This window comes from Acinetobacter sp. YH16038, from assembly GCF_013417275.1.
Classification (GTDB): Bacteria; Pseudomonadota; Gammaproteobacteria; order Pseudomonadales; family Moraxellaceae; genus Acinetobacter.
On sequence record NZ_VPEG01000005.1, the window covers coordinates 57,672 to 162,219 of the forward strand.

Below are 104,548 nucleotides of genomic sequence, written 5' to 3' on the forward strand. Positions count from 1 at the left end.
TTCGTATCTATTCATACATCATAAAATATTGAATGATCCACTATCCTGCTAGGTCCATTAAATCCACTTATCTAAAGACATATTTTAAATATGGATTTTTTTATTAAAATGGTTCATACACGTTATGAATAGTTAGTCGTGGGATCAAAAAGATGCATAAGTTTCTCATCCAAAACGGTTTTATTCGATGAGTGACCAATTTAAATGTACTCGCTCTAGCTTTCGGTCAGATTTGAGAAATCCGCATCTGCATCGTGCTACAGATTAAAAATGTATCAGAGCATTCATTTAAACAGCATCGATTTTGAATTGTATTTCCGCATACTCACCAAAAGTAAGATATGCGCAGGTCGGCCATTTATCCATATGGTTTGCCAACCCAGCTCTTATTTAGACTCTAAACCTAATCTGGAGCCTTAAGGTTCGCATGTCATATCAATGCCATTCATCTGGATAAAGACAGTTACAATTTGCCCCGATTGATCTACAACACGTAAATCACCTGATTTTTTTGGTGTTAAGAAGATCTAACAAATGCAATCTCGTTAACATTTTAAAAATAAAGGTTGAAACATGTATAAACTTTTACATAAAATGTCAGTGCCCTAGAAAAATAAATAAAAGGAACATTTCATGACTAAAAAATATGCAAAATTTTTACCTTGTGCAGAAGACTTTAATTTAGAAAACTTTCCATACTACTGGGTGACTCAAGTCCATGCCCAATATGTCCTAAATGTAGATCATGCACTAAAAAAGTATGGTGTCGATAATTCACGTCGCCGTATCTTGCTTGCTCTTAAAGCCAAACCACATGCCAGCGTTTCTGACCTGTCAGAAATGGTCGTATCTAAAATGTCGACAACCACCAAGATCGTTTATCGCTTAAAAGATGAAGGTCTGGTTGAAACCTATTCCTGTGAAGACGATGCTCGTATTACCCGTGTCGTGCTGACTGAAAAAGGAATGGAAATGACACATAAAATTAATGACCTGACCAATGTTGTACTGGAACAGTCATTTGAAGGGCTAACCCCATTACAAATTGAAAAAACTATGGAAAGCTTACGCCATATCTTTAAAAATTTGGCTCGTTAAGTATTTTTTCAATTTTGAATTTAGCTGGCGAGATCAATAACACCTTTTATAATAATTAACGATCCGCCATTGCTTTCTAGGTTTTAGGAATCAAAAAAGTTCAGCTGTGGACTGGCTTTTTTGATTCTTTCTTTTGGTACATGTGAACATTCGAACTCCTCTACTGGAAATCCCTGTACAAAGCTGCGAATATCCGGTTGTGTGAGATTCAGCCATTCATGTAAACGTTCATGCGGAATCACAATGACTGAACGTTTAATATTTCCCGGCTCATGAAACTCTTTCATCATGGGATGGTCTATTGCATCCATCGTAATCATACTGGCCGAACGTACAATTTCATCCTGCACCCGTGCAATTTCATAGAGTGCCGCAATAAAGGTCGCTTTTCCATCCTTGCGTCTGACGCCCCAGCGCTGTGGTTTATTATCAAAATACTTTGACTCATAAAATTCCGAGACGGGAATCACCCCAAACTTGCATTTGGCTGTCGCTTCTGCAAAGGTTGGTTTTTGCAGCAAAGTTTCATTTCTGGCATTGTAGGTTTTTGTCCCAATCGTTTTATCCTCTGCCCATTTGGGAATAAAGCCAAAGTTAACCGAGCGCCATTCCAGACCTTGATCAGATTGAAATAACAAGGGGGTAGCATAATTCGGATAGACTTCTTCCGGATATTCAAAGGGAATTTCCGGCAAGCCCAGATCATGTATTTGCTGTGAAGTTAAAGGCTTAAAGTTGGCACACATGCTTAATCAGACAGATCACTTGATGTTCTGATTATAGCTTGATGCCAAGCTTAAACCTGTATGGATTATGGATAAGTTTCTATCATTTAATATTATTCACTGGGTACAGTCAGCCAGTGAGTACGGGTGAATTCCTCAAAAATCCAGCGTCCATTAAAACGTCCAAGTCCAGAGTTTTTCTCACCCCCAAACGGAGCATTAGCCTGATCTGCCACACTAATACCATTGATATGAGTCATACCGATATCCAGCTGTTCTGTAAAACTAATACCACGTTCAATATTCGAGGTACAAACCGCACTAGATAAGCCAAAACGGGTATCATTGGCCAGCTTTAAGGCATGTGCTTCATCACGAGCTTTCAGTACTGGCAGAATCGGTCCAAAACTTTCTTCCTGAGCCAGTGGAGATTCAGGTGCTACCCCAGTAAAGATATGTGGATAGACCAGATTACCTTCTATCCCCCCTTCGTATACCAGCTCTGCACCCTGCTCTTTTGCACTCTGAATAATCTGCTGATGTTTTTTGATCTGACTCTGATTGATGATCGGCCCAATGATGGTCTCTTCTAGATTTGGATCACCCACAGCAACAGTTTTCACTCGCTCTAAAAGTTTTTCCACATAGGCATCATGAATAGACGCATCGACAATGACCCGATTGGTGCTCATACAGATTTGCCCCTGATGCATAAAGCGCCCCATGATTGTCAGTTCTACTGCCAGCTCAAGATCAGCATCATTCAGAATCACCAGTGGCGCATTTCCGCCCAGTTCCAGCGCCAGACGTTTAATTCGAGGGCTGGCTAAGGCTTTACTTCCTACATTCTGTCCGACTTCAGTAGAGCCCGTGAATGAGATCATTTTTGGAATCGGATGTTCGACAAAATAATCACCGATTTCACTGCCTGCACCTGAAACCACATTGAGCACACCTGCGGGTAAACCAGCTTCTTCAAACAATTTGCCTAATAAGGTTCCACCTGTCACTGGTGTATCACTTGCTGGCTTGAGTACCACACTATTTCCACAGGCAATCGCTGTTGCTACCGAACGCATGGATAAATGAAATGGAAAATTCCATGGGCTAATGACGCCAATCACACCCAAGGGTTTACGCAGTACCCGACTTTTACGTTGTGGATCTTTGCTCTCCAACTGTTCAGTCTTGATCTGTTCTGGAAATTTTTGACTTTCCTGAATAATAGATAAAGCAGCGCCAACTTCCAGACCAGCTTTAAAACGGGTACTTCCAGACTCAAGAATTAACCAGTCAATAATTTCATCCTGGCGTGCCTGAATCACCTGTTGTAGTTTTTGCAGGATTTGCTGTCTTAACTCTACTGATTTAATAGCACCCTGCTGAAAGGCTTTATCAGCTGCCGCATAAGCCGCATCAACATCTGCAGTACTGGCCGCCTGCAAAGTAAAGATCGTATCTTGGGTGTAGGGATTCAGATTCTGAATCATTTTCTGGGAACGGCCGGGTTGCCACTGACCCGCAATAAACTGCTGATCCAAATGTTGATATGCCATGCTGTTCTTCCCTGCAATTTATTGATTTGCTTTTACTTTAGCAGAGCCATTTCAGGATGGAAGTGACAGCGACGAATTGTTACGCTTTTATCTTGAGCTTTCTAAGTGAATGAAACTTACTGATCCATGAATCTCATTCTTTGCTGTCTAAATCTTCCAGTACGTCAGCCCAAATACGATTCTTAGAAATTAAAAATTGTGAATTAAACTGAGTCTTAAATGTCATGATCCAAAGCTCTACAGCTACCCAGCATGAGGAGCTGTAAACGCTCATAGGAATACCGACTGGCAGATATAAAGCTACTGTTTAACAGATAATTATTATTAAAATTTTCTTCTGTGACATTGTTCTGTTTTAGGTGTTCAGTCAGTTAGTTTACCTTCCAAAAGAACATTTTTATCCTTAGATCTTTTTTTAAGAGCAATAAAAAAGCCTCCGAAGAGGCTTTTTTTCAAGTTACAGGATTAGTCACCTGTATAACCTTTAAGTTTTAAACGAGCTGCATGTAGAAGCGGCTCTGTATAGCCTGATGGCTGTTCACCACCTTTGAAGATCAGATCAGAAGCAGCCTGGAATGCAATACTATTGTCAAAATCAGCAGCCATTGGCTTGTACAGTGGATCATTCGCATTTTGCTCATCCACAATTTTCGCCATGCGTTGCATTACTTCTTCAACCTGTTCACGCGTTACAATTCCATGACGTAACCAGTTGGCAACATGCTGAGAAGAAATACGTAAAGTTGCACGGTCTTCCATCAAGCCCACATCATTGATGTCTGGAACTTTAGAACAACCTACACCCAGATCAACCCAACGAACCACATAACCCAGGATACCTTGACAGTTATTTTCCAGTTCTTTCAGTTTCTCTTCTTCAGACCAATTGGTATCAGTTGCAAGAGGTGGAGTCAACAAATCATCTAAAGGCAACGCTTCAGTTGCAAGCAATTCTTGCTGACGGTTTGCCACGTTAATTTGGTGGTAGTGAATCGCGTGAATCACTGCACCTGTTGGAGATGGAACCCATGCACAGCTTGCACCTGCTTCAGGATGTTCAGTCTTGGTTTTGTACATGTCTAACAGCATGTCTGGTTTTGGCCACATGCCTTTACCAATCTGTGCTTTACCACGTAGACCTGTTTGTAGACCTACCATGACGTTACGGTTTTCGTAAGCTGGGAACCATTTTTGGCCTTTGATTTCGCCTTTACGCACGAACGGACCTGCTTCCATGAAGGTATGGATTTCATCACCTGTACGATCCATGAAACCGGTGTTAATGAAGATGGTACGGTCTTTTGCCTGAGCAATACAGTTTTTCAGGTTAACCGAAGTACGACGCTCTTCATCCATGATACCAATTTTCAGCGTTTTCGCAGGTAAACCAAGCGCCTGTTCAGCACGTTCAAACAGTTCAACCGCAAATGCAACTTCTTCCGGACCGTGCATTTTTGGCTTAACGATGTACATAGAACCGGTACGTGAGTTCTTGATCGTGTTCTCACCACGGATATCAGCCACAGAAAGCAATGGAGTTACCAATGCATCCATAATGCCTTCATAAATTTCTTCGCCATCTACAAGGATCGCCGGGTTTGTCATCAAGTGACCCACGTTACGAAGCAGCATCAATGAACGGCCATGAACCTTGGTCTCACCGCCTTCAACATTTTTGAAAGTACGGTCAGCATTTAGTTTACGGGTAATGGTCTTGCCATTTTTCTCGATAGACTCTTCAAGCGTACCTTTCATCAAGCCTAACCAGTTACGGTAGCCTTCTACTTTTTCTTCAGCATCAACTGCTGCAACAGAGTCTTCCAAGTCCTGAATCGTCGTTACAGCTGCTTCAAGCACAACGTCTTTTACGCCTGCAGCATCTGTTTGGCCAATTGGGCTGTTTGCATCAATCTGGATGATCGCATGCAGGCCGTTATTTTTCAATACAATTTCGGTCGGTGCAGAAGCTTCGCCATTGTAACCAACGAATTTAGAGCTATCCGCAACAGTTGTGGTAGAGCCGTCTTTCAGCGTTACAACCAGTGCATTACCTTCAACTGCATATTTGGTTGCATCAGCATGTGAACCTTGTGCCAGCGGGAATGTTTCATTTAAGAAGTTTTTCGCGAATGCGATAACTTTCTCACCACGTTTCGGGTTATAGCCTTTACCTTTTTCAGCACCGTCTTCTTCAGAGATCACGTCGAAGCCGTATAAAGCGTCGTATAAAGAACCCCAGCGTGCATTCGCTGCGTTCAGGCAGTAACGTGCATTACGTACTGGAACTACCAGCTGTGGGCCAGCCAATAGTGCAATCTCTTCGTCTACATTTTCAGTGCTGATCTGGAAATCTTCTACTTCTGGTAATAAGTAGCCAATTTCAGTCAAGAAAGCTTTGTAAGCTTGTAATTCAAATGTGTTATTGCGATGCCATTCATCAATTTTAGCTTGAATATCATCACGCTTAGCCAAAAGTGCTTTGTTTTTAGGGCTAAGATCAACAACGACTTGTTCAAAGTTCTTCCAGTATGTTTCGCTGTCCAAACCAGAACCTGGTAGTGCTTCATTTTCGATAAAATCGTAAAGTTCTTTAGCAATCGCTAACTTGCCTTTTTGAATACGTGCAGTCATTGTCTTTCCTGATATTGCTACTTTTTATACAAGAGATTCTAGTATACCGATTAAAATCTAGCTGAATAGTACTATCACACCGCAAAATAATGAGCATTTTTCTAATAAGAATACCCTCATATTCTTATTAAATGATGTCACACACGATGCAATATCATCCTGCTAAATACCCTCATGACAGTGTATAAAGTTTTTGAAATGTAGAAATTAGACTTAAGTTCAGATTTTTGAATAAAAGTTGTCCGTTCTTTTTATACAAGGTCATATTTAGATCAAGATTAAGCCATGTTTGGCTGAGCTTGTCGATCTTTGACGCAATGGAATGCATAAAAAAGCGCCGGTCATGACCAGCGCTTGTTGTATTTATTCAGGCTCACTTGAAGCTATTTTCTCGATCTGGCGATGTTCAGAATGCAGGTATTCATCTGACTGCATCTCTAGCAAACGTGAACGAGTCCGTTCAATTTCGAAAGCCAGTCGCTCACCTTTATAAAGATCAATAATATTATCTTCTGAAGTCAGCAGTAATTTGACTCCACGGTCATAAAATTCATCGACCAGATAAATAAAACGGCGTGTGGCATCATTTAGGAAATCGGTTAAATGCGGCACATTGCTGACCAATACCGTATTATAGATATTCGCAATTTCAATGAAGTCAGCCGGACTACGCGGTTTTAGGCATAGTTCAGAGAACTCACACCACAACACATCTTCAGTATGTGCCACAGTTTCAACAATGCGGTTATTGATGATGATTGGTTCTTGAGAAGAGGTTTGGGTTTGAGTCAGTGCGGTATAGCGATGTGCCAACCAATTTTTATTATCATGCGTTAGTGGATATTTGAATAATTGCGCCTGCTTTAAGACACGTAAACGGTAATCCACACCAGCATCTACATTCAGAATGACACAGTTTTTCTTGACCATTTCAATGGTTGGCAGAAAACGGTCACGGTGAATCCCGTTTTTATATAAACCATCCGGTGCAATGTTCGAAGTCGCTACTAGCGTAATGCCACGTTCAAACAGCTTCTGGAACAGATCACTCAGAATCATGGCATCTGTCACGTTAGATACAAAAAATTCATCAAAGCAGATCACCACAGCATCTTTATAAATCTGATCCGCTACGAGATCCAGCGGATTACGCTGACCTGAAAGCTTGTTTAACTCACGATGCACATGCTGCATAAAATGGTGAAAGTGCATACGGGTTTTGCGGCGAAATGGAATCGACTCATAAAACTGATCCATGAGCCAGGTCTTGCCACGACCTACTCCGCCCCACATGTATACACCCTTCGGCGAAGTCTGACGGCGGAAACGGCGAAAGGCTTTCTTAGACGCTTTAAAGCGCTGAATTAATTCCAGCCAGGTACGATTTAGCTCATGTACTGCCATGGCTTGTGCATCATCAGGCATAAACTGTCCTGAAGACAAAGCCTGTGCATAACGTTCTGCAGGAGAGATCGGACTAAAAGCGGTGCTGTGCTGTGAATTAAAATCGGACATAGGTTTCGTACTATTCAGGATCTGTTTAATTATAGCGGAGTTTAGAACGCACACTATAACACTTTGGCATTAACTAACTTAGGCTATTTTATATATTGCCGAGGACTTTGCCCAAACCAACGCTTAAAGGCATGGTTAAAAGCAGCCGGTTCGGAATAACCCAATAACTCTGCAATCATTTCAATCGAATACTGTTTATATTCAATGAGTCGCAAAGCTTTATCTTTAATAATCTCTTCGCGAATCTGTTTATAACTGGTATCGAACTGCTGTAATTGATGGCGTAAAGTACGTTCTGGAATATTCAGAGCCTGAGCCGTTTCAGCCATACTCGGCATCAAACCGGTTTGCAGCTCCAGATAATCCTGTACTCGCTGTACCACAGTCGGGACATCAGCATCTTCCGCCAGACGTTCCAGTTCAGCCAGACACTTTGCTTCATAGACTGCAAAGGTCTCCGCATCTGCTGAAGGAATCCGGATATCCAAAATGGCCTCATCAAACCAGAATGCAGCTCTTGCAGCACCAAACTGTACCTGTGTTCCATAATAATCATGATAGATTTTCTGGGTAGCAGGTTGTTCCGGTGCGGCGAAAGGCAGTTCAATCTGCAAGTCAGGCTTGGACAAACCCATCATCTTGTAAATATCGCGAATGAACTTGAAAGTACCTGAAATCTCAGCTTGCGCGACCAGCATTCCCAGATGATCTTCCGTTTTCTTGGGATAATAGCAAAGCGCACTGCGGTACTCACTTTGCTCCACTCCCAACTGACCGGTAAGATGCGTCAATTGCTGAAAACGAATCACCTGGTGCATCGCATCACGTACAGTAGGACTGGTCACCAACAACATCAGCAAAGGCCCATAACCTGCCAATGCATAATGCTGGCCGATCAATAAACCCTGTTCTGGCTGGATATCCTGACCCACCACCTTGAGCACATCATATTCTACGCTTGGGTGAATAATTGAAGTCGGATCAAGCGCATCAACACGCAAGCCGATATTTTGCAGTTTTTGATCGACCTCTATGCCAGCCTTGCGCATGCCCTGGATCAGATACATCAGACTGAGAACAGAACGTTTCATAACCATACAAATACAATGTGATAGCTCTAGTTGTACTATAAAAATAAGCAGTCGGCTATTGCCGTTTAGATCAATTTTATATCTAATGGCCAGTTAATAAATCAAGATAATTATCCATTATTAAAATAAGCAAGGAATGCGAAGATGCTGGACAATACAAGCCTTACCCACACTCATCCTTATACCAAAGTGGCCATTATCGGTGCCGGTTTTGGCGGGATAGCGATGGCAATACGTTTACAGCAGCAAGGCATCCATGATTTTATTATTATAGAAAAAGATAGCGATTTTGGTGGAACCTGGCGCGATAATCAGTATCCGGGAGCGGCCTGTGATGTGCAATCACACATGTATTCCCTTTCTTTTGCCCCCAAAACTGACTGGTCAAAACGCTATGCCGAAGCACCGGAAATTTTTAGCTATATTCAAGATTTAGTCAGTGATTATAATCTTCGGGCTTTTGCTCGGCTGAATACCGAAGTACTCGGGGTTCATTATCAGCAAGAGCGCTGTTTATGGCAAATCCATCTGCATGATCAAAGCATTCTGGAAGCCCAGTTTGTAGTATTTGCCTCTGGTCCTTTACATGTTCCTCAAATTCCTCATATTACGGGCATTGAAAAATTTAAGGGTAAAATCTTTCACTCTTCTCACTGGGATCATCATTATGATCTCAAGGGAAAAAATGTTGCATCGATTGGGACTGGTGGCAGTGCAATTCAATATATCCCTGAAATTGCACCCGAATGCAAACAGCTCTATGTCTTGCAACGTACTGCGGCTTGGGTTATTCCACGGGATGAGCGCCTATATCATGACCTGGAAAAAAAGCTATTTTCCAAATATGAATGGTTCCGCAAGTTACACCGGATTCGCCTGTACTGGTCTAATGAATCACGCGTGGTGCCTATCGTTAAACCGGCTGTCATGAAATATGCTCAGAAACTGGCTGAAGCTTATATTCGCTATCAGGTCAAGGACAAGGAAACTGCCAAGAAGTTAACTCCAGGCTACATCATGGGCTGTAAACGGATTCTGGTGTCTAATCAATATTTCCCTACCTTTAACCGTAAAAATGTGGAACTGGTTACTGAAGGCATTTGTGAAGTGACTGAAAACAGTATTATTACAGTAGATGGTAAAGAACGTCCGATTGACTGCCTGATCTACGGTACCGGATTTATTACTGATCCAAGAATTTATCTGAAAAATTTTGATTGCACTGGCCTGAATGGCATTCACTTAAATGATCTCTGGAAAGACGGTGCTGAAAGCTATTATGGGATCTGTGTGAAAGGTTTTCCGAATCTGTTCCAGCTATTAGGACCAAATACTGTGCTGGCACATAACTCAGTGCTTTTTATGATTGAAGCCCAAGTAAGTTATATTCTACAAATGATCGCCCTAGTGGAACAATCACATAGTGATGCGATTGTGGTCAAAGATCAGGTACAGGAAAAATTCAACCAGGATGTCCAACATATGCTGGACAATACGGTCTGGCAATCTGGCTGCGTTAGCTGGTATCAGCAGGAAGGTGGGAAAAATTTTGCCTTGTGGCCCACTTATACCTGGAAATACTGGCTCAAAACCAAAACCCTTAATGCAGCAGATTATTATTTTTTAAATAAAGCCGGTTAAAAGCCCCTCACATTCATAATGCTAGCGATGGCATAATAAAGACTGATTTATCATACTTTTTTATTATGCAATCGCTTTGGTTAGTATCCCAGCTTCTGGTCTGTTTAGTGCTTGGTTTTGTTTTTGCGAAACGGCTTCCTGCTCCCCTCACAAAAATCTGCTTTAAGGTTCTTCCGTATTTTAGTTATATTTTGCTGATTGCCATCGCTTTTGAGTTTTCTGAACTTTTAGCGGAATTACCTCATCCTGCTCAGATTCTAAATACCTCTATTACAATTGCTTTTCTCACCTCTATTGGGGCATTTGGCTGTTGTTATCTGCTCTTTAAATGGGCAGATTTCCAGCCTTCTTCTGGACGGGTATCCACTGAGCTAGTGATTAAATCACTGATCAATATCAGTTATGCGTTCTTCGCCTTAGCTGCTGGATACTTGCTGCATTATAGTTCCACTCAAATGGGTCTTTCTGTTCAGATCAGCACTTGGCATTTATTACTGGTCTTTATGTTTCTAATTGGACTGGATCTTGCCTACTCACCACTTGACCGCTCATGGTTAAACTGGAAAATCTTGCTAGTTCCGGCGGGTTGTATTGCTGGTTCATGCGTGGCTGCAATTGCCTATTCTTTCTGGAATCCGGATATTCATTTAAAAGACCTGATTATGCTGTCACAAGGTTATGGTTTTTATTCAATGTCGGGTGTTGTCGTTACAGAACTGAGAAATGCGGAACTGGGCAGTATTGCCCTGATGAATGACCTGTTTCGGGAAATTTTTGCGATTTTACTGATGTATTGTGCCGGTTGGCGTTACCCAAGATCAGCAATTTCTGCTGCAGGTGCGACTGCGATGGATGTGACTTTACCTATGGTCAAACAGGCCTGTGGCAATGATTTTATTCCACATGCCATGGTGAGTGGTTTTATTTTATCCGTATTGGCGCCAGTAGCGGTAAGTGTGTTGGCGGTGATTTAAAAATCCCTCCCGACCTCCCTTTAAAAAAGGGAGGAGAAGTCCCCCTTTCATAAAGGGGGATTTAGGGGGGATTCAATTTGAAATAAAAATAAACTGCGGAATATTAAAAATTCAAATCAACCCTACTCAATGAATCCCCTACCGTCTCCATCATCTCTGAAGCCAATTCTACAATATCTATGCTATCAAGGCCTGACATCCAGTCCCATGAGCCCGACTGTGCCTGTTGTTTATATTTTTCCTGCTGCTCAAACTGATCTGCTATTTTTTCCATCTCCAGCCTTTGTTCTAGCATTTTTTGTTCTGGTGTCTTTATTATTCTCATCTGAAATTCCTTTTTATTTTTATACTGCTTTTTTCAATGTATAAAAAAAGCCTTTCATATGAAAGGCTTTTTATCGGGTAGCAGAAATTACAATGTTGCCAGAATATCTTTTAGAGTTTGACGAGGATTTTCCGACTTGGTAATTGGTCGTCCAATCACCAGATGTGTTGAGCCATCCAGCATTGCCTGTTTTGGTGTCACAATACGTTTTTGATCGTCTGCATTTGAACCTTCAGGACGAATCCCAGGAGTGACCAGTGCAAAGTCTTGTCCAATAGTTTCACGCAGCATTTTCGCTTCTTGTGCGGAACAGACCACCCCATCCAAGCCACTATCTTTGGTGAGTTGAGCCAGACGTTTTACATGTTCATTAGGCTCAATATCCAAGCCAATATCTTTCAAGTCTTCACGCCCCATTGAAGTCAACACAGTTACCGCAATGAGTTGAGTCTTATAGTTACCTGCTTTTAAACGCTCAACACAGGTCTCCATCATTTTACGACCACCTGAAGCGTGGACATTGACCATCCACACGCCCAAGTCTGCCGCAGCACATACCGCTTGTGCAGTGGTATTCGGAATATCATGGAACTTCAGATCTAAAAACACGTCAAAACCTTTGTCTTGAAGTGCTTTTACAATGATAGGACCTTCATGAGTAAATAACTCTTTGCCCACCTTTACTCGACATAAGGCAGGATCGAGCTGCTCTGCAATCGTTAAGGCATCAAATTGACTTTTAGCATCCAGTGCAACGATGATACTCATGAGAAGACCCTTCAAATTGACAAAATTAAACCATTATACGGACTAGCCCTATAACAACCAAGAATATTTTCGCAAAAATGATTTTTTTGATTCAAATTAAGTCATTTATTTATATAATTTTTATATATTTCTTCTAAATATAATTTAGCAATAAAAAACGCCTTAGAAGCTAAGCTAAAAGGCGTTTAATCAAAACAGGCGAAGTAAAAAAATCAGTAGATTACTTCGACTTCTCATTTTTGTCTAAAGCGGTGCCGATGGCCTGTCATTAGAATTAATATCTAATACTGTTTTCTCATGTCGTGTATGAGCTGCCGCTTCTGCTGCCATCATCTTGGCAGTATTCAACTGTTCCTTACGTAGATGTTCAATATCTTTACGTAGTCGTTTAATTTCCCAATTACTCTGAAAAACGCGGAAAACCTGCACACCGAGTAACAAGCCAACCACTATTCCTAAGGAAAGAGTCAAAAGGAGCAATAACCCTAAGCGCATTGCAGGAACTTGAGTAAATAACAAGTCCACTGAGACCTCAGTCCCGTTTTGCAACACCAAAGCTAATGAATAGCCAAAGACGAGCAATAAAAGAATGACCAGAACGTAACGCATGAACACCCCGTAAATATCTTGTTTATTTGTTTGCAGATTCGTTTACTGCATCACGAAGTGCTTTACCTGGCTTAAAGTGTGGAACAGCTTTTGCTGCAACTTCAACAGATTTACCAGTTTTAGGATTACGACCCACACGAGGCTCACGATGATGCAATGCAAAGCTGCCAAACCCGCGAATCTCAATACGGTTATCAGATGATAAAGCTTCAATCATTTGATCAATCATAATTTTAACTGCTTCTTCCACTAAAGGTTCAGCCAAATGCGGATTCTTTAGCGCGATGCGCTCTATTAAGTCAGACTTATTAAGTGCTTCAGTAGTCATCTGCGACCTCTTTAATTATCAAGCTACTCGGGATCTATTTTCCGATAATAACCTGTTTAAATACAAAACGGTAGCGCAATAATTAAATACTACGCTACCGTTTACAGTATTTGTGTAAAAAGTATTACTTAACTTACATTAACAATACAATTCACCATCTACTCTTAGTGATTCATTTGCGCTTTGATCAAGTCACCAATAGTTTTAGGACCATTGTCTTGACCAGCAGCAGCTGTTTTCAGGTTAGCAACAGCTTCTTTCTCTTCAGCTTCGTCTTTCGCTTTGATAGACAAGTTGATAGAGCGAGATTTACGATCTACATTGATGATCTTAGCTTCAACTTCTTGACCAACTTCTAGGAATTTAGTCGCATCTTCAACGCGGTCGCGGTTGATTTCAGATGCTTTAAGAGTTGCTTCAACTTCATCAGCTAACTTAACAGTAGCGCCTTTAGCGTCAACTGCAGTTACAGTACCTTTAACAAGCGCACCGCGTTCGTTAGCAGCTAAGAAATCATTGAACGGATCGCTGTTCAATTGTTTGATACCAAGGCTGATACGGTTGCCTTCAGCATCTACAGACAAGATAACTGCTTCAACAGTGTCACCTTTCTTGTAACGACGGATCGCTTCTTCGCCTTGTTCGTTCCAAGAGATGTCAGACAAGTGAACTAGACCATCGATACCGCCTGGTAGACCGATGAAGATACCGAAGTCAGTGATTGACTTGATAGTACCTGAAACTTTTTCACCTTTGTCGTGGTTCTTAGCAAACTCTTCCCATGGGTTAGCACGAGTTTGTTTAATACCAAGAGAAATACGACGACGCTCTTCGTCTACTTCAAGAACCATAACATCAACTTCGTCACCGATCTGAACTACTTTAGATGGGTGGATGTTTTTGTTAGTGTGATCCATTTCTGAAACGTGTACTAAGCCTTCAACACCTTCAGCGATTTCTGCGAAACAGCCGTAGTCAGTCAGGTTAGTTACGCGAGCTTTAACGATAGAACCTTTAGGGTAACGGCTCATGATCGCTAACCATGGATCTTCGCCTAATTGTTTAAGGCCTAAAGATACGCGGTTACGTTCGCGGTCGAATTTAAGTACTTTAACAGTAACTTCTTGACCCACTTCAACAACTTCTGATGGGTGCTTGATACGTTTCCAAGCCATATCAGTGATGTGAAGAAGACCGTCGATACCGCCAAGGTCAACGAATGCACCGTAGTCAGTAAGGTTTTTAATAGTACCAGTAACTGTTTGACCTTCTTCAAGCTGAGCAAGAAGCGCTTCACGGTCAGCTGAAGATTCAGCTTCCATAACAGCACGACGTGAAACAACAACGTTGTTACGTTTAGCGTCAAGTTTGATTACTTTGAATTCTAACTCTTTACCTTCCAAGTGAGTAGTATCACGGATAGGACGAGTATCAACTAAAGAACCTGGAAGGAACGCACGAACTGGACCGATGTCAACAGTGAAACCGCCTTTAACTTTACCAGAGATAACACCAGTAACGATTTCGCCGTCTTCAAAGATTTTTTCAAGTTTAGTCCAAGTCTCAGCGCGTTTAGCTTTTTCGCGAGAAAGAACTGTTTGACCCATACCGTTGTCAAGTGCTTCAACAACTACGTCTACAGTGTCGCCAACTTGAACTTCAAGTTCGCGCTGTTCATTTAAGAACTCAGCACGGTCAACAACGCCTTCAGATTTAAGGCCAGTGTCAACAGTTACCCAATCAGAGTCGATGCTTACTACAACGCCTTGGATGACTGCACCCTTTTCAACGTTGAGGTTTAATTCGCTTTCTTCAAAAAGGGCTGCAAAAGATTCGGTCATGATATATCCGATAAAGTCAGCGGTCTTGGATCAGACAAGGCCGGTTTAATTAAGCATCTACATAGTCCATATAAAACTGATCAAGCTATGCGTCTGCTGAAATAATAGGGTTATTGAGCTAATTGCTGATCCACATATGTGGTCATCAGCTTGAATACTTCATCGATATTCAGATCTGAACTGTCGATGATGTACGCATCAGCAGCAGGTTTGAGCGGAGCAACAGTGCGTTCCATATCTCGTTTATCCCGCGCTTCGATATTAGCTAAAATGTCGTTTATTTTAACATCCAGCCCCATACCCTGCAACTGCTTTACACGTCTTTGCGCACGGGATTCAGCCGAAGCTGTCAAATAAATCTTGGCTTGTGCATCTGGGAAGATACTGGTCGCCATATCGCGGCCATCTGCCACTAGACCAGGAGCTTGAGCAAAAGCATGTTGACGGGCCACCAGAGCAGTTCTAAGTTCAGGAATTGCAGCAACTTTTGAAGCATACTCACCCACCCGTTCGGTACGGATAGTTTGGGAGACATCTTCACCATTCAGCCATACCTGAACACCTGATTCAGTGCTGACAAATTGGATATCCAAATTTGTTGCAATTTGTACGCATTCAGCCAGTTTAGTATCCAGTTCATCGAGTAAATTATGGTGATGCAATGACAGTCCTAATAAACGATACAAAGCCCCTGAATCCAGTAAATGAAAATGGTAATGTGCTGCAAGTTTTGCAGCCAGTGTGCCTTTGCCAGATCCACTTGGACCATCAATGGTAATAATTTGAACTGTCATTACTTTCCCGATATTTATACAGATTTTGCAAGTTTTGCGAGGCCTAGTTTAATCCCTGTCTTGAGCTGTGCAAGAATTAATTTACTGACAAATGGAAGACGTGCCTGCAATTCTATCGTATAAGTCACCAGACTTTTGTTATCGTCCAATGCTTCAAACTCAATAATACCCAAATGATGTTTAATCAAAGGATTCTTTACGATCTTGTATTCAATACGGGAGTTCGGCTCTAGCAAGGTAATTTGCTCTTTTAGCGGCTTGACTGGACCTAAACCCATGCTACGCACAGAACCCACACCATCTGGGCGCTCAGGGTCTGCCGAATCCTTAATCCGTTCCACCTGCATTGGTGCAAAAGCCACGTTATAAGCATCGTGTTTAGACAGCAATTCAAAAACCTTATCAATCGCTGCTGGGAATTCTTTTTTTACCTGAATCGCATTTTTCATTTTTCTTTTTCCTGAAAATAAATGATTTTAAAGTGAGCAAAGTTTAACGAATTAGATTCGATTTATTTATGAGCATTCAGTAATTTTTCTTGCAATTTCAGCTGGCGTTTTTGTTCACGACGCAACTTGAAAAATGCACTCAACTGCTCAGCACACTGCTGCTGCATACAGCCCGAGTCAAATAGAAATACATGATTATAGTAGCCAGTCTCAAAAAGCTTGCGTGCACTCACCAAAGAACCTGCTTTGGGCTCATTTGTACCAAAAACGACCCGTGAAATACGCGAATGCACCAATGCACCTACACACATGGTGCACGGTTCCAGAGTTACATAGAGGACAGCATCTTCAGGCAGGCGGTAGTTTTTCAGGTTCTGACAAGCTTCACGTAATGCTACGATTTCAGCATGGGCAGTCGGATCATTTAAAGAAATAGGCGCATTGTAGCCACGGCCAATGACCTGATTTTGACTGACAATCACCGCACCTACAGGAATTTCACCCTGCTCAGCAGCAAGTGCAGCCTGCTCATAAGCAAGCCGCATCCAGTATTCATCGGTAAATTGTGTTTCGGACATTCAGACTTAAATCACATCATAGTGCTTGAGTAGCTCATTCCAGCTTTCAATGGTGGTTACCGGTGGATTCTGAGACAGAATGCCTTTCAGGCTTAAATCACTACCCTTTTGCCATTCTGGAGACAGATCTTTATCAACCAGTCGTGCACGTACACCTTCAACAAAATCAGGATGACGGATTTTCCAATCTGAAATCTGGGTTTCCAGTTCAAAAATTTCATTCCAGGAATGAACCTGTTTACCCCATTGCCATAATAACCAGCTTAGAGCAGCGGTTGCAGGTGAACCTTTTTGCAGGTTTTCGCTGGCCTGACGTAACCAGTCACTGCGCGCATCACTTAGACCGATAATCGATTCATAGTCATGTTCAAAGTTCATTCCACGACATACACTGTGGATTACATCCAGTGAGTTTTGCAGAGGACCCGGGCCTACCGGACGATGCATACTATTCAAGGTATCATCAATCGCACGGAAATCCCCAGCTGGATAATGTTCCCAGTCTATATTTACGACCTTATCTAATACTGAATCACGCTGTGCATCACAGATATGAGTCGCCCAGCCAATACCGTAAGCACCCGCAGCAGTCATAATGGAACCCGTTAAACCTGTAAACAGGCCAATCGCTCCACGGTCTGCTAGGAAGCGGGTCGCACCCACATCTGGATATAAACCAATATTAATCTCAGGCATGGCCAGACGTGAATACGGCGTCACCAAACGGAATGGAGCCGCCATAAACAGGCCTAAACCACCACCCATAACATAACCTTCACCCCACACCAATACCGGCTTGGCATAGTTATGCAGCAATAGATCTAGCGCATATTCCTGTTCAAAAAACTTATTGGCCGTTGCCACTTCATCATTAATTACTAATTGACGCAGCTTACGCACATCGCCACCGGCACAAAATGCTTTAGGTGTAGTTGAATCCAGCCAGATCGCTTTAACGCTGTCATCTGTATGAAAGTCCTGAAAAACTTCCAGTAGTGCAGAAACCAGGGATTCATCTAAAGCGTGTAATGATTTTGGACGATTCAGGCGTACAATGCGCCAGCCATTATTGGCTTGTTCAACAATCAGGTCAGGATGATAAGGTTTAGTTACAGGAGAATAAGTCATGCGTCCAGCTGCCAATCTATAGGCTCAATGCCATGTTGTTTGAGATAATTATTCGTTTTCGAAAAAACTTTACAACCAAAAAAACCACCGCGGTTTGCTGACAAAGGCGAAGGATGTGCTGCCTTTAAGACCAGGTGTTTATTTTGATCAATGCGCTGTCCTTTACGCTGTGCGTATGCGCCCCAAAGAATAAAAACGATATGTTCACGTTGTTCATTCAATACATCAATGACGTGATCTGTGAATTCTTCCCAGCCACGTTTCTGATGTGAAGTTGGCTGTGCTGCCTCTACGGTCAGTACAGCGTTGAGCAGAAGTACACCCTGTTCCGCCCAATGAGTTAAATCACCATGTTTAGGGATTTTTACGCCTAAATCATTATGTAACTCATGAAAAATATTACGTAAAGATGGAGGTAATGCAACCCCTTTTTGCACCGAGAAGCTTAAACCATGCGCCTGATTCGGACCATGATAAGGATCCTGACCAATAATGACCACTTTAACCCGGTCTAATGGTGTGGTATTCAAAGCATTAAAAATCAGGTGATTCGGTGGATAAATCACCTTGTCTGCTTTTTTTTCTTCAATTAAAAACGTTTTTAACGCATCCATTTTTGGACTCAATAAAAACTCACTGAGTCCATATTTCCAGCTGTCATCTAACTGAACTTTATTCAGTTTCGCAATTTGCTGTTCATTTAAAGACATGCTTCAATCCTAAATCTATGTCAGTCTGCGTTTATATTCGAATTTTTAAGGCTGGACTTGCAGATCCACAGCCGGATTATGGAATGGGAGACCCTGTTTCAGTTTCGCAAACATCTCTGGATCTGTCCATTCTGCCCGCACCTGCTCCGAGAATTCAATCTGTTCCAGGCTAAGTGGACCCATCTGTTCATTCTGGATATCCTCCAGGAAGCTTTGCGCATAGCCGGTATCAGTTTCATGAACAATCACAGAATAAACTTCAACATCCCCTTCGCCATTCTGAGTAATGGTGGATGCCAATACCTGCTGAGCCAGGAAGAAGAAAATACGTGAAAATTGTTCTGCAGATGGCGAAACCGGCAAAGATACCCAGCGCGCGCTAAAATTCTTGCATGCCTGAATATATTCAGGATCATCTTTTTGCCAGAAGCAGATCGCATGGTCAAAAGAATCAAAGAAATCCTTAATCACCCCTTTGAGCAGACCAAAATCATATACCATCTGGCCATTATCCAACTTCGACGCTTTCAGCAATAACTCGACTTTATAACTGTGACCATGGATTGAACGTTTACAGCGATCCGAGGTGCAGTTACGCACAATATGAGCATTTTCAAACTTAAATAACTTACGAATTAACATATGCCGTAATGTCGTCAAAAAATAGGTGAATTAATTTCAATTATAAAGCAAAAGTAAACCGATGAGGATTAATTTTGCAGTTCATCATGATAGGCAAAAGGGATTGAAGCGAAAACAGATTAAATTCCAAAAAATGAGATTATTTAAAAATGGTGGAATTTTAAAAAGGTGCCATGCTTCGATAGGCAACATAAACCTTCTTGTCCTGCCGCACCAGATCACTACTAAACTGACGTTTACGCTCACTCAGCATCACTTCGATACGTGCTTTAAAGTGATTGGATTGCACCCCAAGCAGGTTATTAAACAGGTTGTGTTTGGCTGCATCCACCTGAGCAAAGGGTTCTAGTGTCCAAAGATCAGCTACATTGGAAAAATATTCCAGATTTGCCTGACGGCGATCCAGCAATTGCTGCACGGCATTCACATCCAGCTTTTCATCCATGCTCGCCAAAAGAAATGCAGATGCGGTATTAATATTGACCGTAGTATCTGCTACAGGCGCTGTACTTAGATAAGGTGCAATTAGTTTGTACTTGTTTTCTTCAAAGCCTCGTACCAGTTTCAGCTCTTCAACGCTATGAAATTTGGCATTCGGAGGCAGGGAACCATTCGGCAAGCCCTGATAATAATTAGATTCTGCACCCATTGGGCCATTTGGCATTTCATCTTCATCCTGCCAGTCGATCACGGCTTCACTCAACTGCTCTGGCAATCCAGCACGTTTTAATATCAGCTCGAACCAGGCTTTAGCATTTTCATTCACCGTACCTTCTGCTGTAATCAGGCTATTTAAATTAAACTTACCCGATTCATCTTGCAGTATTCCCGAGACATGACCATCTTCAACTGGAAAAGCCGGCATTGGCTGCGCCCAGGTTTCATTTAAATGATCAACTTCCGCTGCATTCTCTGCGTCATCAACTAGCAATTCAGAAAAAAACGCTTCAGCACTTTTGGCATACATCAAAGACTGGTTTTGTCGCATTAAATAAGCGGTACTTTCAACAGTTGCGGCCTGACGTTTAGCAATAGTCGCAGCCAAAATAGTTGCAAGCGCCACCATCACTAGAATGGTAATCAGAGCAATCCCCTTCTGCTGTTTGATCATCATTGCTTTGTTCATCTGCATTTTATTATTCTTTGTCAGGTTAACTTTTGGGTTTCAAGCAGGAAATCTGTATTCAATAAACTAAAAATCCACTCATAACTAACCCCATTAACCATTAAGTTGATTTTAATGCCTTTGGGTAGACGCTGTTTTTGCTCAATCTGATTTAAATCAAAAGATGAGTCTGGCCATTGGGTCATTTCATTTGGATTAAGTACTACGATCTGAAACTGCTCAACATCGGACAACAACACACTGGATTCAGGTTGATCACGCCCGGTCTGGTTTAAATTCCGGTATTTCAGGCGATAGAGTTTTTGTTCATCTGCCCGGTACTGATATTCAACCCGTTCATCTGGAGAAATCCCCTCTTCCAGAGGATCGGTGACTCCAGTCTTACTAAAGTTAAAACGTCCGTTTTGCAAAACCAGTGCCGGCTGAATATCACCATTAATATTGGCCGTTAAAGGCACCGCCTGCACCGTATCACGCAAGATCTGCTGATAAGTATCTTGCAACTGACTTAAGCGCTGTTCATGCACTGCATTACGGTCTTTGGTTTGTACAATATAATCAAATACTTTCCAGCCTAGAGCAGAGAGTAAGGCGAAAATAGCAATAGCAACCAGTAGTTCGACCAGCGTAAATCCCTTAGACTTCATGGCGCTTCATTCATCCGGTGATTAAAGAACATCAAGCTGCTAATTCCATTTTCTGCCTGACCGGTTTCAGTGTTGACCAGACTCACCTGTAATTCAATGCGTTGTACATTAGGACTTACGGTAGGCTCACTGCGCTTATCGATTTGCCAGGTTTCGCCCTGTTGAGTGAGTTGTTTAGATTCTGTACCAGTAAGCCACTGCTGATTGATTTCCATTAGTGCTGCTTCATTCAAGGCAACAAACTGGGCTTGGGTTCTCAAAATGGCATTCGAAGTCGATTGGGTATATTGCATAGCAACTTTAGTCAGGGTCATGGCTGCTGTGGCAAAGATCGCCAGCGCGACCATCACTTCCAGCAAGGTAAATCCTGAGGCACGATTAAGTCGAGTAATCCTCGACCTGAGCGGCATTGTCGCGCAAGAAAGTCCGAAAGCTGTGCTTGAGGAGCCGCGATGAGTGAAATGCTGTTTTACCGCTGCGCAAGACGAAGAGCTATGCCCGGAGTGCGCACGATCAGCATTTGACTTAAATAACTTGATTACATCAGCTCCGGCACTCTGCTTGAAAACCCTAGCTTTCATGGACTTTACCCAAGTGATCAATTTCAATCGGATTGCCCACTTCACGATCTTCCAAATAGAACTGGATTCTGACCGGTTTAACTTCACCATTGCCTAACCAGATTAGCTTAGGTGCATTAACTTCAGTAAGATCCCGATTTTGGGCATTATTATAATGTTGCTCTAAAGGCTGAATCCGGAAAGAGACCTGCTCTGGTAAACTACGCAGATTAAACTCCGCATAACTTTGCCATTTCTGCTGATTTAAAGTTGATTCTGCCTGATTAGGTGAACGATATTCCACGATCCCGTAGCGAAATGGTGAAACATCAGTGGCAGCCTGAACATCAAGCGCAAGAATACGGGATTGATCATTGGATTCCCGCAAGATTCTTTGCAAATCCAGTAACAGGACTTCTCGTGCCTGCATTGCCTTGCGCTGATCTACTCCACCAATATTCAATACAACTAGTGATGCCATAATACTCATAATCACAATCACCACCATCACTTCGATTAGAGTGAATCCACGAATGGAGGCGTGATGTGATCTGATCATAGGCAACTCTTAGGCGAACTGCTCGGCAGGATGGACCTGTTTCGGTAAAGCTAAAGCTTGATCAATAAGGGCAACGCGCAAGGTATCGCGTGAACCGAGATAGCGCTGATAAAAACTGGAGTTCAGAATCGCAGCTGCACCATGGGTCATCGACCAAATTGAGGCCAGATAATCACGCACCGACATGCTGCTATTGATTGAAGCCAGATAGCTTTCAGTCATACGGATAATCAGACGTAAGCGCTGTTTGCGCACCTGATAAAGTTCGCTAAACAGGTGCTGAATTCCAACACCTGTTGTAGAAAGACGTTCTTCAATCTGATGAAAAAGGACAGTACGTTCAGGGTGATGCAGATGATGCAACATAAAGAATGCCAGATGTTCAGGAAAAGCCTTATCACTATCCTGGATCATTTCCAGCAACATGCGCTCATTACGGATAATCAGCAATATGTACAATTCATCTTTACTCTGGAAATGCTTATAAAGAGTGCCTTTGGCCAGATCCAGTTCTGCTGCCAGTGCATCCAGGGTCATCCCTGCTTCACCATTTTCTAGCAGTAACTGTTCTGCAACTTGAAAAATCAAGGTTTCTCTTGCTCGAAACTGAGCCTGACGATCCATCTTCACCCTATAACTCTCTTGTACTCTTATCTAACTTTACTTACTTTGAATTCAGAAGATTCTCAAAGTTCTGCTTTGTGATATAAGCCATTTCTTCTAGCGACTTATCATATACATCGCAAAGCGCTTTGGCTACATAAGGAACGTATTTTGGTTCATTAGATTTGCCACGATATGGCATTGGAGCAAGGTAAGGACTATCCGTTTCGATTAAAACCCGATCAAGTGGAACCTGTTTGGCCACGTCACGCAAATCCTGGGCATTTTTAAAAGAAACAATACCGGAGAAAGACACATAGTAACCGCAGTCTAAAACAGCTTTAGCGGTTTCCCAGTCTTCGGTAAAACAGTGCAAAATGCCATGGGTAGATTTCTCTGCACGGATAATATCAACAGTATCGTGCTTGGCAGAACGGGTATGCACGACGACAGGTTTTTTCACAATTTGTGAGGCATGGATATGACGGGCAAAACAGTCTTTTTGCTCGGCAATAAAATCGGTGCTGTGATAATAATCGAGCCCCGTTTCACCCAGCGCCCAGACTTTTTCTGGCTGTGCCAGTTCAACCAGATATTCAGTAGTCGCACGCGCCATCGTTGCCGCATCTTCGCAAGGATGTACACCGACGGTATAACCGACATCAGGATGACGGGCCGCGATTTTTGCCAGCTCGATATGATCATCCAGATCCACCGAGATACTCATAAACTTGGATACGCCTGCTTCACGGGCCTGAGCGAGCGCCTGATCCAGATCACCGTTATAAGGTGTTAAATCAAGCAGCGTTAAATGGCAATGAGTATCTACAAACACAATGAGTTCCTACCAAAGGTAAATTAACTACATAGTGTAACTTTTACGTCCATCAGATTTAAGACCCGCAACCAGACGATCTGCTTCATTTTTGAAGAAAACGCCTTTTTCACCGGTGAGCTGAATCCCAAAACCTTGTGGCTTGATGCCATTCTGCTTTTGAGATATCCAGATTACTTTTCCGGTTAATGGAATTTTCTGCGTCTGTTCAGGTAAAGTCGTCAAAACAAAAACTTCTTCACCTAATTTTACTGGCTGCTTGGAAGGAATAAAAAGTCCACCACCTACAACATATGGCATATAACTGGCAAATAACGTTTCAATATCCGGAATATTAGCCTGAATAATACCGCCCATACGTGGTTGCATCTTGTTTTCCCCTTAAGCTAAAGATTCATCAGCTTGATACACAATTCATCGAGCACCAGATTACTTTGTACGTTCTGCTCAAGATATTGTTTGGCTCGCTGAAAATCCTCATAAATTTTAAAAAGTGTTTCCAATGAATATTGTTCGGCCAATACATTAAAGTCCAGATCAATGTTTTTTACGGCCTGATTTAGCTTGACACAAATTAAATCGGACAACAAGTATTCAAACATTTGACCAAATTCACCAAAACTCAGGCTTTTATTCCATTTGGTCGCAATTGCCATTGGCATATTTTTTTGAATGACCAGTTTTTTCCAGTCTTCCATGAATTCCTGACGTAATGGCAACCAGGAACTTTGTGCAACCTCAATCGCTTGCAAAGGCATTTGATTGGATAAATTCATCAATAACTGCTGCTGGCTCGAACCTGCTTCAGGTAACTGTGCCTCTACATATTCACTGAATTGCGCTGATGAAATCCGGTCTAAGGCAAAATGCTGTAAACGACTGCGGATAGTTGCAGGTAATTTCAGATAATGGTCCGCAAGCAGAATAATGACAATATTTTCACCCGGTTCTTCCAGAGTTTTCAGCAAGGCATTGGAAGAGGCAATATTCAATGCTTCAGCGGGTTCAATGACAATGACGCGCCAGCCATCAACGGTCTGCTGTACAAAAGGAAGAAGATCACGGATTTTTTCAATTTTAATTTTGGCATTCTGTTTTTTATTGTCTTCATCAGTACTGATATAGACGTAATTCGGATGGGTATCCGCTTTCAGCCACTGACAGCTACCACACTCACCGCATGGCCCATCAGGCTGACGGTTCAGGCATAAAACCCAGGCCAGAAACTGCTGGGCAAAGGCTTCTTTACCACAGCCTTTTTTTCCATAGAACAATAAACCATGCCCAAGCTTAGGAAAACGCCCGGTTAGCGTTTCCCAAACCTGTTGCTGCCATGGATAAATCTGTGCATTGACATCAAGCGGCATGGAGAATTCTCAAATTAAGCAAAAGAAGATGGATCCATCTGGTTTAAGCGATCCAGATCTTCCTGCGTATCGACACCTGGCGGTAAATTGGCTTCTGCCACAGCAATGGCAATACGGTGACCATTTTCCAGTACACGTAACTGTTCTAAAGATTCCAGTTTTTCCAGCACACCCATTTCCCAGGTTACATATTCCTGTAGCAGTTTCACACGGTAAGCATATAAGCCCAAATGGCGATAAGCCTGATCATGCAGTTTTTGTTCAGTCAGCTTGGCACCATCACGGTCATAAGGAATCGTAGCACGACTAAAATACAATGCCTGATTTTGCTTAGACATCACAACCTTAACGATACTGTCACGCTTGAATTCCTCTAAATGATGAATTGGCTCACACAGAGTCGACATTGAGCAAGCCGGTTGATCTTCTAAGAGTTGCGCGACCTGTTTAACTAACTGAGCTGGCAATAAAGGTTCATCACCCTGTACATTCACAATAATGTCATCACTCGCCCAGCCCTTGATTCGAGCTACCTCGCTTAGACGATCGGTACCTGATGGATGATCTGCTGAAGTCAGGACCACATCAACACCTTCAGCACGGCAAACTTCGGCAATACGTTCATCATCTGTTGCCACACACAGGTCATCAAAGCCCTGTACTTTTTTGGCCTGATCCACGACACGCAGAATCATCGGACGACCATGGATTTCCAGCAAAGGTTTACCCGGCAAACGTGAACTGGAGAAGCGTGCAGGAATAACTATATGTTTCATCGTAAATAAACCTTAGGAAATAGAAATACCCTGTTGCTCTAATTGCTGCTGCAATATTGTATAACAGGCAGGTGACAAGACTGCATCGACCGGCACCACCCAGATATCCCGCTGATAATCTGGATACTGTTTGAGTAATGCCATAATTTTAACTGCATCTTTTTCAGTCGTAATGATCGGACTATTGTCATCGAATTGCAGATCTTCAATTTCATAATCATGATGATCTGGAAATTCATGACACTGAAATTGCTGCAGCCCCAGATGTTCTAGTGTTTGATAAAAACGCTGTGGAAAACCGATGCCGACTACTGCATAGAAAGCCGCAGTTGGATCAAAGCTTTTGATAACATCCTGATTTAATAAATACGGCTGAGAGGCTGCAAGATGCATATGCAAAGGCGAAACTGGATTTGCTGCATGTTCAATCACGGTACCTTTTTCCAACCGGGTAACGGGTTCACGCAGATAACCTTCTGGTAAAAGTTTCTGGTTGCCCAAGCCTCGGTTATTATCCAGCACAATCCATTCAATTTGACGATTTAAAGCCCAGTGCTGCAAACCGTCATCACAAATAATTAAATCCAGTGCATGCTTTTCTAGCAGAAGCTCAATGCTCTTTTGACGATTTGGCCCTACAGCCATCGGCACACCAGTCGCTTGGACAATTAAGGCTGGTTCATCACCTACCACTTCAGGCAAGGTATTTAAATCTACATAAGCAGGAAAAGGACCTTTACCACCATAACCTCGACTGATTACACCAATCCGTAGGCCTTTTTCAGTGAGGTAATCCACCAGATGAATCAGTAAAGGTGTTTTACCACTCCCACCTACGGTAATATTTCCAATCACCATTACTGGAATAGGTGCGGTATAGCTTTTTTTAATCCCTTTACGGTAAAGCCAGTGGTTACTGACAAAACCCAAGCGGTAAAGCCAGGACAAAGGACGCAGCACAACCAGCCACTTTGCCTGTGTATTCCAAGCATCCTGAATGATCTGTGCCAAAGCCATGACTTAATGTTCCTCGAAATTACGTTGGTGCAGCTGATAATAAGCACCTTGACGTGCAATCAGCTCAGCATGATTACCCTGCTCTATAATACGACCTTGATCCATCACTACAATGTGGTCGGCATTTTCAATTGTTGACAGACGGTGGGCAATCACAATCGTAGTCCGATCTTGCATCGCCTGATCAAAGGCACGCTGAATAAAGTATTCAGATTCATTATCCAGCGCACTGGTCGCTTCATCCAGAATCAGAATCGGTGCATTTTTCAGAATAGCACGGGCGATCGCAATACGCTGACGCTGACCACCTGACAGATTCAGACCTTGAGCACCTAGTGGCGTATCATAACCTTGTGGCAAGGCCATAATGAAATCATGTGCATAGGCAGCTTTTGCCGCTGCAATGATTTCTTCATCACTCGCATTTTCTAGCTGGCCATAAGCAATATTTTCACGAACAGTACGGTTAAACAGCACTACCTGCTGGTTTACCATCGCGATCTGGGTACGTAAAGCAGTCAACTCATAATCAGTAATCGGTTTTTGATCCAGTAAAATTTGCCCGGATGTAGCTTCCTGATAACGTACCAACAGATTCACCAGAGAAGTTTTACCTGCTCCTGAACGCCCAACCAATGCTACAGTCTCGCCCGCTTTCACTTCTAGGTTAAAGTCATGAATCGCATGGTGACCATCGCCATAAACCAGATTGACATCTTTAAATTGAATGTTGCCTTTTAAGGCATCATTGAGTTTGCCGGTATTATGCTCTTCAGGCATATCTAGCAATTCAAACACAGAATGTGCGGCCGCCATACCACGCTGAATTTTTTCATTCACATCAGTTAATGTCTTGATTGGTCGCGCCAACATGCCAGCAGCTGTAATATAAGCAACAAATTCACCCGCAGTCGTATCTCCCAAAATTTGTGGGCGCAATGCAATATACATCACTATACTGAGTGAAACTGACATGATCAGCTGTACCACTGGACTGTTCAGCTGCTGTACTGCCACCATTTTCAAGCCACGGCGTAGATTTTCCAAAGAATTCTGTTTAAAGCGTTTCTGCTCATAAATCTGACCACCAAAACCTTTGACAATCAGATTGGCATTTACCGTTTCCTGAACCACATGGTTCACATCACCCATAGTGTCCTGAACCTGTTGTGATAGCTTGCGCATCCGTTTTGAAGCTTTACTGATCACAAAACCAATCACGGGTCCAAAGATCAGAATACACATGGTTAAACGCCAGTTGGTATATAAAAGATATCCCAATAAGGCAATTGTGATCAGACCTTGCTGAATGATCGTTCTAAGTGCTTCAGTTGAGGCTGCGGTGAGCTGCTCAACGTTATACATAATTTTGGCCGTAATATGACCGCTGGTATTGTCCAGAAAATATTGCGCAGGCAAACGCAATATTTTGGCAAAGACTTCCTGACGAATATTAAATACCAGATTACGGGAGATGACCGCCGTATAATACCCACCGAGGAATAGGCCTAGCCCCCGGAAGAACATCAGTACTACCACTAAGAATGGGAAAAGTAAGGTGAAACCCTGGTCTCTGTTTTGAATCGCCTCAATGATATATTCCAGTAATTTGGCAACAGAAACTTCTGTCGCCGCATTTATAGAAAAACCAAGCAGGACAATTAAGGCTGTGCCCCAAAATGGTTTTAAATAGCTTAAAAGGCGAAGATAGACCTTAAAATCGTGCTTCACTAATAACCTCGAGTTGGTACTTTCGTACTGATGTTGACATTGACAAAGCCAAGTTGCCCTGCAACGTCCATGACACGAATAACATCCTGATGTGTCGCTTTTGCATCAGCGGCAATGACAAACATTAAATCACGACGTTCATTCGAAATCTGTTTAATTGCCGTATTTAAATCTGCTGCGTCCTTACTGGCAATAGACTGACCATTTACGGCATAGTGACCATTGGCATCCACAATCACTTCAATTTTCTGGTCAAAATTCTTTGGCGGTACACCTTGCGCATCTGGAAGCGTCAGGTTCATCCGGCTCATCTGGTTAAACGTGGTTGAAAGCAGCAGAAAGACCAAAATAAATAGCAGGCAATCAATCATGGGTGTCAGATTGATATGTACATCTTCCACCTGGTTACGTTTAAATTTCATGCCCCTGCTCCTAGCTTGCTTTCTTGATGCGTTCTTCTACATCATCTGAAGCATTTAAATAGAACAGGTTGGCATGAAATAACGTTGCTTGCTGCTCAAGTTCCGCTACATATTCCTGAACCAGACGCTGGAAATAACGATGTGCAAATAAAGCAGGAATAGCAATCAGCATACCCGCTGCTGTCGTGATCAGTGCTTTGGAAATACCCGGCATCATTAATACTGGGTCACTATTAGTACCGACATCAATCATTAAAAATGATTCAATAATTCCAATCACTGTACCGAGCAAACCGAGTAGAGGTGCTACTGCACTCAAAGTACCCAGAAAATTAATATTCTTTTCCAGATAGCCAATTTCCTGTGAAGCTACCACTTCCATCTGGGCACGAGCATATTGCTCAGACTGGTGACACGCTTCAAAACCAGCAGTAAATACACGACCCAAAGTACTGTTTTTCAAAGCTGAACTTTGTTGCAGCTTTTGCATAGCTTGGTCTGCATTTTGTGCAGGACCCATCAGAAGTGAGTTGGGCAGTACCAGACTCTTTTTTAAACGAATGAAGCGCTCGACCGAGATCGCTAGCATAAATATCGAACACAATACCAGCGGCAGCATCAACCAGCCGCCTGCTTTAACCAATTCCCACATCTGATTTATTCCCCAATAAAAACAAATTTTAAATTAATTATTCATCGCCCAGGATCGAAAGAATCCCGTCCAGCTCTTCTAAAGAATGATAGCTAATGACCAGCTTGCCTTTCCCTTGCTTGTTGTAGTCAATTTTAACATCCGCACTAAAGCGCTCAGACAGACGCTGAGTCAACTGCTGAATGTCTGGCGCAATCGCTGCTTTTGGTTTTTCTGTTTTCGGTGCATTGTAGTCGCGTACCAACTGTTCGGTTTGGCGTACTGACAGACTCTTTTCAATGACCATCTCAGCAACTTTAAGCTGATCTTTAGCCTTCAAAGTCAGGATGGCACGTGCATGTCCCATATCCAGCAGGCCCTGCTGCATAAAGTCTTTTACTTCTTCAGCCAGAGTTAGCAGACGCAGCAAATTGCTCACTGTGGTACGCGCCTTACCGACGGTATCCGCAATTTCCTGATGGCTTAAACCAAATTCGTCATGGAAACGCTGCAAAGCCATCGCCTGATCAATCGGGTTTAGGTCCTGACGTTGAATGTTTTCAATCAGAGCCAGCGCGATTGCCACCTGATCATTCAACTCACGCACAATCGCAGGAACTTCAGTCAGGCCTGCTAGTTGTGCCGCACGCCAGCGACGCTCACCCGCAATAATCTCGTATGGATAGCGTTCATCATCGACCGGACGGATCACGATTGGCTGCATGATGCCATGCTTTTCAATCGATGCGGCCAGTTCCTGCAGATCCTGCTCATTGATATAGCGACGTGGCTGATATTCACCACGTTTCAGCAGATTGACATCAATCTGTTTCAACTGACCATGATCAAGACCTTGTGCTTCGAGTTGTAATTTTTCTTTTTGAATTGATCCCAGCAAGGCATCTAAACCACGACCTTTGGCGAGTCCACGTTTCTTGACGGTCATGCTTTACTTCCTTTTTTCACTTTGCTTTTCTTTAATACTTCAGCTGCCAGATTTAAGTAAGCAACTGCACCCTTTGAACTTTTTTCAAAATAAATCACTGGTAGACCATGTGCCGGCGCTTCAGCCAGACGGATATTCCGTGGAATCACGGTTTCATAAAGTTTTTTACCAAAATATTGCTTTAACTCTTCTGAAACATCACGGGTCAAGGCATTTCGAGCATCATACATGGTACGCAATACACCCACGATCTGCAGATCTGGATTAAGTGCTTGCTGAATGCGGTCAATGGTTTGTGTCAGATCAGCCAGGCCTTCGAGAGCATAATATTCGCATTGCATCGGAATAATCACGCCATCCACCGCTGCCAGTGCATTCACGGTAATCAAGCTTAAGCTTGGTGCACAATCAACAATAATATAGTCGAATGAGGATTCAATTTCCTGCAAAGCTTCACGCAAAATAAATTCACGGCCTTTTTGCTCAGCAATCGCCAGCTCCACACCAGCCAGGTCACGGTTTGCCCCTAAAACCTTGTATCCAACTTCAGCCTTGGTGATCGCAGTTTCAATCGGCACTTCACCCAGCAATACATCAGTCACTGAATACAGCAGGTCATTTTTCTGAATCCCCGACCCCATGGTCGCGTTACCTTGAGAATCCATATCCACAAGCAAAACGCGTTTTTTTAGCACAGCGAGAGATGCCGCCAAATTTACTGCGGTTGTGGTTTTACCGACACCACCTTTCTGGTTGGCAATCGCAATAATTTGTGCCATGTTGACCCCGATCCTTCAAAAATTTTAAATACGTTTTAATAGAAGTAAATGACGTTGTTCGTCCAAGCGCGGAACCTTCAGTTCAATAATCTGACAGCTAAATTCATCTTTTAATGCTGCCACTTCCTCTTCAGGAATCAAACCTTTCATGGAAGCAATAATACTCTGCTCATGCATATACGGTTTAGACGCATTCACAAAATCTGTCAATGAAGCAAATGCACGACTGGTAATCACATCAAACTGACCCAGCTCATTGATACTGTCTTCATTTTCTACACGGGTTTGTACTGCAATGACATTTTTTAATTTTAGGTCTGCAATAAACTGCTTCAGGAAACGAATTTTTTTACCGTTTGAATCCAGTAGTACACATTCACGCACAGGCTGACATAAAGCAATGATCATGCCCGGCATACCACCACCAGTCCCGATGTCGAGCAAACGACCTGCAGGCAAGTCCTTTAGAATGCTTAGACTGTCAAGCAGATGCTTAACCAGCATTTCCTTAGGATCACGGATTGCAGTCAAATTGTATGCTTTATTCCACAGTACCAAAGCATCCTGGTACTTGAGTAATAAATTTAAAGCTTCATCCGACAGCTCTAAACCTAAAGCCTGGCTACCCTGCTTTAGTTCTTGAAAAAACGTGTGCATAAACAATCAACGCTCGAAAAAGTTAAGTGGAAGTATACCGTTTTCTCTATATTGGCACAGTAGGGAGTGCTTAGTGAATATTCACTTAAGCAGACTTCCCTTCACGGATCATTGAATCCAGTGCATTCAAACGCTCAGGCGTTCCTACATCTACCCAAATGCCTGTCAATTTAGAGGCAGCAATCTTATTTTCCAGCATTGCTGCTTTTAATAATGGTGCCAAAGGACGCTTTCCAGCCTCTAAGCCTGCAAACATTTTCGGATGAATCACTGATACACCGCTAAAAGTCAGATTTTCACCACTGATCTGCTGATCAAAGGTATAAGCCTTGCCGTCAGCAAGCGTGAAATCACCGTTTGGATGCTGTTCCGGGTTTTGTACCAATACCAGATGTGCCAAATTTTCACCCAGCTCAACATTCAATAAAGGTGCAAAGTCCATGGTTGTCCAGACATCGCCATTGACCAAAATGAAAGGCTCATCACCAAGCAGTGGTAAAGCATTAATAATGCCACCGGCTGTTTCCAGACCTTCACCTTCATGTGACCATAAAATCTTGACACCAAACTGTGAACCATCACCCAACGCCTGAGCCAGTTTTTCACCTAACCAAGCCGTATTAATGACAACTTCATTCACGCCCATCGCAGCCAGTTTTTCAATATGCCAGACAATTAGCGGCTTACCACCCACTTCTAGTAAAGGTTTTGGCGTATGCAAAGTTAAAGGACGCATGCGGTTGCCCAAGCCAGCCGCGAGAATCATCGCTTTCATTTAAGCCGCTACCTCGTATGAACCATATTTTGCTTCAAAAGCAGGCATCACTTTTTCATGAATAAACTGCATAAATGGCTGTAACTCTGGATAATCTTTAGTTTCTTCCAGTAGATACCACATCACACGTGGCAGGTCTTTTAGATAGCCAGATTTACCATCTCGCTCAAACAAGCGGACAAAAATACCTAAAATCTTGATATGACGCTGAATGGCCATCATATCCGCATCTTTTTTAAACTGTTCGAAATCACGGTCCTGTTTTGCCGCTGCTGGTAACAGATCATAGAACACTTTAAACCAGCGATACACGCGATCTGCATTCCACTGCACATAGGCATCACGGGTAATAGAGATCAGGTCATAGGTGTCAGCACCAATCACTGCATCCTGAAAATCAATCATACCCAGTTCGGTTTCATTTTCGATTTTCATCAGGTTACGGCTATGGAAATCACGATGCACAATGACTTGAGGTTGTGCCAAAGCAGCATTCGCCAGTATCGCAAATGTGCGCTTGATCAGAGCGGACTCTGATTCTGTTGGCTGAATTTTTAGAGCAGGCAGCATCCAGTCAGTCAGCAGCTCCATTTCAGAAATCAGCTTCTCATAAGAATAAGCAGGAAACTGACCTTCTCCAGGAATGGACTGCAGCTGAATCAGCTGTTTAAAACTTTGCTCATAATAGGCATCAACTGTCTGATCATTTAGCAGATTTGATAACAGCACATCACCAAAATCTTCGAGCAGCAAAAAGCCATTTTCCAGGTCTTTGGCCACAATGTGTGGAACACGTACGCCATGGGCATCAAAAAATTCATCAATCGTCACAAAAGGCACACAATCTTCTTTTTCTGGTGGTGCATCCATGAGCATAAATGTTTTATTATTCAGTTTGATTCGTGCATAACGACGAAAACTTGCATCGCCTGCTAAAAAATGTGTTTCAAATTGATCTGAACCGAGTACAGAAGCAATCCAAGATTGTATCAATTGTTCGCGTTGAGTATTCATTTGCAATAAATTCTAGTACAGGCTGAGTTTTTAAAGTGCTAAGTGTAGCTACTTATCAACTTTTTCTCTATGATGCGACAATAATTAATTGCGATAAAAGCATGATTGGTTAATGAGACAAATGAAGCATCACTTTAAAATAAACCCTCTAGCGACTGCGATCTTAACCCTTTTATGTAGTAGCTCGGTCTCAAGCTATGCTGCATCAAATGACTCATCCAATGTAAATGCGGAACAACTCAAACAGCGCATTAATGAGACCTATCCCGGTGAAGCATTCTTCTCACAATATTATGTGGATAAATCTTCACCAGAAGCACAGCAGCGTCAAGGTAAATATCTCAGTTCAGCCTATTGTGAAGGTGCCTGGGTCACTCCTATTGCACCTGATGCACCGACGATTGACCCTGAACAGGCAACTTCAACCATTACTGCAGACTATGGTCATTATAATCCGGCCGGTGATTCCTACTTAGAAGGCAATGTGGTCATTGATCAGGAAGGTCGCCAGATTCGTGCGGAACGCGTGACGATTGATCAGACTCAAACTTATGCGAAGGCAGAAGGTCAAGTCCAATTGGCTCAAGGTGGCTTGATTTCGCAAAGCGATGATATCAATTACAACCTGAAAACCCAGCAAGGTGACTTAAACAACAGTTTCTTCATTGCCGAAGAACAGCATGCGCATGGTCGTGCTGAAAAGATTGCCAAAACCTCTGACGATACGCTTGAACTGGAAAATGCCACCTATTCCACCTGTCCACCTGAACAGAAACCGACCTGGAAAATTCAGGCAGATCAAATCAAGCTGAATCAGGAAACCGGTCGCGGTGAAACCCGTAATACCAAGCTCTATGTGAAAGATGTTCCGGTACTCGCTGTTCCTTATTTTAACTTCCCAATCGATGATCGCCGTACCACTGGGATTCTGACGCCAACTTTCGGATTTACCAATGATGGCGGCCTGGAATTAGGTGTGCCGGTTTATCTCAATTTGGCACCACAATATGATGCGACCATTACGCCACGTTATATTAGTGACCGTGGTGCGATGCTGGATGGCGAGTTTCGTTATCTAACAGAAAACTATGGTGAAGGCCGGATTTGGGGTGGCTACCTGCCATCTGATGAAAGTTATAGCAATAAAGACCGTAAAGACCTGCACTTCCTGCATAACTGGCAAATCAACGATCAGTTCTTAACAAATCTTGAATATAATTACGCATCAGACAAGGACTTTTTTGCCGATCTGGATAATAACCCAGATTCAAAAACAGACCTGAACTTGCGCCGTGCTTGGGAAGTTAATTATAAAAATGGTATCCCCGGCTTAAAAGCTCAATTTAAAGTTGAAGATTTCCAGACGCTTGATCCTGCCGTTCTGGATGAAGACCGCCCTTATGCGCGTTTGCCGCAGCTTTTGGTGAATTATAAGACCGGTAACCCACTGGGTTTACAATACGAATTTAATAACGATACAGCTTATTTCCAGAAAGACATCAGAAATATCGAAAATATTGATACCGGTGATGAAGCCATCTATCAACCAAGTGGTACACGCATCTATAATGATTTCTCGGTACGCTATAATCACTTTACCCCTTGGTCATTCTTCATTCCTCAGGCAACATTACGCAATATCAATACTTTCTATGATCAAGATACTATTGATCGTATTAATAATAATCAAACCAGCTCATCAAGTGAAAATCATTCTATCGTAGTGCCACAATTTACGCTGGACACCGGTTTAATTTTTGAAAAAGATGGTCGCTATTTACAGACCTTGACGCCTCGCCTGTTTTACGCTTATTCACCGTATGAAAATCAGCGCAATCAGCCAAACTTTGACTCTGTCGTAGCCTCAATTAATTATGACCAATTATTTAGTGCACGCCGCTTCTATGGTAATGACCGCTTAGAAGACAATAACTTCGCTTCTTTAGGTCTTAGTTACAGTTTATTTAATGAAGAAGGTTTAGAGCGATTACGCGCCAGTGTGGGACAAAGTTTCTTCTTTGAAGATCGCCGTGTCACATTAGATCGTGAAGCAGATAAATTTGACCGTGAAAGCCATACTGGTCCAGTTATTCAGCTTAGAAGTCAGTTAAACAAAAACGTGCATGTCAACCTAAATTCTAGCTGGATGTCGAATGGCTCCAATGCCCAGCGTGATGTACAGGTTTATTATACGGGCGATCAGGGCAATCTATATAACGTAGGCTATTTCTATCGTAAAGATATTCCAAACCGCCAGGAAAGTTATGATCAGGTGGTTGGTTCATTTATCCAGCCAATTGCCAATAACTGGCGTCTGGTCGGCCATGCGCAATTTGACCTGGATAATAGTGTCGCACGTGAATATTTACTTGGCGTAAACTATGAGTCATGCTGTTGGGGAGTATCTGTCTATGGCCGCTCATACTACAATGACCTAGACGATATCAATGACCCAGATGTGAAAGCGAAACGTGCAGTAATGGCTGAAGTAACGCTTAAAGGTCTTGGCGGGTTGAGCAACAAGCTAACCTCATTACTAGAAAATCGTATTCTAGGTTTTAACAATATCAATCAAACTTGGACAGAACGTTAATGAAGACAAAACAGTTAAAACAAATTTTTAAAGCGACCGCACTTGCGCTATGTCTTTCTTCAGCGATGACGACTTTTGCTGTTGCCCAACCTAAAGATGAAGTTGTAGCTGTTGTCGACAATAGCGCTATTCTGCGTAGTGATCTGGCACAAAGCGTTGCTGAAATTTCTCACCAGTTACAAAAGCAAAACAAGCCTGTTCCACCGCAACCTTATCTTGAACAACAAGCACTTGAACAGCTAATTGTACGTCAGGCTCAACTGGAACAGGTCAAACGCTACAATATCCGTCCAGATGAAAAATCTTTAAATGAAGCAGTGCTTAAAGTAGCACGTGAGTCAGGCTCTCCTAGCTTGGAAGCTTTCCAGCAAAAACTAGATGCTATCGCGCCGAATACGTATGCCTCTTTACGTAACCGTATTGCTGAAGATCTGGCACTTAGCCGTTTACGCCAGCAAGCAGTAAATTCACGTATCCAGATCAGTGATCAGGATGTGAAAAACTTCCTGAATACACCGCAAGGTCAAGCTCTGTTAGGCAGCCAGGTACATGTTCTGCATTTACGTATAACCGGAGAAAATGCTCAACAGATTGCTGCGCAAGTAAGAAATGATTTAAGCAGCAGCAATGATATTCAGGCGATCAGCAAAAAATATTCAACTGGCGATATTAAAGTAGATGCGTCTGATATGGGCGTGCGAAATTTATCAGAAATCCCAGGCGAACTCGCTGCACGTGTTTCTACTTTGCAAGCGGGTCAAACATCTGAACTGATTCCTGCGGCAGATGGCGTGCATGTCCTGAAACTTTTAGAGCGTAAAGGTGGTGAGCAGAAAGCACTGGTTCCTCAGTACCAGACCCGTCATATTCTGATTCAAACATCAGAAGTGGTTAGCCCAGAAAATGCCAAACAGATGATTGATAGCTTATATACGCGTCTTAAGCAAGGTGAAGATTTTGCAGTATTGGCGTCTACTTTCTCTAATGACACAGGTTCAGCGCGTGATGGCGGAAGTTTAGGCTGGGTCAGCCCAGGTGTCATGGTACCTGAATTTGAACAGCGTATGAAAAGTACGCCAGTGGGTCAGATTAGTGAACCGTTCCAGTCACAATTTGGCTGGCATATCCTGCAAGTGACCGATACACGTCAGCAAGATATGACTCAGGAATATCAGGAACGTATGGCACGCCAGATCCTGGGTGAACGCCAGTTTGATGCTGAGCTAGATAGCTGGTTACGTGAAACCCGTAGCAATGCCTATGTAGAAATCAAAGATCCTCAGCTAGATCCTAAACGCGCTCGTTAATTTAAGAAAAGAAAGCCAGCATAATGCTGGTTTTTTAATGGCTCAATTCTTTAAGCAATAAAAAAGCCTCTTATTAAGAGGCTTTTTTATTTCAGATCCGATTAACGATTGTTTTCGTCGTCAGAAGAATCTTCAAATTTTGAATCGTTATCAAAACCAGCGCCTTGACCACCGAAACCAGCGCCTTGACCACCAAAGCCAGCACCTTGACCACCGAAGCCACCTTGACCGCCGAAGCCACCTTGACTACCGAAGCCACCTTGACCGCCGAAGCCTTGACCACCGAAGCCAGCGCCTTGACCGCCGAAGCCACCTTGACCACCGAAGCCACCAGCAGCGCCTTGACCACCGAAGCCACCCGCGCCACCTTGACCACCGAAGCCCGCACCTTGTGAACCAGCAGGAGCACCAGCTGGACGAGGGTTACGTGCAGGTACTACTGTAGAAATCGCATGTTTGTAAACCATTTGGCTTACTGTATTTTTTAATAATACAACGTATTGGTCAAAAGACTCGATGTGACCTTGTAATTTGATACCGTTTACCAGGAAGATAGAAACTGGAATACGTTCCTTACGGAGAGAATTCAAGAATGGATCTTGTAAAGTTTGACCTTTAGACATGTTATAACTCCAAAAATTTAAAAATCAGCGCAAAAAACTATCTCTATTTTTCAATTAAAAATTATAAAAAAGATAGTACTCAAATTTTGCTTTATCCGTGACAGTTTCGCAAGTCTTCTTGGGCCTGCTCGAGCGTAAAATATGTTGTAAATTTATGCTTTTCTTGCAAAGATCTCAACCAGGTATATTGACGTTTGGCAAGTTGTCGTGTCGCAAATAAAGCCTTATCCTCCATTTCCCGTTGTTTTTCATGACTTAGGTCACCTTTTTTTAAGAATTCTATGGCTTGGCGGTAACCTACTGAACGCATTGAGGGTAAATTTTCGTCAAAATCGTATTTTCCCATTAATCCTTTAACTTCATTTAAAAATCCGTTTTTCCACATAATTTCAAGACGTTTTTCAATACGTTTGTGCAATTCTAACCGATCGGGCATTAAGGCATAATTATGGAAACTGTAACGATATGGTAAATTTTTTGGTTGTTCTGCTTGTAGTTTTGTAATCGGCTCACCTGTTAGCTTAAAAACCTCTAATGCACGGATAATTCTCTGTTTATCACTGACTTTAAATTTCTGGCCTGCTAAAGGATCTACCTGACATAATTCAGCATACACCGCTTCCCACCCTTCACGAGCGGCTTTCTCTTCGATCTGGGCACGCACCGCATAATCTGCACTTGGTAAATTATCAGACAAGCCTTCAAGTAAGGCCTTAAAATACAGCATGGTGCCACCCACCAAAATTGGTGTTTTACCACGCGCATGAATATCACCAATCAGACGGCAAGCATCTTCGACAAAGTTTGCTGCAGAATAGACTTCGAGCGGGCTAATAATATCAATCAGATGATGCGGATAGCGCCCTAATTCCTCTTTAGATGGCTTCGCTGTACCAATGTCCATTTCCCGATAAACTAGCGCAGAATCGACAGAAATCAGCTCAAAATGACCTTGCTCGTATAGTTCACATGCCAAAGCAGTTTTACCGCTTGCAGTTGGTCCCATTAAATTGATGACCGGCAGTTGATTGGACATGTAAGGCTACTCTCCTCGAGCGAAAAGTTTATCAAGTTGAGACAATGGAAATGCTCGCCAGGTTGGACGACCATGATTACATTGGCTCGCAAATTCAGTTTGTTCCATCTGACGCAGCAAAGCGTTCATTTCAGACAGGCTCAACATGCGATGCGCACGTACCGCACCATGACAGGCCATACCTGCAAGAATCTGATCCCGTTTCTGCATTAACCCTTGCCCCTGATCATTCGGATCCAGATCATTCAGTAATTCAGGGATCAAGGCATCAAAATCAGCCTTATGCAAAATGGCCGGTACACCCCGTACAATGACCTGTTCATCACCATACTGGTCAATTTCCAGACCTAAACGAGCAAGTTGATCTTTAAGCTCGTCAACACGCATGGCTTGCATACGACTAATGCTCACCACTTTAGGAATCAGTAATTGCTGGGATATCCAGAATTCCGGTTTATCCCAAGCCATTTTCATCTGTTGCAGCAAAATACGCTCATGCGCCGCATGCATATCTACGATGATTAAGCCTTCGGTATTTTGCGCCAGAATATAAATACCATGCAGCTGGGCGATCGCAATCCCCAAAGGATGCTCATCTACTTTACTTTGTAAATGTGACTGAAATGTATTCGATGCTGAAGTATTAGTTTCCGTTTCAGTTTCTCTTAAAGGCGCGAGATAACTTTTCAAAGCATTATTCAGCTGCTGTGAACCCGAATATGACTTATTATAATCCTGCGCATAATGCACAGTTTGTGGACCTGATGACTCGAAATCCGTTAACACATCAGAAGCTTCTTCTTCATGCTGACGATACGGAGATGTGACTGGAATAACCGGTTGAGTGGCTACGGACTGATGCAGGCTAAACTGCTCCTGATAGCGTGGCTGAGGTGTTATCGCAACAGCTTCAGACTCAGGTTTCATCGCCTCAGCCAGATCAGCGCTCGCAGTCTGGAATTTTGCTAGGGTTTCCTTGGCATAATGTCGTACAAATTCATGTACTTCACGCTGGTTCAGAAAACGAATTTCATGTTTGGTTGGATGCACATTGACATCGATGCTTTCTGGATCGATTTCCAGAAACAGTAAATAAGCGGCATGCTGATGGCCATGCAGGATACCATCATAAGCCATACGCAAAGCGTGCGAAATAGTCTTATCTTTAACGATCCGGCCATTCACATAGACATACTGCAAATCGGCTTGAGCCCGTGCATCCGAAGGATGTCCGAGCCAGCCTGATAAACGCATATTGATACTGTCTGCATCAATCCAGTAAGCATTTTCAGTAAACTGACGGCCAAGTAATTGTTGCACACGTTGAAAACGCAAAGCTCCACTATCTGCGACCGGCAAATTCAGCTTGATGGTTTGGTTATGTTCCAATACAAAGCGAATATCGAAATGCGTTAAAGCCATACGGCGAACAATTTCTTCGATATGTCCAAATTCAGTGCCGGGCTTTTTCAGGAATTTGCGCCGCGCCGGAACATTGAAGAATAAATCCTGCACCCGGATCTGGGTACCTTTGGAGGCTGCGACCGGTTGAATATCCTGATGATCAAAAGCCGTGCCGTTCACTTCTACCTGATAGCCAATGCCATCTTCATTCTGGCTACTGGTTAAAGTCAGACGAGACACTGCGGCAATCGAGGCCAATGCTTCACCACGAAAGCCCAAACTGGTAATCGCATGCAGCTCTTCAGCCGTTTGAATCTTACTGGTCGCGTGACGCATCACAGCCAGTGGCAAATCCTCATAATGAATGCCTCGGCCATTGTCAATGATTTCAATCAGCGTACTGCCGCCCTGTTCCACCCGGATGATCAGCTCGGTCGCACCTGCATCAATCGAGTTCTCCAGCAGCTCTTTGACCACAGATGCAGGACGTTCAATCACCTCACCTGCGGCAATCTGGTTCGCCAGCGCAGGATCAAGTGCACGGATACGGCGTATGCTTAAATCATCAACCATTTGGGAATTCACGCTCCAAAGCTTGCTGTAATGCCAGATTAGAAGAAATCAGACTTACAGTACGGGTCAGCTCATCTTCTGATTTTAAAATTTCAATAATTAAATCGGCTTGCGGGATTTCATCGCCACCCTTAGAAGGCCATTCAAATAAAAATAGCGCATTGGGAGTTTCTAAATAATCCCGGATTCCCATCAATTCAAGTTCATAAGGGTCATTGAGACGATATAAATCAAAATGAAAGATATCCTGACCATTCACCTGATACGGCTCCACCAGCGTATAAGTCGGACTTTTTACTGAGCCTTTATGACCGAGTTGTTGTAAGTAATAACGCGTCAGCGTAGTTTTCCCCGCACCCAAGTCACCAATCAGATATATAACGCCCGAAGAAAAATTATTTGCCAGAACTTTGGCCAGATTTTGGGTGTCATCTTCATGTTTTAAAGTGACATTAAATGAATAAGGCATATTACTCACGACATGATGAAAAAGAATAATTATGATAGCATCGCAACGCTTTAAAAGCCTATTCACCTCTGTGAGAAACTGTATTTTTTCACAGCATCCGTTCCAGACCAGAGATAGATCCACGTTGTGATGACTTCGACTGTTGAATTTAACCCACCCATGCTGAATGGGGTTACGGCAAGTAAAGTATTCCTGCAAGCGATAGCTGATTCACCCAAGACAGTCTATGCCTATCTCTGTGCGCAATTTCCACATATTGAGTCAAGCGAATGGCAATCCCGTTTCGATAATGGGCTGGTTTATGATGCTCAGGGCAATACCTTAAGCATCGAAAGTTCTTTTCAAGCAAATACTCATTGTTTTTATTATCGTTTTTTGGCACACGAAGTGCATGTTCCTTTTCAGCATCAGATTCTGTTTGAGAATGAACATCTGCTGGTCGTTGATAAACCGCATTTTCTGACCATGAGTCCTACTGGACAATATGTACAGGAAACCTTGCTGGTACGCCTAAAACAGCAAACTGGAAATGAACATCTTACTCCGATTCATCGATTGGATCGTGAAACGGCAGGTGTGGTGCTGATTTCAAAATGTGTGCAATCGCGTGGCGTTTATCAGCAAATGTTTGCGACTCGGCAGGTACAGAAAACCTATCATGCGATTGCGGCTTATCGTGATGATTTAAGTTTTCCGCTCATCACAAAGCTGAAAATGGAGAAAGGCCAGCCCTTTTATACCATGCAGGTGGTAGAAGGAGAACCTAATAGCGAAACCGAAATTCAATTGCTGCAACATGATCAGCAATGGGGCAAATATGAGCTAAAACCGCATACAGGAAAGCAGCATCAGTTAAGGGTACATTTAAGTCATTTGGGGATTCCGATCCAGAATGATCCTTTTTATCCGCAGGTTTCCCATAAGGCGGATGATGATTTTTCTGCACCTTTACAGCTACTGGCCAAACACATTCAGTTTACGGATCCCGTTACCCAAAAGCAGATGCAATTTAGCTCTGAACTTGAATTGACACTGTAAATCTCTTGTCATTACAGATTATTTTCTAAAAACGGCAACTTGAGGATTGAAATCCCGAAGTTATCGATTAGAATAAGGCGAAAAGTTAAGTAATTTAAAGCTTTGAAAATATTATGAGAAAAACTGAAGTTTATCAAATTCGCCTGGATTCCCAAGAGAAGAAACAGGCATTTGCAGTATTTAAACAATTGGGGATTACGCCGGCTCAGGCAGTTCGTCTTTTTTTTAAACAGGTGGTTCTGACCAAATCAATCCCCTTCTCGATTGAAAATCAGAATATTAATCTGGAACAGCTGATCAAGTTACGCAAGCAGAAACAGAATGAACTTAAGGCAGAACAAGCCTCAAGTCCAAGTGCTACAGCCGTTTCTGAAGATCATCAGGAGATGAATCTGGATGATGATCATTTTGATTTATTTGAAGAACTGAATGCTATTTTAGGTGAAAGCGACAAAATTTAACATTGTTGCATTTACGAACAATTCTTAAGTTTCACTCCTTTCAAACTTCGCTATGCTTGATGTTAATGATAAATAATAAAATTAACATGGAGTAAGCCGATGATCGTGCGACGTGCCCAGTCAGAAGATCTACCTAACCTGGCCGTTTTATTTGATGAGTACCGTCAATTTTATGGTACTTCTTCCAATCTGGATTTATCTTACGAGTTTCTGAAGCAGCGTTTTGAAGATGGTCAAACTGTCATTTTTATCAATACCAAGGATGATATTTTTACCGGATTTATTCTGCTGTATTTAAGATTTTCCTCAGTCGCATGTTCTACTTATTATGTGCTGGACGATGTCTATATTAGCCCGCCTTATCGCCGGCATGGTGCAGCCAAGCAACTGATTGACACTGCTATCTTGTTTGCCCGACATGAAAATGCGCTTCGAATCAGCCTGGAAACGCAAAAAACCAATTATCAGTCACATAAACTTTATGAGTCACTTGGATTTATTCAGGACAATGAATTCGTGACTTTCCATTGTTTCCTGAAATAAATCCCAGACTTTATTCGGTACGGAATTTTGCTTGTGCCACTTGTTCTGCGTCCAGATAGGTCCACTCCCCTATTGCCAGTTCATTCAAGGCCAATGCACCAATCTGGGCACGATGCAGCTGCTCCACTTTATTGCCAACAGCTGCCAGCATACGTTTCACCTGATGATAAACCCCTTGATGAATCGTCATTTGCAGACGATTTTCATCCAGACGGACAATATCTGTAGCAGCAAAGGTGCCTTTTTCATTTCTCAATTCCACACCCTGTTCAAGCTGTTGAATCTGCTCATCTGTTACGGGATCGGCAGTAGTCATCTGATAGACTTTCGCCACATGTTTCTTAGGATGGGTCAACGCTTGTAAAAACTGACCATCATCCGTCAGCAATAACAGTCCGGTAGTGTCCTGATCGAGACGACCTACACATTGAATTCCACGGTTTAACAGGATTTCATCAAACAGATCAAATACACTGAAATGATGAGTAGCCTGATGTGAGCATTCATAATCTTGAGGCTTGTTGAGCGCGATATATACTTTTTCCCGATAGCGATACTCATGACCATAGACGCTAAAAGTCAGATCTTGCAGATTCAGCTTATGCTTGGGGTTATCGATGAGTTCGCCCTGAATCGAAACAGCACCATTTTTAATCAGTTGCTGACAATGTTTTCGTGAACCGAAACCTTGTGATTGCAACATTTTTTCCAATAGCATCTGTCTGAACCTGTTTATCGAAAGATAGGCGCATTCTATACTGAAAACTAACCAGATTCATTTCTTGTAGAGCATTCTCCCTTTAAATGGCTAAAAAGCCTATAATCCTGTGACTTTTCATTTTTTTATCTCCTCATGTCCCAACTTGATCTGAATCTGCTTGTTCTTCTGGTTCTACTGGCTTGCGGTATTTTTAGTCATAATACTGCTGTGACCATTGCTGCGGCCGTGTTGATCGTATTAAAAATCACGCCTCTCAATGAACTCTTACCTTATGTACAGCAATATGGCCTAAATATCGGGATTATTATTTTAACCATTGGCGTATTGACTCCGATTGCTAGCGGGAAAATTCCTGGTGACAGTATTCTTAAATCATTTCTGAGCTGGAAATCTTTACTGGCAATTGCAATCGGTCTATTCGTTGCCTGGCTTGGTGGACGTGGGGTGAAACTGATGTCGAGTCAGCCTGATGTCGTTGCAGGTCTATTAATTGGTACAGTCGCAGGTGTCGCGGTACTTCGTGGTGTTCCTGTCGGGCCATTAATTGCGGCCGGGATTTTATCGTTATTGATTGGAACGCAATAAGCCTTTAACCATGATTGTGCAATATTCTTAAAAATTAACATTCTAAAATTATGAACTGCAAAGTATTAAATCACATGATCAGCGACATGGATGTCGCTCGTTGGATTGAGGTACAGGATGTACCTTCAATCCAACAAAAGATTTTTGTTACTTTTGATCTCTCAAAAGTAAAAGCTCACGTTAAATACTAAAATTTAAAAACTCAAATTTTATTCCACAAACAGCAAAGCCAAACGTACCTGATCATAACCCATACGCGGACTGGTCAGTTCCACGATCGGACGTAATTTAATACTGCCGTCATCATTGAAATGATCTGAGTTTTGACGTTTAGTCAGACGCTTATAAATCTTGCGGACTTGTTCAACAACTTCCTCACCCGGATGAGCTACTGAGATATCCAGCCCTTGCTCTTTATGCAAACGTCCTAAATGATTAATAATAGTGGCAGGTGTCAAGCCACGTTCAGTGGCAATATCGGAAATCTCATAACCTTCTTCAAACAATTCACGGGTTTCATCCAAGGTTGCAGTCGCGTAGTTTTGCTTGCCACCATTTTTGGCAATTTTCTTCTCATTACGCTGGATCTCGACTTCATTCAAAGTGCCACCACAATGACGGATAAAGGCCTTATGCTGTACAGTCAAATCCACGTTTTCAAAATTCGCTTCTGCTTCATCTGACAGTTCCTGAAAACGGCGATCAGCCTTAATGGCAAGACTATCCAGTTCCAGAGCCTGTTCATTAAAGCCTTTCAAGCGTAGACCATTTAAGCTTTTTAAACGGGATAATGCTACATAGCCCTGACCTTTTTCAAAGGTATGGCTCAGGTCAATCTCAGCAGCTTCTAGTGTCATGCCTTGAGACTTATGGATGGTGATTGCCCAAGCCAGACGTAGTGGAATCTGCTGGAAACTGGCAATGGTTTTACCGGCTTCATTATCCACCGACCAGGTTTCAGGCTCTACAATTAATGTAGTTCCATCTGTCAGTTTGACCTTTGGCAGAACACCATGCTCATCATCATCTTCAAAGCCGATCACTTCACCTAAGCTGCCGTTGATATAGCCCATATCGAAATTATTTTTCACGAACATGACTTTGGCATGTTTTTTCAGGGTTAAGGCTTCGGGTGCACGGACTGAAGACTTCAAGGTTTCTATCAGTTTTTCATTACCATCACATTGCGCATCAAACTGGCGGGGATCCTGATCAATTTCATTCAGATGTTTAAAGTTAATGCTGTCGACATCCATATTGTGGGTATAGAGACGTGTATAAGTATCGCCAATATCCTGCTGACGTGTGGCCTGTAGTGCTGAACGATGTTCAGGTGAAATGGCCTGCGCACGAATGGCATTCAGAATATCATTCAGGTAGTCATTACCCTGACGATGCTGCTCGGTCAGATAACAAACCCGAAACTTGGCTTCAACCCAGGCATCCGACATAAAACAGAATTTATCGCGGTTACGTTCATCATTTTTTCCAACAGGCGGTAACTGGAAAAAGTCCCCTGCGACAATGACCTGAATCCCACCGAAAGCTTCATCACTTTCCTTAAAATATTTCAGCACCTGATTGACCAGATTGAGCTGCTTGGCATGCAGCATAGAAATTTCATCAATGATCAGGACTTGCGCATTTTCCAAGTGTTCTTTCAGGTATTTGCGCTCTTTCATCCGCTTCAGGTCTTCTTCAGACAAAAAGTCTTTGATCCCAATTCCTGCCCAGGTATGTATGGTCATGCCATTCATATGCGTTGCTGCAATACCAGTCGACGCAGTAATGGCGACCGACACCTTACGGGCTTTCAGATAATTGATATATTGATTGAGCGTATAAGTTTTCCCTGCACCCGCAGAACCGGTTAAAAAGACATTTTCCCCTGCTTTTAAGAGCTTAAGTGCAGTTTCCTGTTTCATAAAAGAGATACCGTAAAAGAACGGCTATAGCCTAACGATTTTTGCCGGAAAAGTTAAGCTTCACAGACAGAAAAGCACTGAATCAGGTCAAGCCTGCAGGTTTAACCAGTTAATAAAATGCTGGGCAATATTGATATATTCAACTTCCGCTTTTTGATTATTTGGATACTCAAGCTGGTCAAAGATGACTTGGTCATTTTGCAACTGACAGCCTAAAATCAGAGGTAATTTGATTGCAGGATGTGACATGCGAAAGGCCACATATTCACCTTCGACTATACGCTGTGCATAACTTGCAGCCAGACAGTTCCGGAATATTCTGGCCTCTTCAATAATCCGCTCTAGTGTTTTCAACTCCTCAAAACGCCAATTAAAATACAGTAGAAAATGTGCCTGTGTGAGTGGCCTCCAGCTGACTAAAGCAAAGTCTTTTTTGAACTTGGCAATAATCTCTTGCTTCTGAATCTGTTCATGCCAGGCAACTGCCTGCGTAAATAAACTGGTCCAGCTTAAATTCTTAGGCACTTCCGTTTGAGTAGAAAAATACTCCGGCAGATAATCACGGATATAACCATCAAAACAGGATTCCCGTACATGCCGGGCATGCAAGTAAAAACGCTTCCTGAACTCTACAAATGGAATCTGGTTACGTTGTAGTACATTATAAAAATCGCGGTCTTGCTGAGTTTGGGGCCGAATATAAGCCAGCACATCCTCAGGTAAATCACGGGTAATCTTATACAGATGCTGCATATAAGCCTGCATGACCCGACTTAAATTGGCATACACCCTTTTAGTCATCTGATCATCCATTGCCACTACATCCCGCAATAATCCGATCCATTCATCCAGATATAAAATCGATGGAGTAATCGCAATACGATGATCCTCAATAGCCTGACGCGTCCCTTTGAGAACAACTGTTCGATTCAGCTCATGCTCAAACCAGCAATGCTGAAGAGCATATTGATGAACATCATCAATAAACAGACGTGCTGCGATATATTGAAAATATTGCAAGGTAGCTAAAACAATCTGCGGATGAACATGATGCGTATCGATAAAGCTTAAAGCTGTTGCCGCCACCCGCACACTGCTATGTTGAATATTGCTGCTCAGCCAATCCAAGATTTCCGCAGGCTGTTTAAATAACCAGTTCACTACCCGATGACAGTCAAATAAAGGAAGTTTGGCGACTTTTTTCTGCCATAAATAAGGATTATTTTCCAGAAAATTGCGTTTGGATAGCAGATCACTCCGATGCCAGCTATCACGATTCATCAGCCGGACAAAGCCCAGTAGATGACTTTGCTCTTCGGCATGCCGATACAGCAAACGGATATCGTCAATATGGTCATTCAGTTCATGCAGATTGAACCGGTTTTCAAAGGATAAAGAGATAATCCGGTAGGTCGCTGGGTGCAGAAACTCAGGCGCACTGAAACAGAATGCATCCAGACTGTCCATCACTGACTGAATCGATAGAAACTCATCTGGCTGCAAATATTGCAAGGAAAAGATTTGCTGTAGCTGTTTTAAAACATGCGCCGGAATCTCATGTCCACTTTGAAGACAATTACTGATACAAGGCTGAGTATAAACTTCGGCTTTAATCATAAAGGAGTCGATGATTTCAGCCTGCACAAGCGACATCTGTTTTAAGCAATTAGCAACTCGGTCAGGCGCATTAACCCATATATAGACTTGATCAATAATAAGTTGACGGAGCTGTTTGGCTTTATCACGTAAAAACAGGGAATGCTGGGGCTTTAAATCGCCAGTCAGAAAGTAAATATCCTGAAAGAAAAACTCTTCCAAAGCCTCTGCTTTAGCCAGCCTGGAATCAATCTGCATTTCTGCTAAGGCATGGGGACTTTCCAGATTTAAATCTTGAGGTGTATATAGCTGTATATTTAATAAGCCATTAAGCAGATCAATTCGATGCTCATCCTGATGAATCCTGAACAAATTCTGGGCATTCACATGACCAATAAGCGCCATTTGATCCAGATACAGCTGATTTAACTCAGGAAAAATAATGAGGCATTGTTCAGCGAGCTGTCTGAATGGCAGTAACAAACCCTCCTGTTCCATATTTCCCCCTTCGTTTTAACCCTATTGAGTTACAGACCTACTGAATTTCAATCCTTTAAAATCGCTTTTTCCTTTCTATTACAGAAATTGAAGCATGGTGATTTTTTAGACGATTCGATCTCAATGTAAAGCAAAGCAGGAATGATGAAAAGACCTAGACTCCATCTTGCCGACGTCTGTCAGCCAACAGTTCTAGCCCCTGGTAGATCTTGTGTTGTAAATACTCACGAAAATCAATCAGATCATTCTCGTGCTGCACATGATGAATTGGCTGCCGCGGCATAAACTGAAAATAAAAAGGCAAGCGTTTGGGAAACAGATTTTTAGGTAAGGAAGGAATCACGTCACCATGACGTAATAATTTATTGAGTTGGGGAATTTTTAATAATTTTTGAAAATACTTATGTTGAATGATCTTATTGGCATCAAATCCAATCTCATAGATTTCATCACCGCCGAGTGCAGCAAAAGGGACTATATCGTATTGAAACTCTTGAGCCAGCTTAAGGAAGCCATAACGCTCTTTCCAAATCAGCTGATACTGCTCACCTTCCCGTTTCAGCACTTCACGGCCACCCCCCGGAAAGACCAGAATCGAGTAGCCTTGCTGCATGGCCGAGCGGACATAGTCCTGTATGCCATCAATAGCACCAAATTTCTTCACTGCTTCACGCCATAGCGGCACATAAAAATGGCTATGATCAGCAATACTGATCACAGCCACTTGATGTTCATTGTACAGGTAATCAATCAGCATTGGCGCATCAAAGATGCCATACATGGAATGATTACCGACATACATTGCAGGTCGACTGGCATCAATATTTTCAGCCCCTAAAAAAGTAGGCGTGAAATACAGTTTGGATAAGGCACTTAAGCGCCTGATCCATGCTGCGTCATGCTTGACCTGCAAAATATACTCCCGGCTTACGCCACGCGTTTTTGTACCAGGATTGAACCCACTGAATAGCCTGCACCAAATGAACACAGTACGCCATATTCGCCGTCTTCAACTTCATTTGCAGTACGATGTAAGGCAATAATGACACCTGCGGAAGAAGTATTGGCAAACTCATTCAGAATGATAGGTACCAGACCTGGTTTGGCATTTTCTTTACCCACTACCAGTTTCAGAATCAATTCATTCATGCTGGCATTGGCTTGGTGCAACCAGAAGCGTTTTACATCTGTAGGTGCAATATGATTTTTCTCAAGTTGAGCAGTAATCATCTTGGCAACCAGTGGACACACTTCTTTAAATACCTTACGACCGTCCTGACGGAAACGTTTGTCGTCAATATCTGCATTTTCAGACGTATTCAGGAAACCGAAGTTATTGCGGATATTGTTTGAGAACTGGGTAAATAATGATGTATCCAGAATCTCGAAACCGGTTTTAGTTTCAGTATCTTCAATGATCGATGCAGTTGCGACATCACCAAAAATAAAGTGACAGTCACGTGAACGGAAATCGGTATGTGCAGAGGTAATTTCGACATTTACCAGCAATACACGACGTGCACCTGCTTTGATGGCATCGGCAGCCTGTTTTAAACCAAAAGTTGCTGCTGAACATGCGACGTTCATGTCATACGCATAACCTTGAATACCCAGAGCAGTCTGGATTTCAATCGCAACCGCAGGATAAGCACGTTGCAGATTTGAACATGACAGGATCACAACATCGATATCTTCAGCAGTGACACCAGCATTTTCCATCGCCTGTTTTGCTGCGATCACGCCCCATTCTGCCTGAAGGGAAATTTCATCATCTGAACGTTCACGTAGATTTGGACGTAAACGTTTTGGATCGAGGATGCCAGTTTTTTCTGACACATAACGGCGTTGTACGCCTGACGCTTTTTCAATAAATTCTGCGCTAGAACCACGACGCGCATCTAATTCGCCTACAGCGATTTTATCTGCATTTTCGTGATTATACAGTTCCACATAAGCATTTAAACTTTCAACTAACTCTTCATTGGTAATGACATCTTCCGGATGGAACAAGCCAGTACCCGTAATACGGATGCCCATGTAAAACTCCTTCTCAAAATGACCTATATCTTAACTGATTCCAAGACGTTCCCATACTTTTTGCAGGCGAGTTGGAGAAATGGGTGTTTTCGTTTTCATCGGTTGAGAAAACAATGAGATCCTTAACTCCTCAACCATAAAATACAATTCTTTAAGGCGAGCGTCATTTTTAAACTTAAATAATTTTTCCATCCACGGATCAATTTGGTCAATGGCGGAATCATCCCTCTGTAGGTTATTTGGCAAGCGCTCTAAACGCAAGATCAGGGCTTTCAAATAACGTGGAAATTCTGACCATACGTCGGAAGGTTTCCGATAAACGAAGTCAGAAAGACTCATCAAATCAAGCTGATCCTCAATATCATCAATATTTTTTCCAAATATAGATGGGTCTAAAACCAGTAATTTACGACGAATTTCCTGCCACTGGATATAAATATCCGTGATTTCTTTCAGTGCAGTCTGGCCATGAGTCAGGAAAGATTTTTTTACATCCTCTACCAACTTTTGGAACTCTTGCATATTGACAGGCAGCTCATTAATTGACAGGTGGAGTGTGGCATAAACTAACATTTGCTCCAGTTGGGCCTTATCGCCAAGCGGTGAATATGCCAGTGCCAGCGGTTTGGAAATCTGTTTTTTCAGCTGACGCACCAGATCTCCGAGCTGCATATGCACCAGCCGAATGATCCCTTCACGATGCTGTTTGACGGCTTCAGCCTGATCATTAAAGGTCTGAATCACGACACCAGATTCATCTTTCTGTTCCAGTGCAGCGAAGTCTTTGGTAGGAACCAGTGCCTGATATTGCTTAACGACTACACCCGTCACTTTCTGCGATGCTTCAAAGACAAAGTTTTCAGGGAAGGTTTTAAATTCACCTTTTAACTGTTTCACCGGGCTATGAGTTTCAGTACGGCAACGGGCTTTTAGCTCGGCCAGATCACGGCCTTGTTCAATCACGTGACCTTTTTCATCTATCACCTTGATCAAAGGCAAGAGATATTGCTCAACCCGATCCAGACTAAAATCTTTTTCTGTAATCTGCTCGCCACGCAACTGGAAAGCCAGAAAACTGAAAATATGCTCACGTAAATTTACCGCATCAATACGGGCTGCTAGCTTTTTCGCAGTATCTGGAATCGGCACCAGACTACGGCGTTTATCTTTAGGCAAAGTCTTTAATAAAGCTTCGATCAGTTCCAGACGCCAGCCTGGAACCCCCCATGACCAGATATTTTCATCGACCTGCGGCAAAGCCTGCAGCGGGATTTTAACCGTTGCACCATCTTCATCATGACTTGGGTCAAAACGGTAACTGGTCGCCAGGCGCAATTCACCATTACGTAAATAATCCGGAAATTGTTGTGTGGTCGGACGATCATTCAGCCACAGCGCATCATCATCAATAAACAGATAACGTGGATCATGTGGCTCTACCGTGGCACGCCAGTCTTCAAAACTACGGCGACTCGCCACTTCTGGCGGCACTTTGGAGGCATAAAACTGGTAAATGGTTTCTTCATCCACGACCAAGTCACGACGGCGTAGCTTGTCTTCTACCCGTTCCACTTCTTCCAGTTTCAGCAAATTATGCTTCAGGAATGGGGGATTAATACCGAGATTTCCAGTAGTCAGTGCATCACGCAGGAAGATTTCATGTGCAGCTGGCTGATCCACTTTCTCATAATTGACCGGACGTTTCGGCTCGATGATCAGACCGAATAACGAAATCTGATCATAGGCATTGACTACACCCGCTTTTTTCGACCAGTGCGGTTCGAAATAATGATGTTTCAGCAAGTCACGCGCAGCCAGCAGAATCCATTCCGGCTCAATTTTCGCTAGAGTCCGTAAATACACCTGCGAGGTTTCAACCATTTCAAAAGCCATCACCCATGGGGTATTGGTTTTGTGCAGCGTTGATGCCGGGAAAATTCGTGCTTTCTGCTGACGAACTGCCATAAACACATTACGTTCATCAGTCTTGTTGGCAATAAAAGACAGTAAGCCAGTCAATAAAGCGCGATGCAGATTTTCATAACTGGCTTTCTTTTCATTAAAGGACAGTTTTAAGCCTTTAGCCAGGTCCACCAGCTGCTCATGAGTTTTCTTCCATTCACGCAGACGTAACCAGCTCAGGAAATGATTCCGTGCAAAAGTACGGCGTTTGTTTTCGCTCATACTTTCACGGTTGTTATGCAGGGTATCCCAGAGCTTGATATAAAACAGGAAATCTGAATCTGCTTCACGGAATAAGGCATGTTTTTGATCGGCCTGCATCTGCTTATCCGCAGGACGTTCACGTGGGTCTTGTACTGCCAGAGCTGCAACAATCACCAAAGCCTCATTCAGCGCACCAAAATGGGCTCCACCAAGAATCATTCGCGCCAGACGTGGATCAATTGGCATTTTTGCCATTTGCTGACCAATCTTGGTTAATCCCCCTTGTGTTCCCCCTTTCTTAAAGGGGGAAGAAGTTGCCGACTGCTTTTCGTCGGCAACTTTAGGGGGATTTTTCTCCGTCATCGCCCCAAGCTCAATCAAGAGCTTGCGACCATCATTCACCAGACGGTGATCTGGTGGCTCAATGAAATCAAAATCTTCCAGTGAACCTAGGCCCAGACTTTGCATCTGTAAAATAACAGATGCCAGATTGGTCCGTTTAATCTCAGGTTCGGTAAATTCAGGACGACTTAAAAAGTCTTCTTCACTATACAGACGAACACAGACACCTGGCGCAATACGACCACAACGACCTTTACGCTGATTGGCAGCAGCTTGAGAAACCGCTTCGATGGGTAAACGCTGCACCCGTGAACGATAGTTATAACGGGAAATACGGGCAAAACCGCTATCAATCACATAACGGATATTCGGTACAGTCAGTGCAGTTTCTGCTACGTTGGTGGCGATAATAATCCGTCGACCACCACCCGATGGATTAAAGATTTTTTGCTGTTCTGCTAATGCTAATCGTGCGTAGAGTGGTAACACTTCAGTATGGCGTGGACCATGCTTGATCAAGGTTTCCTGCAGTTCACGAATTTCCTGTTCGGTACTGGCAAAAATCAGAATATCAGCATGTTCTGGATGCCCCTTTTCCTGTGCATCCTGAAAACATTCTTCTACTGCTGCAACCACTGCGCGTGGCAGATTTTCTTCAAAATCATCAAACTCGTCGTCATCACTGCCGACAATGCTCATTTCAGAAATTGGACGATAACGCACTTCTACCGGATAGCTACGCCCTTCCACTTCATAGATCGGTGCGCCATTAAAGTAGTTACTAAAACGGTTTACGTCCAGCGTTGCCGAGGTAATGATCACTTTTAAATCTTTACGACGCGGCAACAGTTGCTTGAGATAACCCATGATGAAATCGATATTCAGCGAGCGTTCATGCGCTTCATCGATAATAATGGTGTCGTATTTGGTCAGGAACCGGTCATTGGCCAACTCTGCCAATAAAATACCATCCGTCATCAAACGGACGATCGAATCCTGTGAGCCCTGTTCATTAAAACGGACTTTAAAGGAAATTGATTCACCCAGTTTCTCGCCAACTTCTTCTGCAATACGCTGTGAGACGCTACGCGCAGCCAGACGACGTGGCTGGGTATGGCCAATCAGACCAGTCAGGCCTCGACCTGCCAGCATGGCGATTTGTGGTAATTGCGTAGTTTTACCGGAACCGGTTTCACCAGCCACAATAATGACCTGATGTTGCTGGATCGCTTCAATCAGCTTGTCTGCATACTGGGTAACAGGCAGATCCTGATTCAGCTTGATATTGGGAATGCGTTCGATACGCTGCATGACTTTGGCATGCGATTTTTCAAATAATTCTTGATATTGCTTTTGGTTGGCATCTTTACCTTTTTGGAGTCGATTTAAACGATGACGGTCACGCGCCATAACGAGCTGATCTACATTTAAAGGACTCTGCACTGAGAAAACACCTGATATAAAAAAAGACAATAGGCAGCTATTTTACGCTGTATTGCCCCTAAGCGAAAGAACGGCCATTTTGAATATTTTTATAATTTTTTAATTTTTGCCCTTGAATTTTACTGCTTGCGGCATCATGTCTGAAGAGGCATTAAATCGGGGTGAGTCTTGTCATGATGTATTCACCATTCTACGGTTGAATCATTTATATCAAGAGCAATGCTGTTTGTGCTGATGGTGTTTTATTTTTAGCTTAATTCGGTTTTTCCGATGTATGTTATGTAAAAATACTGTTTCAGCAAGAAAAATAATTTCTGTACCCTATTGGAAATTAAATACAAACCTCAATCATGGAGACAATGATGAGCTTAATTAATACTGAAGTTAAACCGTTCAAAACAACTGCGTTCCAAAATGGTAAATTCATCGAAGTAACAGAAGCTGACCTTAAAGGTAAATGGTCTGTAGTATTCTTCTACCCAGCTGACTTCACTTTTGTTTGCCCAACTGAACTTGGCGACCTTGCTGACAACTACGAAGAATTCAAAAAATTAGGCGTTGAAATCTACTCAGTTTCTACTGACACTCACTTCACTCACAAAGCTTGGCACGATTCTTCTGAAGAAATCAAAAAAATCCAATACGTAATGGTTGGCGATCCTACTTGGACTCTTGCTAAAAACTTCGACGTATTAATCGAAGCTGACGGCCTTGCTGACCGTGGTACTTTCGTGATCGATCCAGAAGGTAAAATCCAAATCGTTGAAATCAACGCTGGCGGTATCGGTCGTGACGCTCAAGAACTTCTTCGTAAAGTTAAAGCAGCTCAATACGTACACGCTCACCCAGGCGAAGTTTGCCCAGCTAAATGGAAAGAAGGCGACGCAACTCTTGCTCCTTCAATCGACCTAGTTGGTAAAATCTAATCTGCATTAGATTGAACTGATTCAAAAAAACCACGCTTTTAGCGTGGTTTTTTATTTGAACGTTTATTTGATTGCTCTATTGGCCAAACGTTTTATTTTCCCTTTTCTTGTATCTAAAGCCATCCTATTAAATCTTTATTTTTCACTTTAAAGATCATATAAAAATCAGGCATGCATATTGCATCCTCTTCATAACAATCCCCTACTTATGCTTACAATTCAGTTATACATCTTCAATGTCAGTTGGCATAAGTTCAAGACATAAGATAATAATATTCAGTGGAGGAAAACGTATGCAAAAACTGCTAACCGTGATCTCATGGGCTTATAGTCCTTCTAGCCGCCACCTGAAAATCATTTATAGCAATGGCGATATAGAACTCTACCATCCTGTTCCCGAATTTGTTTATGACAACCTGTTAAGACGACAAGATAAAATGGCCTTTGTACAGAAATATCTTGAATACAACTTACATTTCGACCGAGTTTGCCTGTTTTAATTTAACTAATTTCTGCTTAACGATAAGTCACCATGAGTAAGCCAGCTCCAATCGGCAACGTACTCATGATAAAACGTGAATCCTGCTGGATCAGCTGAATAAATTCTTCTACTTCCGCAGCATGTGAAATCACATTATCCACCAGCAATACTCCACCTTTTGGCTTGAGCAATCGGGCCAAATGGGTCCAATAATCCACATAAGCATCACGTTCTGCATCTAACAATATAAAATCAAATACGTCCTGCTCAGCATGCAGATAATGCAAGGCATCTGTCACTTTAAAATCAATCAAATCCTTCAAGCCTAGCTGACTTGCATACTGCTCGGCCTGCGCAACTCTTTCTGCATCTATTTCTAATGTTGTAATCGTCGCTTGAGTCTGCCGGGCAGCTTCGGCCAGCCATAAAGTGGAATAGCCTGTAGAAGTCCCAATTTCCAGAATACGTTTGGACTGCTGGGCACGAATGAGTAATGATAAAAATCGGCCTGATTCAGGCTCAATATTTCGATAACGTTGCAGACGTTCAGTTTGTTGAAGATCATGCGCATGAAAGGTCTTATACAGTTCCTGCATAAAACTTTCAAAATGTTGTAATGGATTCATTGCTCTTCCCTGAGATTATATAAATAAATTTTTTATGGATTGATTAAAGTGCCTGAACCAATTTAAAGCGTTCTACTTCACGATCATCACTGGTACTAATACTTTCCGTAAACATGAATAGCGGTCGAACCCAAATCGAATAGTCACCATAAAGACATTGATAAACCACCAGCTTTTCCTCCGTTTCACTATGTGTTGCCACATGCAGGACCTGATAAAGTTTACCCTTATAATGTTGATAAATACCGCGTTGTAATTTCATCGTTCAACTCTCAAATGCAGAATTCCAATCTTAACTGAAAAAGACCAATCACACTTTAAACTACTTGAAAATTCATGCTAAGCACCCATATATAAGCTTGAAATGAATCATGAATTTTTCAATACATTTGCAAAACCGATCAAATTTATAAAAACAAACTATTTTATCTATTTATCGATTTAGCTTAGTATCTACTTATCGAATGAATTCTTACTCCTTTGGAGACGTTAGCAATGTTAGATCAAAATACTTCAGCTCAATTAAAAACACTACTTGAACGTTTGGAAGGCCCGATTGAATTAGTGGCAACTCTGGATGGCTCTGACAAATCAGCCAAAATCAAAGAACTGGTTGAGGAAATCGCGCAACTTTCTGATCTAGTGACTGCCCGTTTTGACGGTACCAACAAACGTGCACCAAGCTTTGGTGTGGCAAAAGCCGGTGAACAGCCTCGTGTGTTCTTTGCAGGCTTGCCGATGGGCCATGAGTTTACTTCTTTGATTCTGGCATTGTTGCAAACTTCAGGCTATGCACCAAAAGTCTCTGCCGAAGTTCTGGAATCAATTAAAGGCTTAGGGATCAAATCTGACTTTGATGTATTTGTCTCACTCAGCTGTCATAACTGTCCAGACGTGGTTCAGGCGTTAAACCTGATTGCTATCTATAACCCGGGTACGACTGCAACCATGATTGATGGTGCTTTCTTCCAGGATGAAGTGGAAGAACGCAAAATCATGGCCGTACCGATGGTGTTCCAGGACAATGAACATATCGGTCAGGGCCGTATGACACTGGAAGAAATCATTGCAAAACTGGATACCAATGCCGCAGCCAAAGATGCTGAAAAACTGAATGCCAAAGATGCATTTGATGTCCTAGTGATTGGTGGTGGACCTGCAGGGAATACTGCAGCGATCTATGCAGCACGTAAAGGCATCAAAACTGGCATCGTGGCTGAACGCATGGGCGGTCAGGTGATGGATACCATGGACATTGAAAACTATACGTCAGTGCAAAAAACCCAAGGTCCGAAATTTGCTGCTGAGATGGAAGCACACGTTCGTGAATACGGTGTTGACATCATGAACCTGCAACGCGTTTCTGACATCAAAGGTGCAGATAGCACAGCCAATGGTCTGGTAGAAGTGACTTTAGAAAATGGTGCCAAACTTGAATCTAAAACAGTCATTCTGTCTACCGGTGCACGCTGGAGAGAGATGAATGTTCCAGGTGAACAGGAATACAAAACTCGTGGCGTGGCTTACTGCCCACACTGTGATGGTCCTTTGTTCAAAGGCAAACGTGTGGCAGTGATTGGTGGCGGTAACTCGGGTGTAGAAGCTGCGATCGACCTTGCGGGTATTGTTGAGCATGTAACGCTGGTTGAATTTGATACCAAACTTCGTGCAGACCAGGTATTGCAGGACAAACTGAATAGCTTGCCAAACACCACTGTGATCAAAAATGCGCTTTCTACCGAAGTGATCGGTGATGGTTCACAAGTCACAGCGTTGAAATACAAAGACCGTGCAACTGATGAAGAGCATACTGTTGAGTTGGCTGGGATCTTCGTTCAGATCGGTTTGTTGCCAAACACTGACTTCCTGAAAGGAACCGATGTTGAATTAACCAACCGTGGTGAGATTGTGATTAACGAGCGCAACGAAACCAATGTCAAAGGTGTGTTTGCTGCAGGTGACTGTACCACTGTTCCTTACAAACAGATCATCATCGCGACTGGTGAAGGTGCCAAAGCATCATTATCTGCCTTCGACTACATCATCCGTTCTGGTCAGTAATCCTTAAAATTCATGAATTAAAAAAGCTCGCGTAATGCGGGCTTTTTTATATCTTAAAGCTGATTTATTCCTGTAAGAGTTTAGCAGCCAGTTTTTCAATATTTCCCATTTCAGGATGTACAGCAGCGACATTGGCTAAAATCGTCACTGCCTTTTTCTTGTTTAAATCAATCATCAAAATAGCAGAATGCCCTGCGGTATTCCCACCATGCCAGATGATTTTAGTGCCATTGTCCTGTTCTCGCACAAACCAGCCCAATCCCAATTGGTAGCTACCTGCTTTTTCTGTGGTTGCTTGCTGAGTTAATTGTACTGCCGCATTTTTTGCATCGAACTGAGCTTGTGCAAATCTGGTTAAATCTGAAGCTGTAGAGAGTACGCCGCCTGCGGGTAAAAAGGTATCAAAGGTCCAAGTGGTGATTTCTTTTCCTTGAGCATTAAATGCAGGCACAAGTTGCTTAGCTGCTTGATCAAGCGAGGTATAGCTATGTTTCATCCCATACTTTTTAAATACATATTCATTAAGTAACTCAGCAAAATTCTTATTTTGCGATTGACTCAAGCTCTGCCCCAATAAAGCCACAGCCAGATTAGAATAATGTGGCACTTTTCCACTGTTATTTGCATGTTCAAGCTCTAAGGAATTTTTTAAATATTCTTTCAGTTTAGCTGCATCATATTCTTTATATGGATCATTATCATCATCTACTTCCAAATTACTCGGTAGTCGCGGCAGTCCAGACGTATGATTGGCTAAATCCTGAAAGCGAACCTGGATATTGTCCTTAAATGGAAAGGCATAATAAGGATTAATTTTGTCATCGAGTTTAATTTTATTTTGTGTCACCAGTTCAGCCAATATGGTTGATGTCATTACTTTGGTCAGAGAACCAATTGCAAAGACTTTATCCTTATTGGCCTTGGCCTGGATTTTGTCCTTATGCTTCTGTACCCCATAGTAATGGGTTTGGTCTTGATCTAATACCGCTATAGCCACTTGAGTCTGTTCTGGAAAAGTACGAGTAGCCTGATAAATTTTCTCTGCAATCGCTTTTGGATAGCCTTGAATAGCATTGACTGTCTTATTATTTGCTGCAGTAGATTCAATATAGGGTGTAAATAAAAGGCTGGAAATCTGTTGATCATTATTCAAACTCATGCTGAGTTTCAGACGATCTTTTTCAAAGTTGGCCTTATAGACTGCAATCTCTTTACCTTTAGACTCTATATACTCAATACTTTGGATTGTGCCTAGTTGCTGCTGCAAGTCTTTAGAGACTTTTTCAAACATATTTAAAGGAATTGCCTTTTTCGCTTCAGGTGAAAACTTTTCAAAAATTGCTGCATAATTTTGCGCATTAAAATCCTGCTGAAACTGGGCAATAACTTCCTTTTCAATATCCGATTGGGCATAAAGACTGCTCATACAGAGCAAGGATGATAAAAACAGTGATATTTTCTTCATAAGATCAGTATTGTTCCTTAAGTTTATAGTGCACTTTCATAAAAATTATTGAAATTAAACATTTTTATTGACTTAATACAGTGCAATGAATAGTTAAAAATAAGCAAAATATATTCCATATCATTCTTTTTTGTAGGGCAGATTAAGCCATATAAGTTCTTGCCCTGTCTATTTGCCATTTTATACTTGTTGCTCTTAAGCTTAACTAGTACTGGTTCAAAAATTGCTTATGAATTGATAGATAGCATAGTTAATTATTTCAGAGAATTTTCTTGAAATAATCTAACGATGTTATGTACTTAGCCAATTATTATTTGTTTTCCTCACTGAGACTTGGGTAACTTTTTGTTATATGACTTGTCAGCGTCTAATTGCATCATTAACATGAAATGCAGACCTGAAATAAAAGTCCGTGAAAGATAACAAAAAAAATATCAGAAATGTAATGGAGCTTAGCAATGTACTATCAATATCACTGTGCGTGCTGCGATAAAGTTGTGGAAGCTGGCCAAAAAGAATGTCATGCCTGTGGCTCACATAATATTCGTAGCCCTTATGGTTTTTGGATTTTATGTCTGGTGGCCTGTTTGGTTACTGCAATCGCATTCAAGGTAATGCATGTCTATATCCAGTCACAGCAGCAGGAAGTGCCAGCTCAGTCATCATTATTTGATGTGCTACAACAAGATAATAAACGTCAGCGCTAATTTTTTTATCCTCCAGCAAGACCTGACTTGGATCAGGTCTTTTTAATGCGTTTTTAACTTGAATATGAAACGCTGCCAGAATAGAAAATTTGAATTACAATAAGTCATCTTGCAGTGAGAGATGAAAATGGTTCAGTTAATTAAAAAAGGCGGCTTACGTGAACGTGCCAATCGCAGTCGCAGTTATCAAGGTTCGGAAAATACTGAGGCCACCCTTAAACCGAATCGTTATCAGTCTCCAGTGCAGAAACAGGATCATCCAGTTTCTGACGCTTCCGCTGCACAGCAGCTTTCTAACGAAAACTCCTCTGTCACTCCATCAAATTAAGATTTTTAGTTCATTAGAACTAGTGCGTCATACCATAACCAGACTGCAAAAATCAGGAATAATCCGCCTGAAATCATATCGATATAACTTCCTGATCGCTGGTAAGCCTCTTTAATTTTGGGGTGGGAGATTAATAGCATCAGTAAAGTAAAAGTAATAAATGTTTGCAGCGGAATAATCACTGCCAGTTGCGCTTTTAAATAATCAGAAGCTGATGAACTCAGTGCAAGTGAAAATACGCTACTGAAATAGATCAGAGTTTTAGGATTCGACAGATTAGTCAATAAACCCTGCATAAAATAACTTTTTGGTGCTTCTACCGTATTTAAATCATCTTGAGTTTGATGTCTGTTCCGAAAACTTTGCCATCCGCCTTTTAGCATGGCCCAGCCCATTTTGGCCAAAAATAACCCACCGATGACCATCAATACTTGCTGAATCCAGGGAAACTGATCGATCAGTACGGTAAAGCCAGCTAGCGTCAATATCACCCAAACCACGATCCCCGCTGAAATTCCGGCAATCACCTTTAAGGCATTCATACGTGTCGTAGAAGCAGCACTTTTTGCGATAAGTAAAATGTCAGGACCCGGGCTTAATTGAGCAACAAAATGCAGAAAACAGATGGTAAAGAGCAAGGACATTTAAAAAAGATCAAATGGTAAAAAAACTATTATAACTTTTGTTTAATGAAATTAGAAAGTTCCAATAAAAAAGCCGAATCATGAGATTCGGCTTGAAGTATTTATATTGAAAGCGTGATTTTATTTCTTGTTCACATCTTTCATTTCAATTTTCTTGGCTTCCGGGGTCACTTCACGAGCTTCACCATCAATAATGGTTGAATCGCCATGACCACCCTGCTGGTTCTGCATATCCTGCATTTGACGCATCATTTCAGCAAACGGGTTTTGACCTGCACCGCCACCGACATCGCCCATCATGCCACCCATCATTTTTTCCATCATGGCTTGCTGACGTTTCATCATCATTTTCATCATGGCTGCCTGGAAAGCACGTTGTACAGGTGGAATCAGCATTAATACCGCAAGCACATCACTAATTAAACCAGGAATCAGCAGAAAAAAGCCGGCTAAGATCTTAGGTAAATTATTCGATAATGCCGGATCTGCACTCATCTGTCCCATCTGCATTTGCTGCATTTGTGGCATTACACCGGCCGAATATTTCCGGATCAGGTTCATACCGATAAAGAAGGCCGCTACGAACCAGAAAAATACGTACCACATGCTCCCGACAAGGTCACCCACGCCAATCCATACAAATACTTCGAGGACTAAGCCGGCCAGGATAATAAGAAATAATTTCATGAAAATTAATCTAATCTCAGTAAAATAAATATTAGGATGCTGTAATCAACTGCTTCATCAGGATCAAGCTTTTTTGATACGCTTATGTAACAATATGGGCATTATTTTATTTTTAAAGTGCAGGCATGTCATTAATTATTGGGATTGATCCCGGTTCGCGTCTAACAGGTTACGGTATCATCCAAAAAGAAGGTTCAAAACTCACTTTTGTTGATGCAGGAACGATTAGAACTGAAACAGCGGAAATGCCTGAACGTTTAAAACGAATCTTTGCTGGTGTCGAACGGATTGTCAAATTTTACGGCCCGACCGAGGCTGCGGTGGAACAGGTGTTTATGGCACAAAATCCGGATTCTGCTCTCAAACTGGGTCAGGCACGTGGTGCCGCAGTGGCTGCCTTGGTGAATCTGGATCTGAAAGTTGCCGAATATACGGCACGGCAGATCAAACAGTCTGTTGTGGGCTATGGCGCTGCAGACAAAGAACAGGTTCAGATGATGGTTATGCGTATTTTGAACCTGACAATCAAACCGCAACAAGATGCTGCCGATGCACTTGCTGCTGCGATTTGTCATGCTCATGCTTCAGGCAGCATGAGTAAAATGGCCGTATTGAATGCCTTAGGCGGTATGGCACGCGGACGCAGCCGGGTCAGCACCCGTCGTCGTTAGTCTTCAGTTAATACTTTAAAATCCTGAAAATCAGCGTCCTGAAGAGTCAATTTCTGCTGATGAATTGCAGTGACTTCTGCACGTTGTGGTCCAGTTCTGCTGAGCTGGATCATTTCCCGAACAATCGCTTCCTTCCCCATAATGATAGCCTCAACTTCGCCTGTTTCCAGATTACGTACAAAACCCTTTAAACCTAATTGAATTGCTTGTTGTTCAAACCAGCGACGGTAGCCCACGCCCTGCACTTTACCCTGAATGATTAAATGAATGGCCTGCATTTTTATTGTCCTTAGTGATTCACGACCTGGTAAATGGCATATTTCATATCTTGCGCCTGCAAGCCGCGTTCACCTTTTTTCGCCAGCAAATCGCCTGCAAGTGCGTGCAAAGTTACGATCTCATGTAAATGAATGGCATCTTTAAATTGGGCTTTCAAACTTGCGATCATGCCAGCAAGTACATCTCCCATTCCTCCGGTTCCCATACCGGCATTGCCTGCGGTACAGATGAAAAGAGCATCTTCTAAAATCAGGCTACCTGAACCTTTGAGCACCCATTGTCCCTGATATTTTTGCTGGAGCTGTTGAATTGCCTGATTACGATCTGCTTCGACTTCTGATGCTTTCATTTCTAACAAAGTAGCCGCTTCACCCGGATGTGGTGTTGCATAAGTATGGGCATTCAACTTTTGTTGTGATTTTGCCAGAAACCACAAAGCGTCTGCATCGAGAACTGTCTCCAGTTCTGATTGCTGAATCAGGTCAAACCAGTATTTATATTGCTGTTCAGCGCAAGTATCTCGTCCTAACCCCATACCAAAACAGACAGCATCCACATGACGAACTAAAGCTTGGCGTTGCTCAGCATCTAGCGCATTAATATCACGCAGCATGATATTCGGAGCACGTGACAAAATGGCAGTATGATGTTTGGCATCACAAACCACAGTGACCTTACCTGCACCGGCAGCAAAGGCTGCCTCAGCTGCCATAATGACCGCACCGCCCATATCGGCATGCCCCCCAATTACGAGCACATGCCCATAACTGCCCTTATGTCCAAAAGCTTCACGTTTAGGCAGATGAATTTGAGTCGAGGAAATTTGAGCTATCGGCACAAGTTCAGCATCGGGAGGAATAACCGAGATGACCTCTACCTTGCCGGCATATTCTTTGCCTCGTCCGGTAAATAGTCCCGCCTTTAAACCTAAAACAGTAAAACTATGATCTGCCTTAATGGCAACCGGCAAAGACTGGCCTGTATTGGCATGCAGTCCGCTTGGAATATCCACTGCAATTTTAAGACCTTGCTGGGCATTAATGCTTTGAATAATCTGTTGCCAATTTTCATTTAGATCACGGTTCAAGCCGATCCCAAATAAGGCATCAATATAGACATCATATTGTTTCTGAAAATTAAAACCTGAATAAGTGGGTATACCGATTTGCTGAGTTTCCCGGATTGCTTGAGTCAGATCCTGTGATGAGCCAGGTTCTTCTGCATAAATATCTATTTCAAAACCGGCCTGTTTTAAATATTTACCTATCAGATAACCATCACCGGCATTATTACCCTGACCGCAACACACAGCGATTCGGGTCAATTGCTGTTGTTCCAACAAAGGGATGAGTCGCTGCGCAATCGACCATGCCACCTGTTGCATCAAACCATAAGAACTATTTTGCTTGCCAAACCAGCGCTGCTCCCATGCTTGTATATCGCGGCTATGATAAACTTGCTGCTGCATTTCTTATTTCCTGTTTCTGGTTTATGACAACACCCGATTCCCAAGCGCAAATCCAAGTTTATCAACAAGATCCCCATGAACTGAAAGCGTGGATCAAAGCGCAGGCACGAGAACTGGGTTTTTCTGATTGTGTCATTGCCCAACCGGATGCTCAAGCAGAATTAGTCCGCTTGCAGGAATATTTAGACCGCGGCTATCACGGTGATATGAAGTTTTTGGAAGAAAATCTGGAAAAACGTGCCGATCCCACACTGCTTATTCCCAATACCAAATCCGTGATCTGTGTACGAATGGATTATCTGGTCGATCTTCCAGAACCGCGTCTAGTGCCCTATGCACCAAATTCTGCGATTATTGCCCGTTATGCCCGTGGTCGTGACTATCATAAGACCATGCGCGGGCGCCTAAAAATGCTGGCTTCTAAAATTCGGGAAAAAGTCGGTGAATTTGAATCCCGCCCCTTTGCAGACTCTGCTCCTGTATTTGAAAAATCCCTGGCCGAAAGTGCGGGCATGGGCTGGACCGGTAAACATACTTTATTAATCCATAAAAAATCCGGGTCTTTCTTTGTTTTAGGTGAGCTGTTTAGCTCACTGGAACTGCCCTTTGATGAGCCTGCAAGCAAACATTGTGGTTCATGCACAGCCTGTATTGATATTTGTCCGACACAGGCTATTGTTGAACCGTATATGCTGGATGCACGTCGCTGTATTGCTTATTTAACCATTGAGTATAAAGGGATCATTCCAGAGGAGTTACGTCGAGGGATTGGTAACCGGGTCTTCGGTTGCGATGATTGTCAGTTGATTTGTCCGTGGAACAGCTTTGCTCAAAAAACTAATATTGAAGATTTTCACCCCCGACATGGACTGGATCAAGTGAGTTTACTGGATCTCTGGCAATGGGATGAAGCTACATTTTTAAGCTCAACTGAAGGCAGTCCATTACGCCGTACCGGCTATCAGAGCTTTATGCGCAATATTGCGATCGGCTTGGGTAATGCGCCTTTTGATCCACAGATTGTCCAGGCATTACAAGCTCAGCAGAATCAACATGATGAGATTGTACAAGTTCATATTGACTGGGCCATACAGGAACAACTGGCAAAATCCCGGTAATTTTCAATTTTTACTTCGGTTCACATTTTCTCGTCAAAGCCTTACACAGTTACTGTGCAAGCTATGGCATAAAGGAAAAAGAATAGAAATAAAGCCGGAGGTGGATATGCAAAAGTCATCTGATACACAACATCAAAATCAGGAACAGCTTGAAGAGTTGCAACATCAACACCAGAAGCAGCAACAACAGCAACAGCAGCAGTCACAACATGGCCCGCTTGACTCTCCAAAAAATAACCAGCACGAACAAGATGAACGTGTATTAAACAAGCAACATCGTAGTGATTTACAAAACCAGAATATTCACGGAAATCATCGTGAATAAACTCCGATCAAGAGTTCAACTACAAAGCTCACCTTGTGTGGGTTTTGTTTTTTCTATAAGGTCATATTTTGCTAATGAAGATGGCGATACTTTTACTTAAGATGGAGCCTGATAAATAAATATGAACAAGGATGGACAGATGAACAGTATTGATCCGATACGTAATGATTGGTCTCGTGCAGAAATTGAGGCCCTGTATCAACAACCTTTAATGGATTTGCTCTTTCAGGCTCAACAGGTTCATCGTCAATATTTTGATGCCAATGCCGTTCAGGTCAGTACCCTGCTCTCTATTAAAACCGGTAAATGCCCAGAAGATTGCAAATACTGTTCTCAGTCCGCACATTATGACTCCAAACTCGAAGCGGAAAAACGAATCGCAGTAGAAAAAGTAATTCAGGAAGCAAAAGAAGCTCTTGCCTCTGGCAGTTCACGTTTCTGTATGGGAGCAGCATGGCGTAATCCGCATGAACGTGATATGCCTTATGTATTGGACATGGTACGTGAAGTCAAAGCACTGGGACTCGAAACCTGTATGACTTTAGGCATGCTGAATGCCTCACAGGCAGAACGCCTGAAAGATGCAGGACTGGATTATTACAATCACAATCTGGATACGTCACGTGAATACTATTCACATATTATCAGTACTCGCAGTTTTGATGACCGATTGGATACACTGGATCATGTGCGTCAAGCGGGTTTAAAAGTGTGTAGTGGTGGCATTGTCGGCTTAGGTGAAAGTCGTAATGACCGGATCGGTTTATTGTTTGAGCTTTCTACCCTTCCAATTCATCCGGAATCTGTGCCTATCAATATGCTGGTGCCAATCGAAGGCACACCGATGGCAGATGTTGAAAAACTGGATGTGATTGAATGGATTCGAACTATTGCAGTGGCCCGCATTCTGATGCCAAAAAGTTATATTCGTCTTTCGGCAGGCCGTGAATCACTGACTGACTCAGATCAGGCATTGGCATTTATGGCAGGCGCCAACTCAATTTTCTCAGGCGAAAAACTTCTAACGACTCCAAATACAGCCAAAGGTCGTGACCAACAGCTCTTTGAAAAATTGGGACTGGTAGCAGAACAACCAAAGCCAAGCATCCGCGCATTGGCGACTGATGCAATGGCAAGTTAATTGAAATAATTCAAGATGCTGAAAAGTTATGCGCAGTAATTAAAATGCCATAACTGGCATTGAGATAATCACCGATCCGGATCTGGTCTGTTCCATTGGCATGATGTACGACCAGTTCCTGCGTCAGTGCATCAAAACTAAAAGAGTCATAACAGTCCTGATGCAGGCTTAACCAGTGTAAAGTGTCAGCCAGATTTTCATCTACAATATAGGTTTTGGCATGGAAATCTTTGCTCATTTAAGCCTTCTCATCATGTGGTACTGGTAATGATTTTAATGGATATGAGTTTAGATTAAATATAATGGATATAAAAAAGTGAGCATATCGCTCACTTTTTCTTGCAGTATTTTTTAATCTCTTTGGGTACCACATTTGCGGCATTCCCAATCTGCCCCAATTTCCTCCATTTGCTGGTATTCATAAATGTGCAAGCAGAATAGTTTTTTCAGTAGTTGAAGCATTATAAAACTCCCGTTTCATCATTTTTAAAATACGCTTCTTTAGGCACCCTTCCTGAGTGTCGATTTGTTGTTCTGGATAAAAACCACCTCTAACTTATAACCAGAATTTTTCAAAATGTAAAACCTATTTCATTCATTTTTTCAACTTTCCGATAAAGTTAAATTTCAATTGATTCATGCTTTTAATTAGCATCTGTGATCTATATCTCAAATACCACTTATTAAAGATTCTCTACTATAAAAAAAGCGAACCGAAGTTCGCTTTTTTGCTTTTATTTAGAAGAAACCAGCTGGCTTGGTTGAATAACTCACCAACAGGTTTTTGGTCTGCTGGTAATGATCCAGCATCATCTTGTGGTTTTCACGACCGATCCCAGATTTCTTGTAACCACCAAAGGCTGCATGGGCCGGATAGATATGATAGCAGTTGGTCCAGACACGACCCGCTTCAATGGCACGGCCAGCGCGATACGAGGTATGTGCCGAACGTGACCAGACACCAGCACCTAGGCCATAAATCGTATCGTTGGCAATCTTGATGGCATCATCAAAATCTTTAAAGGTGGTTACTGCCAGTACCGGCCCAAAAATTTCTTCCTGGAAGGTACGCATATTATTGGTGCCTTTAAAGATGGTCGGTTCAATGTAGAAGCCTTGCCCGACTTCCTGACGTACACCGCCACCAACAAGCACTTCTGCACCTTCGCCGCGACCTGTTGCAATACACCCCAGAATCTTGTCCTGCTGTTCCTGCGATGCCTGCGCACCAATCATGGTTTCAGTATCGAGTGGATGACCAGTTTTAATACGTTTAACCCGATCGATTGCCAGTTCCAGGAACTGATCAGCAATACTTTCCTGGACCAAAGCACGTGATGGACAGGTACAGATTTCCCCTTGGTTCAAGGCAAACATGGTGAAACCTTCCAGTGCTTTTTCCAGATAATCATCCTGCTGCGCCATGACATCTTCAAAGAAAATATTTGGTGATTTACCACCAAGTTCCAGTGTCACCGGAATAATATTTTCAGTGGCATATTGCATGATTTGCTGACCTACAGCAGTCGAACCAGTGAAGGCAATTTTGGCAATACGCGGATTCACAGCCAGTGGACGGCCGACTTCAACACCATAGCCATTCACGATGTTTAATACACCTTCAGGTAACAGGTCCTGAATCAGTTCAGCCAGTACCAGAATACTGACCGGGGTCTGCTCTGCCGGTTTCAGAACGATACAATTGCCTGCGGCCAAAGCCGGTGCCAATTTCCATGCTGCCATCAAGATCGGGAAGTTCCATGGAATGATCTGACCAACCACACCTAAAGGCTCATGGAAATGGTAGGCAATGGTATCTTCATCAATCTCAGAAATGCCGCCTTCTTGCGCACGGATACAGCCGGCGAAATAGCGGAAGTGATCAATCGCTAAAGGAATATCAGCAGCCAGGGTTTCACGGATTGGCTTGCCATTGTCCCAGGTTTCAGCCACCGCCAGCAGTTCCAGATTGGCTTCGAGACGATCAGCAATTTTGAGCAGAATGTTAGAGCGAGTCGTTGGAGATGATTTATTCCATTGTGCTTTAGCTTTATGCGCAGCATCCAGCGCCAGTTCAATATCTTCCACGCTAGAACGTGGCACTTTGGTAAACAGCTTGCCATCTACAGGAGAAATATTATCAAAGTATTCGCCTTTGACTGGCGGCACCCATTGCCCACCAATAAAGTTGTCATACTGGGCTTTGAAATGAACTTTTGAGCCAGGCTGGTTCGGATCGATATAACGCATATGTATTTCCTTTGCTTATTTTAATCTTTAAAAATGCTGCATCTACAGCTTTGGTATAAGGTACATCCGTACTCTATTTAGTTAACATACGCGTTATAAGGTTGGAGAAAGGTTGGCACTCAACCGATTTACATTTCTTTTGATTCCTCATAAAAACAATAATAATTACATTTGGATGTAAATCATGAATTATTGTGAGAATAAGGAATGATGACAGAACAGAGCTTGATACAACAAAGGCAAAAAATTGATCAGCTTCGTCAAAGCAGCAGTTTATCGCCTTCACATGCAGCACAACTCGAACAGAGCATCGTTAGCTCCTGGCAACGCTCTTCTTTAGCCGAGATTCCCAAAAATCGTCTGGCTGCCCCATTAACAGATATAAAACAAATCAGCACTTCTTCGGCTTTAAGTCATGCCTTGGAACATTGTGCTGAAAGTTTGAGGCATATTGCCGAACAGTCCTCTATGGTTTTGGCCGTTGGAGATATTGGCAGTACGGTACTATGGCGGGCCTCCTGCCCTGAATTGCGCACAATTGCTGATAATATTCACTTAGTTGAAGGCGGTCAGTGGCGTGAGGAACTGGTCGGGACCAATGCCCTTGCCCTGTCGATCAAAACCCAACAATCGAGCTGCGTGTTTTCCAGCGAACATTACATGCCTTCCGTGCAGGATCTAGTCTGTTATGCCTCCCCCATTATTGATCCTTATTCCAAACAGATTCTAGGGGTTATTGATCTGTCCACCCACTGGCAAAAACATAATAGCTTAGGGCTATTAGCAGCCGAACGTTGTGCATCCATCATTCAATCTGCTTTACTGGAATCGCAAAAACAGCGTTTATATATTCGTGCCTTTTCTGTCCCGCAGGTCATTTTTAATGGTAAAACCCTGACCATAACCCCACGCCAGACTGAAATTCTCGCTATTCTGGCTTTATTCCCACAAGGTTTAAGTCTGGATCGCCTGCATCAGGCACTTTATGGCGAACGTAAAGTCAGCATGGGTACGCTAAAAGCTGAAATGTCACAGTTACGAGATATTCTGGGCGGTATGCTTGGTTCGCGCCCTTATCGATTGCTGGCGCATGTTGAAGCAGACTTCCTGCAAACCGAACAGTCTTTAGATGCAGGTTATATCGATTCAGCCTTAAAACTTTATACTGGAGTTTTTCTGGCAAAAACTGAAAGCCCATTTTTATGTGCATGGCGGGATTGTCTGGAATCACGTCTCAGTGATGCTATTTTCAAAGCCAATGAAACTGATGTGCTGCTGAAACATGTAGCACGTTTTCCTGAAGCAATTGATGCGGTTGAACGTCTGATTGAACTGATGCCAAAAGGTCATCCAGCACATCAAACCCTGCTTAAATTTCAGGATATTTAAAAATCAGATCATTTCTTGTTTGGCTTCTTGTTAGCAAGATAATTACGGCTATCTTCCATTGAGAAGATTCCAACTTATAAAAATATAAAAAGCATTTAACTACTTTAGAATTATAATTTTTTATTATAACATTTTATTGATTTAGCTCATGCTACGAATAAGCTTTTAGCAATACTCTGCTCATTCCAGTATTTTATTATTATCGAGTTCATTCAGTTAATTTTAATAAGCTATACCCTGATGAATTAACTGCCCAAATATATTTTTTGAAAGCAAAAATTTAGGCAAAAAAAAAAAGAGCAACGCCTGCTCTATATCCTTATCAAGGGTGTAAGGATCAGCCAAGAATATCGCATGGGGATACGTTTATCTTGGCGCACTTCACTAAGAAGTGCGAACAGGGTTGCATAAAATGTAAGTCTGCCGAGTGGAGAGAATCAACTTACATAGAGGCTTACAGCGCCGCTTTAAAAATCTCTACGACTTGTGCATGGCTAGCCTTACGCGGGTTGGTCAGCATACAGGCATCCTTTTGCGCATTTTCTGCCATAATGGCAAGGTCTTCCTCTTTAACCCCTAAGCCTTTCAGACCAGATGGAATTCCAATTGAAGCTGAAAGCTGGCGAATGGCATCAATCGCTGCATAAGCTGCTTCAGTCACAGTTAATCCTTCAGTATTTACACCCATCAACTGGGCAATTTTTGCATAGCGATCCGGACAGGCAATCAAGTTAAATTCGCATACGTGCGGTAGCAAAATCGCATTACATACACCATGTGGCAGGTTATAGAAACCACCCAGCTGGTGTGCCATCGCATGCACATATCCGAGTGATGCATTGTTGAATGCCATGCCTGCCAGATACTGTGCATAGCTCATAGCATCACGTGCTTCAATATTTTCACCATTTGCTACTGCCTGACTCAGCCATTCACTGATCATGGTAATGGCCTTTTCTGCACAGGCATCCGTAATCGGATTGGCTGCCGTAGAAACATACGCTTCTACCGCATGGGTTAAGGCATCCATACCAGTCGCGGCAGTTAAGCCCGCTGGCTTGGCAATCATCAATTTAGGATCATCGATCGCGATCAATGGTGTACAACGCCAATCCACAATTGCCATTTTGACATGGGTATCGGTATTGGTAATGATACAGAAGCGTGTCATTTCCGACGCTGTACCCGCTGTGGTATTGACTGCAATAAGCGGTGTCATAGGCACAGTACTTTTATCAATACCTTCATAGTCGCGGATATGACCACCACCGGCAGTCACCAGGCCAATACCTTTGGCACAGTCATGTGAAGAACCGCCACCGAGTGATACAATAAAATCGCAGCCGTTGTCATTGTAGACTTGTACGCCATTATGAACGTTAATATCTGTTGGGTTTGGTTCTGCACCTGGGAAGATATGGCTGTCAACACCAGCCTCTTTTAAATAATTTGCGATGGTATCTGCGACACCAAATTTGTATAAGCCTTCATCGGTCACAATCAGAGCTTTCTTGGCACCTAAATTTTGTGCTTTAACGCCAATTTCTTTGGCACAGCCTGGACCGAAAAGTGAAACACAAGGGATATAAAAACCGTTTGTTTGATCTGCAATATTCTTAAAAGCCATGGTTCGATTCCTTCTACCATTCATCTTATTATCGGTGACCCTCACCGTGATTTAAGTATTCAATGAACGATAAAAGAATCCCACCTACTAAAAGCCTACCTTATGATAAGAGATTGAAATTTTAGTTATTTTTGAAGATAGATAGTGCTTAAATGAATTCAAAAAATAAAAAAGCACCTAAGAGTATTGCTCCTAGATGCTTGATGTATTTGGTGGGCCCAGACAGACTTGAACTGTCGACCAACGGATTATGAGTCCGCTGCTCTAACCAACTGAGCTATAGGCCCTATATAGACTGAATTTGTTATATTTCAACTAGTTCAGGCGCATTGAATACTAGCCAAGATTAGATCAAAAAACAAGTACTTTTCTTTCTGCTTGCACACTTAGCCAGCAATCATTTTTTATCCTTAATAACTGCCCTGCTTAGGATTTAAGACTTCAGTCTAAGTTAAGCTAGCAAAAGCCTAATATGACATCTATATTTTCTATCTAAAATAAAGAGAGCACGCTAATTATTCGAATATCAAACCAATAAATTAATCGCTTTTACGTCTCAATATAACCATAATCAATAAAAATACCAACTATTATGTATAGAAATATAATCACAAAAGATATTCTTTAAAAATTTATAAAGACTAAAATTCCGATTCCAATTTCTCGTCTTTACGCAAATCCATATAGATTTCGATTAAAGACCATACAATAACCAGTGCTAAAAGGAGCATTGAGAACATGAAAGCTGTAATATACGTCATAGGTTTCAATCTCAGAGAGAAAATGACCAGAAAATAGAAAAGACACAATTTCTTCTTTTCTTCGACAAAAGTCTAATAACTAAAATTTGTGCTGGATAGTCATTTTTTCATCATTTTAAGACTTATTTTATATAAGATGATATATACTAAGGATTATTAAGCATTTATTTATATCTTTCAGGTCTTAAAAAATTATTTAATATACTTTTTTGATCTTGGATTTTTCATATTATTAATGAATTTGAAATAAAGCCTATTGACTGTGAATAAGAACAGGAAGAAATTATGCAGTTCATACCGTTAGCTCTTATTTCTTTCTACTTATGCTAAACAAATTTATTGGCGAATCTGCATTTAAACTTGCCGGTTGGCAATATCATGTCGAACCCGATGTACTCGAAGATAAACAGGTCATTGTCGGATTTGAACATACATCCATGATGGATGCAGTTCTATCTTTGGCACTCTTTAAAATGTATGACATCAAAATTCATACCCTGATCAAGAAAGAACTGTTCAAAGGCCCAATGAAACCAATTCTGGAAGCCATGGGTGGTATCGCGGTCGACCGTAAAGCCAATAAAGATATTGTCAGCGTAATGGTTGAACATTTTCAGAATAATGAAAAATTCAATCTGGTGATCGCACCTGAAGCCACCCGTGCCAAAAATGGTGAAGCGCGTAAACCGATCCGTACCGGTTTCTGGCATATTGCCAAAGCTGCCAATGTGCCAATTGTGCTTATGTACGCCAATTCCAAGACCAAGCAAGGCGGGATTTTTGGCAAAATCTACCCGACTGATCTCGCGCATGATCTGGCTTTAATCAAGCAGCTCTATAAAGAGAATGTTGGTCTGGATATTATTATCCCGGAATAAACTTTCCATAAAAGGGCTTGAGAATAATGTTTCTTCTGCCCTTTTCTTATTTAGGTATTTTCTTAAGTTTTTATTTACATTTATTGCTTTGCCTTTCTATTTTATTGCCTATTTTTTTGGCATTATCATTAAATCTCAAATCCAGACTCTTTTTTCAAAAAAAGAGCTTATGGTAGAATCGGCGCAATTCGATAGGCATACAGCCAATCTACAAGGAGCATATTTCGCATGGCGGGTCATTCCAAGTGGGCCAATATTAAGCATCGTAAAGCAAAACAAGATGCCAGTCGTGGTAAGTTGTTTACCAAATACATTCGTGAATTAACAACTGCTGCCAAACTCGGTGGCGCTGATGCGGGTAGTAATCCTCGTCTACGTGCTGTTGTAGAAAAAGCATTATCTGTAAACATGACACGTGATGTGATCAACCGTGCAATTCAGCGTGGTGCCGGTGGTGAAGATAACGATGATCTGAAAGAAGTAACCTATGAAGGTTATGGCGTAGGCGGCGTTGCGGTTATTGTTGAAACCATGACAGATAACCTGAACCGTACGGTTCCTGATGTACGTCACTGCTTTACTAAAACTGATGGTAACCTCGGTACCAACGGTTCAGTATCCTTCCTATTCACTAAACGTGGCGAAATTACTTTTGAAGATGTGTCTTTAGAAGATCAAATCATGGAAGTGGCGCTTGAAGCGGGTGCTGAAGACATCGAAGTGGATGAAGATGAAATCCTGGTGATCACTACGCCTGAAAGCTTCGGTACAGTACAAGATGCTTTAGCTGCTGCAGGTTTAAAATCTGATAACGCTGAAGTGGTGATGAGCCCGTCTACCAAAGCTGAAATCACAGATATCGACCAAGCGAAAAAAATCATGAAAATGATCGATATGCTTGAAGACCTAGACGATGTTCAAAACGTTTATACCAACGTTGAATTCTCTGATGAAGTTTTAGCGCAACTCGATGCCTAATCTTCTATGAGATCAAAACGCACCTTCGGGTGCGTTTTTTATATGTGTTAAAAAATGCCTGGAATTTTAAACCTTATTTAAAAGACCACTACAGTTAAAAACATTATATTCCTTGATCACAAAGCTGGAATGCAGTGCTACGACATGCTCGATCTTGCCGATTCGGCTTAATAGAATCTGACTATAATTTTCCATATCACGTGCCACAACTTCGACAATAAAATCCGCAGACTGTCCTGTCACCAGGAAAGCGTTAATGACTTCCGGAATATTTTCTAATTCTTCTAAAAATTTGGCAAAAGTATCGCTATCATGCTTGCTTAAGGAAACCTGCAACAGCACATGCAGGCTAAAGCCCAATTTTTGATAATTAATCTCGCGCTTCAAGCCACTGATAATATTATGATCGATCAAATGCTTGATCCTGCGGTGTACCGAACTCACAGATAAATTTACTCTCTCCGAGAGTTCATTCAGATTGACATCTTCATGGGTCAAAATTTCAAGAATGTGCTTATCAAAACGATCTAATTCCATCTTTAATCTCTTGCCATTTTATTCAAATACATCATTGTTTTGCTGATAGTATTGATAAATTTTTCATAAATTACCAGTTATTTGAAAAAAAATGCCAGACCCCTCTCAATGACCAGTTTTAAACCATGTTTATGGTCATTCGTTGTATAAAACAAATTTTCGATAAACGTCGCTTTTAAATAAATCATTCTTATTTATCACTAAACTATTTATGAATAAAACCTATGGCGCTGATAACTGGATTTTCAAAGCATGATTAATCCAACTTAGATTTACACTTGTATAGAAATTGAATAAGAATTGAGCGGTTTATCTAAAACACACAACAAACATAACAAGATAAAAATTCGCAAGGAACGGTTATGGCTTTTAGTATTCTTAGTTCAATTAAAACTAAACTCAGTCCAGTGCTCACGACAGAGATACAAAATACGAGTTTACTTGGTGGTTTATTGGGTGGCAGTCTTTCTGGCATTATTGGTTCTATTACAGGTTCTACCCCCTCTACCCCTTCCCTAGATTCTCTCTTAAACAGCCTGCTTTCTGGCAAAAGTTTAAATTCCAGTTCCCTCACTGATTTAATTAGCCAATTTACAGGCTCAAATGCTTCTAAACTTGATATCAACAGTTTAATTAGCCAATTAACGAAAGCCAATGGTGGCGGTTTTGACATAGGTTCAATCAGCAATCTGCTTGGCAGTTTAATGGGTGGTAATACATCAACCCTGGATTTAAATGCAGTTATCAAATTGGTCAGTGGATTAATGGGTGGCAGTACTAGCAATGTAGACCTCGGTAAAATTGCTGAACTGGCTGGCAACTTATTGCAAGGTGGCGACCTTGATCTTACCCAAATCACTCAACTGCTGAGTGGCCTGATTGGAGGTACTGGTGGTCTTGGTGGAACAGACATTGGTGCCATCGTCGGTATCGTCAGTGGTCTCATTCAAGGTGGCGATATTGATATCGCACAAATTGCTGAACTGGTTAGTGACTTAATTGGTGGTTCTGGCGGACTTGGCGATGTAGATATTGGTCAAATTGCCAACCTAGTCGGTGGTCTCATCAGTGGCAATGCCGCTAGTGATCTCGACATCGGTGCAATTGTTGACTTGATCAGCGGATTGATCGGTGGCTCAACAGGTAGTTTAGATACCAGTTCAGTCAATCTGTTAGCCAGTAACCTAATGAGCAATGCAAGCAGTGACCTTGATATCGGTGCTATTACCAATTTGCTCAGTGGTCTAATCAGCAATTCAGGCAATATCGATACGGGCACCATTGCGCAAACTGTAACGCAAAGCCTGATGCCACTGCTTGCATCGATTGATACAGGTAACTCATCCATTGATATGGATCAACTTACCCAAGTTTTACCAACAGTGGTTGGTAGTGTGACTACATTGGTATCTGCAATCAGTTCTGCAGGTTCAGGTAATGTGCCAGACACCATCGCGGATGTACTAAAAGGCATCAATCCACTGTTGAATCTATTAGCGAATAGTGACGTTCTTGACGCTGATCAGGCAGAAATCGTGAATTCTCTTTACGATGTCTTGAATGGCGTACAAGTGGTGCTGGATTTTGTGAATAACCCATTACTGCTCACCTTATCCAGCGACCTCAACAATGTGATTACAGCACTAAAACCAGTGATTGCGCTGATTGATAGCGAAGGTCAATTCTCGGATCTTCTGGATGGTGTTCAGTTTCCTGAAATTGGCGACCTGCTCGGGTCACTCGGTTCTGGCGTGCCAAGCTTAGAGGGTTTAGGTTTGGATGCATTCACGGATAGTCTTGGCAATTTAGTCGGTAACAACTCGTCCCTACAACTGCCTGATCTTAGCGAATTGATTTCCGGCATTAGTAATACTGATACGGCTACGCATATCAGCATTACTGAAATCCTCCCAACCATTAAAGAAACTATTACCAATATCTCAAGTGGTAGTTCCCTGCCGAAGTTTGAGTTTAGCTCACTGCTCAGTGGCTTCAGTAAAACAAGTGATATTGATCAAACTAGCCCTTGGAGTTAATTCTAATCTCATAAAAAAACGCGCTTTATGCGCGTTTTTTTATTTCATTTTTAATTTTATACACCGCGCCAATCAACACGGGCATTGCGCTCATTACGATACATCTTTTGAATATATTGTCCTAATGGCAACTCAGCCAGATGACTTTGATATTCCCGGTATTCATCCGACATCGATTCAAAGCTTTCCCTCTCCCACGGCGTTCCCGGAATAGCCAATAGAGGGGCCAGAATCGAACAGACAGCAATATCGGCCAGAGAGAAACGCGAACCGACGAGATAAGGTCCTTCTTTTTCCATACGGATCTGATTAAGCTGCTCAACCGAATCCTTGATAAATTGTTTGGACTGTTCCAGTGTTTCTTCAGTCAAGGCATAACCCTTGGTCAAAATGGTCTTTAGCAATGGCTTGGAGAATTTTTCAAACTGGCGCAGATAGCCTTTTTCTCCAATCAGAATATCCATCGATTCATGGTCATGCGATAAAGCCTGAGCCAGCATCCAGCGACGCACATGGCGGCCTAATTCTTGGGTGATTTCATCAATATCTAGTGCCTGCTGACGCAAGCTTGCTTCTGCAGGTAGCAGACGGTGTTCAGGATATTGCTCATCCAGATATAGAGCGATTTTGGTCGAATCCGCAATCCACCGTTCCTGATCACGCAGAATCGGTAAACGGTTTTGTCCAGTTTTCAGGCGGGCAAAGGCACGATGGGCACCCGGCATGAGGTTTTGCGCGACATATTCCAGCTCTTTGTAATCCAGCATCCAGCGTGCCTTTTCACAAAAATGAGAAAGTGGAAACTGGTATAAGATGCGCATAAATTCTCCATGCTTGTTTTTAGGTTAGATCGCATTAAAACCATCTAATTTAGTCGGATACTTTAGTCACCCTAGCCTGGAAATACAATGAACTTTTTATTCAAAATAAAGATGTTGCTTATTCAGCACGACGATGAGTATTTTTATACATTTTTTTGTCTTGATTATCTATAAAGCAGATATGCACTGCTTTAAAAACATCTATTAAAATTAAGAAATTATTCAAAATCTATTTAATTTTAATCAGTTACTATATTCCAAATTTATAAGAATCTAGCAGTTTTTATCTTAAAGAGCTTTTTTTATAAGCTTTGCAAAAGCAATTGCTTAATTACATAAAGCTTTCGCTGTAACGTTTTGGCATCGATTTAGGATGTCATTATGTCTCGTTTAACTTCTGAAAAAGTTCATATCATCGAAAATGATCTCGACGCGATTAATGCTGCTTATCAGGTTGCAGACTTTGCCCTGGAAGGCCGTAATCAGCGTGATCAGCAACGTCTATTACCTTTTGCTGAGATTGACCTGTTCAGCCAGAAAGGCCTGGGCGGCATGCGTATTCCGAAACAGTACGGCGGTGCATTTGTTGCCAATAAAACCCTGGCTCATGTATTCCGGATTATTAATAAGGCTGACTCAAGTGTCGGGCAAATTCCGCAGAACCAGATCGCATTACTCAACATGATCGAGATCATGGGCACAGAAGAACAAAAACAGTTTATTTATAACGAAATTCTAAAAGGTAAGCGTCTGGCGAATGGCGGTCCAGAGCGCAATACCAAAGATACCAAGACGCTTACCACCACTTTAACATTTGAAAATAGCCGCTATTTTGTGGATGGCGAGAAATTCTATTCAACTGGTAGTAGCTTCGCGCACTGGTTAGCGATTAAAGCGATTCATCCAGAAGGCCATGTAGTACTAACCATTGTCGACCGCAATGCTGAAGGTGTGGAAGTGATCGACAATTGGAATGGCTTTGGTCAACGCACGACTTCGAGTGGTACCGTCAAACTTCAGCATGTCGAAGTTGATCCGGTATTGATTTTTGATGAGCGTCTGTTAGGAAATCAACCAAGCTACCGCGGTGCCTATTCCCAATTGATGCAGGTCGCGATTGATGTCGGCATTGCCGAAGCTGCTTTTGCCGATACGCTGACTGCCGTACAAAAAGCACGTCCAATTGTCGATGCTCAAGTCGAAAAAGCCAGCTTAGAACATTATACCCTGCAGGAAGTTGGCAAATCTTCTGTGCTGCTCGATGCCGCGATTTTACTGCTGGATGAAGCCGCTGAATATCTGGATGAACTGGATCAGCTGGAATCTGTGACTGATGAGCAGGCAGCCAAAGCCTCAATTCTAGTGGCTGAAGCCAAGGTCTATGCCAACGATGCTGCGCTACATATCTCGGAAAAATTACTGGAATTGGGTGGAAGTCGCTCCAGCCTCAGTCAGCACAATCTGGATCAGCATTGGCGTAATGCCCGTGTGCATACCTTGCATGACCCGATCCGCTGGAAGCTGCATGCACTTGGGGATTATTACCTAAATCATAAACTCCCTGCCCGCCACGCCTGGATTTAAGGATATTTGCCATGACTTCATTTCAAAACATTAGTCCATTGCAGTCAGAACAGCTGGCACATGCGCACATCATCAAATCTGATGAAGAAGCACTAGAAATTGCCCATAATCTGGCAGAGCAGTTCAAGATTAATTCAGTACAACGTGATGCTGAACGTATTCTGCCTTTCGAAGAAATCGAGGCTTATAGCCAGTCCGGACTCTGGGCGATTACTGTACCTAAAGAATATGGTGGTGCAGAAGTGTCTAGCTATACGGTGGCACAAGTCATTGCCCTAATGAGCGGTGTGGATGGATCAATCGGTCAGATTCCGCAAAACCATTTCTATGGTCTCGAAATCCTGCGCAATAACGGCACGGAGGAACAAAAACAGAAACTCTATGCCGAAGTCTTAAAAGGTGCTCGTTTTGGTAATGCCCTAGCTGAATTCAAGACCAAGACTGCTGCACAGCGCCAAACTGCGATTCGCAAAACCGAGCAAGGTTATGTCATTAACGGCGAAAAATTCTATTGCACCGGCAGCCTGTTTGCGCACCGCATTCCGACACTGGTCGTGCATGAAAGCGAACAGCAATTCCTGGCCTTTGTCCCACGTGACAGTGAAGGTCTGACCCTGATTGATGACTGGAGCGGTTTTGGTCAGCGTACCACTGGCAGTGGCACGGTGAAATTCGACAACGTGCAGGTGCTTGAGGAAGATGTGGTACGTTTTGATACGGCCTATTCCCGCCCAACCATTTCCGGTCCTTTCGCACAATTGCTACATGCCTCCATTGAAACCGGCATTGCCCGTGCTGCATTTGAGGAAACCTTGGACCGTGTACGTCAGGCGCGTCCGTGGATTGATTCTGGTGTGGACAAGGCCACCGATGATCCGCTGACCAAACTTGAACTCGGTCGCGTCGTGGCTGATGTGCGTGCTTCTGAAGTGTTACTGAAACAGGCCGCCCGCTCTGTAGATGCAGCTAAAGCTGATCCAACTGAATCTAGTGTTGCCAAAGCCTCTCTAGATGTAGCTAAGGCCCGTGCACACAGTAGTGAAACCGCCTTAAAAGCATCATCCAAACTGATTGAACTGGCCGGTAGCCGTGGTAGCCAGCGTGAAGATGGCTTGGATCGTTTCTGGCGTAATGCCCGCGTGCATACCCTGCATGATGCTTCACGCTGGAAATATTATTTTATTGCCAATTATTTACTGAATGGTGTTCTGCCTCCACGCCGGGGGACATTGTAATGACAATTACAACGACTAATCCAAAAGCAAAAAAAATCTTGCTGAATGCCTTTGATATGAATTGCGTGGGGCATATCAATCACGGCTTGTGGACTCATCCTCGTGATGAATCGCATCGCTTTAATGAGCTCAGCTACTGGACTGATCTGGCGAAAACTTTAGAAAAAGGCCTATTTGATGGTCTGTTTATTGCCGACATTACTGGGGTCTATGACGTCTATCAGAATAGTATTGACCTGACTCTAAGAGAATCGATTCAGTTACCAAGCCATGACCCAAGTACGCTGGTATCTGCTATGGCAGCAGTCACTGAGAATCTCGGTTTTGGTATAACAGTCAATCTCAGCTATGAGTCGCCTTATCAGTTCGCCCGTCGTTTTGCCAGTCTGGATCACCTGACCCATGGCCGTATCGGCTGGAATATTGTCACTGGTTATTTAGACAGTGCACAGCGCCTGATTGGTGAGAACGGCTTAAAAGACCATGACCTGCGTTATGAACAAGCCGAAGAGTTTTTGCAGCTGTGCTACAAATTCTGGGAAGGCTCTTGGGAAGATGATGCCGTACTGAAAGACAAGCAGCAGCGCATCTTTACTGAACCAGCCAAGGTGCATCAGGTTAACCATCAGGGCCAATTCTATCGCAGCCAGGGTATATTCCAGGTTTCCCCTTCTGTTCAACGTACGCCAGTGCTGTTTCAGGCTGGTGCTTCACCGCGTGGTATGGCTTTCGCCACTCAGCATGCAGAAGGCATGTTTATTGGCGGTGACCATCCGGACAAGATCAAGAAACAGGTGGATCAGATTCGTCGTCAGGCCACTGAACAAGGCCGTGATCCTGAAGCGATCAAGATTTTTGTCGGCATTACCGTGGTCACTGCAGAAACAGATGAACTGGCGCAGCAAAAGCTGGATGAATACCGTGCTTATGCCAGCCCTGAAGCAGGTCTTGCACATTATTCCAGCTCAGTTGGCATTGACCTGTCCAAATTTGCTGATGATGAACCAATTCCTTACAAGAAGACCAATAGTATTGCGACGGTTAATGACAAATTTAAAGAGCAGCAGATCACACCCAATGACCTAAAAGCTCAGCATGTGTTAGGTGGGCGTTATCCACTAATTGTTGGCAGCGGTGCCACGATAGCAGAAAAACTGATTCAGCTCATTGATGAAACCGGTATTGATGGCTTCAACCTGACCCGCACGGTGACACCGGAATCGCATCAGGATTTTATCCAATTAGTGATTCCTGAATTACAGCAGCGCGGACGCTATAAAACTGAATATGAACAAGGCAGTTTCAGACACAAGCTGTTTCAGCAAGGAGACCGCTTACCTAGTGCGCATCCAGTGCAGCAATTCCGATGTCAAAGCTCCGCCTCAACAGCGAACACGAACCTAAAGCAAAAACAATCAGCATAAATTTATTTTGAGGTGCAACATGGCACAAACCGTTAAAACAAAATTCACCATGATTGGGGTGATTATTGCCGCCGTGATTATCGGACTAGTGGTGTGGAACCAGCAAAAGAAATCCGGTTCGGATGAACTGGTGATTGGGATCAGCCCGTCCTTCGCTAAACCTTTACAAGTCGCAGCCGAAGAAGCCAAACAGCAAGGCATCAATGTCAAACTGGTCGAGTTCTCGGACTGGAATACACCGAATATCACCCTGAATCATGGCGATATTGATGCCAACTTCTTCCAGCATCAGCCGTTTTTAGATAATGCGAAGAAAGAAACTGATTTTAAAATCAAAGCTTTTGCCAAAGGTGCAGCGACGCATGTTGGCCTATATTCCAAGAAAATTAACAGCCTGGATGAGCTAAAAGACGGCGCGAAAGTTGTAGTACCAAATGATCCAGTCAACCAGGGCCGTGCTCTGCTGTTATTACAACAAGCGAATCTGGTGGCATTGAAAGATCCAAACAACCATCTGTCCAACCTGAAAGATATTGCTGCAAATCCGAAAAACCTGCAATTCGTTGAAGTTGAAGGTCCGCAAACTGCGCGTGCCATTGATGATGTTGATTTGGCATTCGGTTACCCACACTACCTACGTCTGGCTAAAACAGCTGATCCAGAACAAGCGTTGTTATTTGACTCTAACAAAGACAACCGTTATGCGATCCTGTTTGCGGTACGTGAGGACTATCAGGACAAAAATGACAAGCTGAAAAAATTTGTCGAAATCTATCAGAACTCCCCTCGCGTGAAGGAAGCACTAGATGCTGACTTTGGTGCGAAGCTCTGGTTCCCGGGCTGGAAATAAGGTGCGATGATGACACAAGTAAATTCGTCAAATTCGAATGCAAAGAAGTGGATCATTGGCGGTGTCATCCTTGCACTTATTCTTGGGCTGGCGGCTTACCGTTGGACCAAGGGTCAGCAGCAGGAGGATGTACTGACCATTGGCATTAGCCCACCTTATGCAGACTTATTGCAAAGTGTGGCTGATGAACTGAAACCGCAAGGTATTAATGTGAAACTGGTTGAATTTTCCGACTGGCATGCACCCAATGTCGCGGTACAGAATGGCGACATCGATGCTAACTTTTTCCAGCAAAGTGTCTACTTAAGAAATGCCATTCGCGAAACCAACTTTGACTTGCATAGTTTCGCGTCCGGTACGGGTAGCCATGTCGGCTTATATTCAAGGAAATATAAATCTCTAGATGAGTTACCACAAAATGCCCGTGTAGTGATTCCGAATGATCCGGTGAATCTGGCACGTGCCTTGATCCTTCTTAACCGTGCAAAACTGATTGAACTGAAAGATATCAATAATGAATTATCAACCGTTAAGGACATCAAGAATAATCCTAAACAGTTGCAGTTTATTGAAGTTGAAGGCCCACAAACGGCACATGCCTTGAATGAAGCTGATCTGATCTTTGGTTATCCACATTATCTAAAACTTGCTAAAGCAGCAGATCCACATGATGCTCTGTTCCTGGATCCAATCGACAAGAAATACGCCATTCTGTTTGTGACACGCAAAGACTATGAAGATAAAAACCAGAAACTGGCGACTTTCGTAAAAGCTTTCCAGAATTCTGAAAAAGTCAAAGCAATTCTGGACCAGGATTTTGGTACTGGTATGTGGTTTGAAGGCTGGAAATAAGGTGAATACTATGGTGAGTTTTGGTTCTCAGGTGGCGTTTTCCGTCCCACATATCAAAATCCGTGACCTGAATAAATACTATGAGGTACAAGGCAAATCGGTACATGCCTTGAAAAACATCAATCTGGATATTCCTGAAGGCAAGATCTTCGGGATTATCGGGAAAAGTGGTGCGGGGAAATCCTCGCTGCTACGTACCCTAAATGGTCTGGAACAGATCAGCGAAGGTCATATCCATATCCATCAGCAGGATTTGGCTGGCTTAACCCATGCTGAACTGATCCAGCTTCGTCAGCGTATTGGCATGATTTTTCAGCACTTCAACCTGATGTCTGCCAAAACCGTCTGGGAAAATGTAGCTCTGCCTTTAAAAGTTGCAAATTATAAAAAATCAGACATTGATGCGCGTGTAAACGAAGTGCTGCAACTGGTCGGCTTAAGCGATAAGGCTCAGAACTACCCTTCTCAGCTATCCGGTGGCCAAAAACAGCGTGTCGGTATTGCCCGCGCGCTGGTGCATCACCCGGAAATTCTACTCTGTGATGAAGCCACTTCTGCACTGGATCCGGAAAGTACCTCAGTGGTGCTGTCTTTACTGAAAGAAATCAACCAGAAACTCGGCATCACTATTGTACTAATCACCCATGAAATGCAGGTCATTCGTGAAATCTGCGATCAAGTCGTCGTGATTGAAAAAGGTGAAATTGTTGAAGCGGGTGAAGTCTGGTCAGTGTTTTCCAATCCACAGCAGCAGATTACCCAGGAACTGCTGAATCTGGAACAGCTGGAACTGCCATTTTCGATCAGTCCTGAAGTGACAATAGATACCACGCATAGCATTATCAAACTGCGCTATGCCTCTAGTGTTCAGTATTCCCCAGATTTGAAAGTGATTTTCGAACAGTTCGAGCATCCGGTTCACCTCTATCAGAGTCATATCGACAGCATCCAGAACCATCTGGTCGGCAGTCTGATTGTCGCGGTGGCTGACCTGAATCTGGATACCAACCTGCTCCAGCAAAAACTCAAACAACACATTGCACAGATTGAGGTGATTGGCTATGCACGACCAACTCATTGATTTATTACTGACGGGAACTACCGATACCCTCATCATGGTTGGTGTATCCGCAATCGTTGCCTTTCTGATTGGGTTACCAATGGCAGTGGTTTTGGTCAGCACCTCGGAGCATGGCATTTATCCATCCAAACCCATTAATCAGGCTCTGGGTTGGATTGTAAATATTACCCGTTCGGTGCCTTTCCTGATTTTAATGGTCGCTTTAATTCCCCTTACCCGCTGGATTGTAGGCACCAGCTATGGCGTCTGGGCAGCAGTTGTACCTTTAACGTTGGCCGCGACTCCTTTCTTTGCGCGTATTGCTGAAGTGAGTTTACGTGAAGTAGATCAGGGACTGATTGAAGCGGCTCAAGCGATTGGCTGTAACCGTAAGCAAATTATCTGGCATGTGCTATTACCTGAAGCTTTACCAGGGATTGTGGCCGGTTTTACCGTCACTTTGGTGACCATGATTAACTCATCCGCCATTGCCGGTGCTATTGGTGCCGGTGGTCTGGGCGACATTGCCTACCGTTATGGTTATCAGCGTTTTGACATGCAGATCATGCTGGCAGTGATTGTGGTACTGGTGATTCTGGTCATGCTGGTTCAGGCCACTGGTGATACCCTGTCGAATCAGCTCGACAAACGTAAAATTTAAAAACATCTATTTCATAAGTTTTCAACAAAGCACCTAGCCATGACCTGACTTTGTCATGGCTTTCATGTAAAATCACTGGCAATTTTTATATAACGCTTTGTGAGTTATTTCATGGGTTTTAATTGTGGTATTGTAGGCCTGCCTAACGTTGGTAAATCTACGCTTTTCAATGCATTAACTAAAGCTGCAATTGCTGCGGAAAACTTCCCATTCTGTACGATTGAACCAAACACCGGTATCGTGCCTGTGCCTGATCCACGCCTGGACAAACTTGCTGAAATCGTAAAACCACAACGCGTGGTACCAACTACCATGGAATTCGTGGACATCGCGGGTCTGGTTGCTGGTGCTTCCAAAGGCGAAGGTCTGGGTAACCAGTTCCTGGCGAATATCCGTGAAACTGATGCAATTGCTCACGTTGTTCGTTGTTTCGAAGATGAAAACGTGATTCACGTCAACGGGAAAATTGATCCGCTTGATGACATCGCAACCATTAACACCGAACTTGCTCTGGCTGACCTTGAAACTGTGACTAAAGCAGTGACTCGTCTGGCGAAGTCTGCAAAAGGTGGCGATAAAGAAGCTGTAGCCACTAAAGCCGTTCTAGAAAAAATCTTACCTCTGCTTGATGAAGGCAAACCTGCCCGTGCAGCAAATCTGGATGATGACGAACGTAAACTGGTACGTGGCTTTGGTTTGTTAACGCTTAAACCAACGATGTACATCGCTAACGTGGCAGAAGACGGTTTTGAAAATAACCCGCACCTCGATGCGGTACGTGAACTGGCAGCTGCTGAAAATGCAATCGTGGTTCCGCTTTGCAACCAGATCGAAGCTGAAATTTCATTGCTTGAAGATGAAGACCGTGCCGAATTCCTGGAAGCAATGGATATGGAAGAGCCGGGTCTGAACGTGGTAATCCGCGCAGGCTATTCACTGCTAGGCTTGCAAACTTACTTTACTGCCGGTGTACAGGAAGTTCGTGCCTGGACGGTTAAAGTCGGTGCTACTGCGCCTCAAGCAGCGGGTGTCATTCACACTGACTTCGAAAAAGGCTTCATCCGCGCAGAATGTATTGCTTATGATGACTTCGTACAGTACAACGGCGAAGCTGGCGCTAAAGAAGCAGGTAAATGGCGTCTAGAAGGTAAAACCTATATCGTTCAGGACGGTGACGTTCTTCACTTCCGTTTCAACGTATAAGTTGAAGCCAAAGAAAAGCCCCAAATCTGGGGCTTTTTTGTTACCAAATTTGGCTTCTTGCTATTCTTATACGCATCTTTACATCCTATTTATAAAAATCTTCCCCCATAACATAAATGATAATAATTCTCATTGTATTTAATACAACTCAAGCATATTTTAAAATTTAGTCGAGAATTCCACTCACTCAATCACGCTTAAGGACAATTAAAAATGAGCTATACCCTTCCCGAACTCCCTTATGCTTATGATGCATTGGAACCGCATATTGATGCTAAAACCATGGAAATCCACCATGCCAAGCACCATCAAACTTATATCAACAACATCAATGCAGGTATTGAAGGCACAGAATGGGAAGATCTTTCTGTAGAAGAACTGGTGAGCAAAGCCAATCAGGTACCTGAAGATTTGAAAAATAATGTGATTAATAATGGCGGCGGTCATGCTAACCATTCCCTGTTCTGGACAGTAATGAGTCCAAGTGGAGGTGGCAATCCTGAAGGTGAAATTGCACAGGCGATCGACAAGGAGCTTGGCGGCTTTGAAGCCTTTAAAGAAGCTTTTACTAAGGCAGCCCTGACCCGTTTTGGCAGTGGCTGGGCTTGGCTCAGCGTGGCACCTGATCAAACCATTATCATAGAAAGCAGCGCCAATCAGGACTCACCCCTCATGCATGGCAATACCCCGATTCTAGGTCTGGATGTCTGGGAACATGCCTACTACTTGAAATACCAGAACCGTCGTCCTGAATATATTGCCGCTTTCTTTAATGTGGTGAACTGGAAGGAAGTGAATCGCCGTTATCTGGAAGCACTTTCAACTAAATGAATACAGTAGGACGAAACATCATGTCTTGGCACTCTTTACGTTTGTTCTGCGGTCTCAGTATTCTTTTGGGCGGAGCAGTGTTGTATCTAGAACGTCTGTTCATGTTGCTTTAAGACATGATCGTCTAACTGTATGGGAAGCCTTATTCTAAGGCTTCTTTTAATTTTTGCTGTTTAATTTTTTCTATAGGGAGATGGATTTAAAATTTAAGAGCGCAATTCACAGACATTGACGCTATCGAAGCCATTGGTACATGGTGCCACTTCACACGCATGAGACGCTTGTACTCCACTTACTAAAACAGCACTCATACTTATCGCTAAAAACAATTTATTAAACATTTAAAATGACTCCAAAAATTAACTTTTATCTCTAAATCGCTTGATTATAAGTCAATTATAGGACTTTTTTAACGATTCATGAAAATATTTCCTAATTTTAATTATTGTTTATTTATATAAATAGAATCGTTTTTTATAACAAAAAAGCGGAACCGAAGTCCCGCCTGAAGATTATAAAACCCGATTAAGACTGTTCAGCTACTGCATTACCTTTCTGCTTTGGATCAGTATTTCCCAGTTCAGGATGAGCAATTGCTCCCTGACATTGCTGTTTATCACGCTCATAGTCGGCCTGTTTCTGTGCCACGCTACTGCTATTTTCAACGGTACTACGTGCCCAGATTTCCAGACTGGTTAAAGCCTTACGACATAAGGCATATTTTCCTTCCGTCACTGAGTCAGTCATTTTCACATTAATGCGCCAGTCAGTACTCAATTTACGGGCCGGTTGACGTACCTGAGCATCAATCTGCTCCATTTCCTTGTTATAGACCAGCGGATCGACTTCATTCATGAATTGCCATGCAGCATTAGCATAAGTCGTCGCATCATTGGAGAGTTTAGGTGCCGCTTTAATTTCGGCCTTTGGCGCTTGACTGTCATTTCCACAAGCTTGAAGAAATAAGGTGCTGCCGATTAAAACACCGACCAGCATTGCACGTGTCTTGAACATCAACATATCAGAATCGCCAGTTAAACATTTCGGCACTATGCTAGTAAATTCGCGTACAATACACAATCTTGATTTAATCCCTGTTTTAACTCTCTCCCTTAAGGTGTTTTGTGTCTGACCACAATCCAGTAGCGATGCAACCTGCCGGTTTCTGGCAAGGTGCCAAAGATAGCCAGGCCATTATATTTACTTACCTTCCGGTCTCCTTTGCCTTTGGCGTTTCTGCCACCCAGTTCGGCTTTACTGCCTGGGAAGCCTTATTTCTGTCCTGCTCCATGTATGCCGGTGCCAGTCAGTTTTTAGTTGTAGCGTTACTTGGTAGCGGTACTTCGATCTGGATGACGGCACTGACCGTGATTGCTTTGGACATTCGCCATCTTTTATACGGCCCAGCTTTACAAAACCTGATCCAAGATCGTTTAAACCTGAAGAAAACCGCAGTCTGGGCTTGGGGACTCACCGATGAGGTATTTGCCTCTGGCATGATTAAACTGTCGCAACGGCGTCAGGAATGGTCTGAATCGTGGATGCTGGGGTTGAGTTTATTCAGCTGGCTGTCCTGGGCAACAGGTTCTTTTCTCGGTGGCTTATTTGCAGATCAGGTCAGCAACTTACCGCAATTTTTACAGGCAGCTTTAGACTTCCTGTTACCTGCCCTGTTCTTAAGTTTCCTGCTCGCTGCATTTGAAAAGAAACATACCTTTGTCGTGACCATCACAATTATTGTCTCAGCGGTTGCCTGTTATTTTATCGATTTGTCCGCTGCGATCTTTATCGGCATCAGTTCCGGCATTTTGGCCGGCCTGTTCAAGCACTATGTGCTGAAAAAACCAGATCCTGAATATGCAGGAGATCAATCATGAATCTTGAAATTATTTTGGTCGGGATTATTGTCGGGATTGCCAATTTTGCCTCACGTTTTGGTCCATTCTATGTGATTCAAAAATTTCAGCAGGGTTCGCAAAAACGTGGTGCGCTATGGTTGAAAATTGCCTTGGGTTCGATTGGAATTGCTGCCATCAGTTCCATGCTGGTTGTGGCGACCTTACCGCCCTTACTGGAAACGCCAGATAAAAGCTTTGCCATGCTGATCGGTTTTATTGTACTCGCTGGACTGTATTTCAAGTTCAAGAAAATTGTCATGGCGACCTTAACTGCAGCTTTAACTTATGGCCTGATCTATACCTATATCTCTGTACCTTTTTAAGCCTTTTAGAAAATTAAAAATCTCATTCAAGACTTATGCTAAATTAATTGCATAAGTCTTTTTTATATAAGAAAAAAAGTAAGGAAAATATTGGCATGTTCGAGCCAAAGCAAATAATTGAAGGTAAAATATTTATTCATTATCGACGTGATGAGATGTTAGCTATTTTTAGCCAATATGAATTACCCGGCTGCTATTTTGAATGCCTTATTAATACACAGAATTTTACTGGTCATTTTGTAGAAGTGGTTGCTGAACCCGCAGATCATATCTGTGTCATTTATATTCAGAAGCATGGCAAAAATAAAATCATTGCCCTCTACAATCAGACTCAACAGGTAATCCATCTGCATCCCAAACAAATCATTTTTAGCCGATGGAGCCTGCTACATAAAGGCATTCCAAATCTCATTTATGTATTTTGCTTTAGTATAATTTTACTGTTTCTATTTTTTGCACTTGTCGCAGTGTCAAATCATCAATTCCACTTTTTCACTGTATTCTTAGATGCACTGCAATTTTCAGGATTTGGTTTATTGCTATGGATATTTGGTTTTATCTGTCCTTTTGTCATTCCCTTTTATGCCTTTAAGAGAATACAAAGTCTGAAACTTCTCCATCAACTTCAGCTCAATGACAAGCAAATTCTGCATATGGAAAAACCCAATCCGCAAAACCGGATTTATCATTTAAACCCTATGAAAAATACAATAAAGCGAACTGCCTGATTTCAGATGCAATTCTCTATAAACTTTTATAAATAAAACTGCTGGCCAATATCACAATTTTGTATGAAACTCGGCTTATCTCGGCATTGAGTTCTGTTATGCTAAAAGTCCATAAAATCAAGCATGGATAATACACATGAACGTGACTATTGGTACTCCTCTTCAATCTTCAGCTTTTAAAGTTCTATTGCTAGGTTCAGGAGAACTAGGTAAGGAAGTGGTGATTTCCTTGCAACGTTTAGGTATAGAAGTTCATGCTGCAGATCGTTATGCAGATGCTCCTGCCATGCAGGTGGCACATTTTTCTTATGCCTTAAATATGGCAGATGCAGCGGAACTCAAACAGCTCATTCAAAAAATTCAGCCGCATCTCATTGTTCCTGAAATTGAAGCGATTGCAACAGAAGTACTGGTTGAAATCGAAGAACAGAATATTGCAACTGTAATTCCTTCTGCTAAAGCGGTTAACCTGACCATGAACCGTGAAGGCATTCGTCGTCTGGCGGCTGAAGAACTAGGCTTACCGACCTCTGCTTATCGCTTTGCCGATTCTCTGGAATCTTTCCGCGCAGCCTGTGATGACATTGGTTATCCAAACTTTGTGAAGCCGGTGATGTCTTCTTCAGGTAAAGGCCAATCTCGCGTGAAAAGTTTTGAAGAAGTCGATGCTGCCTGGGAATATGCGCAAACAGGTGGTCGAGTTAATCAGGGCAAAGTGATTGTCGAATCACAGATTGATTTTGATTTTGAAATTACCCTGCTTACTGTGCGGGCTAAGAATCCTCAAACTGGCGAAATCGAAACCTCATACTGTGATCCAATCGGACACCGTCAGGACTCAGGCGACTATGTAGAAAGCTGGCAGCCTCAGTCAATGAGCCCAGCTGCTCTGGAAGAATCAAAACGTATCGCCAATAAAGTCACCACGGCATTGGGCGGTTGCGGCATTTTTGGTGTAGAACTCTTTGTCAAAGGCGACAAAGTATGGTTTAGTGAGGTTTCACCTCGCCCGCATGACACTGGTCTGGTCACTTTGGCTTCCCAGTTCCAGAGTGAATTTGAACTGCATGCCCGTGCTATTTTAGGCTTACCAGTCAATACAGCTCGCCATAGTGTGGCTGCCAGTGCCGTGATTTACGCAGGTGTCGATGATCGCAATCTTTCATTTTCTGGCCTGAATCTTGCTTTAGCCCATGCCGATACCGATTTACGCCTGTTTGGTAAACCTGAAGGTTTTAAACGCCGCCGTATGGGTGTCGCGACTGCGCGTGCAGAAAGCATTGAACAGGCTCGCGAGCTGGCTCAACAGGTTGCTGACCAAGTTAATGTTCATCAAAATTAAGTAAATACAACGGACCACTGTTCATGATCAATACCTCCCCGCTGCTGAATTACATTAAAAGTCACAATGACATCAAAGCGATCAATCAATGGCGTAGCGATGTAGAAAATCAGCTTCAGGAATGTTTTGAAAATGGACAGTCCATCCGTGACATCATTCAGGCCCGTTCTAACCTGATTGATGAAGCCCTGCAATTTCTGTGGAATCATGCTGAACTTGATCAGACCGATTTGGCGCTTTTCGCAGTCGGCGGTTATGGCCGCCGCGAAATGCTGCCATATTCAGATGTCGATATCATGATCCTCTCTGAAGATGATTTCACTTCAGAGCAGGAAAAGCTGATCTCCAGCTTTATTTCTTCGCTTTGGGATGTGGGCAATTTCAAACCGGGCATCAGTGTTCGTACCATCAATGAATGTGTCAATCAGGCCAGCAGTGACCTTACGGTAGCGACGTCCTTGATCGAGGCACGCCTGATTATTGGCAATGAAAATTTAACCAAGTGGCCACGCCGGATCGTGTCACAAACCTGGACTGATAAAACCTTTTTTGATGCGAAAATGGACGAGCAGCACAAACGCTATGCTCAGCACAATAATACTGAAAGCAATCTGGAACCGGATATTAAAAATGCACCGGGCGGTATCCGTGATATTAACCAGATTGGCTGGATTGCCAAACGTCATTTCCGTGTCAACCGTATTTATGACCTGGTGCATCTGGGCTTTATTTCAGAGTTTGAACTTGCCGTACTCGAAGAAGCTGAAAGCTTTCTCTGGGAAATTCGTCATCATTTACACCGCCTGACCAAGCGCGATGAAAACCGCCTGCTGTTTGATTATCAACGGGATATTGCAGCGATGTTTGGCTATACCCGTGAAGAAGGTCAGTCACCGAACTATCCAATCGAACAGTTCATGAAGCGCTATTACCGTAGCGCGCAGCAGGTTTCGACTCTGAATGAAATGCTACTGGCTTATTTTAATGAATCAGTCATTACCCCACGTTTACCCCAATATGAACGCCAGATTGAAGAAATTAATGAAAACTTTAAACTGGTCGATGGCAAGTTAGCAGTTCAACATCACAAGATTTTCTCGGAAAAGCCAAGTGCCATTCTGGAAATCTTCTATTTGCTGGCCAATCGTCCTGAAATTGAGGGTATTCGTGCTCGTACTTTACGTCTGCTTACTCTGGCAGCTAAACGTATTGATCAGGATTTCCGTGATAATCCGGTACACCAAGCCCTGTTTATGGCCATCATTCGTTCACCGCATCGCCTGTACGAAACGCTAGTTGCGATGAAACGTTATGGTGTTCTGGGCAAATATATTCCGGCTTTCGGACAGATTACCGGCTTGATGCAATATGACCTGTTCCATATCTATACCGTGGATGCACATACCCTGCTCTTGATCCGCAATCTGAACCGCTTCAAAGAACCCGAATTTGCCAAAGAATTCCCAGTGGTCAGCTCCGTGTTCCAGCGTCTGGCACGTCGTGACATTGTTTATCTAGCGGCTATTTTCCATGACATTGCCAAAGGTCGTGGCGGTGATCATAGTGAGCTTGGTGCAGCCGATGCGATTCAGTTCTGCCGTACCCATGGCTTTACCGAACGTGAATGCAATCTGGTTGCCTGGCTGATTGAAAACCATTTATCCATGTCAGTGACCTCACAGAAAAAAGACATTTCCGATCCGGATGTGGTCAAAGAATTTGCTGAAAAAATGGGAGATATGGAGCATCTGGATTATCTGTATACCCTAACCGTGGCAGATATTAATGCGACCAATCCAAAACTCTGGAATACCTGGCGTTCATCTTTGATGCGTCAGCTCTATACGCATGCGCGTGATGTCATCCGTTCCGGTCTTGGTCGTCCGGTTGATTATCAGATGCTGATTGAAGATACCAAATTCGAAGCCAGTGAACGTCTGGTAGAACATTTCTCGCTTTATGACGTTGAAAAAGTCTGGCAGGAACTGGGCGATGACTACTTCCTGAAAGAATCTGCCGATGAAATCGCCTGGCATACCCGCGCCATTCTGGAACATGGCGATAATCCTGCACCATTGGTATTAATGCGTGCACATCGTAAATATGCACAGGATGCCGTGCAGATCTTCATCTATACTCAAGACAAACCAAATCTGTTCGCTACCACGGTTGCTGTTCTGGATCGCATGAATCTGGACGTTCAGGATGCCCGGATTATTACCGCAACCAAAGCTTTCAGTCTGGATACCTATGTTGTCCTTGACCGTTTTGGCACGTTATTGACCGATCCGGAACGTGAGGCAACTGTCATTGAAGCCTTACAGGATGCCTTAAGTCATTCTGATGAATATCCAGGTCTGATGCAGCGCCGGATTCCGCGTCAGTTACGTCATTTTGATATTGAAAATACCGTCGATATCACCCTTAATGAAGCTTTAAACCAGAATATGGTTGAAATTGCGACACTTGACCATCCTGGTTTACTTGCGAAAATTGGCGGTTTATTTATGATGCAGGGTCTGGATATTCACTCTGCCAAAATTGCTACGCTTGGCGAACGTGCTGAAGATATTTTCTTTGTCACCAAAAAAGATGGCAGCCCAATGACCCAAATAGAGTCTGACAATTTTGCAGCGGCATTAAAAGCTGCTCTAGATGAGGCCTCACATCAGGTCAATGCTCAACACTAACACACTGCTCGGTAACACATTCATGAACTCTAACTTGTCTTTATTGCACCCATATCCGTTCGAAAAGTTGAATAAACTTTTCGCGGATATCCAGCCTGCAAATATGCCTTTGATTCCCCTTTCGATTGGTGAACCAAAGCATCCAGCACCCGAGTTCGTGAAACAGGCGATTATTGATAATTTTCAGCATCTATCGACTTATCCAAACAGCAAAGGCTTGCCTGAATTACGTGAAAGCATTGCCAACTGGCTGACTCGCCGTTTTAAACTCAATAGCATCAGTGCAGACAGCAATGTATTACCGGTTTCCGGTACCCGTGAAGCGATCTTTTCTTTTGTCCAAGCTTTGATCAATCGTGAAGATGCGCCTTATGTGGTGATGCCGAACCCTTTCTACCAGATTTATGAAGGTGCTACCCTGCTTGCAGGTGCAAAACCTTATTTCATTAACTGTACTGAAGAAAATGATTACTTAGGTGATTTTGATTCAGTTCCGGCTGAAGTCTGGGAAAAAACTGCCCTGTTATTTGTGTGTACACCGGGCAACCCAACAGGTGCTGTTCTTTCTAAAGAACAGTTTAAAAAGCTGATTGCACTGTCAGACAAATATGATTTTGTCATTGCTTCTGATGAATGTTATTCAGAACTCTGGTTTGATGAAGCACCGACAGGTTTACTGGAAGTGTGTGCAGAAATTGGCCGAGATGACTATAAAAACTGTGTCGTTTTCCATTCTCTATCTAAACGTTCTAATCTGCCAGGCATGCGTTCAGGCTTTGTTGCAGGTGATGCAGCTTTACTCAAACCTTATCTGCAATACCGTACTTATCATGGTGCAGCGATGCCGGTGCAGCATCAGTTAGCATCAATTGCTGCCTGGAATGATGAAGCCCATGTAGAAGAAAACCGGGTACAGTATCGTGCCAAATTTGATCTGTTCCAGAAAGAATTAGGGCACTTGATCCCGCTGAAAAAACCGGATGCGGGTTTCTACTATTGGCTAAAAGTAGACAATGATGAGGTTTTTGCCAAAATGCTAATGGAAAAAGCGCATATCAAAGTGCTACCAGGCCGTTACCTGTCTCGTGAAACTACGCAAGGCAACCCGGGTGAAAACCATGTACGGTTGGCATTAGTCGCTGATCTGGCACAATGTGAACAGGTAATTCAACGTTTAAAAGCGATTCTTTAATCTTTTAAGAGCTAAACACAAATAAAAAAACCCACTTTCCAGAAGTGGGTTTTTTATGGATATTGGCTACAAATTATTCTTCTATTTCACTTATTTTCTATTCATTAGAAATTAGACATTTCAAATAAACTTATAAAACCTTTTCAATTTCTGTTTCGAGATCTTCAGGTTTGGTGGTAGGTGCAAAACGGTTTAATACCTTGCCATCACGACCAATCAGGAATTTGGTGAAATTCCACTTAATACCATTTCCTAGAATTCCTTTAGAATTATTGGTCAAGTAACGGAAGATCGCATGCGCTTCTGGGCCTTTTACATCTACCTTGGAAAACATCGGGAAAGAAACCCCATAATTTTTCTGACAAAATTCACCGATCTGTTCATTTGAACCTGGATCCTGTCCGCCAAACTGATTGCATGGAAAACCTAAAACTTCCAGTCCCTGCTCTTTATATTTCTGGTAAAGCTTTTCCAGACCTGCAAATTGTGGAGTGAAACCACATTTACTCGCGGTATTTACGATTAAAAGTACTTTTCCTTCATAATCTGCAAGCCGTTTGTTTTTCCCATCTAACAACTCAGCTTCAAACTGATAAATGCTGGTCATGGATAAGTTTCCTCGTCAGTTTTTTCTTGTGTTTGTAATTCTAAAGAGGCCGAGTTTACACAATAACGTAAGCCAGTCGGTTCCGGACCATCCGGGAAAACGTGTCCCAAATGTGCATCACAATGATGACAAACAATTTCTGTTCTCACCATACCATGTGAAGTATCAGGTAATTCTTCTACAACTGAGCTGCTCACAGGACGATAGAAGCTTGGCCAACCGCAACCGCTGTCATATTTAGTGGTTGAAGAAAACAGTGGTGTACCACAGCAACGGCAGACATAAGTCCCTTCTTGTTTTGTATTCCAGTACTTACCTGTGAATGCCGGTTCAGTTCCTTTTTCACGCGTAATGCGAAACTCTTCTGGTGATAACTCTCTTTGCCATTCCCGGTCTGTTTTATTGAGTTTTCCCATCACTAACTCCTTTAAATCTTTGACATTCAATGTCATGCTTCAGTACTTCCATATTTACGCTAGAGATGAAAAAATTTCTAGCGAAATTTCAGCATAGATTGTGATATTTGCGTAATCTATAGGTTTAACTTAAAAATTAATTGGATGGAATTATGTCCGGTATTGGTAACACCCCCCCTCGCGAGATCAAAAAATCGTCTAAGCTTGAGCATGTTTGCTACGACATTCGCGGACCAGTGTTACGAGCGGCCAACGAGATGGAAGAAGCCGGACATAAAATTATTAAACTGAATATCGGGAATCCCGCCCCATTCGGCTTTGAAGCCCCGCAAGAAATCATTAATGATGTTGCACTGAACCTGCCAAATGCGATTGGTTATACGGATTCCAAAGGGATTTTCCCGGCACGTAAAGCGATCTGCCAGTATTACCAGCAAAAAGGCATTCTGGATATGCACGTGAACGACGTGTATGTCGGCAATGGCGTATCTGAACTGATTGTAATGGCGATGCAAGGCCTACTGGATGACGGTGATGAAATGCTGATTCCAATGCCGGATTATCCATTATGGACTGCGGCAGTGAACCTGTCTGGCGGTACTGCGATTCACTATAAATGTGATGAAGAAGATCACTGGTATCCAGATATTGCGGATATGGAAAGCAAAATCACGCCAAATACCCGCGGGATCGTGATTATCAACCCAAATAACCCGACCGGTTCGGTTTATCCGCGTCATGTATTACAGCAAATTGTGGATCTAGCGAAGAAATATGACTTAATCCTGTTTGCAGACGAAATCTATGACAAGATCGTTTACGATGGCATTGAACATGTGTCAGTAGCTTCGCTTGCAGGCAAGCAATTATGTGTATCGTTCAACGGTTTATCTAAAGCCTATCGTATTGCTGGCTATCGCTCAGGCTGGATGGCAATTACTGGTGATAAATCACGTGCAATGGACTACATTGAAGGCTTGGATATGCTGGCTTCAATGCGTCTTTGCGCGAATCATCAAGCACAATATGCAATTCAGACTGCACTCGGTGGCTATCAGTCTATTAATGACTTGATCCGCCCAGGTGGCCGTCTATATGAACAACGCAATATTGCCTGGGAAATGCTAAACGAGATTCCAGGGGTGTCTTGTGTGAAGCCTGAAGGTGCAATGTACTGCTTCCCTCGTCTTGATCCTGAAATCTATCCGGTTGAAGATGACGAGAAACTGATGCTTGATCTGTTACGTGCTGAGAAAGTTCTATTGGTTCAAGGTACTGGTTTCAACTGGCCAACACCGGATCACTTCCGTGTGGTATTCCTGCCAGCAGAAAATGAACTGCGTGAAGCGATTACCCGTTTAGGCCGTTTCTTGGCAAAAATGCGTTAATTTATAAAATTAATTCCAAAAAACCGCATTCATGAATGCGGTTTTTTATTGTCTAAAAAGTTCCGCGATAAGCTTTACAGATATTTACAATAGAAGCATGCTGTTAATCCAGAATTTTTCTTTTCAATAAAAATCTATTCAGCCTTTTCTCCTTTAGCTTGATGATTCATGCTATTTTTTGAACAAATATAAAACTTCAAGAGTACATGGATGTCCTCAAATACGGTCAAGCTTAGTCTTTTTCTCTGCCTGAGCATGTGCTTAGGCATCGGCATTCTGCGTTTTTCCTATACTGCCCTGTTACCTGGTACACGTGAAGCCTTTGTCTGGAGCGCGAGTTTTGCCAGCCTTTTAGGTAGTGCCAATCTACTGGGTTATTTAATGGGTGCTTTTGCAGCGATGCGCTTACCTCAAGACCGAAGCATAAGTACCTATATCCAGCTTGCTGCAATAGCTGGAATGGTTAGCCTATTCTGTTGCGCTTTTTCAGGGTTTTCTGAAATCTGGTATATCAGCTGGCGCGTGATTTCCGGTATTAGTGGTGGCCTGCTCATGATTTTGTCACCAAGTGTCGTGGCTCAGTGCTGTGATTTAAAAGACCGTTTTAAAATCAATTTTATTGGTTTTAGCGGGATTGGATTAGGGGTTTTATTAGCTACCCTGTTTTTGCCTTATCTTGACCAGATTTCCATACGTACGGCCTGGCTGATTTTATGTGGGTTTGCCCTGATGATTTGTATCTGCTTAAGCCTACTGATACCACAATTTAAACCCTATCTAGCTAAACAATCTGTTTCTCATCCTGCGCAAGCACCTTTAAATACAGTCTTTTATAGTTTACTGGCGGTTTATGCCTGTAGCGCATTTGCCTATATTCCGCATTCCCTGTTCTGGATTGACTATCTCAGCCATGAACTAGGATTAAGCTTGTTCTGGATTAACTTTAACTGGATTCTATATGGTTTGGGCAGTGCCTTAGGTGCTTTTTCAGCCTATATTCTGGCAAGAAAATTTGGCAATTTTACTGCCCTGAAGATTCTTTATAGTGTGTATATTCTGGCGATTTTTATTGCGACTTTAAATGCTAATCCATTCCTGACTTTTAGTTCTTCTTTCTTTACCGGGATGTTGAATCCAGCTGTAGTTTTCCTCACCTCTTATACCATTTTGCAACTGTATGGACTGGCCTATAAAAAGCTTTGGAGCATTGCGACTCTATGTTTTGCTGCTGTTCAGCTGATTGGAGGATTGAGTTTTAGTGCCCTGCAATATCTAGGATTGAACTACCATCAACAGTTTATGCTGGCAGCTTTAGTTTTATTAGCCGGAACTTTGCAATTGGTCTGGAATACACGTTCTTCCAAATATAAGATGGGTGAGCAACCAGTTTCTGTTCAAGAAGAAAAGAATTAAATAAAGATTAAAATCGGTCAATGCCCCAAATCCCAGGGAATAAAACCACATCATTAAACGTGGTTTTATTCCATTTAATCTTTCTTCAAATCTTTAAGCGGGTTACCAAACTGTTTTAGATATTCAACACCCAATTGCCGTGAACCCTGATCATTAAGATGATTATCATCCTTAAAACGATACAAAGGCACATCATTCAGCATCGTTTTACATGCCTGCTGATCACAGATGACTTTGGTTGGATCAACGATTTTCAATTGCGGATATTTCAGTTTTGCTTCTGCCAAAATCTGATTGAATTGCTTTAAATGTGCTTTATAACTTTTTCGAGAAACTGTACATGAAGCGTCTCGATGAAGAATCTCTTTACGAATATTACAATCAGATGGAATCCCTTCCCAGTCTAGATGTGGTACATCATTAATTAGCACCACCTGATCACTAGATTGATGGGCAATTTCTAAGGCTTTTATCAAACCTGCTTTAAATATCTCTTCCTCAGTATGATGGACACTATCTTTAAGTTTTACATCATCGTCAAAATATTGTGCATAAGAGCCTGCCAGAATAATCATTGGATAATGGGTTTCTTTAAGATGTGCAGTAATAGCATCATTACGTTTTTGGAATTTGGTCAGTTCTTTCCATTGATTCAGCTTTAACTCAAATCGCTGCACACCTGGCAGATAAAAAGTTGAACTTTGCGTTGCATCATAACCGCGTAAATTGGCATCCTTTGCCCATTCGTCCAGCATTGCTGTATAGGCATTGGCATGCGAATCGCCAATCAACAGGAAATCAATATCTTCTTTAGATTGTCCTAAGACACAATCTTGAGCATTGGGTAAAACATTTGGATCCGCGGTATCCATGCAGTTACTACGAATCACATGTGCATACGTGTGTAATGCTTCCTGTTTGTCATGCACCGATTTTGGAAAACGCTCCGGGAAACCTTCATGTGTTTTGATGGTTTGGGCGATCGCAATAAAACTGACTGCAGGTAACAGAAATCCAAGAATAATCACTTTATAATTTGCAGCCATCACAAAGCGTTTCAGGGGTGTTTCAGCCAGTTTATAAGTCAGAAATGCACATATAAGTGATAGGAAAACAATAATAATCTGATTTTCCAGATTCAAGGGCAGCATATAAATGCCAAAGAGCACGATTATCGGCCAGTGCCATAAATACAGAGGATATGAAATTTTGCCAATCCATGTACTAAGACGATTACTTAGCAATAAATTACGTGAAGCTATGGATTGTCCCAGATAAATAATCAGTGCTGTTGCAATACATGGGATCAATGCCATCAGTCCTGGGAATGGGGTTTGCTGATCAAAATAAATTGCAGTTGCAAATAGAACACTTACCCCAGCCCAGACCAATCCCTGTAATAGTTTTTTTGGCAGATTCAGTTTTGGCAAGCAGCTAATCAATGCACCAATCAACAACTCAAATGCTCGTACCGGCATACTATAATAAGCTTTGGCCGGATTATGAGTCAGTTGCTGCTGGGCGTATATAACTAAAGCGACAATGAATACACTAATGACAAGCCAAAGATATTTACGCGAGGTCTTACTCAAGAATAGCCATAGCAAGAGCGGCCAGAAAATATAAAACTGCTCTTCTACGCCCAATGACCATAAATGTAATAACGGCACATTTTCTACATTCGGGCTGAAATAATCTCCTACCTCATTCCGCATATACAGATTGGCAATAAGCACAGTCGCATACATGACGCTTTTAAAATATTCCGTCAGCTCACCCGGCAACATCACCTGCCAGGCAATCAGGCTGACAATTGCCAGTACAGTAAAATATGCAGGTGCCAGACGGATCACACGTTTCTTATAAAACCGTGCAATTGAAAATTGCTGCAACTCAATATCGCGCGTCAGAATGGTCGTAATGAGATAACCGGAAATGACAAAGAAAATATCAACACCAATATAGCCGCCAGAAAATAATGACCAGCCGAGATGATTGAAAATGACCAATGATACTGCAATAGCTCTCAGGCCATCGATATCTGGTCGATAAGCAAAACTCATAAAAACAGGAAAAGCGGGAGATACGCTATTTTATGCTTTTCAATCTTTAGATGGCGATCTTTTACATTTTTTTTTACATTCACCTGCGCTTATTCCAATTCTTCTACCTTTAAATAAGGATAAGGATTAGTCGCACCTTCTCCACTGAGATAAATCCCATAATGCAAATGTGGTGGTGTATTTTTCGCATTACCGGTATTACCGACATAGGCAATGATTTCACCTGCTTCTACCCAGTCTCCTTCCTGAATATGTTCAGCATAATCCTCCAGATGCGCATAATAATGTTGGCTTAAATTCGGACCAGTAATCCAGATAACTTTACCTCCTAAATTATTGGTTCCAATCTTGCGGACGATCCCTTGGGTCGCACTGACTACCGGTGTACCTCGTTGAGCAAAAATATCGGTTCCTTCGTGTTTACGTCCCTCACTGCGCGCTCCACCCCAAGTATCCTGAATCTGGCGAGGTTTTACTCCTTGTACAGGAATTTCTACCGGTCTAATCAGCTCAGATTTTTTTAATTGCCAGTACAGATACGGGCTTTTCCAGCCCGCTGGCTCACCTGATGGCGGTGGCTGACAGGCAGTAAGTAATATACTTAAGGAAAATATTAAAAGCAGGATTTTGGGAATTTTCACAATAGCTCGCATTGCCATTTAATGAGTGGTTCGTTTTATCTTAAGGAATACAGAAAAATTTAAAGTCAAAATCCTGTTATTTTTAGTGATGTTTTTTCCAGATTATTTGTCGGAAACAGTCTTAAAAATAACAAAACCCTCAGCTGAGGGTTTTGTTGAATCAAGTCTAAATTTTATTTACGCTTTTTCGCACGGGATGGTTTAGAGGGTTGCTGCTGTTGCTGTTGTTGCTCTTCATTTTGAGCACTGTCCTTTTTATCCTTTTGCTGAACCTGCTTATGTTTTGCTCTTGATTTAGCCATAGCATAAACTCCTTTGGAGAACTGTCTCTATCACTGGAAGTTGCATTAATCACTCTAACCTTTATATAAAATAAGCCAATCGCTGAGCTGTATCTAAATACGTCAATGTAAAAGCATCTTTATTAAGTGATTCAATTCTGACTAGATCTTCATCCGAGGTATTTACATCGCTTACATAGCGTTGCATGTTGATACCTATTTTAACTCTGAATATAAATATGGTTTTCTGAATGAAACCCTTCAAAAAAACTAACAATAGATGCGGGTCTAACGTGATGATCCAAATTTAATATTGGTGTATTCACCGTAAGCGTCCGCTGAATCCCATGCCTATTTTTTAATTTTGGTCGGATTTCCAGCGGTGTGGCAGTAATTCTTCTATTTGGGTCACTTTATGCGTCGGCAGCCTTTTCAGCACATCACTTAAATAGGC

102 protein-coding genes and 1 tRNA gene are annotated in these 104,548 nt (G+C 42.6%); 39 read left to right on the forward strand and 64 right to left on the reverse strand.

Going from position 1 to position 104,548, the window contains the following annotated elements; translation table 11 throughout:
* Positions 1 to 633: 633 nt before the first annotated feature.
* On the forward strand, positions 634 to 1,098 hold the full coding sequence (locus tag FTV34_RS02865) for a MarR family winged helix-turn-helix transcriptional regulator (RefSeq protein WP_179992445.1): 465 nt from the start codon (positions 634 to 636) through the stop codon (positions 1,096 to 1,098).
* Between the two features lie 83 nt (positions 1,099 to 1,181).
* Here the strand turns inward: FTV34_RS02865 and FTV34_RS02870 are convergent, their stop codons facing one another.
* From FTV34_RS02870 to FTV34_RS02890, 5 genes are all read right to left on the reverse strand, one after another.
* Positions 1,182 to 1,844 (reverse strand): SOS response-associated peptidase family protein, encoded by a 663-nt coding sequence (locus FTV34_RS02870; RefSeq protein ID WP_004783965.1) that lies wholly within the window; start codon positions 1,842 to 1,844, stop codon positions 1,182 to 1,184.
* 92 nt (positions 1,845 to 1,936) lie between these two features.
* Positions 1,937 to 3,379 carry an aldehyde dehydrogenase family protein gene (locus FTV34_RS02875; protein WP_180068787.1) on the reverse strand — a complete coding sequence of 481 codons (1,443 nt, stop codon included), beginning with the start codon at positions 3,377 to 3,379 and terminating at the stop codon, positions 1,937 to 1,939.
* Positions 3,380 to 3,844: 465 nt separating this feature from the next.
* Positions 3,845 to 6,010: a malate synthase G gene (locus FTV34_RS02880; protein ID WP_034702314.1), complete on the reverse strand. Its 2,166-nt coding sequence runs from the start codon at positions 6,008 to 6,010 to the stop codon at positions 3,845 to 3,847.
* Positions 6,011 to 6,373: 363 nt separating this feature from the next.
* The gene (gene zapE / locus FTV34_RS02885) at positions 6,374 to 7,525 is read right to left on the reverse strand and encodes a cell division protein ZapE (protein WP_104425963.1); all 1,152 of its coding nucleotides are present in this window, start codon (positions 7,523 to 7,525) and stop codon (positions 6,374 to 6,376) included.
* A gap of 83 nt (positions 7,526 to 7,608) precedes the next feature.
* Positions 7,609 to 8,616 carry an AraC family transcriptional regulator gene (locus FTV34_RS02890; RefSeq protein WP_180068789.1) on the reverse strand — a complete coding sequence of 336 codons (1,008 nt, stop codon included), beginning with the start codon at positions 8,614 to 8,616 and terminating at the stop codon, positions 7,609 to 7,611.
* A 144-nt stretch (positions 8,617 to 8,760) separates the two neighbouring features.
* Between FTV34_RS02890 and FTV34_RS02895 the strand changes: the two genes are divergently transcribed.
* Both FTV34_RS02895 and FTV34_RS02900 read left to right on the forward strand, forming a co-directional pair.
* Positions 8,761 to 10,257 carry an NAD(P)/FAD-dependent oxidoreductase gene (locus FTV34_RS02895; protein WP_180068791.1) on the forward strand — a complete coding sequence of 499 codons (1,497 nt, stop codon included), beginning with the start codon at positions 8,761 to 8,763 and terminating at the stop codon, positions 10,255 to 10,257.
* 65 nt (positions 10,258 to 10,322) lie between these two features.
* The gene (locus FTV34_RS02900) at positions 10,323 to 11,231 is read left to right on the forward strand and encodes a lysine exporter LysO family protein (RefSeq protein ID WP_180068793.1); all 909 of its coding nucleotides are present in this window, start codon (positions 10,323 to 10,325) and stop codon (positions 11,229 to 11,231) included.
* 103 nt (positions 11,232 to 11,334) lie between these two features.
* On the opposite strand, the gene FTV34_RS02905 is transcribed toward FTV34_RS02900, so the two are convergent.
* The 29 genes from FTV34_RS02905 to FTV34_RS03045 form a co-directional block, all read right to left on the reverse strand.
* Positions 11,335 to 11,556 carry a hypothetical protein gene (locus tag FTV34_RS02905; RefSeq protein WP_005236122.1) on the reverse strand — a complete coding sequence of 74 codons (222 nt, stop codon included), beginning with the start codon at positions 11,554 to 11,556 and terminating at the stop codon, positions 11,335 to 11,337.
* Between the two features lie 87 nt (positions 11,557 to 11,643).
* On the reverse strand, positions 11,644 to 12,339 hold the full coding sequence (gene pyrF / locus FTV34_RS02910) for an orotidine-5'-phosphate decarboxylase (protein WP_171521872.1): 696 nt from the start codon (positions 12,337 to 12,339) through the stop codon (positions 11,644 to 11,646).
* A gap of 228 nt (positions 12,340 to 12,567) precedes the next feature.
* Positions 12,568 to 12,933, reverse strand: coding sequence for a lipopolysaccharide assembly protein LapA domain-containing protein (locus FTV34_RS02915; RefSeq protein ID WP_005236124.1), 366 nt, complete (start codon positions 12,931 to 12,933; stop codon positions 12,568 to 12,570).
* A gap of 22 nt (positions 12,934 to 12,955) precedes the next feature.
* Positions 12,956 to 13,261 (reverse strand): integration host factor subunit beta, encoded by a 306-nt coding sequence (locus FTV34_RS02920; RefSeq protein WP_005097312.1) that lies wholly within the window; start codon positions 13,259 to 13,261, stop codon positions 12,956 to 12,958.
* 164 nt (positions 13,262 to 13,425) lie between these two features.
* Positions 13,426 to 15,102, reverse strand: a complete 1,677-nt coding sequence (gene rpsA / locus FTV34_RS02925; protein ID WP_004783987.1) for a 30S ribosomal protein S1 — start codon at positions 15,100 to 15,102, stop codon at positions 13,426 to 13,428.
* 110 nt (positions 15,103 to 15,212) lie between these two features.
* The gene (cmk, locus tag FTV34_RS02930; protein ID WP_179992441.1) at positions 15,213 to 15,896 is read right to left on the reverse strand and encodes a (d)CMP kinase; all 684 of its coding nucleotides are present in this window, start codon (positions 15,894 to 15,896) and stop codon (positions 15,213 to 15,215) included.
* 14 nt (positions 15,897 to 15,910) lie between these two features.
* A complete protein-coding gene (locus FTV34_RS02935; protein WP_004783989.1) occupies positions 15,911 to 16,345 on the reverse strand; it encodes an SRPBCC family protein in 435 nt (144 codons plus the stop codon).
* Between the two features lie 62 nt (positions 16,346 to 16,407).
* Complete coding sequence (gene tadA, locus FTV34_RS02940; protein ID WP_104425959.1) at positions 16,408 to 16,923, reverse strand: tRNA adenosine(34) deaminase TadA; 516 nt, start codon at positions 16,921 to 16,923, stop codon at positions 16,408 to 16,410.
* Between the two features lie 6 nt (positions 16,924 to 16,929).
* Positions 16,930 to 18,051, reverse strand: a complete 1,122-nt coding sequence (locus FTV34_RS02945) for an enoyl-CoA hydratase/isomerase family protein (RefSeq protein ID WP_166139446.1) — start codon at positions 18,049 to 18,051, stop codon at positions 16,930 to 16,932.
* On the reverse strand, positions 18,048 to 18,761 hold the full coding sequence (gene ung, locus FTV34_RS02950; protein WP_004783992.1) for a uracil-DNA glycosylase: 714 nt from the start codon (positions 18,759 to 18,761) through the stop codon (positions 18,048 to 18,050). Before ung ends, FTV34_RS02945 begins: the two co-directional genes overlap by 4 nt.
* 45 nt (positions 18,762 to 18,806) lie before the next feature.
* Positions 18,807 to 19,403, reverse strand: a complete 597-nt coding sequence (locus FTV34_RS02955) for a 6-carboxytetrahydropterin synthase (RefSeq protein ID WP_180068795.1) — start codon at positions 19,401 to 19,403, stop codon at positions 18,807 to 18,809.
* 160 nt (positions 19,404 to 19,563) lie between these two features.
* Positions 19,564 to 20,535 carry a type II secretion system minor pseudopilin GspK gene (gspK, locus tag FTV34_RS02960; RefSeq protein WP_180068797.1) on the reverse strand — a complete coding sequence of 324 codons (972 nt, stop codon included), beginning with the start codon at positions 20,533 to 20,535 and terminating at the stop codon, positions 19,564 to 19,566.
* Positions 20,536 to 20,549: 14 nt separating this feature from the next.
* The gene (gspJ, locus tag FTV34_RS02965; RefSeq protein WP_180068799.1) at positions 20,550 to 21,176 is read right to left on the reverse strand and encodes a type II secretion system minor pseudopilin GspJ; all 627 of its coding nucleotides are present in this window, start codon (positions 21,174 to 21,176) and stop codon (positions 20,550 to 20,552) included.
* The gene (gspI, locus tag FTV34_RS02970; RefSeq protein ID WP_180053395.1) at positions 21,173 to 21,757 is read right to left on the reverse strand and encodes a type II secretion system minor pseudopilin GspI; all 585 of its coding nucleotides are present in this window, start codon (positions 21,755 to 21,757) and stop codon (positions 21,173 to 21,175) included. The genes gspJ and gspI overlap by 4 nt, the downstream gene beginning before the upstream one ends.
* Entirely contained in the window at positions 21,747 to 22,295 is a 549-nt protein-coding gene (locus tag FTV34_RS02975) for a type II secretion system protein (protein ID WP_180068801.1), read from the reverse strand. Before FTV34_RS02975 ends, gspI begins: the two co-directional genes overlap by 11 nt.
* Positions 22,296 to 22,304: 9 nt before the next feature.
* Complete coding sequence (locus FTV34_RS02980) at positions 22,305 to 22,919, reverse strand: TetR/AcrR family transcriptional regulator (RefSeq protein WP_125279027.1); 615 nt, start codon at positions 22,917 to 22,919, stop codon at positions 22,305 to 22,307.
* Between the two features lie 40 nt (positions 22,920 to 22,959).
* A complete protein-coding gene (locus FTV34_RS02985; RefSeq protein ID WP_004783999.1) occupies positions 22,960 to 23,733 on the reverse strand; it encodes a TatD family hydrolase in 774 nt (257 codons plus the stop codon).
* A gap of 27 nt (positions 23,734 to 23,760) precedes the next feature.
* On the reverse strand, positions 23,761 to 24,102 hold the full coding sequence (locus FTV34_RS02990) for a PilZ domain-containing protein (protein ID WP_005236142.1): 342 nt from the start codon (positions 24,100 to 24,102) through the stop codon (positions 23,761 to 23,763).
* 17 nt (positions 24,103 to 24,119) lie between these two features.
* Positions 24,120 to 25,100, reverse strand: a complete 981-nt coding sequence (locus FTV34_RS02995) for a DNA polymerase III subunit delta' C-terminal domain-containing protein (protein WP_180068803.1) — start codon at positions 25,098 to 25,100, stop codon at positions 24,120 to 24,122.
* Between the two features lie 14 nt (positions 25,101 to 25,114).
* Positions 25,115 to 25,876, reverse strand: a complete 762-nt coding sequence (gene kdsB, locus FTV34_RS03000; protein WP_180068805.1) for a 3-deoxy-manno-octulosonate cytidylyltransferase — start codon at positions 25,874 to 25,876, stop codon at positions 25,115 to 25,117.
* Between the two features lie 12 nt (positions 25,877 to 25,888).
* A complete protein-coding gene (gene lpxK / locus FTV34_RS03005) occupies positions 25,889 to 26,893 on the reverse strand; it encodes a tetraacyldisaccharide 4'-kinase (RefSeq protein ID WP_125279030.1) in 1,005 nt (334 codons plus the stop codon).
* Positions 26,894 to 26,896: 3 nt separating this feature from the next.
* The gene (msbA, locus tag FTV34_RS03010) at positions 26,897 to 28,624 is read right to left on the reverse strand and encodes a lipid A export permease/ATP-binding protein MsbA (protein WP_180068807.1); all 1,728 of its coding nucleotides are present in this window, start codon (positions 28,622 to 28,624) and stop codon (positions 26,897 to 26,899) included.
* Positions 28,624 to 29,046: a biopolymer transporter ExbD gene (locus tag FTV34_RS03015; RefSeq protein WP_004784014.1), complete on the reverse strand. Its 423-nt coding sequence runs from the start codon at positions 29,044 to 29,046 to the stop codon at positions 28,624 to 28,626. Before FTV34_RS03015 ends, msbA begins: the two co-directional genes overlap by 1 nt.
* A gap of 10 nt (positions 29,047 to 29,056) precedes the next feature.
* Positions 29,057 to 29,698: a MotA/TolQ/ExbB proton channel family protein gene (locus FTV34_RS03020; protein WP_125279032.1), complete on the reverse strand. Its 642-nt coding sequence runs from the start codon at positions 29,696 to 29,698 to the stop codon at positions 29,057 to 29,059.
* A 37-nt stretch (positions 29,699 to 29,735) separates the two neighbouring features.
* The gene (locus FTV34_RS03025) at positions 29,736 to 30,623 is read right to left on the reverse strand and encodes a ParB/RepB/Spo0J family partition protein (protein ID WP_004784018.1); all 888 of its coding nucleotides are present in this window, start codon (positions 30,621 to 30,623) and stop codon (positions 29,736 to 29,738) included.
* A complete protein-coding gene (locus FTV34_RS03030) occupies positions 30,620 to 31,402 on the reverse strand; it encodes a ParA family protein (RefSeq protein WP_180068808.1) in 783 nt (260 codons plus the stop codon). Before FTV34_RS03030 ends, FTV34_RS03025 begins: the two co-directional genes overlap by 4 nt.
* Positions 31,403 to 31,426: 24 nt before the next feature.
* Positions 31,427 to 32,059, reverse strand: coding sequence for a 16S rRNA (guanine(527)-N(7))-methyltransferase RsmG (rsmG, locus tag FTV34_RS03035; protein WP_180068810.1), 633 nt, complete (start codon positions 32,057 to 32,059; stop codon positions 31,427 to 31,429).
* A gap of 85 nt (positions 32,060 to 32,144) precedes the next feature.
* Positions 32,145 to 32,834 (reverse strand): N-acetylmuramate alpha-1-phosphate uridylyltransferase MurU, encoded by a 690-nt coding sequence (gene murU / locus FTV34_RS03040; RefSeq protein WP_180068812.1) that lies wholly within the window; start codon positions 32,832 to 32,834, stop codon positions 32,145 to 32,147.
* Positions 32,835 to 33,848: an aminoglycoside phosphotransferase family protein gene (locus tag FTV34_RS03045; RefSeq protein WP_180068814.1), complete on the reverse strand. Its 1,014-nt coding sequence runs from the start codon at positions 33,846 to 33,848 to the stop codon at positions 32,835 to 32,837.
* Between the two features lie 121 nt (positions 33,849 to 33,969).
* On the opposite strand from FTV34_RS03045, the gene lptC reads away from it, so the two are divergent.
* Complete coding sequence (gene lptC, locus FTV34_RS03050; protein ID WP_166139457.1) at positions 33,970 to 36,441, forward strand: LPS export ABC transporter periplasmic protein LptC; 2,472 nt, start codon at positions 33,970 to 33,972, stop codon at positions 36,439 to 36,441.
* A complete protein-coding gene (locus FTV34_RS03055) occupies positions 36,441 to 37,748 on the forward strand; it encodes a peptidylprolyl isomerase (RefSeq protein WP_166139422.1) in 1,308 nt (435 codons plus the stop codon). The genes lptC and FTV34_RS03055 overlap by 1 nt, the downstream gene beginning before the upstream one ends.
* Before the next feature lie 101 nt (positions 37,749 to 37,849).
* Here FTV34_RS03055 and hfq read toward each other — a convergent pair whose 3' ends face one another.
* The 4 genes from hfq to tsaE form a co-directional block, all read right to left on the reverse strand.
* Positions 37,850 to 38,371 carry an RNA chaperone Hfq gene (hfq, locus tag FTV34_RS03060; protein WP_125279037.1) on the reverse strand — a complete coding sequence of 174 codons (522 nt, stop codon included), beginning with the start codon at positions 38,369 to 38,371 and terminating at the stop codon, positions 37,850 to 37,852.
* 91 nt (positions 38,372 to 38,462) lie between these two features.
* Positions 38,463 to 39,407: a tRNA (adenosine(37)-N6)-dimethylallyltransferase MiaA gene (miaA, locus tag FTV34_RS03065; protein WP_180068816.1), complete on the reverse strand. Its 945-nt coding sequence runs from the start codon at positions 39,405 to 39,407 to the stop codon at positions 38,463 to 38,465.
* A gap of 6 nt (positions 39,408 to 39,413) precedes the next feature.
* Positions 39,414 to 41,384, reverse strand: coding sequence for a DNA mismatch repair endonuclease MutL (mutL, locus tag FTV34_RS03070; RefSeq protein WP_180068818.1), 1,971 nt, complete (start codon positions 41,382 to 41,384; stop codon positions 39,414 to 39,416).
* A complete protein-coding gene (gene tsaE, locus FTV34_RS03075) occupies positions 41,377 to 41,853 on the reverse strand; it encodes a tRNA (adenosine(37)-N6)-threonylcarbamoyltransferase complex ATPase subunit type 1 TsaE (protein ID WP_180068820.1) in 477 nt (158 codons plus the stop codon). Before tsaE ends, mutL begins: the two co-directional genes overlap by 8 nt.
* Positions 41,854 to 41,982: 129 nt before the next feature.
* Here tsaE and FTV34_RS03080 point away from each other — a divergent pair, with 129 nt between their 5' ends.
* The 3 genes from FTV34_RS03080 to FTV34_RS03090 all read left to right on the forward strand — a co-directional run bounded on the left by FTV34_RS03080 (position 41,983) and on the right by FTV34_RS03090 (position 43,895).
* Positions 41,983 to 42,891 carry an RluA family pseudouridine synthase gene (locus tag FTV34_RS03080; RefSeq protein WP_180068877.1) on the forward strand — a complete coding sequence of 303 codons (909 nt, stop codon included), beginning with the start codon at positions 41,983 to 41,985 and terminating at the stop codon, positions 42,889 to 42,891.
* A 113-nt stretch (positions 42,892 to 43,004) separates the two neighbouring features.
* A complete protein-coding gene (locus FTV34_RS03085) occupies positions 43,005 to 43,352 on the forward strand; it encodes a type II toxin-antitoxin system RelB/DinJ family antitoxin (RefSeq protein WP_180068822.1) in 348 nt (115 codons plus the stop codon).
* 99 nt (positions 43,353 to 43,451) lie between these two features.
* Positions 43,452 to 43,895: a GNAT family N-acetyltransferase gene (locus FTV34_RS03090; protein ID WP_004784033.1), complete on the forward strand. Its 444-nt coding sequence runs from the start codon at positions 43,452 to 43,454 to the stop codon at positions 43,893 to 43,895.
* A 10-nt stretch (positions 43,896 to 43,905) separates the two neighbouring features.
* On the opposite strand, the gene FTV34_RS03095 is transcribed toward FTV34_RS03090, so the two are convergent.
* Positions 43,906 to 44,613, reverse strand: a complete 708-nt coding sequence (locus tag FTV34_RS03095; protein ID WP_180068824.1) for a pseudouridine synthase — start codon at positions 44,611 to 44,613, stop codon at positions 43,906 to 43,908.
* A 135-nt stretch (positions 44,614 to 44,748) separates the two neighbouring features.
* Between FTV34_RS03095 and FTV34_RS03100 the strand changes: the two genes are divergently transcribed.
* Positions 44,749 to 45,201 (forward strand): DUF441 domain-containing protein, encoded by a 453-nt coding sequence (locus FTV34_RS03100; RefSeq protein WP_180068826.1) that lies wholly within the window; start codon positions 44,749 to 44,751, stop codon positions 45,199 to 45,201.
* 209 nt (positions 45,202 to 45,410) lie between these two features.
* Here the strand turns inward: FTV34_RS03100 and FTV34_RS03105 are convergent, their stop codons facing one another.
* The 5 genes from FTV34_RS03105 to hrpA all read right to left on the reverse strand — a co-directional run bounded on the left by FTV34_RS03105 (position 45,411) and on the right by hrpA (position 55,208).
* Positions 45,411 to 47,126, reverse strand: coding sequence for an AAA family ATPase (locus tag FTV34_RS03105; protein ID WP_180068828.1), 1,716 nt, complete (start codon positions 47,124 to 47,126; stop codon positions 45,411 to 45,413).
* A gap of 87 nt (positions 47,127 to 47,213) precedes the next feature.
* The gene (locus FTV34_RS03110; RefSeq protein ID WP_180068830.1) at positions 47,214 to 49,220 is read right to left on the reverse strand and encodes a hypothetical protein; all 2,007 of its coding nucleotides are present in this window, start codon (positions 49,218 to 49,220) and stop codon (positions 47,214 to 47,216) included.
* Positions 49,221 to 49,374: 154 nt separating this feature from the next.
* Complete coding sequence (locus FTV34_RS03115; RefSeq protein ID WP_180068833.1) at positions 49,375 to 50,133, reverse strand: 1-acyl-sn-glycerol-3-phosphate acyltransferase; 759 nt, start codon at positions 50,131 to 50,133, stop codon at positions 49,375 to 49,377.
* Positions 50,134 to 50,147: 14 nt separating this feature from the next.
* Positions 50,148 to 51,257, reverse strand: a complete 1,110-nt coding sequence (locus FTV34_RS03120; protein ID WP_180068835.1) for a beta-ketoacyl-ACP synthase III — start codon at positions 51,255 to 51,257, stop codon at positions 50,148 to 50,150.
* Positions 51,258 to 51,287: 30 nt separating this feature from the next.
* Entirely contained in the window at positions 51,288 to 55,208 is a 3,921-nt protein-coding gene (gene hrpA / locus FTV34_RS03125; RefSeq protein ID WP_180068837.1) for an ATP-dependent RNA helicase HrpA, read from the reverse strand.
* 362 nt (positions 55,209 to 55,570) lie between these two features.
* Between hrpA and ahpC the strand changes: the two genes are divergently transcribed.
* Positions 55,571 to 56,134, forward strand: a complete 564-nt coding sequence (gene ahpC, locus FTV34_RS03130; protein WP_004784041.1) for an alkyl hydroperoxide reductase subunit C — start codon at positions 55,571 to 55,573, stop codon at positions 56,132 to 56,134.
* Between the two features lie 293 nt (positions 56,135 to 56,427).
* Entirely contained in the window at positions 56,428 to 56,634 is a 207-nt protein-coding gene (locus tag FTV34_RS03135) for a KTSC domain-containing protein (RefSeq protein ID WP_004784043.1), read from the forward strand.
* 16 nt (positions 56,635 to 56,650) lie between these two features.
* Here FTV34_RS03135 and FTV34_RS03140 read toward each other — a convergent pair whose 3' ends face one another.
* Positions 56,651 to 57,241 carry an O-methyltransferase gene (locus tag FTV34_RS03140; protein ID WP_180068839.1) on the reverse strand — a complete coding sequence of 197 codons (591 nt, stop codon included), beginning with the start codon at positions 57,239 to 57,241 and terminating at the stop codon, positions 56,651 to 56,653.
* Between the two features lie 43 nt (positions 57,242 to 57,284).
* Positions 57,285 to 57,503, reverse strand: a complete 219-nt coding sequence (locus tag FTV34_RS03145) for a DUF1653 domain-containing protein (protein WP_180068841.1) — start codon at positions 57,501 to 57,503, stop codon at positions 57,285 to 57,287.
* A 233-nt stretch (positions 57,504 to 57,736) separates the two neighbouring features.
* Between FTV34_RS03145 and ahpF the strand changes: the two genes are divergently transcribed.
* The gene (ahpF, locus tag FTV34_RS03150) at positions 57,737 to 59,302 is read left to right on the forward strand and encodes an alkyl hydroperoxide reductase subunit F (protein WP_180011488.1); all 1,566 of its coding nucleotides are present in this window, start codon (positions 57,737 to 57,739) and stop codon (positions 59,300 to 59,302) included.
* A gap of 64 nt (positions 59,303 to 59,366) precedes the next feature.
* Here ahpF and FTV34_RS03155 read toward each other — a convergent pair whose 3' ends face one another.
* Positions 59,367 to 60,767 (reverse strand): serine hydrolase, encoded by a 1,401-nt coding sequence (locus tag FTV34_RS03155; RefSeq protein WP_180068843.1) that lies wholly within the window; start codon positions 60,765 to 60,767, stop codon positions 59,367 to 59,369.
* Positions 60,768 to 61,225: 458 nt separating this feature from the next.
* Here FTV34_RS03155 and FTV34_RS03160 point away from each other — a divergent pair, with 458 nt between their 5' ends.
* Together FTV34_RS03160 and FTV34_RS03165 are read left to right on the forward strand one after the other, a co-directional pair.
* Positions 61,226 to 61,474 (forward strand): hypothetical protein, encoded by a 249-nt coding sequence (locus tag FTV34_RS03160; RefSeq protein ID WP_180068845.1) that lies wholly within the window; start codon positions 61,226 to 61,228, stop codon positions 61,472 to 61,474.
* A 127-nt stretch (positions 61,475 to 61,601) separates the two neighbouring features.
* A complete protein-coding gene (locus FTV34_RS03165; protein WP_005236199.1) occupies positions 61,602 to 61,802 on the forward strand; it encodes a hypothetical protein in 201 nt (66 codons plus the stop codon).
* 5 nt (positions 61,803 to 61,807) lie between these two features.
* On the opposite strand, the gene FTV34_RS03170 is transcribed toward FTV34_RS03165, so the two are convergent.
* Positions 61,808 to 62,446 carry a LysE family transporter gene (locus FTV34_RS03170; RefSeq protein ID WP_180068847.1) on the reverse strand — a complete coding sequence of 213 codons (639 nt, stop codon included), beginning with the start codon at positions 62,444 to 62,446 and terminating at the stop codon, positions 61,808 to 61,810.
* Positions 62,447 to 62,566: 120 nt separating this feature from the next.
* Complete coding sequence (locus tag FTV34_RS03175; RefSeq protein WP_159124495.1) at positions 62,567 to 63,133, reverse strand: FxsA family protein; 567 nt, start codon at positions 63,131 to 63,133, stop codon at positions 62,567 to 62,569.
* Between the two features lie 125 nt (positions 63,134 to 63,258).
* On the opposite strand from FTV34_RS03175, the gene ruvC reads away from it, so the two are divergent.
* A complete protein-coding gene (gene ruvC, locus FTV34_RS03180; protein ID WP_004784062.1) occupies positions 63,259 to 63,804 on the forward strand; it encodes a crossover junction endodeoxyribonuclease RuvC in 546 nt (181 codons plus the stop codon).
* On the opposite strand, the gene FTV34_RS03185 is transcribed toward ruvC, so the two are convergent.
* Both FTV34_RS03185 and FTV34_RS03190 read right to left on the reverse strand, forming a co-directional pair.
* The gene (locus tag FTV34_RS03185; RefSeq protein ID WP_180068849.1) at positions 63,801 to 64,082 is read right to left on the reverse strand and encodes an acylphosphatase; all 282 of its coding nucleotides are present in this window, start codon (positions 64,080 to 64,082) and stop codon (positions 63,801 to 63,803) included. The two genes, ruvC and FTV34_RS03185, sit on opposite strands and share 4 nt — an antisense overlap.
* Positions 64,083 to 64,093: 11 nt before the next feature.
* Positions 64,094 to 65,551, reverse strand: a complete 1,458-nt coding sequence (locus FTV34_RS03190) for an NAD(P)H-hydrate dehydratase (protein WP_180068851.1) — start codon at positions 65,549 to 65,551, stop codon at positions 64,094 to 64,096.
* A gap of 23 nt (positions 65,552 to 65,574) precedes the next feature.
* Between FTV34_RS03190 and queG the strand changes: the two genes are divergently transcribed.
* The 3 genes from queG (at position 65,575) to bioB (ending at position 68,135) form a co-directional block, all read left to right on the forward strand.
* On the forward strand, positions 65,575 to 66,669 hold the full coding sequence (gene queG, locus FTV34_RS03195; protein WP_159124491.1) for a tRNA epoxyqueuosine(34) reductase QueG: 1,095 nt from the start codon (positions 65,575 to 65,577) through the stop codon (positions 66,667 to 66,669).
* Positions 66,670 to 66,775: 106 nt separating this feature from the next.
* Positions 66,776 to 66,994, forward strand: a complete 219-nt coding sequence (locus FTV34_RS03200) for a hypothetical protein (RefSeq protein WP_180068853.1) — start codon at positions 66,776 to 66,778, stop codon at positions 66,992 to 66,994.
* A gap of 139 nt (positions 66,995 to 67,133) precedes the next feature.
* Entirely contained in the window at positions 67,134 to 68,135 is a 1,002-nt protein-coding gene (gene bioB, locus FTV34_RS03205) for a biotin synthase BioB (protein ID WP_179993091.1), read from the forward strand.
* 10 nt (positions 68,136 to 68,145) lie between these two features.
* Here bioB and FTV34_RS03210 read toward each other — a convergent pair whose 3' ends face one another.
* Both FTV34_RS03210 and FTV34_RS03215 read right to left on the reverse strand, forming a co-directional pair.
* Positions 68,146 to 68,373: a hypothetical protein gene (locus FTV34_RS03210; protein WP_125279759.1), complete on the reverse strand. Its 228-nt coding sequence runs from the start codon at positions 68,371 to 68,373 to the stop codon at positions 68,146 to 68,148.
* Between the two features lie 500 nt (positions 68,374 to 68,873).
* Complete coding sequence (locus tag FTV34_RS03215; protein WP_180014192.1) at positions 68,874 to 70,385, reverse strand: aldehyde dehydrogenase family protein; 1,512 nt, start codon at positions 70,383 to 70,385, stop codon at positions 68,874 to 68,876.
* A gap of 207 nt (positions 70,386 to 70,592) precedes the next feature.
* Here FTV34_RS03215 and FTV34_RS03220 point away from each other — a divergent pair, with 207 nt between their 5' ends.
* Complete coding sequence (locus FTV34_RS03220) at positions 70,593 to 71,774, forward strand: helix-turn-helix domain-containing protein (RefSeq protein WP_180068854.1); 1,182 nt, start codon at positions 70,593 to 70,595, stop codon at positions 71,772 to 71,774.
* Between the two features lie 454 nt (positions 71,775 to 72,228).
* On the opposite strand, the gene FTV34_RS03225 is transcribed toward FTV34_RS03220, so the two are convergent.
* Both FTV34_RS03225 and FTV34_RS03230 read right to left on the reverse strand, forming a co-directional pair.
* Positions 72,229 to 73,401 (reverse strand): iron-containing alcohol dehydrogenase, encoded by a 1,173-nt coding sequence (locus FTV34_RS03225; protein WP_159123263.1) that lies wholly within the window; start codon positions 73,399 to 73,401, stop codon positions 72,229 to 72,231.
* Positions 73,402 to 73,611: 210 nt separating this feature from the next.
* Positions 73,612 to 73,688 (reverse strand) — tRNA-Ile (locus FTV34_RS03230).
* A gap of 797 nt (positions 73,689 to 74,485) precedes the next feature.
* Here FTV34_RS03230 and FTV34_RS03235 point away from each other — a divergent pair.
* Positions 74,486 to 75,040, forward strand: a complete 555-nt coding sequence (locus tag FTV34_RS03235; RefSeq protein WP_166136149.1) for a 1-acyl-sn-glycerol-3-phosphate acyltransferase — start codon at positions 74,486 to 74,488, stop codon at positions 75,038 to 75,040.
* A 228-nt stretch (positions 75,041 to 75,268) separates the two neighbouring features.
* On the forward strand, positions 75,269 to 76,018 hold the full coding sequence (locus tag FTV34_RS03240) for a YebC/PmpR family DNA-binding transcriptional regulator (protein ID WP_004784089.1): 750 nt from the start codon (positions 75,269 to 75,271) through the stop codon (positions 76,016 to 76,018).
* A gap of 66 nt (positions 76,019 to 76,084) precedes the next feature.
* Here FTV34_RS03240 and FTV34_RS03245 read toward each other — a convergent pair whose 3' ends face one another.
* Complete coding sequence (locus tag FTV34_RS03245) at positions 76,085 to 76,555, reverse strand: Lrp/AsnC family transcriptional regulator (protein ID WP_004784091.1); 471 nt, start codon at positions 76,553 to 76,555, stop codon at positions 76,085 to 76,087.
* Between the two features lie 362 nt (positions 76,556 to 76,917).
* On the opposite strand from FTV34_RS03245, the gene FTV34_RS03250 reads away from it, so the two are divergent.
* Complete coding sequence (locus tag FTV34_RS03250) at positions 76,918 to 78,591, forward strand: hypothetical protein (RefSeq protein ID WP_180068856.1); 1,674 nt, start codon at positions 76,918 to 76,920, stop codon at positions 78,589 to 78,591.
* A 56-nt stretch (positions 78,592 to 78,647) separates the two neighbouring features.
* Here the strand turns inward: FTV34_RS03250 and FTV34_RS03255 are convergent, their stop codons facing one another.
* Positions 78,648 to 79,412 carry a glutathione S-transferase family protein gene (locus FTV34_RS03255; RefSeq protein WP_166136146.1) on the reverse strand — a complete coding sequence of 255 codons (765 nt, stop codon included), beginning with the start codon at positions 79,410 to 79,412 and terminating at the stop codon, positions 78,648 to 78,650.
* Between the two features lie 381 nt (positions 79,413 to 79,793).
* On the opposite strand from FTV34_RS03255, the gene FTV34_RS03260 reads away from it, so the two are divergent.
* The 9 genes from FTV34_RS03260 to FTV34_RS03300 all read left to right on the forward strand — a co-directional run bounded on the left by FTV34_RS03260 (position 79,794) and on the right by FTV34_RS03300 (position 89,112).
* Positions 79,794 to 80,996, forward strand: coding sequence for an SfnB family sulfur acquisition oxidoreductase (locus tag FTV34_RS03260; protein ID WP_180068858.1), 1,203 nt, complete (start codon positions 79,794 to 79,796; stop codon positions 80,994 to 80,996).
* Between the two features lie 11 nt (positions 80,997 to 81,007).
* Complete coding sequence (locus FTV34_RS03265; protein WP_180068860.1) at positions 81,008 to 82,231, forward strand: SfnB family sulfur acquisition oxidoreductase; 1,224 nt, start codon at positions 81,008 to 81,010, stop codon at positions 82,229 to 82,231.
* Positions 82,231 to 83,655, forward strand: a complete 1,425-nt coding sequence (locus FTV34_RS03270) for an LLM class flavin-dependent oxidoreductase (protein ID WP_180068862.1) — start codon at positions 82,231 to 82,233, stop codon at positions 83,653 to 83,655. Before FTV34_RS03265 ends, FTV34_RS03270 begins: the two co-directional genes overlap by 1 nt.
* 19 nt (positions 83,656 to 83,674) lie before the next feature.
* Entirely contained in the window at positions 83,675 to 84,505 is an 831-nt protein-coding gene (locus FTV34_RS03275) for a MetQ/NlpA family ABC transporter substrate-binding protein (RefSeq protein ID WP_180068864.1), read from the forward strand.
* Positions 84,506 to 84,514: 9 nt separating this feature from the next.
* On the forward strand, positions 84,515 to 85,357 hold the full coding sequence (locus FTV34_RS03280; RefSeq protein ID WP_180068866.1) for a MetQ/NlpA family ABC transporter substrate-binding protein: 843 nt from the start codon (positions 84,515 to 84,517) through the stop codon (positions 85,355 to 85,357).
* A gap of 10 nt (positions 85,358 to 85,367) precedes the next feature.
* Positions 85,368 to 86,438 carry a methionine ABC transporter ATP-binding protein gene (locus tag FTV34_RS03285; RefSeq protein ID WP_180068878.1) on the forward strand — a complete coding sequence of 357 codons (1,071 nt, stop codon included), beginning with the start codon at positions 85,368 to 85,370 and terminating at the stop codon, positions 86,436 to 86,438.
* Positions 86,419 to 87,078 carry a methionine ABC transporter permease gene (locus FTV34_RS03290; protein ID WP_159123258.1) on the forward strand — a complete coding sequence of 220 codons (660 nt, stop codon included), beginning with the start codon at positions 86,419 to 86,421 and terminating at the stop codon, positions 87,076 to 87,078. Before FTV34_RS03285 ends, FTV34_RS03290 begins: the two co-directional genes overlap by 20 nt.
* A 111-nt stretch (positions 87,079 to 87,189) precedes the next feature.
* The gene (gene ychF / locus FTV34_RS03295) at positions 87,190 to 88,281 is read left to right on the forward strand and encodes a redox-regulated ATPase YchF (RefSeq protein WP_005236355.1); all 1,092 of its coding nucleotides are present in this window, start codon (positions 87,190 to 87,192) and stop codon (positions 88,279 to 88,281) included.
* A gap of 213 nt (positions 88,282 to 88,494) precedes the next feature.
* Entirely contained in the window at positions 88,495 to 89,112 is a 618-nt protein-coding gene (locus tag FTV34_RS03300) for a superoxide dismutase (RefSeq protein ID WP_180068868.1), read from the forward strand.
* Positions 89,113 to 89,637: 525 nt separating this feature from the next.
* Here FTV34_RS03300 and FTV34_RS03305 read toward each other — a convergent pair.
* On the reverse strand, positions 89,638 to 90,132 hold the full coding sequence (locus tag FTV34_RS03305) for a hypothetical protein (protein ID WP_159123256.1): 495 nt from the start codon (positions 90,130 to 90,132) through the stop codon (positions 89,638 to 89,640).
* Between the two features lie 128 nt (positions 90,133 to 90,260).
* Between FTV34_RS03305 and FTV34_RS03310 the strand changes: the two genes are divergently transcribed.
* The 6 genes from FTV34_RS03310 to dapC all read left to right on the forward strand — a co-directional run bounded on the left by FTV34_RS03310 (position 90,261) and on the right by dapC (position 97,285).
* Positions 90,261 to 90,989, forward strand: coding sequence for an AzlC family ABC transporter permease (locus FTV34_RS03310; protein WP_171505577.1), 729 nt, complete (start codon positions 90,261 to 90,263; stop codon positions 90,987 to 90,989).
* A complete protein-coding gene (gene ygaH, locus FTV34_RS03315) occupies positions 90,986 to 91,333 on the forward strand; it encodes an L-valine transporter subunit YgaH (protein ID WP_159123254.1) in 348 nt (115 codons plus the stop codon). Before FTV34_RS03310 ends, ygaH begins: the two co-directional genes overlap by 4 nt.
* A 47-nt stretch (positions 91,334 to 91,380) precedes the next feature.
* On the forward strand, positions 91,381 to 92,061 hold the full coding sequence (locus tag FTV34_RS03320; protein ID WP_257226099.1) for a hypothetical protein: 681 nt from the start codon (positions 91,381 to 91,383) through the stop codon (positions 92,059 to 92,061).
* Positions 92,062 to 92,188: 127 nt separating this feature from the next.
* Positions 92,189 to 93,403, forward strand: a complete 1,215-nt coding sequence (purT, locus tag FTV34_RS03325) for a formate-dependent phosphoribosylglycinamide formyltransferase (RefSeq protein WP_180068880.1) — start codon at positions 92,189 to 92,191, stop codon at positions 93,401 to 93,403.
* A 23-nt stretch (positions 93,404 to 93,426) separates the two neighbouring features.
* Positions 93,427 to 96,093 (forward strand): [protein-PII] uridylyltransferase, encoded by a 2,667-nt coding sequence (gene glnD / locus FTV34_RS03330; RefSeq protein ID WP_179993077.1) that lies wholly within the window; start codon positions 93,427 to 93,429, stop codon positions 96,091 to 96,093.
* A 22-nt stretch (positions 96,094 to 96,115) separates the two neighbouring features.
* Entirely contained in the window at positions 96,116 to 97,285 is a 1,170-nt protein-coding gene (gene dapC, locus FTV34_RS03335) for a succinyldiaminopimelate transaminase (protein WP_180068871.1), read from the forward strand.
* A gap of 130 nt (positions 97,286 to 97,415) precedes the next feature.
* Here the strand turns inward: dapC and FTV34_RS03340 are convergent, their stop codons facing one another.
* Both FTV34_RS03340 and msrB read right to left on the reverse strand, forming a co-directional pair.
* Positions 97,416 to 97,892: a glutathione peroxidase gene (locus tag FTV34_RS03340; protein WP_004784130.1), complete on the reverse strand. Its 477-nt coding sequence runs from the start codon at positions 97,890 to 97,892 to the stop codon at positions 97,416 to 97,418.
* The gene (gene msrB, locus FTV34_RS03345; protein ID WP_004784131.1) at positions 97,889 to 98,308 is read right to left on the reverse strand and encodes a peptide-methionine (R)-S-oxide reductase MsrB; all 420 of its coding nucleotides are present in this window, start codon (positions 98,306 to 98,308) and stop codon (positions 97,889 to 97,891) included. Before msrB ends, FTV34_RS03340 begins: the two co-directional genes overlap by 4 nt.
* Positions 98,309 to 98,460: 152 nt before the next feature.
* Here msrB and FTV34_RS03350 point away from each other — a divergent pair, with 152 nt between their 5' ends.
* Both FTV34_RS03350 and FTV34_RS03355 read left to right on the forward strand, forming a co-directional pair.
* A complete protein-coding gene (locus FTV34_RS03350) occupies positions 98,461 to 99,696 on the forward strand; it encodes a pyridoxal phosphate-dependent aminotransferase (RefSeq protein ID WP_004784132.1) in 1,236 nt (411 codons plus the stop codon).
* A 210-nt stretch (positions 99,697 to 99,906) separates the two neighbouring features.
* On the forward strand, positions 99,907 to 101,109 hold the full coding sequence (locus FTV34_RS03355) for a YbfB/YjiJ family MFS transporter (protein WP_180068873.1): 1,203 nt from the start codon (positions 99,907 to 99,909) through the stop codon (positions 101,107 to 101,109).
* Between the two features lie 74 nt (positions 101,110 to 101,183).
* Here the strand turns inward: FTV34_RS03355 and FTV34_RS03360 are convergent, their stop codons facing one another.
* The 4 genes from FTV34_RS03360 to FTV34_RS03370 all read right to left on the reverse strand — a co-directional run.
* On the reverse strand, positions 101,184 to 103,172 hold the full coding sequence (locus FTV34_RS03360; RefSeq protein WP_180068875.1) for an acyltransferase family protein: 1,989 nt from the start codon (positions 103,170 to 103,172) through the stop codon (positions 101,184 to 101,186).
* An 89-nt stretch (positions 103,173 to 103,261) separates the two neighbouring features.
* Positions 103,262 to 103,825, reverse strand: coding sequence for a M23 family metallopeptidase (locus tag FTV34_RS03365; RefSeq protein WP_179993073.1), 564 nt, complete (start codon positions 103,823 to 103,825; stop codon positions 103,262 to 103,264).
* Between the two features lie 161 nt (positions 103,826 to 103,986).
* Positions 103,987 to 104,115 (reverse strand): hypothetical protein, encoded by a 129-nt coding sequence (locus FTV34_RS17885; RefSeq protein WP_004784138.1) that lies wholly within the window; start codon positions 104,113 to 104,115, stop codon positions 103,987 to 103,989.
* Positions 104,116 to 104,452: 337 nt separating this feature from the next.
* A partial coding sequence (locus FTV34_RS03370) for a transposase domain-containing protein (protein WP_151760394.1) occupies positions 104,453 to 104,548 on the reverse strand: 96 nt, incomplete at its 5' end.

Excerpts from the sequence above, each read along its gene's own strand:
- FTV34_RS02865 (WP_179992445.1), top strand. The coding sequence starts at position 634 with ATGACTAAAAAATATGCAAAATTTTTACCTTGTGCAGAAGACTTTAAT.
- FTV34_RS02870 (WP_004783965.1), bottom strand. The coding sequence starts at position 1,844 with ATGTGTGCCAACTTTAAGCCTTTAACTTCACAGCAAATACATGATCTG.
- FTV34_RS02875 (WP_180068787.1), bottom strand. The coding sequence starts at position 3,379 with ATGGCATATCAACATTTGGATCAGCAGTTTATTGCGGGTCAGTGGCAA.
- FTV34_RS02880 (WP_034702314.1), bottom strand. The coding sequence starts at position 6,010 with ATGACTGCACGTATTCAAAAAGGCAAGTTAGCGATTGCTAAAGAACTT.
- zapE (WP_104425963.1), bottom strand. The coding sequence starts at position 7,525 with ATGTCCGATTTTAATTCACAGCACAGCACCGCTTTTAGTCCGATCTCT.
- FTV34_RS02890 (WP_180068789.1), bottom strand. The coding sequence starts at position 8,616 with ATGAAACGTTCTGTTCTCAGTCTGATGTATCTGATCCAGGGCATGCGC.
- FTV34_RS02895 (WP_180068791.1), top strand. The coding sequence starts at position 8,761 with ATGCTGGACAATACAAGCCTTACCCACACTCATCCTTATACCAAAGTG.
- FTV34_RS02900 (WP_180068793.1), top strand. The coding sequence starts at position 10,323 with ATGCAATCGCTTTGGTTAGTATCCCAGCTTCTGGTCTGTTTAGTGCTT.
- FTV34_RS02905 (WP_005236122.1), bottom strand. The coding sequence starts at position 11,556 with ATGAGAATAATAAAGACACCAGAACAAAAAATGCTAGAACAAAGGCTG.
- FTV34_RS02915 (WP_005236124.1), bottom strand. The coding sequence starts at position 12,933 with ATGCGTTACGTTCTGGTCATTCTTTTATTGCTCGTCTTTGGCTATTCA.
- FTV34_RS02920 (WP_005097312.1), bottom strand. The coding sequence starts at position 13,261 with ATGACTACTGAAGCACTTAATAAGTCTGACTTAATAGAGCGCATCGCG.
- rpsA (WP_004783987.1), bottom strand. The coding sequence starts at position 15,102 with ATGACCGAATCTTTTGCAGCCCTTTTTGAAGAAAGCGAATTAAACCTC.
- cmk (WP_179992441.1), bottom strand. The coding sequence starts at position 15,896 with ATGACAGTTCAAATTATTACCATTGATGGTCCAAGTGGATCTGGCAAA.
- FTV34_RS02935 (WP_004783989.1), bottom strand. The coding sequence starts at position 16,345 with ATGAAAAATGCGATTCAGGTAAAAAAAGAATTCCCAGCAGCGATTGAT.
- tadA (WP_104425959.1), bottom strand. The coding sequence starts at position 16,923 with ATGTCCGAAACACAATTTACCGATGAATACTGGATGCGGCTTGCTTAT.
- FTV34_RS02945 (WP_166139446.1), bottom strand. The coding sequence starts at position 18,051 with ATGACTTATTCTCCTGTAACTAAACCTTATCATCCTGACCTGATTGTT.
- ung (WP_004783992.1), bottom strand. The coding sequence starts at position 18,761 with ATGTCTTTAAATGAACAGCAAATTGCGAAACTGAATAAAGTTCAGTTA.
- FTV34_RS02955 (WP_180068795.1), bottom strand. The coding sequence starts at position 19,403 with ATGTTAATTCGTAAGTTATTTAAGTTTGAAAATGCTCATATTGTGCGT.
- gspK (WP_180068797.1), bottom strand. The coding sequence starts at position 20,535 with ATGCAGATGAACAAAGCAATGATGATCAAACAGCAGAAGGGGATTGCT.
- gspJ (WP_180068799.1), bottom strand. The coding sequence starts at position 21,176 with ATGAAGTCTAAGGGATTTACGCTGGTCGAACTACTGGTTGCTATTGCT.
- gspI (WP_180053395.1), bottom strand. The coding sequence starts at position 21,757 with ATGAAAGCTAGGGTTTTCAAGCAGAGTGCCGGAGCTGATGTAATCAAG.
- FTV34_RS02975 (WP_180068801.1), bottom strand. The coding sequence starts at position 22,295 with ATGATCAGATCACATCACGCCTCCATTCGTGGATTCACTCTAATCGAA.
- FTV34_RS02980 (WP_125279027.1), bottom strand. The coding sequence starts at position 22,919 with ATGGATCGTCAGGCTCAGTTTCGAGCAAGAGAAACCTTGATTTTTCAA.
- FTV34_RS02990 (WP_005236142.1), bottom strand. The coding sequence starts at position 24,102 with ATGCAACCACGTATGGGCGGTATTATTCAGGCTAATATTCCGGATATT.
- FTV34_RS02995 (WP_180068803.1), bottom strand. The coding sequence starts at position 25,100 with ATGCCGCTTGATGTCAATGCACAGATTTATCCATGGCAGCAACAGGTT.
- kdsB (WP_180068805.1), bottom strand. The coding sequence starts at position 25,876 with ATGAAACATATAGTTATTCCTGCACGCTTCTCCAGTTCACGTTTGCCG.
- lpxK (WP_125279030.1), bottom strand. The coding sequence starts at position 26,893 with ATGGCTTTGGCACAGATCATTCAGGATGCTTGGAATACACAGGCAAAG.
- FTV34_RS03015 (WP_004784014.1), bottom strand. The coding sequence starts at position 29,046 with ATGAAATTTAAACGTAACCAGGTGGAAGATGTACATATCAATCTGACA.
- FTV34_RS03020 (WP_125279032.1), bottom strand. The coding sequence starts at position 29,698 with ATGTGGGAATTGGTTAAAGCAGGCGGCTGGTTGATGCTGCCGCTGGTA.
- FTV34_RS03025 (WP_004784018.1), bottom strand. The coding sequence starts at position 30,623 with ATGACCGTCAAGAAACGTGGACTCGCCAAAGGTCGTGGTTTAGATGCC.
- FTV34_RS03030 (WP_180068808.1), bottom strand. The coding sequence starts at position 31,402 with ATGGCACAAATTATTGCGATTGCCAACCAGAAAGGTGGTGTCGGTAAA.
- rsmG (WP_180068810.1), bottom strand. The coding sequence starts at position 32,059 with ATGCACACGTTTTTTCAAGAACTAAAGCAGGGTAGCCAGGCTTTAGGT.
- murU (WP_180068812.1), bottom strand. The coding sequence starts at position 32,834 with ATGAAAGCGATGATTCTCGCGGCTGGCTTGGGCAACCGCATGCGTCCT.
- FTV34_RS03045 (WP_180068814.1), bottom strand. The coding sequence starts at position 33,848 with ATGAATACTCAACGCGAACAATTGATACAATCTTGGATTGCTTCTGTA.
- lptC (WP_166139457.1), top strand. The coding sequence starts at position 33,970 with ATGAAGCATCACTTTAAAATAAACCCTCTAGCGACTGCGATCTTAACC.
- FTV34_RS03055 (WP_166139422.1), top strand. The coding sequence starts at position 36,441 with ATGAAGACAAAACAGTTAAAACAAATTTTTAAAGCGACCGCACTTGCG.
- hfq (WP_125279037.1), bottom strand. The coding sequence starts at position 38,371 with ATGTCTAAAGGTCAAACTTTACAAGATCCATTCTTGAATTCTCTCCGT.
- miaA (WP_180068816.1), bottom strand. The coding sequence starts at position 39,407 with ATGTCCAATCAACTGCCGGTCATCAATTTAATGGGACCAACTGCAAGC.
- mutL (WP_180068818.1), bottom strand. The coding sequence starts at position 41,384 with ATGGTTGATGATTTAAGCATACGCCGTATCCGTGCACTTGATCCTGCG.
- tsaE (WP_180068820.1), bottom strand. The coding sequence starts at position 41,853 with ATGCCTTATTCATTTAATGTCACTTTAAAACATGAAGATGACACCCAA.
- FTV34_RS03080 (WP_180068877.1), top strand. The coding sequence starts at position 41,983 with ATGACTTCGACTGTTGAATTTAACCCACCCATGCTGAATGGGGTTACG.
- FTV34_RS03085 (WP_180068822.1), top strand. The coding sequence starts at position 43,005 with ATGAGAAAAACTGAAGTTTATCAAATTCGCCTGGATTCCCAAGAGAAG.
- FTV34_RS03090 (WP_004784033.1), top strand. The coding sequence starts at position 43,452 with ATGATCGTGCGACGTGCCCAGTCAGAAGATCTACCTAACCTGGCCGTT.
- FTV34_RS03095 (WP_180068824.1), bottom strand. The coding sequence starts at position 44,613 with ATGCTATTGGAAAAAATGTTGCAATCACAAGGTTTCGGTTCACGAAAA.
- FTV34_RS03100 (WP_180068826.1), top strand. The coding sequence starts at position 44,749 with ATGTCCCAACTTGATCTGAATCTGCTTGTTCTTCTGGTTCTACTGGCT.
- FTV34_RS03105 (WP_180068828.1), bottom strand. The coding sequence starts at position 47,126 with ATGAAACAGGAAACTGCACTTAAGCTCTTAAAAGCAGGGGAAAATGTC.
- FTV34_RS03110 (WP_180068830.1), bottom strand. The coding sequence starts at position 49,220 with ATGGAACAGGAGGGTTTGTTACTGCCATTCAGACAGCTCGCTGAACAA.
- FTV34_RS03120 (WP_180068835.1), bottom strand. The coding sequence starts at position 51,257 with ATGGGCATCCGTATTACGGGTACTGGCTTGTTCCATCCGGAAGATGTC.
- ahpC (WP_004784041.1), top strand. The coding sequence starts at position 55,571 with ATGAGCTTAATTAATACTGAAGTTAAACCGTTCAAAACAACTGCGTTC.
- FTV34_RS03135 (WP_004784043.1), top strand. The coding sequence starts at position 56,428 with ATGCAAAAACTGCTAACCGTGATCTCATGGGCTTATAGTCCTTCTAGC.
- FTV34_RS03140 (WP_180068839.1), bottom strand. The coding sequence starts at position 57,241 with ATGAATCCATTACAACATTTTGAAAGTTTTATGCAGGAACTGTATAAG.
- FTV34_RS03145 (WP_180068841.1), bottom strand. The coding sequence starts at position 57,503 with ATGAAATTACAACGCGGTATTTATCAACATTATAAGGGTAAACTTTAT.
- ahpF (WP_180011488.1), top strand. The coding sequence starts at position 57,737 with ATGTTAGATCAAAATACTTCAGCTCAATTAAAAACACTACTTGAACGT.
- FTV34_RS03155 (WP_180068843.1), bottom strand. The coding sequence starts at position 60,767 with ATGAAGAAAATATCACTGTTTTTATCATCCTTGCTCTGTATGAGCAGT.
- FTV34_RS03160 (WP_180068845.1), top strand. The coding sequence starts at position 61,226 with ATGTACTATCAATATCACTGTGCGTGCTGCGATAAAGTTGTGGAAGCT.
- FTV34_RS03165 (WP_005236199.1), top strand. The coding sequence starts at position 61,602 with ATGGTTCAGTTAATTAAAAAAGGCGGCTTACGTGAACGTGCCAATCGC.
- FTV34_RS03170 (WP_180068847.1), bottom strand. The coding sequence starts at position 62,446 with ATGTCCTTGCTCTTTACCATCTGTTTTCTGCATTTTGTTGCTCAATTA.
- FTV34_RS03175 (WP_159124495.1), bottom strand. The coding sequence starts at position 63,133 with ATGAAATTATTTCTTATTATCCTGGCCGGCTTAGTCCTCGAAGTATTT.
- ruvC (WP_004784062.1), top strand. The coding sequence starts at position 63,259 with ATGTCATTAATTATTGGGATTGATCCCGGTTCGCGTCTAACAGGTTAC.
- FTV34_RS03185 (WP_180068849.1), bottom strand. The coding sequence starts at position 64,082 with ATGCAGGCCATTCATTTAATCATTCAGGGTAAAGTGCAGGGCGTGGGC.
- FTV34_RS03190 (WP_180068851.1), bottom strand. The coding sequence starts at position 65,551 with ATGCAGCAGCAAGTTTATCATAGCCGCGATATACAAGCATGGGAGCAG.
- queG (WP_159124491.1), top strand. The coding sequence starts at position 65,575 with ATGACAACACCCGATTCCCAAGCGCAAATCCAAGTTTATCAACAAGAT.
- FTV34_RS03200 (WP_180068853.1), top strand. The coding sequence starts at position 66,776 with ATGCAAAAGTCATCTGATACACAACATCAAAATCAGGAACAGCTTGAA.
- bioB (WP_179993091.1), top strand. The coding sequence starts at position 67,134 with ATGAACAGTATTGATCCGATACGTAATGATTGGTCTCGTGCAGAAATT.
- FTV34_RS03210 (WP_125279759.1), bottom strand. The coding sequence starts at position 68,373 with ATGAGCAAAGATTTCCATGCCAAAACCTATATTGTAGATGAAAATCTG.
- FTV34_RS03215 (WP_180014192.1), bottom strand. The coding sequence starts at position 70,385 with ATGCGTTATATCGATCCGAACCAGCCTGGCTCAAAAGTTCATTTCAAA.
- FTV34_RS03220 (WP_180068854.1), top strand. The coding sequence starts at position 70,593 with ATGATGACAGAACAGAGCTTGATACAACAAAGGCAAAAAATTGATCAG.
- FTV34_RS03225 (WP_159123263.1), bottom strand. The coding sequence starts at position 73,401 with ATGGCTTTTAAGAATATTGCAGATCAAACAAACGGTTTTTATATCCCT.
- FTV34_RS03235 (WP_166136149.1), top strand. The coding sequence starts at position 74,486 with ATGCTAAACAAATTTATTGGCGAATCTGCATTTAAACTTGCCGGTTGG.
- FTV34_RS03240 (WP_004784089.1), top strand. The coding sequence starts at position 75,269 with ATGGCGGGTCATTCCAAGTGGGCCAATATTAAGCATCGTAAAGCAAAA.
- FTV34_RS03245 (WP_004784091.1), bottom strand. The coding sequence starts at position 76,555 with ATGGAATTAGATCGTTTTGATAAGCACATTCTTGAAATTTTGACCCAT.
- FTV34_RS03250 (WP_180068856.1), top strand. The coding sequence starts at position 76,918 with ATGGCTTTTAGTATTCTTAGTTCAATTAAAACTAAACTCAGTCCAGTG.
- FTV34_RS03255 (WP_166136146.1), bottom strand. The coding sequence starts at position 79,412 with ATGCGCATCTTATACCAGTTTCCACTTTCTCATTTTTGTGAAAAGGCA.
- FTV34_RS03260 (WP_180068858.1), top strand. The coding sequence starts at position 79,794 with ATGTCTCGTTTAACTTCTGAAAAAGTTCATATCATCGAAAATGATCTC.
- FTV34_RS03265 (WP_180068860.1), top strand. The coding sequence starts at position 81,008 with ATGACTTCATTTCAAAACATTAGTCCATTGCAGTCAGAACAGCTGGCA.
- FTV34_RS03270 (WP_180068862.1), top strand. The coding sequence starts at position 82,231 with ATGACAATTACAACGACTAATCCAAAAGCAAAAAAAATCTTGCTGAAT.
- FTV34_RS03275 (WP_180068864.1), top strand. The coding sequence starts at position 83,675 with ATGGCACAAACCGTTAAAACAAAATTCACCATGATTGGGGTGATTATT.
- FTV34_RS03280 (WP_180068866.1), top strand. The coding sequence starts at position 84,515 with ATGACACAAGTAAATTCGTCAAATTCGAATGCAAAGAAGTGGATCATT.
- FTV34_RS03285 (WP_180068878.1), top strand. The coding sequence starts at position 85,368 with ATGGTGAGTTTTGGTTCTCAGGTGGCGTTTTCCGTCCCACATATCAAA.
- FTV34_RS03290 (WP_159123258.1), top strand. The coding sequence starts at position 86,419 with ATGCACGACCAACTCATTGATTTATTACTGACGGGAACTACCGATACC.
- ychF (WP_005236355.1), top strand. The coding sequence starts at position 87,190 with ATGGGTTTTAATTGTGGTATTGTAGGCCTGCCTAACGTTGGTAAATCT.
- FTV34_RS03300 (WP_180068868.1), top strand. The coding sequence starts at position 88,495 with ATGAGCTATACCCTTCCCGAACTCCCTTATGCTTATGATGCATTGGAA.
- FTV34_RS03305 (WP_159123256.1), bottom strand. The coding sequence starts at position 90,132 with ATGTTGATGTTCAAGACACGTGCAATGCTGGTCGGTGTTTTAATCGGC.
- FTV34_RS03310 (WP_171505577.1), top strand. The coding sequence starts at position 90,261 with ATGCAACCTGCCGGTTTCTGGCAAGGTGCCAAAGATAGCCAGGCCATT.
- ygaH (WP_159123254.1), top strand. The coding sequence starts at position 90,986 with ATGAATCTTGAAATTATTTTGGTCGGGATTATTGTCGGGATTGCCAAT.
- glnD (WP_179993077.1), top strand. The coding sequence starts at position 93,427 with ATGATCAATACCTCCCCGCTGCTGAATTACATTAAAAGTCACAATGAC.
- dapC (WP_180068871.1), top strand. The coding sequence starts at position 96,116 with ATGAACTCTAACTTGTCTTTATTGCACCCATATCCGTTCGAAAAGTTG.
- FTV34_RS03340 (WP_004784130.1), bottom strand. The coding sequence starts at position 97,892 with ATGACCAGCATTTATCAGTTTGAAGCTGAGTTGTTAGATGGGAAAAAC.
- msrB (WP_004784131.1), bottom strand. The coding sequence starts at position 98,308 with ATGGGAAAACTCAATAAAACAGACCGGGAATGGCAAAGAGAGTTATCA.
- FTV34_RS03350 (WP_004784132.1), top strand. The coding sequence starts at position 98,461 with ATGTCCGGTATTGGTAACACCCCCCCTCGCGAGATCAAAAAATCGTCT.
- FTV34_RS03355 (WP_180068873.1), top strand. The coding sequence starts at position 99,907 with ATGTCCTCAAATACGGTCAAGCTTAGTCTTTTTCTCTGCCTGAGCATG.
- FTV34_RS03360 (WP_180068875.1), bottom strand. The coding sequence starts at position 103,172 with ATGAGTTTTGCTTATCGACCAGATATCGATGGCCTGAGAGCTATTGCA.
- FTV34_RS03365 (WP_179993073.1), bottom strand. The coding sequence starts at position 103,825 with ATGCGAGCTATTGTGAAAATTCCCAAAATCCTGCTTTTAATATTTTCC.
- FTV34_RS17885 (WP_004784138.1), bottom strand. The coding sequence starts at position 104,115 with ATGGCTAAATCAAGAGCAAAACATAAGCAGGTTCAGCAAAAGGATAAA.